General features: G+C 34.3%; 98 protein-coding genes and 1 tRNA gene (2 of these 99 only partly in view). 59 read left to right on the top strand and 40 right to left on the bottom strand.

The genetic code is table 11. From position 1 onward, the window contains the following. Window positions 1-1,597 carry the 3' portion of a prolyl oligopeptidase family serine peptidase gene (locus AC1RRQ_RS16330; protein ID WP_493024098.1) on the top strand. It extends 506 nt beyond the left edge of the window, so the window shows 1,597 of its 2,103 coding nt (coding positions 507-2,103); its start codon lies off the left edge, out of view; it ends in the stop codon at window positions 1,595-1,597. A gap of 432 nt (window positions 1,598-2,029) precedes the next feature. Next, window positions 2,030-3,022, top strand: coding sequence for a Gfo/Idh/MocA family protein (locus AC1RRQ_RS16325; protein ID WP_493024097.1), 993 nt, complete (start codon window positions 2,030-2,032; stop codon window positions 3,020-3,022). Window positions 3,023-3,124: 102 nt separating this feature from the next. Here the strand turns inward: AC1RRQ_RS16325 and AC1RRQ_RS16320 are convergent, their stop codons facing one another. After that, on the bottom strand, window positions 3,125-4,051 hold the full coding sequence (locus tag AC1RRQ_RS16320; protein ID WP_493024096.1) for an outer membrane beta-barrel protein: 927 nt from the start codon (window positions 4,049-4,051) through the stop codon (window positions 3,125-3,127). A 178-nt stretch (window positions 4,052-4,229) separates the two neighbouring features. Further along, window positions 4,230-8,768 carry a DNA polymerase III subunit alpha gene (dnaE, locus tag AC1RRQ_RS16315; RefSeq protein WP_493024095.1) on the bottom strand — a complete coding sequence of 1,513 codons (4,539 nt, stop codon included), beginning with the start codon at window positions 8,766-8,768 and terminating at the stop codon, window positions 4,230-4,232. A gap of 333 nt (window positions 8,769-9,101) precedes the next feature. Here dnaE and AC1RRQ_RS16310 point away from each other — a divergent pair, with 333 nt between their 5' ends. From AC1RRQ_RS16310 to leuB, 6 genes are all read left to right on the top strand, one after another. Further along, window positions 9,102-9,905 (top strand): SDR family oxidoreductase, encoded by an 804-nt coding sequence (locus AC1RRQ_RS16310; RefSeq protein ID WP_493024094.1) that lies wholly within the window; start codon window positions 9,102-9,104, stop codon window positions 9,903-9,905. Between the two features lie 293 nt (window positions 9,906-10,198). Further along, window positions 10,199-11,119, top strand: a complete 921-nt coding sequence (locus AC1RRQ_RS16305; RefSeq protein ID WP_493024093.1) for a helix-turn-helix domain-containing protein — start codon at window positions 10,199-10,201, stop codon at window positions 11,117-11,119. A gap of 517 nt (window positions 11,120-11,636) precedes the next feature. Continuing rightward, window positions 11,637-13,031 carry a 3-isopropylmalate dehydratase large subunit gene (gene leuC, locus AC1RRQ_RS16300; protein ID WP_493024092.1) on the top strand — a complete coding sequence of 465 codons (1,395 nt, stop codon included), beginning with the start codon at window positions 11,637-11,639 and terminating at the stop codon, window positions 13,029-13,031. 171 nt (window positions 13,032-13,202) lie between these two features. Then, on the top strand, window positions 13,203-13,799 hold the full coding sequence (leuD, locus tag AC1RRQ_RS16295; protein ID WP_493024091.1) for a 3-isopropylmalate dehydratase small subunit: 597 nt from the start codon (window positions 13,203-13,205) through the stop codon (window positions 13,797-13,799). A 220-nt stretch (window positions 13,800-14,019) separates the two neighbouring features. Continuing rightward, on the top strand, window positions 14,020-15,540 hold the full coding sequence (locus AC1RRQ_RS16290) for a hydroxymethylglutaryl-CoA lyase-like TIM-barrel protein (protein ID WP_493024090.1): 1,521 nt from the start codon (window positions 14,020-14,022) through the stop codon (window positions 15,538-15,540). A gap of 159 nt (window positions 15,541-15,699) precedes the next feature. Further along, window positions 15,700-16,761 (top strand): 3-isopropylmalate dehydrogenase, encoded by a 1,062-nt coding sequence (gene leuB / locus AC1RRQ_RS16285; protein ID WP_493024089.1) that lies wholly within the window; start codon window positions 15,700-15,702, stop codon window positions 16,759-16,761. A gap of 139 nt (window positions 16,762-16,900) precedes the next feature. Here leuB and rbp read toward each other — a convergent pair whose 3' ends face one another. Then, the gene (gene rbp, locus AC1RRQ_RS16280; RefSeq protein ID WP_110346688.1) at window positions 16,901-17,251 is read right to left on the bottom strand and encodes an RNA-binding regulator; all 351 of its coding nucleotides are present in this window, start codon (window positions 17,249-17,251) and stop codon (window positions 16,901-16,903) included. A gap of 125 nt (window positions 17,252-17,376) precedes the next feature. Continuing rightward, a complete protein-coding gene (locus AC1RRQ_RS16275) occupies window positions 17,377-17,868 on the bottom strand; it encodes a DUF6252 domain-containing protein (RefSeq protein WP_493024088.1) in 492 nt (163 codons plus the stop codon). Between the two features lie 188 nt (window positions 17,869-18,056). Between AC1RRQ_RS16275 and AC1RRQ_RS16270 the strand changes: the two genes are divergently transcribed. The 3 genes from AC1RRQ_RS16270 to AC1RRQ_RS16260 all read left to right on the top strand — a co-directional run bounded on the left by AC1RRQ_RS16270 (window position 18,057) and on the right by AC1RRQ_RS16260 (window position 19,939). After that, window positions 18,057-18,620: a 30S ribosomal protein S16 gene (locus AC1RRQ_RS16270; RefSeq protein WP_493024087.1), complete on the top strand. Its 564-nt coding sequence runs from the start codon at window positions 18,057-18,059 to the stop codon at window positions 18,618-18,620. A gap of 15 nt (window positions 18,621-18,635) precedes the next feature. Continuing rightward, the gene (gene rimM / locus AC1RRQ_RS16265) at window positions 18,636-19,160 is read left to right on the top strand and encodes a ribosome maturation factor RimM (RefSeq protein WP_493024086.1); all 525 of its coding nucleotides are present in this window, start codon (window positions 18,636-18,638) and stop codon (window positions 19,158-19,160) included. A gap of 71 nt (window positions 19,161-19,231) precedes the next feature. After that, a complete protein-coding gene (locus AC1RRQ_RS16260; RefSeq protein WP_493024124.1) occupies window positions 19,232-19,939 on the top strand; it encodes a tRNA1(Val) (adenine(37)-N6)-methyltransferase in 708 nt (235 codons plus the stop codon). A gap of 48 nt (window positions 19,940-19,987) precedes the next feature. Here AC1RRQ_RS16260 and AC1RRQ_RS16255 read toward each other — a convergent pair whose 3' ends face one another. The 7 genes from AC1RRQ_RS16255 to AC1RRQ_RS16225 all read right to left on the bottom strand — a co-directional run bounded on the left by AC1RRQ_RS16255 (window position 19,988) and on the right by AC1RRQ_RS16225 (window position 28,173). Continuing rightward, window positions 19,988-21,643 (bottom strand): S41 family peptidase, encoded by a 1,656-nt coding sequence (locus AC1RRQ_RS16255; protein ID WP_493024085.1) that lies wholly within the window; start codon window positions 21,641-21,643, stop codon window positions 19,988-19,990. A gap of 43 nt (window positions 21,644-21,686) precedes the next feature. Beyond that, window positions 21,687-22,982: an HlyD family secretion protein gene (locus AC1RRQ_RS16250; RefSeq protein ID WP_493024084.1), complete on the bottom strand. Its 1,296-nt coding sequence runs from the start codon at window positions 22,980-22,982 to the stop codon at window positions 21,687-21,689. A 2-nt stretch (window positions 22,983-22,984) separates the two neighbouring features. Then, window positions 22,985-25,177: a peptidase domain-containing ABC transporter gene (locus tag AC1RRQ_RS16245; RefSeq protein WP_493024083.1), complete on the bottom strand. Its 2,193-nt coding sequence runs from the start codon at window positions 25,175-25,177 to the stop codon at window positions 22,985-22,987. Between the two features lie 164 nt (window positions 25,178-25,341). Beyond that, window positions 25,342-25,533 (bottom strand): hypothetical protein, encoded by a 192-nt coding sequence (locus tag AC1RRQ_RS16240; protein ID WP_493024082.1) that lies wholly within the window; start codon window positions 25,531-25,533, stop codon window positions 25,342-25,344. Window positions 25,534-25,604: 71 nt separating this feature from the next. Next, window positions 25,605-25,769, bottom strand: a complete 165-nt coding sequence (locus tag AC1RRQ_RS16235) for a hypothetical protein (protein ID WP_493024081.1) — start codon at window positions 25,767-25,769, stop codon at window positions 25,605-25,607. A 606-nt stretch (window positions 25,770-26,375) separates the two neighbouring features. Continuing rightward, on the bottom strand, window positions 26,376-26,552 hold the full coding sequence (locus tag AC1RRQ_RS16230) for a hypothetical protein (RefSeq protein WP_493024080.1): 177 nt from the start codon (window positions 26,550-26,552) through the stop codon (window positions 26,376-26,378). A gap of 61 nt (window positions 26,553-26,613) precedes the next feature. Further along, window positions 26,614-28,173: a vitamin K epoxide reductase family protein gene (locus AC1RRQ_RS16225; RefSeq protein ID WP_493024079.1), complete on the bottom strand. Its 1,560-nt coding sequence runs from the start codon at window positions 28,171-28,173 to the stop codon at window positions 26,614-26,616. A 260-nt stretch (window positions 28,174-28,433) separates the two neighbouring features. Between AC1RRQ_RS16225 and AC1RRQ_RS16220 the strand changes: the two genes are divergently transcribed. Together AC1RRQ_RS16220 and AC1RRQ_RS16215 are read left to right on the top strand one after the other, a co-directional pair. Next, the gene (locus tag AC1RRQ_RS16220; RefSeq protein ID WP_493024078.1) at window positions 28,434-28,571 is read left to right on the top strand and encodes an rSAM-modified peptide; all 138 of its coding nucleotides are present in this window, start codon (window positions 28,434-28,436) and stop codon (window positions 28,569-28,571) included. Between the two features lie 244 nt (window positions 28,572-28,815). Further along, window positions 28,816-28,995, top strand: a complete 180-nt coding sequence (locus tag AC1RRQ_RS16215; RefSeq protein WP_493024077.1) for a hypothetical protein — start codon at window positions 28,816-28,818, stop codon at window positions 28,993-28,995. Window positions 28,996-29,014: 19 nt separating this feature from the next. On the opposite strand, the gene AC1RRQ_RS16210 is transcribed toward AC1RRQ_RS16215, so the two are convergent. Further along, window positions 29,015-30,769, bottom strand: a complete 1,755-nt coding sequence (locus AC1RRQ_RS16210; protein ID WP_493024076.1) for a helix-turn-helix domain-containing protein — start codon at window positions 30,767-30,769, stop codon at window positions 29,015-29,017. Window positions 30,770-30,939: 170 nt separating this feature from the next. On the opposite strand from AC1RRQ_RS16210, the gene AC1RRQ_RS16205 reads away from it, so the two are divergent. The 8 genes from AC1RRQ_RS16205 (at window position 30,940) to AC1RRQ_RS16170 (ending at window position 37,834) form a co-directional block, all read left to right on the top strand. After that, complete coding sequence (locus AC1RRQ_RS16205) at window positions 30,940-32,121, top strand: acyl-CoA dehydrogenase family protein (protein ID WP_253786932.1); 1,182 nt, start codon at window positions 30,940-30,942, stop codon at window positions 32,119-32,121. A gap of 85 nt (window positions 32,122-32,206) precedes the next feature. After that, window positions 32,207-32,989: a DUF3050 domain-containing protein gene (locus tag AC1RRQ_RS16200; RefSeq protein WP_493024075.1), complete on the top strand. Its 783-nt coding sequence runs from the start codon at window positions 32,207-32,209 to the stop codon at window positions 32,987-32,989. Window positions 32,990-33,054: 65 nt separating this feature from the next. After that, a complete protein-coding gene (locus AC1RRQ_RS16195; protein WP_493024074.1) occupies window positions 33,055-33,816 on the top strand; it encodes an SGNH/GDSL hydrolase family protein in 762 nt (253 codons plus the stop codon). Window positions 33,817-34,017: 201 nt separating this feature from the next. Then, window positions 34,018-34,560 (top strand): cysteine hydrolase family protein, encoded by a 543-nt coding sequence (locus AC1RRQ_RS16190; RefSeq protein WP_493024073.1) that lies wholly within the window; start codon window positions 34,018-34,020, stop codon window positions 34,558-34,560. A gap of 14 nt (window positions 34,561-34,574) precedes the next feature. Continuing rightward, window positions 34,575-35,399 (top strand): AraC family transcriptional regulator, encoded by an 825-nt coding sequence (locus tag AC1RRQ_RS16185; protein WP_493024072.1) that lies wholly within the window; start codon window positions 34,575-34,577, stop codon window positions 35,397-35,399. Window positions 35,400-35,468: 69 nt separating this feature from the next. Then, window positions 35,469-36,434 carry a nitrilase family protein gene (locus AC1RRQ_RS16180; RefSeq protein ID WP_493024071.1) on the top strand — a complete coding sequence of 322 codons (966 nt, stop codon included), beginning with the start codon at window positions 35,469-35,471 and terminating at the stop codon, window positions 36,432-36,434. A gap of 74 nt (window positions 36,435-36,508) precedes the next feature. Continuing rightward, window positions 36,509-37,015 carry a GNAT family N-acetyltransferase gene (locus AC1RRQ_RS16175; RefSeq protein ID WP_493024070.1) on the top strand — a complete coding sequence of 169 codons (507 nt, stop codon included), beginning with the start codon at window positions 36,509-36,511 and terminating at the stop codon, window positions 37,013-37,015. A gap of 42 nt (window positions 37,016-37,057) precedes the next feature. Then, on the top strand, window positions 37,058-37,834 hold the full coding sequence (locus AC1RRQ_RS16170) for a hypothetical protein (protein WP_493024069.1): 777 nt from the start codon (window positions 37,058-37,060) through the stop codon (window positions 37,832-37,834). 89 nt (window positions 37,835-37,923) lie between these two features. On the opposite strand, the gene AC1RRQ_RS16165 is transcribed toward AC1RRQ_RS16170, so the two are convergent. From AC1RRQ_RS16165 to AC1RRQ_RS16130, 8 genes are all read right to left on the bottom strand, one after another. After that, complete coding sequence (locus tag AC1RRQ_RS16165) at window positions 37,924-38,100, bottom strand: hypothetical protein (RefSeq protein ID WP_493024068.1); 177 nt, start codon at window positions 38,098-38,100, stop codon at window positions 37,924-37,926. 83 nt (window positions 38,101-38,183) lie between these two features. Further along, complete coding sequence (locus AC1RRQ_RS16160; RefSeq protein ID WP_493024067.1) at window positions 38,184-39,203, bottom strand: hypothetical protein; 1,020 nt, start codon at window positions 39,201-39,203, stop codon at window positions 38,184-38,186. Further along, window positions 39,181-40,809, bottom strand: a complete 1,629-nt coding sequence (locus AC1RRQ_RS16155; RefSeq protein ID WP_493024066.1) for an NAD(P)/FAD-dependent oxidoreductase — start codon at window positions 40,807-40,809, stop codon at window positions 39,181-39,183. The genes AC1RRQ_RS16160 and AC1RRQ_RS16155 overlap by 23 nt, the downstream gene beginning before the upstream one ends. After that, the gene (locus AC1RRQ_RS16150; protein ID WP_493024065.1) at window positions 40,784-42,304 is read right to left on the bottom strand and encodes a polyamine aminopropyltransferase; all 1,521 of its coding nucleotides are present in this window, start codon (window positions 42,302-42,304) and stop codon (window positions 40,784-40,786) included. The genes AC1RRQ_RS16155 and AC1RRQ_RS16150 overlap by 26 nt, the downstream gene beginning before the upstream one ends. Then, window positions 42,297-42,512 carry a DUF350 domain-containing protein gene (locus AC1RRQ_RS16145; RefSeq protein ID WP_493024064.1) on the bottom strand — a complete coding sequence of 72 codons (216 nt, stop codon included), beginning with the start codon at window positions 42,510-42,512 and terminating at the stop codon, window positions 42,297-42,299. The genes AC1RRQ_RS16150 and AC1RRQ_RS16145 overlap by 8 nt, the downstream gene beginning before the upstream one ends. A gap of 13 nt (window positions 42,513-42,525) precedes the next feature. Further along, entirely contained in the window at window positions 42,526-42,711 is a 186-nt protein-coding gene (locus tag AC1RRQ_RS16140) for a hypothetical protein (RefSeq protein WP_493024063.1), read from the bottom strand. 1 nt (window position 42,712) lies between these two features. Next, window positions 42,713-43,948, bottom strand: coding sequence for a DUF4178 domain-containing protein (locus AC1RRQ_RS16135; RefSeq protein WP_493024062.1), 1,236 nt, complete (start codon window positions 43,946-43,948; stop codon window positions 42,713-42,715). 3 nt (window positions 43,949-43,951) lie between these two features. After that, window positions 43,952-44,314 carry an S-adenosylmethionine decarboxylase family protein gene (locus AC1RRQ_RS16130; protein ID WP_493024061.1) on the bottom strand — a complete coding sequence of 121 codons (363 nt, stop codon included), beginning with the start codon at window positions 44,312-44,314 and terminating at the stop codon, window positions 43,952-43,954. Between the two features lie 370 nt (window positions 44,315-44,684). On the opposite strand from AC1RRQ_RS16130, the gene AC1RRQ_RS16125 reads away from it, so the two are divergent. Further along, entirely contained in the window at window positions 44,685-45,788 is a 1,104-nt protein-coding gene (locus AC1RRQ_RS16125; RefSeq protein ID WP_493024060.1) for a sensor histidine kinase, read from the top strand. 32 nt (window positions 45,789-45,820) lie between these two features. Here the strand turns inward: AC1RRQ_RS16125 and AC1RRQ_RS16120 are convergent. Both AC1RRQ_RS16120 and AC1RRQ_RS16115 read right to left on the bottom strand, forming a co-directional pair. Continuing rightward, a tRNA-Ser gene (locus tag AC1RRQ_RS16120) sits at window positions 45,821-45,907 on the bottom strand. 51 nt (window positions 45,908-45,958) lie between these two features. Continuing rightward, a complete protein-coding gene (locus AC1RRQ_RS16115; RefSeq protein WP_493024059.1) occupies window positions 45,959-46,840 on the bottom strand; it encodes a LysR substrate-binding domain-containing protein in 882 nt (293 codons plus the stop codon). A gap of 91 nt (window positions 46,841-46,931) precedes the next feature. Between AC1RRQ_RS16115 and AC1RRQ_RS16110 the strand changes: the two genes are divergently transcribed. Continuing rightward, window positions 46,932-48,173: an MFS transporter gene (locus tag AC1RRQ_RS16110; protein ID WP_493024058.1), complete on the top strand. Its 1,242-nt coding sequence runs from the start codon at window positions 46,932-46,934 to the stop codon at window positions 48,171-48,173. A gap of 151 nt (window positions 48,174-48,324) precedes the next feature. On the opposite strand, the gene AC1RRQ_RS16105 is transcribed toward AC1RRQ_RS16110, so the two are convergent. The 6 genes from AC1RRQ_RS16105 to AC1RRQ_RS16080 form a co-directional block, all read right to left on the bottom strand. Beyond that, the gene (locus tag AC1RRQ_RS16105) at window positions 48,325-49,356 is read right to left on the bottom strand and encodes an asparaginase (RefSeq protein ID WP_493024057.1); all 1,032 of its coding nucleotides are present in this window, start codon (window positions 49,354-49,356) and stop codon (window positions 48,325-48,327) included. Continuing rightward, window positions 49,346-50,482, bottom strand: coding sequence for a 1-acyl-sn-glycerol-3-phosphate acyltransferase (locus AC1RRQ_RS16100; RefSeq protein WP_493024056.1), 1,137 nt, complete (start codon window positions 50,480-50,482; stop codon window positions 49,346-49,348). Before AC1RRQ_RS16100 ends, AC1RRQ_RS16105 begins: the two co-directional genes overlap by 11 nt. Window positions 50,483-50,546: 64 nt before the next feature. Further along, window positions 50,547-51,326 carry a TatD family hydrolase gene (locus AC1RRQ_RS16095; RefSeq protein WP_493024055.1) on the bottom strand — a complete coding sequence of 260 codons (780 nt, stop codon included), beginning with the start codon at window positions 51,324-51,326 and terminating at the stop codon, window positions 50,547-50,549. Between the two features lie 330 nt (window positions 51,327-51,656). After that, complete coding sequence (locus AC1RRQ_RS16090) at window positions 51,657-53,300, bottom strand: S41 family peptidase (protein ID WP_493024054.1); 1,644 nt, start codon at window positions 53,298-53,300, stop codon at window positions 51,657-51,659. A 160-nt stretch (window positions 53,301-53,460) separates the two neighbouring features. Beyond that, window positions 53,461-54,183, bottom strand: coding sequence for a tetratricopeptide repeat protein (locus AC1RRQ_RS16085; protein ID WP_493024053.1), 723 nt, complete (start codon window positions 54,181-54,183; stop codon window positions 53,461-53,463). A 2-nt stretch (window positions 54,184-54,185) separates the two neighbouring features. Then, the gene (locus AC1RRQ_RS16080) at window positions 54,186-54,770 is read right to left on the bottom strand and encodes an RNA polymerase sigma factor (protein ID WP_493024052.1); all 585 of its coding nucleotides are present in this window, start codon (window positions 54,768-54,770) and stop codon (window positions 54,186-54,188) included. Between the two features lie 119 nt (window positions 54,771-54,889). Here AC1RRQ_RS16080 and AC1RRQ_RS16075 point away from each other — a divergent pair, with 119 nt between their 5' ends. From AC1RRQ_RS16075 to AC1RRQ_RS16045, 7 genes are all read left to right on the top strand, one after another. After that, a complete protein-coding gene (locus tag AC1RRQ_RS16075; RefSeq protein ID WP_493024051.1) occupies window positions 54,890-55,189 on the top strand; it encodes a DUF8108 domain-containing protein in 300 nt (99 codons plus the stop codon). An 81-nt stretch (window positions 55,190-55,270) separates the two neighbouring features. Continuing rightward, window positions 55,271-56,260 (top strand): hypothetical protein, encoded by a 990-nt coding sequence (locus AC1RRQ_RS16070; RefSeq protein ID WP_493024050.1) that lies wholly within the window; start codon window positions 55,271-55,273, stop codon window positions 56,258-56,260. A gap of 112 nt (window positions 56,261-56,372) precedes the next feature. After that, window positions 56,373-58,325, top strand: coding sequence for a PKD domain-containing protein (locus AC1RRQ_RS16065; RefSeq protein ID WP_493024049.1), 1,953 nt, complete (start codon window positions 56,373-56,375; stop codon window positions 58,323-58,325). Window positions 58,326-58,420: 95 nt separating this feature from the next. Beyond that, window positions 58,421-61,081, top strand: coding sequence for a CHAT domain-containing protein (locus AC1RRQ_RS16060; RefSeq protein WP_493024048.1), 2,661 nt, complete (start codon window positions 58,421-58,423; stop codon window positions 61,079-61,081). Beyond that, window positions 61,033-61,470, top strand: a complete 438-nt coding sequence (locus AC1RRQ_RS16055; protein WP_493024047.1) for a retropepsin-like aspartic protease — start codon at window positions 61,033-61,035, stop codon at window positions 61,468-61,470. The genes AC1RRQ_RS16060 and AC1RRQ_RS16055 overlap by 49 nt, the downstream gene beginning before the upstream one ends. Window positions 61,471-61,603: 133 nt before the next feature. Next, complete coding sequence (locus tag AC1RRQ_RS16050; protein ID WP_493024046.1) at window positions 61,604-63,118, top strand: T9SS type A sorting domain-containing protein; 1,515 nt, start codon at window positions 61,604-61,606, stop codon at window positions 63,116-63,118. Window positions 63,119-63,285: 167 nt separating this feature from the next. Beyond that, the gene (locus tag AC1RRQ_RS16045; RefSeq protein WP_493024045.1) at window positions 63,286-65,955 is read left to right on the top strand and encodes a T9SS type A sorting domain-containing protein; all 2,670 of its coding nucleotides are present in this window, start codon (window positions 63,286-63,288) and stop codon (window positions 65,953-65,955) included. 140 nt (window positions 65,956-66,095) lie between these two features. On the opposite strand, the gene AC1RRQ_RS16040 is transcribed toward AC1RRQ_RS16045, so the two are convergent. The 5 genes from AC1RRQ_RS16040 to AC1RRQ_RS16020 all read right to left on the bottom strand — a co-directional run bounded on the left by AC1RRQ_RS16040 (window position 66,096) and on the right by AC1RRQ_RS16020 (window position 73,061). Further along, a complete protein-coding gene (locus AC1RRQ_RS16040) occupies window positions 66,096-69,272 on the bottom strand; it encodes an efflux RND transporter permease subunit (RefSeq protein ID WP_493024044.1) in 3,177 nt (1,058 codons plus the stop codon). A 90-nt stretch (window positions 69,273-69,362) separates the two neighbouring features. After that, window positions 69,363-70,430, bottom strand: coding sequence for an efflux RND transporter periplasmic adaptor subunit (locus AC1RRQ_RS16035; protein WP_493024043.1), 1,068 nt, complete (start codon window positions 70,428-70,430; stop codon window positions 69,363-69,365). 9 nt (window positions 70,431-70,439) lie between these two features. After that, on the bottom strand, window positions 70,440-71,774 hold the full coding sequence (locus AC1RRQ_RS16030) for a TolC family protein (RefSeq protein ID WP_493024042.1): 1,335 nt from the start codon (window positions 71,772-71,774) through the stop codon (window positions 70,440-70,442). 58 nt (window positions 71,775-71,832) lie between these two features. Further along, window positions 71,833-72,432, bottom strand: a complete 600-nt coding sequence (locus AC1RRQ_RS16025; RefSeq protein WP_493024041.1) for a TetR/AcrR family transcriptional regulator — start codon at window positions 72,430-72,432, stop codon at window positions 71,833-71,835. A 107-nt stretch (window positions 72,433-72,539) separates the two neighbouring features. Further along, window positions 72,540-73,061 carry a YceI family protein gene (locus tag AC1RRQ_RS16020; RefSeq protein ID WP_493024040.1) on the bottom strand — a complete coding sequence of 174 codons (522 nt, stop codon included), beginning with the start codon at window positions 73,059-73,061 and terminating at the stop codon, window positions 72,540-72,542. Window positions 73,062-73,329: 268 nt separating this feature from the next. Between AC1RRQ_RS16020 and AC1RRQ_RS16015 the strand changes: the two genes are divergently transcribed. Then, entirely contained in the window at window positions 73,330-74,304 is a 975-nt protein-coding gene (locus tag AC1RRQ_RS16015; RefSeq protein ID WP_493024039.1) for a polyprenyl synthetase family protein, read from the top strand. A gap of 182 nt (window positions 74,305-74,486) precedes the next feature. Here AC1RRQ_RS16015 and AC1RRQ_RS16010 read toward each other — a convergent pair whose 3' ends face one another. The 3 genes from AC1RRQ_RS16010 to AC1RRQ_RS16000 all read right to left on the bottom strand — a co-directional run bounded on the left by AC1RRQ_RS16010 (window position 74,487) and on the right by AC1RRQ_RS16000 (window position 80,303). Beyond that, window positions 74,487-76,364: a trehalase family glycosidase gene (locus AC1RRQ_RS16010; RefSeq protein ID WP_493024038.1), complete on the bottom strand. Its 1,878-nt coding sequence runs from the start codon at window positions 76,362-76,364 to the stop codon at window positions 74,487-74,489. Then, window positions 76,354-77,574 (bottom strand): MFS transporter, encoded by a 1,221-nt coding sequence (locus AC1RRQ_RS16005; RefSeq protein ID WP_493024037.1) that lies wholly within the window; start codon window positions 77,572-77,574, stop codon window positions 76,354-76,356. Before AC1RRQ_RS16005 ends, AC1RRQ_RS16010 begins: the two co-directional genes overlap by 11 nt. Window positions 77,575-77,663: 89 nt before the next feature. Next, a complete protein-coding gene (locus AC1RRQ_RS16000) occupies window positions 77,664-80,303 on the bottom strand; it encodes a TonB-dependent receptor (RefSeq protein WP_493024036.1) in 2,640 nt (879 codons plus the stop codon). Window positions 80,304-80,467: 164 nt separating this feature from the next. On the opposite strand from AC1RRQ_RS16000, the gene AC1RRQ_RS15995 reads away from it, so the two are divergent. Both AC1RRQ_RS15995 and AC1RRQ_RS15990 read left to right on the top strand, forming a co-directional pair. Beyond that, window positions 80,468-81,493, top strand: coding sequence for a LacI family DNA-binding transcriptional regulator (locus tag AC1RRQ_RS15995; protein ID WP_493024035.1), 1,026 nt, complete (start codon window positions 80,468-80,470; stop codon window positions 81,491-81,493). A 41-nt stretch (window positions 81,494-81,534) separates the two neighbouring features. Further along, window positions 81,535-81,888, top strand: coding sequence for a hypothetical protein (locus AC1RRQ_RS15990; RefSeq protein ID WP_493024034.1), 354 nt, complete (start codon window positions 81,535-81,537; stop codon window positions 81,886-81,888). 36 nt (window positions 81,889-81,924) lie between these two features. On the opposite strand, the gene AC1RRQ_RS15985 is transcribed toward AC1RRQ_RS15990, so the two are convergent. Together AC1RRQ_RS15985 and AC1RRQ_RS15980 are read right to left on the bottom strand one after the other, a co-directional pair. Beyond that, window positions 81,925-82,434 (bottom strand): hypothetical protein, encoded by a 510-nt coding sequence (locus AC1RRQ_RS15985; RefSeq protein ID WP_493024033.1) that lies wholly within the window; start codon window positions 82,432-82,434, stop codon window positions 81,925-81,927. 44 nt (window positions 82,435-82,478) lie between these two features. After that, window positions 82,479-83,030, bottom strand: coding sequence for a hypothetical protein (locus AC1RRQ_RS15980; protein WP_493024032.1), 552 nt, complete (start codon window positions 83,028-83,030; stop codon window positions 82,479-82,481). A gap of 116 nt (window positions 83,031-83,146) precedes the next feature. Here AC1RRQ_RS15980 and AC1RRQ_RS15975 point away from each other — a divergent pair, with 116 nt between their 5' ends. The 8 genes from AC1RRQ_RS15975 (at window position 83,147) to AC1RRQ_RS15940 (ending at window position 95,954) form a co-directional block, all read left to right on the top strand. After that, a complete protein-coding gene (locus AC1RRQ_RS15975; RefSeq protein WP_493024031.1) occupies window positions 83,147-85,921 on the top strand; it encodes a 2-oxoglutarate dehydrogenase E1 component in 2,775 nt (924 codons plus the stop codon). An 82-nt stretch (window positions 85,922-86,003) separates the two neighbouring features. Then, window positions 86,004-87,245 (top strand): 2-oxoglutarate dehydrogenase complex dihydrolipoyllysine-residue succinyltransferase, encoded by a 1,242-nt coding sequence (gene odhB / locus AC1RRQ_RS15970; RefSeq protein ID WP_493024030.1) that lies wholly within the window; start codon window positions 86,004-86,006, stop codon window positions 87,243-87,245. Between the two features lie 216 nt (window positions 87,246-87,461). Next, the gene (locus AC1RRQ_RS15965; RefSeq protein WP_493024029.1) at window positions 87,462-89,939 is read left to right on the top strand and encodes a TonB-dependent siderophore receptor; all 2,478 of its coding nucleotides are present in this window, start codon (window positions 87,462-87,464) and stop codon (window positions 89,937-89,939) included. 59 nt (window positions 89,940-89,998) lie between these two features. Then, the gene (locus tag AC1RRQ_RS15960; protein ID WP_493024028.1) at window positions 89,999-90,331 is read left to right on the top strand and encodes a hypothetical protein; all 333 of its coding nucleotides are present in this window, start codon (window positions 89,999-90,001) and stop codon (window positions 90,329-90,331) included. A 12-nt stretch (window positions 90,332-90,343) separates the two neighbouring features. After that, window positions 90,344-90,643 (top strand): hypothetical protein, encoded by a 300-nt coding sequence (locus AC1RRQ_RS15955; RefSeq protein WP_493024027.1) that lies wholly within the window; start codon window positions 90,344-90,346, stop codon window positions 90,641-90,643. Between the two features lie 2 nt (window positions 90,644-90,645). Further along, a complete protein-coding gene (locus tag AC1RRQ_RS15950; protein WP_493024026.1) occupies window positions 90,646-92,193 on the top strand; it encodes a PepSY-associated TM helix domain-containing protein in 1,548 nt (515 codons plus the stop codon). A gap of 119 nt (window positions 92,194-92,312) precedes the next feature. Then, the gene (locus AC1RRQ_RS15945) at window positions 92,313-94,766 is read left to right on the top strand and encodes a TonB-dependent siderophore receptor (protein WP_493024025.1); all 2,454 of its coding nucleotides are present in this window, start codon (window positions 92,313-92,315) and stop codon (window positions 94,764-94,766) included. A gap of 78 nt (window positions 94,767-94,844) precedes the next feature. Continuing rightward, window positions 94,845-95,954 carry a PepSY-associated TM helix domain-containing protein gene (locus tag AC1RRQ_RS15940; protein ID WP_493024024.1) on the top strand — a complete coding sequence of 370 codons (1,110 nt, stop codon included), beginning with the start codon at window positions 94,845-94,847 and terminating at the stop codon, window positions 95,952-95,954. Between the two features lie 55 nt (window positions 95,955-96,009). Here AC1RRQ_RS15940 and AC1RRQ_RS15935 read toward each other — a convergent pair whose 3' ends face one another. Further along, complete coding sequence (locus AC1RRQ_RS15935) at window positions 96,010-96,357, bottom strand: toxin-antitoxin system YwqK family antitoxin (protein ID WP_493024023.1); 348 nt, start codon at window positions 96,355-96,357, stop codon at window positions 96,010-96,012. Window positions 96,358-96,569: 212 nt separating this feature from the next. Then, on the bottom strand, window positions 96,570-97,565 hold the full coding sequence (locus AC1RRQ_RS15930) for a TlpA family protein disulfide reductase (RefSeq protein ID WP_493024022.1): 996 nt from the start codon (window positions 97,563-97,565) through the stop codon (window positions 96,570-96,572). A gap of 156 nt (window positions 97,566-97,721) precedes the next feature. Here AC1RRQ_RS15930 and aspS point away from each other — a divergent pair, with 156 nt between their 5' ends. The 18 genes from aspS to AC1RRQ_RS15840 form a co-directional block, all read left to right on the top strand. Beyond that, window positions 97,722-99,473 (top strand): aspartate--tRNA ligase, encoded by a 1,752-nt coding sequence (gene aspS / locus AC1RRQ_RS15925; protein ID WP_493024021.1) that lies wholly within the window; start codon window positions 97,722-97,724, stop codon window positions 99,471-99,473. A 309-nt stretch (window positions 99,474-99,782) separates the two neighbouring features. Continuing rightward, on the top strand, window positions 99,783-99,977 hold the full coding sequence (locus AC1RRQ_RS15920) for a cold-shock protein (RefSeq protein WP_007137066.1): 195 nt from the start codon (window positions 99,783-99,785) through the stop codon (window positions 99,975-99,977). Between the two features lie 241 nt (window positions 99,978-100,218). Continuing rightward, window positions 100,219-100,584, top strand: coding sequence for an NADH-quinone oxidoreductase subunit A (locus AC1RRQ_RS15915; protein WP_071636313.1), 366 nt, complete (start codon window positions 100,219-100,221; stop codon window positions 100,582-100,584). Between the two features lie 161 nt (window positions 100,585-100,745). After that, window positions 100,746-101,294 carry an NADH-quinone oxidoreductase subunit B gene (locus tag AC1RRQ_RS15910; protein WP_053471545.1) on the top strand — a complete coding sequence of 183 codons (549 nt, stop codon included), beginning with the start codon at window positions 100,746-100,748 and terminating at the stop codon, window positions 101,292-101,294. 1 nt (window position 101,295) lies between these two features. Then, window positions 101,296-101,817 (top strand): NADH-quinone oxidoreductase subunit C, encoded by a 522-nt coding sequence (locus AC1RRQ_RS15905; RefSeq protein ID WP_493024020.1) that lies wholly within the window; start codon window positions 101,296-101,298, stop codon window positions 101,815-101,817. Window positions 101,818-101,843: 26 nt separating this feature from the next. Continuing rightward, window positions 101,844-103,082 carry an NADH-quinone oxidoreductase subunit D gene (locus tag AC1RRQ_RS15900; RefSeq protein WP_493024019.1) on the top strand — a complete coding sequence of 413 codons (1,239 nt, stop codon included), beginning with the start codon at window positions 101,844-101,846 and terminating at the stop codon, window positions 103,080-103,082. 199 nt (window positions 103,083-103,281) lie between these two features. Beyond that, window positions 103,282-103,812 carry a complex I 24 kDa subunit family protein gene (locus AC1RRQ_RS15895; protein ID WP_493024018.1) on the top strand — a complete coding sequence of 177 codons (531 nt, stop codon included), beginning with the start codon at window positions 103,282-103,284 and terminating at the stop codon, window positions 103,810-103,812. Between the two features lies 1 nt (window position 103,813). Further along, a complete protein-coding gene (nuoF, locus tag AC1RRQ_RS15890; protein ID WP_493024017.1) occupies window positions 103,814-105,181 on the top strand; it encodes an NADH-quinone oxidoreductase subunit NuoF in 1,368 nt (455 codons plus the stop codon). A gap of 84 nt (window positions 105,182-105,265) precedes the next feature. Further along, window positions 105,266-106,294 carry an NADH-quinone oxidoreductase subunit G gene (locus AC1RRQ_RS15885; RefSeq protein WP_493024016.1) on the top strand — a complete coding sequence of 343 codons (1,029 nt, stop codon included), beginning with the start codon at window positions 105,266-105,268 and terminating at the stop codon, window positions 106,292-106,294. Window positions 106,295-106,297: 3 nt separating this feature from the next. Then, on the top strand, window positions 106,298-107,350 hold the full coding sequence (gene nuoH, locus AC1RRQ_RS15880) for an NADH-quinone oxidoreductase subunit NuoH (protein ID WP_493024015.1): 1,053 nt from the start codon (window positions 106,298-106,300) through the stop codon (window positions 107,348-107,350). A 159-nt stretch (window positions 107,351-107,509) separates the two neighbouring features. After that, window positions 107,510-108,055, top strand: a complete 546-nt coding sequence (locus AC1RRQ_RS15875; protein WP_493024014.1) for a NuoI/complex I 23 kDa subunit family protein — start codon at window positions 107,510-107,512, stop codon at window positions 108,053-108,055. Continuing rightward, complete coding sequence (locus AC1RRQ_RS15870) at window positions 108,055-108,594, top strand: NADH-quinone oxidoreductase subunit J family protein (RefSeq protein WP_493024013.1); 540 nt, start codon at window positions 108,055-108,057, stop codon at window positions 108,592-108,594. Before AC1RRQ_RS15875 ends, AC1RRQ_RS15870 begins: the two co-directional genes overlap by 1 nt. Next, window positions 108,594-108,914 (top strand): NADH-quinone oxidoreductase subunit NuoK, encoded by a 321-nt coding sequence (nuoK, locus tag AC1RRQ_RS15865; protein ID WP_012023318.1) that lies wholly within the window; start codon window positions 108,594-108,596, stop codon window positions 108,912-108,914. The genes AC1RRQ_RS15870 and nuoK overlap by 1 nt, the downstream gene beginning before the upstream one ends. A 7-nt stretch (window positions 108,915-108,921) precedes the next feature. Further along, window positions 108,922-110,805 carry an NADH-quinone oxidoreductase subunit L gene (nuoL, locus tag AC1RRQ_RS15860; RefSeq protein WP_493024012.1) on the top strand — a complete coding sequence of 628 codons (1,884 nt, stop codon included), beginning with the start codon at window positions 108,922-108,924 and terminating at the stop codon, window positions 110,803-110,805. Window positions 110,806-110,815: 10 nt separating this feature from the next. Continuing rightward, the gene (locus AC1RRQ_RS15855; protein ID WP_493024011.1) at window positions 110,816-112,255 is read left to right on the top strand and encodes a complex I subunit 4 family protein; all 1,440 of its coding nucleotides are present in this window, start codon (window positions 110,816-110,818) and stop codon (window positions 112,253-112,255) included. Window positions 112,256-112,311: 56 nt separating this feature from the next. Continuing rightward, entirely contained in the window at window positions 112,312-113,703 is a 1,392-nt protein-coding gene (locus AC1RRQ_RS15850) for an NADH-quinone oxidoreductase subunit N (protein WP_493024010.1), read from the top strand. Window positions 113,704-113,869: 166 nt separating this feature from the next. Further along, window positions 113,870-114,643 (top strand): Bax inhibitor-1/YccA family protein, encoded by a 774-nt coding sequence (locus AC1RRQ_RS15845; RefSeq protein ID WP_493024009.1) that lies wholly within the window; start codon window positions 113,870-113,872, stop codon window positions 114,641-114,643. A 429-nt stretch (window positions 114,644-115,072) separates the two neighbouring features. Beyond that, window positions 115,073-115,343, top strand: the 5' portion of a protein-coding gene (locus AC1RRQ_RS15840) for a pectate lyase family protein (RefSeq protein ID WP_493024008.1). Its footprint extends 2,492 nt past the window's final position; 271 of the gene's 2,763 nt are visible here — the first part of the coding sequence; it begins with the start codon at window positions 115,073-115,075; its stop codon lies off the right edge, out of view.

Raw genomic sequence — 115,343 nt, 5'->3', positions numbered from 1 at the left:
TATTGATGCTGTTTCTAAAAAAGTTCTGGAAGATACTTTGGTTGATGTAAAATTCAGCGGTATTTCATGGCTTGGAAATGAAGGTTTCTATTATTCAAGTTATGACAAACCAAAAGGAAGCGAATTATCGGCCAAAACAGATCAGCATAAATTATACTTTCATAAGTTAGGAACTTCGCAAAAAGAGGATAAAGTTATTTTTGGTGAAGACAAAAAAAGAAGATACGTTAACGGTTATGTTACCGAAGACAATCATTATTTAATTATTACAGCTGCCAATTCGACTTACGGAAATGAACTTTACATTAAAGATCTAAAAACGCCAAACAGCCCAATTGTTACTATTGTAGACAATTTTAATAATTCGCATTCTATTATTGAAAACGAAGGAACAAAACTGTTTATAGAAACTGATTTAAACGCTCCTAACGGACGCGTGGTTTCTGTTGATGTAAGCAATCCAAAACCAGAAAACTGGAAAGATTTTATTAAAGAGACCGAAAATGTTTTATCTCCGTCTACAGGAGCAGGATATTTCTTTGCCAATTATACAAAAGATGCCGTTTCGTTAGTATTACAATATGATTATAACGGAAAATTAGTTCGCGAAATCAAACTTCCTGCGGTAGGAACTGCGGGTGGATTTGGATCTAAAAAGGACGAGAAAATTTTATATTACAGCTTTACAAATTATACTACTCCGGGAACTATTTTTTCTTTTGAACCAAAATCAGGTAAATCAGAAGTGTATCAAAAACCAAAAGTAGATTTCAAAAGCGAAGATTACGAGTCTAAACAAGTTTTCTATACTTCTAAAGACGGTACAAAAATTCCAATGATTATTACTTATAAAAAAGGAACTAAACTAGACGGAAAAAACCCAACGATTCTTTACGGTTACGGTGGATTCAATGTAAGTTTAACGCCAAGTTTCAGCATTGCAAATGCAGTTTGGATGGAAAACGGAGGCGTTTATGCTGTTGCCAATTTAAGAGGCGGCGGCGAGTACGGTAAAAAATGGCATGATGCAGGAACGAAATTGCAAAAACAAAATGTATTTGATGATTTTATCGCTGCTGCTGAATATCTAATTGCTCAAAAATATACTTCATCTGATTATCTGGCGATTCGCGGAGGATCTAACGGAGGTTTATTAGTAGGTGCAACAATGACACAACGTCCTGATTTAATGAAAGTAGCATTACCTGCAGTTGGTGTTATGGATATGCTTCGTTACCATACTTTTACAGCTGGTGCAGGTTGGGCATACGATTACGGAACTGCTCAGGATAGTAAAGAAATGTTTGAATATTTAAAAGGATATTCTCCTGTTCAAAACGTTAAAAAAGGAACTAAATATCCGGCAACTATGGTAACAACCGGAGATCATGATGATCGTGTTGTGCCGGCTCACAGTTTTAAATTTGCTGCTGAACTTCAAGACAAACAAGCGGGAGAAAACCCTGTTTTAATTCGTATTGATGTAAAGGCAGGTCACGGTGCAGGAAAATCTGTTGCAGCTACAATCCAGGAGAATGTAGACATTCAGGCTTTCACACTTTACAATATGGGTTTTAAAGCTTTACCGAAAAAGTAACACTTTAAACTGATTTTTTTTAGCCGCGAATTCACGAATTATTTTTTGTGAATTTGCGGCTATTTTTTTGTTTGAGTTTGAGAATTTTACCGCAAAGCACACAAAGTTTTTATGCTTAGAATATTGACAGAAACACAAAGTTCGCAAGGCTGGTTGAATACAAAGCTTTGCGAACTTTGTTTTTTTACAAAACCAGCTGATATAAAAGCTTTGCGTGCTTTGCGCTAAAATTAATCTGCTGAATCTGCGTGAAAAAATAATTTTCTCCTTTATTTTGCCACAGATTAAAATGATTTTTATTTGCTGTGCTTTAACTTTTTAATCTGTGAAAATCCTTTAATCTGTGGCAAAAATTAAAAAAATAATTCGTGCTAATTCGTGAATTCGTGGCTAATTTTTTTCCTTAAATTTGAGAAACTTAAAACTTAAACCATGAAAATTATAAGATGGGGAATTATAGGCTGCGGTAACGTAACCGAAGTAAAAAGCGGACCAGCTTTTCAGAAAGCCCCAAATTCGGCTTTAGTTGCCGTTATGCGAAGAGACGCCGCTCTTGCCGAAGATTACGCCAAACGCCATAACGTACCGAAATGGTATTCGAATGCAGCAGATTTAATAAACGATCCGGAGGTTGATGCGGTTTATATTGCCACTCCGCCATCTTCTCACAAAGAATATACCCTTTTATGCGCCAAAGCTGGAAAACCGGTGTATGTAGAAAAACCTATGGCACTGACTTTTGAAGAGTGCAACGAAATGATCAGTGCTTGCAAAGAGCATAATGTCCCTTTGTTTGTTGCTTATTACAGAAGAGCACTGCCTCGTTTTTTAAAAATAAAAGAACTAATCGACAAAGGTAAATTAGGTACTATCAGACACGTAAATTGTGTTTTATATCATCCTTTTGAAGAACGCTACGATGACGAAATCAATCTTCCATGGACGGTTTTGCCGCATATTTCTGGAGGTGGTATTTTCGTTGACTTAGCCTGCCATACTTTAGACTTTCTGGATTTTGTTTTAGGTCCGATAAAGTCTGTTCGCGGTCATGCTACTTCGCAGCTTAAAGCCTATCCGGCAGAAGATTCAGTTTCGATGTCGTTTTTATTTGAAAACGGAATTCACGGAACCGGATTATGGAATTTTGGCAGCTTTGAGCGTTACGACAATGCCGAAATTGTGGGCGATAAAGGTAAAATCTCCTTTTCGACTTTTGGAAATGACCCAATCCATATTCAATATGTAAACGGAGAAAAGGAAAGCATTACAATCGAAAATCCGCTTCATATTCAACAACCTTTTATAGAAACCGTAATGGCCGAACTTTTAGGCAAAGAAGGTGCTTCGCCATCAAAAGGAATTTCGGGCGCAAGAACAACCTGGGTTATTGATGAAGTTTTAAAGGAATTTAGAGAATTGAAATAATTCTAGTGTGATTGCTTCGTACCTCGCAATGACACCACAAAAAAAGAGGATATTCATAACGAATATCCTCTTTTTTAAAAAACTAAAAAATACTATAAAAAATTATAGACTGTATTTAAGACCAAGTGTTAAACCTAAGCCTGAAATTCCAACGTAAGAACTTAATTCGTCCATTGGTTTATCTTTATTAACTCCATTAGGGTTTGTTAATGCATTATTTGAGTTTACATCTAAACCATCACGGTAATTAGTATGAATTTGAGCTGTAGTTCTAGTTGCTAAAGCATCTTTTCCGTTTACTGTAAATTCAGTTGTTTCTTTTGTTTTACCGTGTACTGTAAAGTTTCTGTACTCTAACTCAGCAAAAGCAGAAATATGTTTTCCTAATTTATAAGATGTACCTAAAGCAGCTGTAAATCCTAAAGTAGGATTAGGCTTTACTTTATCAACACTATGAACATCTCCAAAAGCGATTGGAGCTCCTGCAGGATTAAAAGCAATTGGAGCATAAGCATCAGAAGTGATTTCTAAATCTCCGTGAATTGGAACTAAAACTCCAACTTTAGTATACGGTTCAAAACCATGAGCTTCACCTAAAAACATTACAAGTGCAGGAGCTACATCAAAAGCACTAATTTGTCCTACTGATTTAAAGCTGTAAACACCTGCTGGTGTAATAGGCACATCTGATCTTGTCTGCGCCATTTTTTTATCATTACTAGTATAGTAATTTACTCCTAACTCAACTCCTAAACGTACTGAAAAACGGTAACCAGCAGTAATACCAGTTCTATAACCTTGTCCAAAAGAACCTGTAACACTTTTTTCAGATACTAATTTTCCTCCAACATAAGTTCTATCCATTGCATCATGTCCGCCAACTGTTGGGAACTCAGTAGAAGCAGTTTGATTAAAATAAGATCCTCCTAATTTAAAATACCAGCTTTCTGGTTTGTCTGCTTTTTCTGTTTGCGCCATAGTGGCCATCGAGCAAACTAATAGTCCTAATAAAAATAGGTTCTTTTTCATAATTCTGATTTTAATTGTTTTTTACAAACTTAGATTTTTTTAACATATTCTTATAGTTTGCATTGTTAGACTTGGAACGAAATCGTTGTAATTTTTGACAATATTACTAAAAAACTATTATGCATGCATAATTTTAACACTAAAAAAATGCATTCTTTCAAATTTTAACTGTTAAAATCTAATTCAGTTTAAAATTTATCTGCATTTTTTCCAATTCCTGCAATAATTCGGCGGAAATTCTTACTTTTAGTCTTCTGCTTGGCATTGTAAGCTTTGTTACAACCTTTACTTCTTCGACTTCTTTCACTTCCTGAAGCTTGGCTTCTCCGGTTGCTGCTTCGTTGTCATCGCTCTCATCTTCAAAAACAGCATCTGTATTGTCTTCGAATTCGCTTGTGGTTTCGACCTCAACCAAACGTTTTACATTTTCAATTTCCATAATCTCAAAACTCACGGAATTATCGCCTTTATTTTCATTAAATAAATGGCTTAATCGGTGAATAAATTCGGCTTGTAAATCTTTAATATCAAGAAGAAGAATCAGTTTTTTGGCAAATGCTTCCAAAATATCCTGCAGCTGACGAACCTCAACAAACTGCATTCTCGGATCTGATTTTTTACCCGTATCATGGTTTACCCATCCGTCTTTGATCAATATTTTTAAGTAGGCGAAATTGTTCTGAATCAGGAAATGGCGGAATTTTAAATATTCTTCACCAAAAATCTTAAACTCAAAACTTTCATCGTATCCTTCTAAGTTAAATACAGCCCAGCCTTTTCCGTTTTTAGCCACACGATGCTGTACGTTATTAATGATTCCGGCAAAGTTTAGATTTTTACCTACATACTCGTTCATGCTCTTTAAAGACTCTAATCTGGCATTACAGAAGTATTTCATTTCAAATCTAAAATCATCTAAAGGATGTCCGGAAATATAAATTCCAACAACCTCCTTCTCTTTGGCCAGTTTTTCCATTGTACTCCAGTCTTCACATGGAGGCACAACCGGTTCAGCAATTTGCACTTCGCTGGTTTCTCCAAATAAACTTACCTGAGATGAATTTTCATTTTCCTGAAATTTCGATCCGTAACGCATCGCCTTTTCATAAAATGTAATTCCATCGCCATCATCGTGGAAATATTGCGCTCTTGTTGTTCCTTCAAAAGAATCAAAACCTCCTGCAAGTGCTAAGTTTTCGATTGCTTTTTTGTTGGCAGCACGAAGATCAATTCGCTTCGCCAAATCAAAAATCGATTTATATCTTCCGTCTTTTCTGTTTTCTACAATAGTTTCAACAGCTCCAGAACCTACACCTTTAATTGCACCCATTCCGAAACGAACAGCATAATCATCGTTTACGGTAAATTTATAGTAGGATTCGTTTACGTCTGGCCCCAAAACCTGCAATCCCATACGTTTACATTCTTCCATAAAGAACGAAACCTGTTTAATATCGTTCATGTTATTCGAAAGTACCGCTGCCATATATTCGGCAGGATAATGTGCTTTTAAATAAGCCGTTTGATAAGCAATCCAGGCATAACAAGTCGAGTGCGATTTGTTGAAGGCGTAACTCGCAAAGGCTTCCCAGTCTTTCCAGATTTTCTCTAAAATTTTGGCATCATGCCCTTTTTTTGCAGCTTGTTCCACAAATTTAGGCTTCATTTTATCTAGTACATCCTTTTGTTTCTTACCCATCGCTTTACGCAATACGTCGGCCTCACCTTTTGTAAAATCGGCCAGCGACTGCGACAGAAGCATTACCTGCTCTTGGTAAACGGTAATTCCGTAGGTTTCAGATAAATATTCGGCACAGGCATCTAAATCGTATTTGATTTCTTCGTCGCCGTTTTTTCTTCGAACGAAAGACGGGATATACTCTAAAGGTCCCGGACGATACAAGGCGTTCATGGCAATTAAATCTCCAAAAACCGTTGGCTTTAGGTCTTTCATGTATTTCTGCATCCCGGGCGACTCGTATTGGAAGATTCCAACGGTTTCACCTCTCTGGAAAAGCGCATACGTTTCTTCGTCATCAATTGGAAATGTATCGGGATCCAGATCAATATTTGTTCTGTATTTTACCAGTTTAACGGTATCTTTTATCAGTGTAAGGGTCTTCAGACCCAAGAAGTCCATTTTAAGCAATCCGGCACTTTCTGCAACCGAGTTATCAAACTGTGTTACATATAAATCCGAATCTTTTGCGGTTGTAACCGGAACATAATTCGTAATATCCGACGGCGTAATAATTACCCCGCAGGCGTGAATTCCCGTATTACGCATAGATCCTTCAAGGATTTTTGCCTGCTGAATGGTTTCTCCTGCCAAATCATCTTCATTGGCAATGGCGATTAATTCTTTTACATTGTCAAATTCGTCAGAACGAAGTGCTTTTTTAACTTCCTCTTCACTCTCAGAAATAAAACGCGCCAAATTCCATTTTGACGGCATCATTCCCGGAATCAGTTTTGCAATTCTATCGGCTTCGAATAAAGGTAAATCCAGTACACGAGCCGTATCACGAATCGCTGATTTGGTTGCCATTTTACCATAAGTGATAATCTGCGCCACCTGTTTTTGACCGTATTTATTAATTACGTAATCCATTACACGACCACGACCCTCATCATCAAAGTCGATATCAATATCGGGCATCGATACACGGTCAGGATTTAGGAAACGCTCAAAAAGCAAGTCGTATTTAATAGGGTCAATATTGGTAATTCCGAGGCAATAAGCAACGGCAGAACCTGCTGCAGATCCACGACCCGGTCCAACCGAAACGTCCATTTTTCTAGCCTCGGCAATGAAATCCTGTACAATCAGGAAATAACCCGGATATCCAGAGTTCGAAATCGTCAGTAATTCAAAATCCAAACGTTCCTGGATCGATTCTGTAATTTCGCCATATCGCCTTTTGGCTCCTTCCATTGTAAGGTGCCGCAGGTATTTATTTTCACCACGAACACCTCCGTCAGCTTCATCTTCGGCCACAACAAACTCTTCCGGAATATCAAATTTTGGAAGTAATACATCACGATATAGTGAATATATTTCGACCTTATCTATAATTTCCTGAATGTTGATAATCGCTTCGGGCAAATCAGCAAAGAGTTTTTTCATCTCTTCTTCTGACTTGAAATAGTATTCCTGATTTGGAAGTCCGTAACGATAACCACGGCCTCGTCCAATAGGGGTTGCCTGCTTTTCACCATCTTTTACACAAAGTAAAATATCGTGCGCATTGGCATCTTCTTTATTTAAATAATAGGTATTATTTGTCGCAATTAATTTGACTTTGTGTTTTTGAGCAAACTCAATCAGGGTTTTGTTTACGCGATTTTCATCTTCCTGATTGTGGCGCATTACTTCCAGATAGAAATCTGCACCAAACTGTTCTTTCCACCAAATCAAAGCTTCTTCGGCTTGGTTTTCACCAATGTTCAGGATTTTACTCGGAATCTCTCCGTATAAATTCCCAGACAAAACCATGATATCTTCTTTGTATTTTTCAACAATATTTTTATCAATTCTCGGAACATAATAAAAACCGTCAGTATAGGCAATCGAAGCCATTTTGGCCAAGTTGTGATATCCGGCTTTATTTTTAGCCATTAAAACAACCTGATAACCGTTGTCTTTTTTACTTTTATCTAAATGGTTTTCACAAATATTAAATTCGCAGCCTACAATTGGTTTTACCTCCGTTTCGGTTGGTTCTTCACCAGCTTCAACTAACGCTTTATTTTTTCCAGAAGCCGCTTTATTGTGGTTCATAACGGCACTCACAAAGTGAAAAGCTCCCATCATGTTTCCGGTATCCGTCATGGCAACGGCCGGCATTCCGTTTTTGGCTGCAGCTGCAACAATATTTCCAATCCCAATAGTCGATTGCAAAACCGAAAACTGTGTATGATTGTGTAAATGTGCAAATTTAGCAGCTTTGAAATCGGCTTTATCCTCTTCTGAAACCGTAACCTGCTTATCATCTGATTGTAAAGCTTTAAGCTGTTCTCTGATTTTATCAGAAGCTGCTTTTAAATTGATGTGTTTTAAACCGATTAAAGGAAATTCCTGCGGATTTCTTTCTTGAAACTCTTTGAAATATTCCTTCGGAACGTCTAATTCTTCTTTGGTAAAAACTTCTCTTCTAACCAATTCCAGGAAACAACGCGTAGTTGCCTCAACGTCGGCAGTTGCGTTGTGCGCTTCCGCGAAAGGTTTATCGAAAAGATAGCTGTGTAATTCGGTCAGGGTTGGAAGTTTGAATTTTCCTCCACGACCTCCAGGAAGCTGTAATAACGAAGCCGTAACTTCGGTACAAGTATCCAGAACCGGCATTGAACTCATTTGAGACTCCACTCCCATTCTATGGAATTCGGCTCCCATAATATTAACGTCGAAACCTAAATTCTGACCAACGATAAATTTGGTTTTGCTTAAAGCAATATTGAATTTCTCTAAAACTTCGGCCAAAGTGATTCCATCGGCTTCAGCCAATTCAGTTGAGATTCCGTGAATACGCTCGGCATCATAAGGAATATTAAATCCTTCTGGTTTTACCAAATAATCCTGATGTTCTATAAGCTGTCCCATTTCGTCGTGAAGCTGCCACGCGATCTGTATACAGCGAGGCCAGTTGTCAGAATCGGTTATTGGGGCATCCCAGCGTTTTGGTAATCCGGTTGTTTCGGTATCGAATATTAAATACATAGAGTGAGAATACAAAAAATTAAAGCTCCAAATTCCAAAACTTTTCCAATATAACCATCTGATTATATGGATTATAAAAAATTATCTTATAGAAAATGGAAGAAGTTCAAATTTACGCTTTTTTTTAAGCGAATGAAAAACGAAGTTATCAACAAAAGTACAATTAACATCTTCGTTTTCTAAACATAAAAACAACAGAATTTGATTCTTTTTTTCTTAAAAAACTTCGATTATTCATTTTGGATACTCATTACGCCGAAATGAACACTTTTAAACTGTAATGTATCCTGAACTTTGCTTCATCAAATTATAACAATTAAAAAAACAATAATCATGAAAACAATTTTTATCACAGGAGCATCATCAGGTTTAGGAAAAGCAACAGCAAAATTATTCCAAGAAAAAGGATGGAATGTAATCGCTACAATGAGAACTCCAGAAAAAGAAACTGAACTTTCTAATTTAGAAAATGTAACGCTTTTACCATTAGATGTTACCAACTACGACCAAATACAAAACACAGTAAAACAAGCGCTTGAACTAAGCGATATTGATGTTGTTTTTAACAACGCCGGCTATGGCTTAATTGGCCCTCTTGAAAGCTTTAATGACGATCAGATCACGAAACAGCTTAACACCAATTTATTGGGCGTTATTCGTGTTACCAATGCTTTTATTTCGTATTTCAGAGAAAGAAAAAGCGGTTTATTTATCTCAACAACTTCTATTGGCGGTTTAATTTCTTTTCCTTTAGGATCTGTTTATCACGCAACAAAATGGGGATTAGAAGGCTGGAGCGAAAGTATGGCTTATGAATTAAATGCATTTGGAATCAACATTAAAACGGTTTCTCCGGGCGGTATTAAAACAGAATTTCTTCACGGGTCTCTTGATACCGGAGTTAAACCTGAATATCAGGCAATGGCAGACAAAATGTTTGAAAATGTAGATGCAATGTTTGAAATGGCATCGACTCCGGAACAAATTGCCGATGTTGTGTATGAGGCTGCAACTGACGGAAAAACCAAACTAAGATATGTGGCCGGAGAAGATGCTAAAGCGCTTTACCAACAAAGACTGGAACAAGGAGACGAAGTTTTTCGCGCTGCTTTTGGCAAACAATTTTTGGGAGCCTAATAATTCCTGATAAAGCTATCGAAAAAGTATTAAACATTGTTTTTTTTTGTTTTTATTAAGCCCCAGCGGGGCTAAATATTTATAGAAATTAAATTATGAAGATGCAAAATAGCTCCAGCGGAGCGACATATTTATTGCAATACATATGTCGCTCCGCTGGAGCTTTGCTCTCAACAACAAATATGATTTCTATAAATATTTCGCTTCTTCGAAGCTGACTTTCAAAATCAAAGAGGATGTTCAATACTTTTCGAAAAGCCCAATTAATTTTCAAATTTTTATAACTTTATATCATGGAAAAGAAAAACAACAATCCGTCAAAAATTTCCTCAATATCTCAATTTCATAGTTTGTTTCAGCTGCCAAAGCCGCTTCATCCTATGATTACCTTGGTTGATAATACCCAACTCACTATAAATGCTGATTTGACTAACAACCATTTCCTGCTCGATTTTTATAAAATATCTTATAAATATTCTACTAACGGAAAAATGGGTTACGGTCAGGGTTATTACGATTTTAATGAAGGCGGATTAATGTTTACTTCTCCCAATCAATTGATTTTTACCGATAATCAGGAAGGAGTTGAATATTTTGGCTTTACCCTGCTTTTTCATCCGGACTTTATTCGAAATTATCCTTTGGGGAAAACCATCAAGAAATATGGTTTCTTTTCGTATGATACGAATGAGGCACTGCATCTTTCTGACAGCGAAAAAACAACTATCGTAGGATTGTTAACCAGCATCGACAATGAACTTCATACAGCCATTGACGAAATGAGCCAGGACGTAATTGTTTCTTATATTGATGTTTTACTGAATTACAGCAATCGTTTTTACAAACGCCAATTCATTACCAGAAAAACAATCAGCAACGATTTATTACTTAAAGTAGAAGATACGCTTGACAGTTATATAAATAATGCCGAAACCTTAAAAAAAGGATTACCAACAGTAGATTTTCTTGCTTCACAAATCAATGTTTCCACTCATTATTTATCTGATATGCTCCGAAGTTTAACGGGACAAAATGCACAGCAGCACATTCACTCCAAACTGATAGAAAAATCAAAAGATTTCCTGATGACAACCAATCTTTCGGTAGCAGAAATTGCGTATCAATTGGGTTTTGAATATCCGCAGTCGTTCAGTAAACTATTTAAAAAGAAAACGAATCTAACTCCATTGGAGTTTAAAAATTCCCTGAATTAGTTTTCAAAATTATTCTCTTCACTACCCCTATTTTTATCTCAAAATAGATAAAATTTCATAAAAATACACTTCTTGGATGTCGTAGTATTTAGATCCTTTATTGAATCTAAATAACGTGCCAAAAACTCCTTTAAAAGCTTTCAAAAACCTAAAAAGCACCCTTTCCGCAAAGAAATCAAAAATAACAATTATTACTATTTTTATTCAATTTGTTACATTTTTTCAAATTAAACCTTATATTTTATATTGATTTTGAGATAAATTTGCAAACTATTAAAACAAAAAACAATTAGAGAAAATTAAAGCTGAAAAAGAAAAGCAAAAGCTGTTTCTAAATCATTTTTCTTTCAAAATTGAAGTCATAAAAGCTGTTTGGCAATTTGTATTTTAGTTTGGGTATCGTATATAATGAATTATTGAAATTGACGCCTTTGTATCTTTTTTTACTTTTGTTTTGCTATTATAATGAACAGGAAATTGCTGTGGTTATAGAAATTACAATTAAAAAAAATAAAAAATGAGTAAGACATTATTTGACAAAGTATGGGATTCACATGTAGTGCGTAAAATTGAAGATGGACCAGATGTGTTTTTTATTGACCGTCATTTCATTCATGAAGTTACGAGTCCTGTTGCTTTTTTAGGATTAAAATCAAGAGGCGTTAACGTTTTATACCCACAACGTACTTTTGCAACTGCAGATCACAATACCCCAACCATAAACCAACATTTACCAGTTCAGGATCCGCTTTCTGCTAACCAACTTCAGGCTCTTGAAGATAATGCTGCCGAATACGGAATTTCGCACTGGGGATTAGGTCATCAAAAAAATGGTATTGTACACGTAGTAGGTCCTGAAAACGGAATTACTTTGCCAGGTGCTACTATTGTATGCGGTGATTCTCACACCTCTACTCACGGTGCTTTTGGAGCTATTGCTTTTGGTATTGGAACTTCTGAGGTTGAGATGGTTTTGTCTACTCAATGTATTATGCAGCCTAAACCAAAGAAAATGCGTATTAACGTAAACGGTCAATTAAGCAAAGGTGTTGGTCCAAAAGACGTTGCACTTTATATTATTGCACAATTGACTACTTCTGGAGGAACAGGTTATTTTGTTGAATATGCTGGTGATGTTTTCGAAAACATGACTATGGAAGGTCGTATGACAGTTTGTAATTTAAGTATCGAAATGGGGGCTCGCGGCGGTATGATTGCTCCGGACCAGACTACTTTCGATTTCCTTGAAGGAAGATTATACGCTCCAAAAGGAGAAGCCTGGACAAAAGCTGTTGAATACTGGAAAACTTTAAAAACAGATGCCGATGCTGTGTTTGATGCTGAATTAAACATTAAAGCTGAAGATATCGAACCAATGATTACTTACGGTACAAACCCAGGAATGGGAATTGGTATTACAAAACATATCCCAAGTGCAAACCAAGTTGAAGGCGGTGAGGAAACTTACAAAAAGTCTTTGGCTTATATGGGCTTCAATGAAGACGATGTAATGATCGGAAAACAAATCGATTATGTTTTCTTAGGAAGTTGTACAAACGGACGTATTGAAGATTTTAGAGCTTTTGCTGAAATTGTAAAAGGAAGAAAAAAAGCAGATAATGTTACTGCTTGGTTAGTTCCGGGTTCTCACGTTGTTGAAGCTCAGATTAAAGAAGAAGGAATTTTAGATATTTTGACTGAAGCTGGCTTTGTATTACGTCAGCCGGGTTGTTCAGCTTGTTTAGCAATGAACGACGATAAAGTTCCTGCAGGAAAATATGCGGTAAGTACTTCAAACAGAAACTTTGAAGGCCGTCAAGGTCCTGGTTCAAGAACTCTATTAGCAAGTCCAATTATGGCCGCTGCCGCTGCTGTTACCGGAAAACTAACTGACCCGAGGGAATTATTTTAGATTGAAGAGTTTAGATTTTAGATTTTCACTTTGCGAATAGCTTATGAGACTTTAAAACATAAACCTTCATATAAAACTCATTTACATTATTAATACAAAAATTTTTAGCGTTTAGAAATTCATCCCAGCGAGAAAAATCTAAAATCTAAAATCCAAAAATCTAAAATTAAAATGGCATACGATAAATTTAATATACTTACCAGCAGTGCAGTGCCTCTGCCAATTGAAAACGTAGATACAGATCAAATCATCCCGGCTCGTTTCCTTAAAGCTACAAAACGTGAAGGTTTTGGAGATAATCTTTTTAGAGACTGGAGATATAACGGAGACGATACTCCAAAAACAGATTTCGTTTTAAACAATCCAACTTACAGCGGAAAAATCCTTGTAGGAGGAAAAAATTTCGGTTCTGGATCTTCTAGAGAACACGCTGCATGGGCAGTTTACGATTACGGTTTTAGAGCTGTAGTTTCTAGTTTCTTTGCTGATATCTTTAAAGGAAACTGCTTAAACATTGGCGTTTTACCAGTTCAGGTTAGCCCGGAATTTGCTGAAACAATTTTTAATGCAATCGAAGCTGATCCCAAAACAGAATTAGAAATCAACTTACCAAACCAAACGATTACTTTAGTGTCTACAGGACAGCAAGAATCTTTTGCAATTAACGGTTACAAAAAGAACAACATGATTAATGGCTTTGACGACATTGATTATTTACAAAATATTAAAGAAGATATTAAGGCTTTCGCCGATAAACTTCCTTACTAAAAGAAATCTCATTCAGGATATTAGACCCGACAGGTTTCAAAAACCTCTCGGGTCTTTCTAGAATATAGAACGCGGATGAAACAGATTTGCTATCGCAAAAGCGCGGAAAAAAACAGATTTTATTTTTAGCTAAAGTGAAAAATCCGCGTCAATCTGCGTCTTCGCGGTAGCGAATCAGTAAAATCTGCGTCAAATTACATCAGAAATATAGAATATCAATATGGAAAAAAGAAAAATTGAAATAATGGATACGACGCTTCGTGATGGTGAACAAACCTCCGGAGTTTCATTTTCTGCTGCAGAAAAACTGACCATTGCGCAATTATTGCTGGAGGAATTAAATATTGATAGAATCGAAATTGCTTCGGCACGTGTGAGCGAAGGAGAATTTCAAGCCGTAAAAGGCATTACTTCATGGGCCGAAGAAAGAGGATATACTAACCGAATTGAAGTACTTTCGTTTGTTGACGGCGGCGTTTCGATTGAATGGATGAAAAAAGCCGGTGCCAAAGTGCAAAATTTATTGACCAAAGGTTCAATGAATCACTTAACGCATCAATTAAAAAAAACTCCGGAACAACACTTTTCTGAAATTGCCCAAATTATCGCTTTAGCAAAAGAAAACAATATTGAAACCAATGTTTATCTCGAAGACTGGAGCAACGGAATGCGAAATTCTCCTGAATATGTCTTTCAATTTCTGGATTTCTTAGCCACGCAGCCTGTAAAAAGAATTTTACTTCCGGATACTTTAGGCGTTTTAATTCCGTCTTTGACTTTTGAATTTATTTCAAAAATTAGAGCAAAATATCCAAACATTCACTTTGATTTTCATGCACATAACGATTACGATTTAAGTATCGCCAATGTTATGGAAGCTATAAAAGCAGGCATAAACGGACTTCACGTAACGGTAAACGGAATGGGAGAACGCGCCGGAAATGCGCCGCTTGAGAGTACTGTTGCCGTAATCAACGATTATCTGCCAGAAGTAAGCATCAACATAAAAGAAACTTCTTTGTATACAGTAAGTAAGCTTGTAGAGACTTTTACCGGATATAGAATTCCTGCCAATAAACCAATTGTGGGCGACAACGTTTTTACGCAAACTGCCGGAATTCATGCCGATGGTGACAATAAAAACAATTTATATTTTAATGATTTACTTCCGGAACGTTTCGGAAGAAAAAGAAAATATGCCTTAGGAAAAACTTCAGGAAAAGCCAATATCGAGAAAAATCTTCAGGAATTGGGTTTAAAATTGAATCAGGATGATTTGAAATTGGTTACCCAAAGAATTATCGAACTGGGCGATAAAAAAGAAACGGTTACTAAGGAAGACCTGCCGTATATTATTTCAGATGTTTTGGACAGCCATACTTACGAAGAAAAAATTACTATTCAATCTTACATGCTGGTTCATTCTAAAGGAATGCGGCCATCAACAACTCTATCTTTAAATCTTAACGGAGAAATAATAGAAGAAAATGCACAGGGAGATGGTCAGTTTGACGCTTTTATGAATGCTTTATCTAAAATTTATAAAAGCAAAAAATTAACGCTTCCAAAATTAATTGACTACGCAGTGAGAATTCCGCCAGGCAGTAGTTCAGATGCGTTGTGCGAAACCATCATTACCTGGACAAACAACGGAAAAGAATTTAAAACCCGCGGCTTAGACTCAGATCAAACTGTCGCAGCGATTATAGCAACGCAAAAAATGCTTAATGTAATAACCTAAGGTACTAAGGTGCTAAGATTCTAAGTTGCTAAGATTTTTTCTTTGAGCTTAAAATCTTAGCAACTCAGAATCTTAAAAAAAATCAACACCAAGTTACTAAGGAAAAAACTTAGAATCTTAGCAACTCAGAACCTTAGAACCTTAAATAACACATATAGAATGAAATTAAACATAGCCCTTTTAGCCGGAGACGGAATCGGACCAGAAGTAATAAATGAAGCTGTAAAAGTATCTGATGCTATTGCAAAAAAATTCAATCACGAAATAACCTGGACTCCTGCTCTTACTGGAGCTTGCGCAATCGACGCAGTTGGAGTTCCTTATCCAGATGAAACACACGAAGTTTGTATGAAAGCCGATGCGGTTTTATTTGGAGCAATTGGACACCCAAAATACGACAACGATCCTAGCGCGCCGGTTCGTCCTGAGCAGGGTTTATTATTGATGCGTAAAAAATTAGGCCTTTTTGCAAATGTTCGTCCAACCTTTACTTTCCCTTCTTTAATTGATAATTCTCCTTTAAAAAGAGAAAGAATCGAAGGAACTGATTTGGTTTTCTTAAGAGAATTAACGGGAGGAATTTACTTTGGAGAAAAAGGAAGAAAAGATAACGGAGATACTGCTTTTGACAACTGCGTTTACACACGTGCAGAAGTACAGCGTTTAGCTAAAAAAGGTTTCGAATTAGCTATGACACGTTCTAAAAAATTATGCTGCGTTGATAAAGCTAACGTTTTGGAAACTTCTCGTTTATGGAGAGAAACAGTTCAGGCAATGGAAAAAGATTATCCGGAAGTAACCGTTTCTTACGAATTTGTTGATGCTGTTGCCATGCGTTTAGTTCAATGGCCAAACTCGTATGATGTATTAATTACGGAGAATTTATTTGGAGACATCTTAACTGACGAAGCTTCTGTAATTTCAGGCTCAATGGGATTAATGCCTTCTGCTTCTGTTGGAGAACATACTTCATTATACGAACCAATCCACGGATCTTACCCTCAGGCAACCGGATTAAATATCGCAAATCCATTAGCGACTATTTTATCTGCAGCCATGATGTTCGAAGACGCTTTTGGATTAAAAGCTGAAGCCGATGCTATTCGCGCTGTTGTAAACAAATCTTTAGAACAAGGTGTTGTTACCGAAGATTTAGCTCCAAAAGGATCTAAAGCATACAAAACAAGCGAAGTTGGAGACTGGCTTGTTGCGAATTTATAATATTATAAAATGTAGAGACGCACCGCAGTGCGTCTTCTCGTTATGTTAGACGCACTGCGGTGCGTCTCTACACAAAAAATATCGCATAAAAAAAGGGATCAACTTTCGTTGATCCCTTTTGTATATTTAGAAAAAAATATTAATATCCTCCTCTGTTACCACCACGGTCGTTTCCGCCACGGCTGTTTCCGTAACCTCCGCGAGAATCACCTCCACGGTTGTTATTGAAGCTTCTTCTTTCACCTTCAGGTTTTGGTTCAGATTTATTTACAACAATTGTACGACCTTGAACAGTAGCTCCGTTCAATTCATCAATTGCTTTTTGAGCTTCTGCATCGTTTGGCATCTCAACAAAACCAAATCCTTTGCTTCTTCCAGTAAATTTATCAGTGATAATTTTAACTGAATCAACTGCTCCATAAGCCTCGAAAGACTCTCTTAAATCTGCTTCCTCAATACTGAATGGAAGGCTTCCAACAAAAATGTTCATATGTACTTATTTATAATAATGTAGCAAATGTAGTCTTATTTTTCTGTAATCTACTATATATTAGTTTATTTATGTTTTTATTTTGATTTTAAAAATCAGCGCGTAAAATCAAGGATTACAAAAATTTAAAGATGGTTCGTGATATCACTTACTTTAATTGGAACTTTATAAAAAACGCCTTCAGTAAAATTAATTTTTGGGTCTTTTGTATCGGTTTCATCTTCATTTACGGCAGTAAATCTAAATGTTCCTGAAATGGTTTTATTTTCTGTATCGTATTCTGTAATAACAATTTGGCCATTACCAAGGCTTGTACCTGTTGCAAAAAACGTCTTTTGAGTTGGAAGCGAATTTTCATAAGATGCTGCAGATACTTCATCGACTCCCAGAGTATAAGTGCCTTTTTCAGCAGACTTAGTTTGCAGCGTAATTTTTTCATATCCTAAAGAACCCTCGATAACCACACTGCCATCTCCATTAACAAAGGCACTGTAAGCTTGAGCTCTCCAAAAAACATTATTCTTTAAAGTCTGGAATGCCGGATTATTAAACTTAACATCTTCTGTACAAGAAGTTAGCAGTAATAAAAAGGACAAAAAGAAAAAGTATTTTTTCATATTAAGAAGAATTTAATGCAAAAGTATTGCATAAAGAGATATAATGTTAAAAAAGAAAAGTCAAAAAAATGCTAAAAAATGCTCTAAAACATATTTAATGCCTTTAAACTGAATTTTTGATAAAAAAATTATATCTTTGCGCCCTTAATTAACGGAGGTCGAGTACCTCAAAATTTAATCATAAGATTATGTCAGTAAAAATTAGATTACAAAGACACGGTAAAAAAGGAAAACCTTTTTACTGGGTTGTAGCTGCAGATGCACGCTCAAAAAGAGATGGTAAATACTTAGAGAAAATCGGTACTTACAATCCAAACACAAACCCAGCAACTGTTGAGTTAAACCTTGACAGCGCAGTTAAATGGTTACACAATGGTGCACAACCAACTGATACTGCTAGAGCTATCCTTTCTTACAAAGGTGCTTTATTGAAACACCACCTTGATGGAGGTATCCGTAAAGGAGCTTTAACTCAAGAGCAAGCTGACGCTAAATTAGCTGCATGGTTAGAAGCTAAAGCTGGAAAAGTTGATGCTAAAAAAGACGGTTTAACAAAAGCACAAGCTGATGTTAAAGCTAAAGCTTTAAAAGCAGAAAAAGAAGTTAACGCTAAACGTTTAGCTGCTGCAGCTCAGGCTGAAGCTGATGCTATCGCTGCTGCAACTCCTGCAGTTGAAGAAGTTGCTGAAGTAGAAGCATCTACTGAAGAAGCTCCTGCTGCTGAAGAGAATAACGAAACAACTGAAGCATAATTTTATTTAGCGAGAATGCGTAAAGAAGAATGTTTTTATTTAGGTAAAATCGCTAAAAAATTTAGTTTCAAAGGTGAAGTTCTGGCTTATTTAGACACAGACGAACCTGAGTTATACGAAAATCTGGAATCAGTGTTTGTTGAATGCAACAAACACTTGGTTCCTTTTTTTATTGAAACAAGTTCTTTACACAAAAACGACTTTCTTAGAATTCGTTTTGAAGATGTAAATACCGAAGAAGATGCAGATGCTATTATTGGCAATGGAATTTACCTGCCGTTAAGCATGCTTCCAAAACTTTCGGGAAATAAATTTTATTTCCACGAAGTAATCGGATTTGAAATCGAAGACCAACGCTTAGGTATCTTCGGAAAAATTGTTGCTGTTAATGACAGTACGGCTCAACCGCTTTTTGAAGTTTTAAATGGCGAAGTCGAAATATTAGTTCCCATGATTGATCATTTCTTGGTAAAAATTGACCGAGAAAACAAAAAGGTTATCATGAATCTTCCAGAAGGTCTTATTGAGATGTACCTTTAAAAGAGTATTCAGTCTCAGTCACAGTTTTCAGTCATTGTTTTTCTCAAATTTTTATTTCTTTAGAGATGTCAATATTTACTTTCAAACAATTTTCTATCAAACAAGATAAAACTGCTATGAAAGTGGGTACAGATGGCGTTTTATTGGGCTCTTGGGCTCCGGTAAATCACAATCCGTTTAGTGTTTTAGACATTGGTGCAGGAACTGGCATAATTGCTTTAATGCTTGCGCAAAGAACAAATGCAGAACAAATTGACGCTCTTGAAATTGACGAAGACGCTTATGAACAAGCAGTAGAAAATTTCGAAAATTCACCTTGGGGTGATCGTTTATTTTGTTTTCACGCTGGTTTAGATGAATTTATAGAAGAACCGGAAGACGAATACGATTTGATTGTTTCGAATCCGCCTTTTTATGCCGAAGATTATAAAACCGAAAATGAACAAAGGGATTTAGCTCGTTTTCAAGATGCAATGCCTTTTGAAGAATTAGTCGAGGCTGCCGATTTACTTTTGTCTGAAAACGGGATATTTGCCATCATTCTACCTTTTAAAGAAGAAGCAAAATTTATCGCTTTAGCAAAAGAAGCCGAATTATATCCAACAAAAATTACCCACATAAAAGGAACTCCAACCGCTGCAATTAAAAGAAGTTTATTGGCTTTCAGCCGAAATGAAACTACCGAAATCGAAATTGACGAATTGACAATCGAAATCGACAGACACATTTATACTCCCGAATACATTGAGTTAACTAAAGATTTTTATTTGAAAATGTAGAAAATATTTTTTGTCAAAATTTAAAACTTTGACAAAAATAAGATTCTATTATTTTCCGTTTTTAGCAAAAAGAACAGCTCTTTCTAAAATTTCATCTCTGCCTTGCTGAATGCCTAAAATAGTTGGCTTTACTTCAATATCTGGAACAATTCCTATCCGTTGTGTTTCTGTTTTATTTGGATAAAAAACGCCAATTCCGCTAAACGCGGTATAAAAACCTTTCATGACTTGAAAGCTGCAGACATTTCCATCTGCACCTGCAGTCTGACTTCCTATTATGGTAACATCCGGTGCTGTTTTCAGGCTCATTGCTGTAAACTCTGCATGGCTTTGTGTGTTTTCATCTACTAAAACAATAACTTTTCCTTTATAATGATTTGGGTTTTCGCTTCCTATATCAAAATTTTTACTCCAGTAAAATTTTCCGGGATAAGTTATGTCCGGGTAAGTAAATCTTGCAAAATCTTTTGATTGAGAATTGATCCACTCGGCGATTGCAGACATTATTCCGCTAGGATAGCAGCGATTATCAAAAATTACTGCTTTTGTATCTTTTAAATTTTCAATCAAAGCAGGAATATCATCATGCATAAGCGAAGTGAAATTTACATAACCTATATTGTCTTCCAGAACTTTCCACTTTTCTTTCTTTACAGGCTTAATTTTCATATCTAAATAAACGTAACGGTTTATCGATTTAAGATCCGTCTTTCCATCTCTTATATATTCAATTTCTGCATTTTTCGAATTTCCGTTGAAAACAGCCGTATTCGAATTTCTTAAAACTGTCGGTGTATTAGACCCTTCTATGTACTTTATTTTTTCTTTTAAAATTTCAGCAACTGCTTTACCATCAACTTTCGTTATAACATCACCAATTCTAATATCATTTAATTTTGCAAGAGAATCATTTTTCAGACTTATAACAATCGCTTTATCATCAATAATTTTCGTTTCAAAAGGAACAAATTTAATTCCAAAAAAATCTAAGTATAAAACTTTCGTTCCAAAAAAGCCATGTGAATCATCCAGCTTTACAATCAACTCTTTCATTGCTAAGTGAAAATCAACTTCAGATTTGGGAGTGACAAATTTGGGAAGCATTTCTGTTAAAGTTTTGTCCCAATGCTGATCCATTTGATATTTATAAGGAAAGAAATATTCTACATAATTCCAATATCTAAACAAAGTTAAGATTCTCAGGTTTTTATTTGTCCATACAAAATCAGGATAACTTATTTCATTCGAAATTTCTTCAACAACACCTTTCTCATCATCTTCTGTAAATTGGATATAAAACTGTTTATTCTGAACTCTATTTTCTTCAATAAACTTTAATTTTTTAGAAAGCGATTTAGAAAACAATTCCTTATTTGAAAGCCATGACAAATCGAAGTTTTTATCGAAATAGTCCTTATTTTTTGTGGATTCAACCGCTTTATAAGCCTTAATTTCTCCTAATGAAACTATCCATTTCTCCATCACTTTAGAAAATTCTTCGGTGGTTTGAACTTTCTCAATTTGAGGTAAAATCTGAAATAATTGTTCGTCCCAGTTTTTACTTCCATCGGCCACATTAGGGTGATAATATTTTAGAAATCCCCAAACTTTGCAGGTTGCTGCTAATTTTTCGACTTCTGTTATGGGTTTTGAAAATGAAACTTGAAATAATAAAACAAAAACAATTAATAAAATTTTCTTCATTATAACTGATTGTGGTTAGGGTTAGTTATGTATTTAATGGTTTTTAAACCTGCTCAAAAATACTTTTGAACTGGTATAAAATTCTTTCGATTAATCTTAAATCTTCGGTTACAATTTCCGCGCTTCCTTTCATTTCCTGCTGAAAAACAATTTGTTTTTTATAAGAAGTCAATAATCCATTTGGCAGCGCAACGTCAATCAACAGATTTCCGTCTTTATCCGGAACCAGCGAAATGTTTTGGATTTTCCCTTTTAAAACTCCAAATTCTCGATCGGGAAAATTCGCCAGACGAATATTTACCCGTTGTCCTGTTTTTATTTTTCCGGAATTTAAAGCCGGCGCTTTTACTTTTCCTATAAAACCATTTTTAGCATCGGGAATAATCGAAAAAACATTATCTCCAATAGTTATGGTCTGGTTTTCATTCCAAACCTGCAGAAAAGTAACCCTTCCGCTGATCGAAGATTTTAAGGCATAAGCCAGTTCCCAGTCTTTTATCACTTTTTTTAGCTGATAAAACGACTGCGCCATGTTACGCCCGAGATTAACTTCCTCTTTAGTACTGTTTACATGCGAATTCTGACTTGATTTCGTATTATCAATCAAAGAGGACCTTAACTGAGAAATAGACGACAACAGGCTTTTATAATTCTTTTGTGCCTGAAGAAACCCTAACTTCTTGATTTCCATCTCCTGAGCCGAAATAATTCCTTTATTAAACAAGGCTTCAAAACGGGCAATTTCATTTTTCTGAAGCTGTAATTCGCTTTCATTAATTACTTTTTGCTGCTGCAGAATTTCCAATCTTTCTTTTATTTGAATTTTCTCAGAAACCTGCGCTCTATTCTCGATTGCAAAAGGCTGTAAATCATGATTTAATTCCTGCGCCTGATAATCTTTCTGAAAAACAGCATAAGCACTTTCAATTTCTCCTAATTGTGTGTTTTTTAATTTTGAGAAAGGAAACGCTGTTTTGGGATCATTTATATTATAATTATCTACAATACTTTTTAATAAAAACACATCTTGGTAATTGGCTGTATTTTCAATAATTGCCAGTGTAGTGTTTTTAGGTACTATCGCTTTGTTTTTTACTAAAATAGCTTCGATTCTTCCCGAGGATTTTGAGACAATTTTCTCCGGCGGAATATTGGTCGTAATTACAATTTCGGTATTTACTACATCCGGGTATTTTATAAACCAGGAAACAAAAAAGAGCATTAGGATAATAGCAAAAATCAGAAGCGTTCCCCAGCGTATCATCCAGTGCGGTACTTTTGTGAGAATGTCCTGAACTTCCTCACTTCTTAATTCGAATGTTTCGTTGTCTTCTGCCATAATTAACTTCCTAACTGCAATTGATTTTTAACCAGTTCAAAATAATTTCCTTTTTGAGCTACTAAAGCTTCGTGATTGCCAATTTCGATTATTTTTCCTTTATCCAAAACCACAATTTGATCTGCATTCATTACGGTGCTTAATCGGTGGGCAATGACGATTACGGTTTTATCTTTAAAGAAGATATCCAGTTTCTGCATAATCTCTTTTTCATTATTGGCATCTAAGGCCGATGTTGCTTCATCAAAAAACAATATCTCTGGATTTTTGTAAACAGCTCTTGCAATTAACAATCGCTGCTTTTGCCCAGTACTCATTCCGAGGCCTTCCGCCCCAATTTTTGTATTATACCCTAACGGAAGCTCGCTTATATATTGTTTAATATTGGCTACATCTGCTGCATAAACCAATCGTTCTTTATCTATTTTATCTACTCCAAAAGCAATATTATTGGCTATGGTATCACTAAAAATAAAACCTTCCTGCATAACAGCTCCAATATTAGAACGCCACGCCCGCTGCGAAATATTCTTAAGCTGCGAACTGCCAATGCTGATTTCTCCTTTCTCGGGTTCATAAAATTTAAGAAGCAGTTTCATGAGTGTTGTTTTTCCGCTTCCGCTGACGCCTACAATTGCGGTTACTTTATTAGCCGGAATAGTTAAGTTCAAATTTTCTAAAACCGGAATATCCGATCCTAAATATCGATACGAAATATTTTTTATCTCAATATCTGAATCATACGGAACATCATTACTTTGATGCACTTCTTGCTGGGTTTCATCTTCTTTTTCGTGAATTTCAGACAATCGTGCCAAGGATATTTTGGCGTCCTGAAGTTCGCGTACAAATTCAATAAGCTGTGTCACTGGTCCATTTAAACTTCCTACAATTGAACTGATGGCCAGCATCATACCCAGCGTAATAGAACCGTCGATTACTAATTTTGCTGATAAAAATATAATAAAGATATTCTTCAACTCATTAATTACCGAAGATCCAATGGTTTGAGACTGTTCTAAAATTAAACCTTTTATCGAAACCCTAAAAAGTCTTGCCTGCACATATTCCCATCCCCAGCGCTTTTGCTTTTCGGCATTGTGGAGTTTAATTTCCTGCATTCCGTTAATAAGCTCCATTACTTTTCCCTGTTCGTTTGAAACCTCAGCAAAACGCTTGTAATCCAGAACTTCTCTACGTTTTAAGAATAAAGTAATCCATCCAAAATAAAGAAGGCTTCCGGCGAAAAACACCAAAAATATCTTGAGATTAAAATAAGCCAGAACCGCTCCCATTACAAACATGTTAATTACCGAAAACAAAACATTGAGCGACGATGTGGTTAAAATTTTCTCGATCCTGCGGTGATCGTTTATTCGCTGCATGATATCGCCCGTCATTCGGACATCAAAAAATGAAATGGGAAGATTCATCAGTTTGATAAAAAAATCGGATATGAGAGAAATGTTGATACGCGTTGAGAGATGCAGTAAGATCCAGCTTCGTATGAGTTCCAGTCCTGTTCTTCCGGCAAATAAAAACAACTGCGCAAAAAGGATCAGGTATATAAAATGGATATTTTGATTCTGGATACCAACATCGACAATACTTTGGGTTAAAAACGGGAATATAAGCTGCAATAAACTGCTGGCCAATAATCCTATACTTAACTGAACAAGAAATGATTTGTACCGAAGCACATATTGCGACAATAAACCAAAACCAATTCCTTTATGATCTTCTTTGTCAAAATCTGACTGAAAAAATTTTGGTGTGGCTTCGATTAACAATGCGACTCCTTCCTGAGTGAATTCGTCTGCATTATTACCAATCCAGAATTTAATAAATTCTTGTTTGTTGTATTCTAATAAACCAAAAGCAGGATCTGAAATATAGTATTTCCCTTTTTTAATTTTATAAAGTACAACGTAATGATTCTTGTTCCAATGCAAAATACAGGGCAATGGCGCTTCTTCTAATCTTTCTTCGCTTAATTTTACTCCAAGGGTTCTAAAACCAATTTTCTCGGCGGCATCACTCAAGAAAAGCAGATTGCTTCCTTCGCGCGTAGTCTCACTGCTTTCGCGTAATTCCTGAATAGTGATCGTTTTGCCGTAATGTTTAGCTATTATTTTTAAACACGTAGGGCCGCAATCTTTAAAATCTGCCTGTTTATAATGAATGAATTTTTTCAATTCTAGTATTTGGGTTTGTTTCTAGCAATATTATAGAAAAATTCTTAAAAAAAGTAAAAAATCGTTTAAATAACTCAATCCAAATAAAGAAATTAAGCTTCTAAAAAAGAAAAAGCTTTGCTAAATAAATAGCAAAGCTTTTTATAAGTATTGGATAAAACTTTTTAAGAGTCTAAAGGACAGCTTTCCTCAATAACAGCGGCACAGGTTTCACCTTCACCAGGATGAATAATACCCGCAAAAATGCCTGTTCCAGGGCAGTAGCAAGCTTCAATTCCTGGTCCTCCGCCATTAATATTTTTCTTTTCGCTAGCGCTTAAAACTTCAACTCCAACTAAACTTTTTAGTTTTTTCATAATTTGATTTTTGTTTGATGTTAAATAAACTTTTTTAATACAACGATTTGCTGATTAAGCAAAGCATCAAATTAATTTAGCGCGCAGTGACCTTCGAAATCGCCGTCGGCAATTACACAATGGTATCCTTTTTTACAAGGTACACTTGCCGAGCATGCAATTCCGCCTTTAATTGTTTGTTGTTGTTTTCTTGTCAATTCCTGAGTTCCTTCTAATTCTAAAATTTTCTTTAACATAATGTGGTGTTTTTTTGATTTGTTAATGCTTCAATCATTTTAAGACAGTTGAAGCTTCTGTCTTTTATTTTCAAATACAAACCGAGTAGTATTTTTATTACTATTTTGTTTTGGGATAAAAAAAAGAGAGAACTAATTTTCTCTCTTTATATTCAATAATTTCAGTAATACATCTTTTCTCTAGGAGATGGCACTTGATCAGCCCTAACCAAATAAAACCGACCCAAGTGACCAATTATCCTGAGAATCCCGACACCAATCATCAATGTTGGGATAATTTGCTCAATGTTCCACGATCGAGCGCCTACAAATTAAAAAAAACATGACTAAATTTTAAAAAGGCTTTATTGTATATTACTTTACATAATTTTCTAATTAATTAGCAGCAAAGTCGATTTGTATCGCAAATACCTGCTTCTGTATTAACCGGGCAGACTTCTCCACTCGGGATCAAGACACATCCTGCTTCTATTGCATAAATCCAACATTCAGGAATTCCTCCCTTTATTGTTTTTTGCTCGCTCTTACTAATATGCTGAGCGTGTTCCAGATTTAAAATCTTCTTTAACATAACTATTGTTATTTCACATTCATTCTAGCAAAGTTTTAATTTGCATTAGCATAGGTTAGCTCTGGATAATACTCAGTACAATCTTCGTATATCATAGAGTTCCATGAATCACATTTAGAGGTAATCTCATTAACATTTGTGCCCAATATTGTTTTTTGTTCACTTGCACTTATTTCTTGTGATCCTTCCAGACTTAAAATATTTTTTAACATAACTATTGTTTTTACGTTTTGGGGTATTCTTTCAATATTAAATTCATTTAGTAATTTAATATTAGGCCGTCTTTTCGAGGATTGTTTCTTTTTCTTCAACAAAATCATTCAAGAAATATTTCAATTCACTCAACTCATATTCATTTGGAAACAATTTTTCGTTTACAATTTTTACTGGTGTATAATTAAAATCGTTTTTAGCACACCATTCGTATTGTTTGTTTATTTCCTGGTTAATCATAATGCTTACTGAATCTACATGCCATTTTTTTAACCATTTCTTTAAACTCATTTTTTTAATATGCCAGTCAGAAATTGCTTCTACCGTTTTTCCGGGTGTTAACCTGTTTATTATTAAAAGTCGCTCTACAACAGCTTTATAAGGATTGTCGACATTTTCTGGATTGATATTAAACAAAACGCTTAAAAATATTTTTTCCGGAAATTTTAGAACCAAATCAAAAGCATCCTGAAATGTTTTATGGCAATGCTCACAGCTTGGGCTTATTATTATGGATAATTTTACTACTGCATTTCTGTTTCCAAAATTTAATCCTCTTAGATCTTCAAATCCATTGGTAAGAGGCACTTTTTTAGACAAGAAATTAAGCAGTGAATAATTTCTTTTAAATTTTTTCAGTTCTTTTAATGAGTTTTCGTTTTCTAAAACATTTTTAGCTACTGATTTAATTACAAACCAAATTGGTACGAGAAGAATCAGTGAGAAGAAAAATGGGAAAACTTCGCCAAAACTAAAACTTAAAGTAAATAGGTCTGATGAAAACCATATTGCACTTTGAGTAAAAATCAAAAAGGAAACCATTAAGCACATAACACACCATTTTTGAAGTTCGAATTTTTGAATCCATATTGAAGATACTATTATAGGTATAGCCAATAAACTCAAAAAACCAACAAAAACAGACGAACTCAAAGGCTGAACCAAAACCGCTATAAAACTTGCACCAAAAAATAGTAAAGGCAGATCTGCGAAACTAATCCATTTATTATCGTAATTCTCATTAAAATTAATAACCGAATTACAAGATGAATTTGCGCTTAGACTGCAAAACTTTGAAATGATGCCATTTTTAAATCCAAGTTTCTCCTGAACGATTAAAACGCTGACGATTAACCCTAAAGAAGATATAAGTAAGAACGTAAAACTAAAAAGGTCATAAGTATTATAAAATAATGATAACCCGCCTAAAAGTAAAAATGGAACCAAATATTTTAACCAGCTCAATTCAACTTTTAAATTTTCTCTTGCCACAACATTATTCGGTTCTATTGCCACAATAACGCCGTTCCAGTCTAAAAGGAATTTCTCGTAGGATACTTTTTGTATTCCTTTTTTCATAGTACTAATTCGAACAAAGTTTTTCTCTTTTTCAACTAATACTAATTCATCTTTAAAATAAGCCAAAAAATTTGATGGCAAATCTACAATCTGCTCCTTAGGAACTCTTATCGCCGCATTCTCTACAGACAACAAATCGAATGAATCTGTAATTGCAAATAAGCTTGGATAATTTGGATGAGATAAAAACAAATCTTTAAACTCATTTTTAACTTCCGAGTATCTGTTAATTTGAAGGAATTTTTGAATAAGTTTTAACATGTTTGAGACGCTTTTAAATCATAACTACACCACAAATATTGTTGTTTTTATTCAAAAAATAATGCCGAAGGCACACATTTTATTAATTATACTACATACAATTTATAAATTATAGCAGTTAGTATTAAGTATTTAAATTATTGATTTACAATTATTTAACTTTAAAAAAAAATCAAAAAAAGTTTCAAAACCCAATTCTCGATCAAACGCTTTTCATTTTCTGTAGTTTTGACAAATCAGTAACCCTAACACATAAAGACATGGCAAATATGAAACTAAAATTCGAGGATTTTCAAGATGAAAAATTATCTAAAAATCAACAAAAAATGGTACGAGGTGGAGACGAAACAACACCGGCAATAGATCCAGTTAGAACCGGTAGTACAGGACAAGGATAAAAATTAAAAAACTATTTTTTTAAATATGATGAGAGCTTTTAATTATAAATCGATGTAAAAGTATAATCATATAGAAAGCTTTAAAGCAGAGAAAAATTAGTAAAATCAACAAATAATAAATTCGCGGTAATGATTATATAACTATTCTCGAAGATGAAAAAGATCCTATTCAAAAGGTGTAGTTAGACTTGGATAGAAAAATAGTGTTTACCGCACAAATATAACTTTTAAAAATTAAAAAATTATGAAAAATATCAAATTAAATATAGAAAATTTCAAAGCAGAAAAAATAGATAGAAATCAACAAAAATCAATTCGTGGAGGCGACGATACTACAATTGTTTCGGCAGCAGTTTCAACAGCCAAAGCTTCGTCTACGGATGTAGATCCTGTTAAAGGAGGATCAGGTACATCTCCGCTTTAATTCTAAATCAAAAATTTAATTAAATGTTATTCGCAAATTGAGCTGGAGAAACTCCAGTTCTTTTGCGAAATGATTTAGCAAAAGACACCGCATTTTTAAAACCTACACTTTCTGCAATGGCTTGTGTCGAATATTTACGATACATGTGGTTGGTAATCATTTCGTTGATTACATAATTAATTTTAAGTTCATTCGAATATTCCCCAAAGGATTTCCCAAATCGTTTATTTACAACATAAGATAAATAAGTGGTGTTCGTTTTGATTTTTTTAGCCACATGCTGCAACGTAAAATCAGAATTTAAATATTCATGTTTACTTTCAAGAGCCAGTAATTTTTCAACTATTTTATTTTCCTTAGCTTCATCAATACTAAGGGTTATACTTTCTTTTTTAACATTTACTTCTTCTAATTCAACAGCTGTTCCTGGGGCTGCAATTTCAATTTCGGCATTGCTTTTCTTTTCGAGATTGGCTTTAAATTCTTCAATTAAAGCATTCATCTTCTTGTGCGCTTTATTCTTGTCTATTATATTTTTGATTAATAAAAAGACAATTCCCACTACCAGTAATACATAAAATACTTTTAATGCTTTATTTAGTAAAACATCTTTTTCATACTTTTCCTGAATCACGACCATTTCATCGCTTAAATCTCCTGTACCCAGCTTATAATTTACTTCTAAAGCTTCATTATTGAGTTTAGCTTCAGATTTCTCATAATTGTCCAGGTATATTTTAGAATGTTTAAATGCTTCCTGAGGCTCCTTATATATATTGTATATTTTAGCCTGATAATAATTTGATTTTAAAAAGCTTTCATCTCTTTGGTTATCGATCTCAGAAACGGAATCAACCTTTTTAAAAAACACTAACGCCTTATCATATTTTTTTATTTCATAATATAAGTTACCTAAATTATAATTGGCAATTTTATATTCTCTGTTCAAATTATTCTGTTTCGCATAAAAAACAATATTATAATAGGTTTTCTCAGCATTCTGATAATCCTTTTTTATAGAATAAACATTTCCCAGACTAATTTTTGCCCTAATATTATTAATGGGTAAATTTTGAGAATACGAAACTGTCTTTTTATAAAAGTAGGCTGCAGAATCTAATAAATACATTGAAGATTGGTTTTTCATATACCAGCCTTCATACGATGAGGCCAAAGTCAAATTATTACTGCTCTTAGCAGCATTAAATTGTTCCTTTGTATAATAACTTTCATTATTATCTATAAAAGTATTTATCTGTTTTAAGTTTTTTATAGCCAGCTGGTAATTTCCAATCGCTTCATTTATAAAGGCAATATTGCTTTTAAATTTTACGATCTGAATTATATCTCCAACTTTAGTAGAAATTTTCAGCCCTGTTTGATAATTCTCAAGAGCTTTACCGTAGTTTCCTCTAGTTCCTTCTATTAATCCTCCATAATTATATAAGTAGGCTGTAAGCTTTTCTTTATCTTTAGATTCAGGCATTTTTTCTAAGTATTCAAATGCCTGCTTATATTTTTCTTTAGATTTTGCTGTATTATCTTTTAACTGAAATAAATAGGCGATCGCCGCATTTGCAAAAGCCAAATGCTTATTATTGTGTGACTTTGCCATTTCATTAGCATATATTGTTGCGCTGTCTCTATTCGCATTTAAATTCAGTCGAATCTTATCCTGCAACAGTAAATACTCTTGTTCTGTTAATTCTCTATTTTGCTGAGAAAAACCTATGTTTACAACAAAAAAAAGTAAAAAAGAGATGATCAGCCTCATTCAATGTATGTTTTTTGGAATCTCAAAATTAGGTTATATATTATCAATAAACTAAAATTAATTTACCTTATTTGTGATTATTTTTTAACTAATGTATGAAATTATAACAATTTAGCTTTGTTTTGTTATATTTTTATTGCGTAAATTTGTTTTCCAAAAAACTATCAAAAATGAAACCAGACTTATTTCAAGCTCCAGATTACTACAACCTTGACGATTTGTTAACAGATGAACATAAACTAGTTCGAGAATCTGCTCGCGCATGGGTTAAAAGAGAAGTTTCTCCTATTATAGAAGAATACGCTCAAAAAGCAGAATTTCCAAAACAAATCATTAAAGGACTTGGAGAAATTGGAGGATTTGGCCCGTATATTCCAGTTGAATATGGAGGTGCAGGATTAGACCAAATTTCTTATGGCTTAATTATGCAGGAAATTGAACGCGGCGATTCTGGTGTAAGATCTACTTCGTCTGTACAATCTTCTTTGGTAATGTACCCTATCTGGAAATACGGAAACGAAGAACAACGCATGAAATACCTGCCAAAACTGGCAACCGGAGAATATATAGGATGTTTTGGTTTAACCGAACCAGATCATGGTTCAGATCCCGGAAGTATGATTACCAATTTTAAAGATATGGGAGACCATTATCTTTTAAATGGTGCAAAAATGTGGATTTCAAACGCTCCTTTTGCAGATATTGCCGTAGTTTGGGCAAAAAATGAAGAAGGACGAATTCACGGTTTAATCGTAGAACGCGGCATGGAAGGTTTTACAACTCCGGAAACCCACAATAAATGGTCGCTTCGTGCCTCTGCAACCGGCGAATTGATTTTTGACAATGTAAAAGTTCCAAAAGAAAACCTTTTACCAAACAAATCTGGTTTAGGCGCACCGCTAGGCTGTTTAGATTCGGCTAGATACGGAATTGCATGGGGAGCAATAGGCGCAGCAATGGATTGCTACGATACTGCTTTGCGCTACGCCAAAGAAAGAATTCAGTTTGGAAAACCAATTGGAGGAACACAATTACAGCAGAAAAAATTAGCCGAAATGATTACAGAAATCACAAAAGCACAATTATTAACCTGGCGTTTAGGCGTTTTACGAAACGAAGGAAAAGCGACAACGGCTCAAATCTCGATGGCAAAACGTAACAATGTCGATATGGCAATTCACATTGCCCGCGAAGCCAGACAAATGTTAGGCGGAATGGGAATCACCGGAGAATACTCTATTATGCGCCACATGATGAACCTGGAAAGTGTTATCACTTACGAAGGAACTCATGACATACATTTATTGATTACGGGAATGGATGTAACTGGAATTCCAGCATTTAAATCATAAACATCTATTAAATTATATATAAAAACAATTTAAAAAGCTTCTTCTAACCGAGAAGCTTTTTATCTTTGCACCAAAATTTACATCAATGAATATTGAAACTATAAACAATAGCATTCAACCACAAAAAGAACAGCTTTTAAAACATTCACTTTACAACAAAATCCAAACGATTGACGATTTACATAGTTTTCTTCAAAATCACGTTTTTGCCGTTTGGGATTTCATGTCTTTATTAAAAGCATTACAAGCCAAATTAACCTGCACAACAACTCCATGGTTTGCTACTAAAAACCCGGAAACAAGATATTTAATTAACGAAATTGTTTTGGCCGAAGAAACAGATTTAAGTATCGACGGAAGAAGACAAAGCCATTACGAAATGTATCTTGAAGCAATGGTAGACTGTGGTGCAGATACAACAGAAATCAATAAATTTTTAGACTCTGTAAATTCACTTCATAATATTTTTGTTGCCATTAAACAAAGTTCGCTTCATCCTGAAATTAAAGCTTTTCTGGACTTTACTTTTAGAGTTATCGAAGAAGGAAAGCCACATCAAATTGCTGCTGCGTTTACCTTTGGAAGAGAAGATTTGATTCCGAGTATGTTTACCGAAATCCTGAAAAACTTTCAAAAGAATTTTCCAGATACAGATTTAAGCAAACTGCTTTATTATTTCGAAAGACACATCGAATTAGATGCTGATGAACACGGACCAATGGCCATGCAGATGATTACTGATCTATGCGAAGATGACGCTCAAAAATGGAAAGAAGTAGAAGAAGTTTCGATCCTGGCTTTAGAAAAACGCATCGGACTTTGGAACGCCATTGAAGAAGAAATTATCATGAAAGCTGAAATGGTTTAAAAACCAAAACAATACATTTAACGTAACTATTTGTTTAAAGAAGCCCAAACTAATTTAAACAAATTATGAAGCCACAATTCAAACAAATAGTTACTGTTATCCTTTCTATATTCTTACTGAGCTGCAGTACCGATGAATCAAATTCTGAAACCGTTATTACACCTCCAGAAGTTACCCCGCCAGAGACAAACCCTAATAATCCTATCTCAAAATCGATCAATTATCTCGCTTTGGGCGACAGTTATACAATTGGTCAAAGTGTTTGCGAAACGTGCCGATATCCTGAACAGTTAAAAGCAAGTTTAAAAGCATTTTATCCTCAAACCAGTTTCTCCTTAAAAGTAATTGCCCAAACCGGCTGGACAACTTCAGATCTAATCTCGGCAATAAACGGCGTAAATCCTGATTCTAATTATGATTTAGTGACACTTTTAATTGGTGTTAATAATCAATATCAGCACATGAATTTTAGCGTCTACGAAAAGGAATTTCCGCAATTACTAGACAAGGCTATCACATTAGCAAAAGGCGACAAAAAAAACGTACTCGTACTTTCGATTCCTGATTACACCTACACTCCATTTGCTTCAAATTACACTGCCGAAAACCAAAATAAAGTTTCAGCCGAAATAACAAAATACAATAACACTGCACAAAGCTACTGCATGAGTAAAGGCATCAGCTTTATCTCAATTACCGATATTACGCAAAACGGTTTAAGCAATACCAGCTTAGTTGCCTCAGATGGTTTGCATCCATCAGAACTAGCTTATAAAATGTTTGTAGACCGCATACTTCCAAAAGTAAAAATGATACTGCAGGATTAGCTGTTTTTCATGGAGCAGAAAATCAATTTTCAAAACACTTTTATTCCCGCTATACGCTATATCTCTATTGGTCTCGTTTCTTTAACGAGACCAATAGAGGATATCGCTTCTATCGGGGCTGGATAAGAAATTTTAGTTTTTTCAGAAAAAATATACCTAATTTTGCTAAAAGCCAGCTCTCATAAAGCAGATTAAACACTCATGAAATTAGCTCCCGAAGAACTTCTCGTCATTATTGATCCTCAAAAAGACTTTACAGATCTTGACGGAGATTATGCAAAAAGACATCCCATTAATCACATACAGCGAGTTAAAAATCAAATAAACGAATTAATCAAAAAGCTCGACAAGAATAAATTCGTGATTATTTTCTCTAATTATCAAAAAGATCAATTTGCACCTAATACTTCAATGTGTATTGAAGGCACAAAAGGGCATGAAATTGACCTGGATTACGATGATTCTTCCGTTTTAATTTCAAAAACAGAACACAGCAGTTTTTCATCTCAGGAATTTAAAAACTTCTTAAAAGAAAATCAAATCCGCCGACTTGTTTTATGTGGTTTTCTGGCAGAATACTGCATCAAACAAACCGCTCTTGATGCTCTTAAAGAAGGTTATGAAATAGTGCTTCTAAAAGAATTAATTCAAACCGGAGACGATGTGCAGCACAGAATCGAAGAAGTTTTAGTAAATTTAGAAAGTCAAGGCGCCGTAGTAAAAGGCAATCTTGATTTGGAATAAAACCGATTATAAACATGCAAGTTTCACCTCCAAAAGAGTTATCGCCGTATATTAAGCATTATCTGTTTCTAGATAATACCGAAACTGCTGTACAAAAATTTCGTCTGTTTTCTGATGGTAATACCGGTATTGTCTTTTCGGTAAAAAGCAAACTCATTTCTGGAATTAATAAATACGAAGTAAAAGAATATCTGCCCGCTTCCTTTTTATATGGACAGCTAAATGGTTTTAAAGACCTTTATTCTGAAAATGAAATAACGCTGATTATTGTCGTTTTTCAGCCCAACGGAATCCATCAATTACTAGGAATTCCGGCCAATGAATTTCACGATGCTATTATTCCTGTTGAAGATATATTCGACGAAAAAATCACAGCGCTTCAGGAAAGCCTGTTTCAACAAAACAACTCAATTCGGGTTCAGTTATTGAATTCTTTTTTTAAGTCTTTAATTGCGGCAAAACCAGCCTCAAATCAGTTTATAATAGATCATTCTTTACACTTTATTATCAACAATAAAGGACAATTCTCTATAAAACAATTAGTCGAATATACCGGTTATACCGAAAGACATCTCGAAAGAAAATTCAAAGAATGTATTGGATTAAATCCTAAGAAATTTGGCAACGTTGTAAGACTACATCATTTTTTAAAATTATTAAAAGACAAACCTGACGATACCAATCTTACCACAATTTGTTACGATGTCGGATTTTCTGACCAGTCTCATTTAATAAAAGAATTTAGAAAACATACCGGAATAACGCCAAAAGAATATTTGTACAGCAGTGGAAAATTAACCAACAATCTTATCAAAAGATTTCCGCCGTCGATATTCTAAAATGTCGGTTTTGTACAATTTCTAAAATATTCCTGCCGCTATTTTTGACTAAAATTAATAGCGCAGTATATGAAAAATCTAAAAATAGCCACAGCTCAGTTCGAAAACAAAAGCGGCGACAAAACCTACAACTTATCTGTAATCGAAAAACTTTCTCAAAAAGCATCAGCCGAAGGCTGCGATGTGATTTCGTTTCATGAATGTTCTATAACCGGATATACATTTGCAAGAAGTTTATCAAAAGAACAAATGCTGGACTTAGCAGAATTGATCCCCAATGGAGAAAGTATTTTAAAATTGACTGAAATTGCCAAAAACAACAACATTGTAATACTGGCCGGACTTTTTGAAAAAGACGAAAACAACAATCTCTTTAAAGCTTATGTCTGCGTAGATAAAAATGGTTTAGTGGCCAAATATAGAAAACTGCATCCGTTTATAAATCCGTATTTAACGCCAGGAGATCGTTATTGTATTTTTGAAATTGAAGGCTGGAAATGCGGTATTTTAATTTGTTACGACAACAATATTATCGAAAATGTGCGTGCTACAAAACTTTTGGGTGCCGATATTATATTTATGCCTCACGTAACAATGTGTACACCTTCTACCCGACCTGGCGCTGGCTTTGTAGCACCTCAGCTTTGGGAAAACCGCGAAACAGACCCAACTTCGCTACGATTAGAGTTTGACGGAATGAAAGGCCGTGACTGGTTAATGAAATGGCTTCCAGCAAGAGCGTACGACAATGCTATTTACACGATATTTTCAAACCCAATTGGTATGGACGACGATCAATTAAAAAACGGCTGTTCTATGATTATCGATCCTTTTGGAGATATCTTAGCCGAATGCCGCACTTTTGATGATTCTTTTGTAACGGCTGTACTTACGCCGGAAAAATGCATTCAGGCTGGAGGGCATCGCTATATAAAAGCTAGAAGACCAGAGTTATATAGAGATATTATTGGTCAAAATCACGAATCAGAGCAAAATGTGGTTTGGCTGAATTCTGATAAAAAAAACATAAATTAAGTATTTCGGCCCTCTAAAGCTATTGAAAGATTTATCTTTGAAGATTCATTAATCTACAGAATAAATCCTCAATAATGGAATTTTTTAAAACTACAATCCAAGATATCGATGCTGTTTTCGATATTTACAACGAAGCTACATCTTATCAAAAAACAGTAAATAATAAAAGCTGGAGAGGTTTTGAAAGAGCATTAATAGAAAAGGAAATTGCCGAGGATCGTCATTTTGTAATCAAAGAAGGAGACGAAGTTGCTTGTACCTTTGTGTTAACTTTTAACGATTTAATTATCTGGAAAGAAGCCAGCAAAGATCCGGCAGTTTATTTACATCGTATTGCTACAAACCCAAAGTTTAGAGGACAATCGTACGTTAAAAAAATTATAGAATGGGTTAAGGAATACGCCAAAGAAAAAAACAAAGAATATATTAGGCTTGATACGCACAGCGGAAACGAAAGAATCAATAAATATTACACCAGCTGCGGTTTCGAATACAAAGGAATAAGCACAATTGAATGGACAACCGAATTACCGGAACATTATAAAGAAGGTTCTTTTAGTTTGTTTGAGATTAAACTTTAGAATACAATCGTTTTTTAATTAATAACAGTAAATCTTTATAAAATGAAAAAAATACAACTTATTTTATTTTTTGCCATAGTACCAATATGTGGTTATTCTCAAATTGAAGAACTAACTTTTAATCATCATAGAAATGATTTTTCAGCACCTCCACGAACAGGAATAAGCCCAATGTCGTTACGATTATGGGATAGTTATAATACTGGAGGGCCCACTTCGTATGGAACTATCTTAGAAATTTACGGTTTTGTTAATCATCAAACCAGTCAATTAAATTTTGGAGGCTGGGATAACTCAAAAATTAGATATCGACAAGCATTTTATGCCGATAACACTTGGTCAGAATGGGTTACACTACTCGATTCTAAAAATGATGTTGAATCATCTGGAAGTCTAAAAATTAGTGGTGCTTCAAATCATTATATAGCAAATGGCAATTTATTGATCGGAAAATCCAGTCAGCAAAATACAAGCTATAGACTAGATGTTAATGGAGCAATTAGAGCTAATGAAATTAAAGTAAATTTGGATGGTGCAGATTTCGTTTTTGAAAAAGATTACAAATTGCTGCCATTAAATGAACTAGAAAAATTTGTGAAAACTGAAAAGCATTTACCTGAAGTTGCTACTGCCAAAGAAATGAAAGAAAACGGGACAGATTTAGGTAATCTAAACTCCAAATTTTTACAGAAGATAGAAGAATTAACTCTTTATGTAATAGAACAAAACAAAAAGATAATTGAGCTTGAGAAACAGAATGAAAAAATTAAAGTTCTTGAGGAAAAAATCAAAAAATTAGATTCTTCAAGATCTAAATAAGCAATAGTTTTTAGATAATTGAAACCAAAAGACCTTAAAAGTAGTTTTTCAAGGTCTTTTGGTTTCAATTTAAAATTGTCTTTTCAAATTTATTTTGCTTCCCAAAAGCAGCGTTTAGGAGAAACTATTAAACCTTCGTCCTTCAAGGTCTTCATTGCTTTATCTACTTGTTTACGATCTAATTTACTTAATTCAACTACTTTACCTGCATTTACAGGCTGTCCTGCTTTTTTTATAGCATCTAATACTTGATTTTTGATTTCCATAATTCTTATATTTTCTAAAATACAAAAATAGTAAATATTTTCTTATAAAATATTGCTTTGAAATTTGAAATCTGGCTTTATGTTTACTTTTTAGACTTCCAAATAAAACCATCCAATAAATAATGAGTAAACTGTGGCACGGTCAATAACGGAACTAAAAAAATCTGCCAACTCGAAAAATCAAAATTTGTAATGCTAATGTTTTCATTCCATACCAAAATTTCCCAAAGAAATTCTTCAGAAAAAGCAATTAAAAGGAGAATTCCAATATAAATCAAAAGCCCTTTATATTCTTTCAAGAAAGACAAACCTCCTAATTCTGATACCGATTTTCCGTCAATTTCTTTAAAATAAACCAAAGCCATATATGGAATTCCGTGTGAAACAACATTCAATAAAGTAAAAATCAGATCGTCATTAAAAGATACAATTCCAAAATACCAAGACAAAGCTGTTCCGAGAATAATACTGTTTTTCGGAATATTAAAAAACTGATTTCGAATAGATTTTATCGCGGTATAGATAACATACAAAATCAAAATTCCAATATAAATCCAAAACAGCGTTTCTAAAATCAGCTGATTTTCAAATCTGAAAAACTCATTTTCTACAAACCAGTTGAACTTTCGCTTAGACGAAAAAAACCAATACAGCATTGGATATCCAGTTGAGGCATAAATCGTCAAATTATCAATACAAACTGAAATTTTCGTTTTAGTTTCCTTTCTTGCATACAATCGCATGAAACCGTATTGCTGCCTGATAAAATGAAAAACAGCTACATAAGCCAAAAATGACCAAAAAACTAAACTGCCAAATGAGAAAAGCACAATTCCGGTAACAAAACAAATAAGCGGAAGCAGAATCAATCTTTTCTTTTGTTTCTGAAATTCTTCTTTTACAAAATAGGTTTTAAATAAAGTTGCATAAACGTGCGCTACATCTATAAAAACGATCAATAAAAGCCAGGTATAAAAAGAGTAATTCTCTTCAATCTGAGTAATATAATCCTGAAAAATAAAGATAATTGCCAATACAAAAAACGATGGGCCAATAATAAAAGTCAGATCGGTTTTGGCTTTATGAATCCACGGTTGTTCCATCTACAATTTCATTTACAACATTAATTCCCTGATGAAAAGCTTCTTCAAAAATCGAGATTCCAGATAAATCGCTGTGGGCGAAATAAATCTTATTTTGAATATTCTGCTTTGCATTTTTCTTCGCTTCACCAAAAATAAATCCTGGAGCAGGCGAAATCATGCCGTGACCTAAAAGAAACACTTCTATATCTTCTGTATATTCTTCAATATCAGGATGCGCAATTTTTAAATCATTCAAAACAAATTGTTTCCAGTATTCTTTATCTTTTTTGTAAAGCTCTTTTCTGGTTTTCTTCAAATCGGCCGACGAAAAGCTATAATAATACGTAATCACTTTTTTATTCTGAATTTGATTTACTGTCTGATGCTGATCGTAAACATATCCCAAACCTTTGGCATCATAAATTACATTATCCCATGAAAGCGGAAAGCTAAAATTATCCGATAAATCATTTACAATCAACGTTGCTAAAAGCCAAGGTGTATAATAAAAATCTTTAGTAAACGCCTTTCTGTCTTTGATCAAATACTGATTTACAAACTGCGGAGAAGCCATTATCACTTTATCAGCAATAATTTCAACGGATGTTTTATTGACATCATCAAAAGCTTTTGCGATTACTTTATTATTCTCGACTTTGACTTCATAAACTAAATGATTTTTTAAAGTTTTGTCTTTAGTATATTTTTTTAAATGATTGGCTAAACGCGAATTTCCTTCAGGCCAAGTTAAAACGCTATCGTGTTTTTCGGACGTAGAATCTTGTTTTCTCCCAGCAAAATAATGAATTCCCGCCCAAGCCGAAACATAATCAATTCCTAAACCAAAATCGTCTTTACAGCAATAATCGATATAATTATATAAAGGCTCAGACGTAAAATGATTATTGGCAAACCATTGCTTCATGGTAATTTTATCCAAGACTCTGGTTTCTGTATCTGATGAGGAAAGATAAAGCGGAATATCAAATAAATACTTTTCGTCTTTTCCTTTGGCATTTCTAAAAGCATCCATTTTTTTGAAGAATTTCTCAAACTCTAAATCGTCTGAAACCAAATTTCCTTCTTTTGGAACTACGCCTTCCTGCCAATTATTTTTATAAAATAGGCGTTCGTCTGGCGCAAAAGTCAGCTGCAGTTCATCAAAAACAGGAAATCCTTTTTCATTGTAACCTAAAATGATCTTTTCTTCTTCAAGAAATTGAAGCAGTTCTTTATCTTGAAAATTGGGCAGCGGCAGATAATGTGCGCCTAAAGGATATTTAGAATATTTGTTTTCTCCGTTAGAAGAATTTCCGCCCAAATGATTTTCTAGTTCTACAATCAAAAAATCGGTAATTCCTTTTTTCTGAAATTGGCGCGCGGCGCTTAAACCAGAAATTCCTCCGCCAACAATTAGATACGAAATCTGGATTTGTTTTGTTGGTTTAGGAAAATCTTTTATCCATAAACGATGTCCCAGAAGATGTTTGGTACCTGATAAACGAATCATGATGACCGCAATTTTATCGGAACAAAACTGCAGAAACGGAACCGCAATTAAAGCCGCTCCAATTACTTTTATAAAACTCCTTCTGGATTTATTGCAGTTTTCCCCACTCTTCATCAAAATAGCGTACTAAAATCTGGTTATCTAAACGATTGATTTCGATCTCGTTCGAAATCATATCATTGGTAAAATAATTTAAGCGGTCAAACTGGTAATTGTAAAATTTCAACTTTTCTGCTTTTCGGTTTACGGTATTAAAAGTAGTTCCAAAACCATTTATGGCAATTGTATATCCCCATTCTCCAAATGATGGAACATAAGCGTGATATGCATCTACCTGAGGAAACACCTGCATCACCGTTTTATTGATGCACCAAAATGATTTAGGGGCAAAATAAGGCGATGTCGTTTGTATAACAACCGCTGCATCTGGCTGTAAAATAGTTTTTATGGTCTGATAAAAATTAAGCGAATACAATTTCCCTAAACTATAATTGGACGGATCCGGAAAATCGATTATCGCGACATCGTACTTTTCTTTACAGCTTTTCGCCCAGATATAAGCATCGGTATTAATTACCTTAACTTTAGGATTATTCAGTGAATTTTTATTGAAATTAGTCAAAACTGCATTGGTTTTAAACAACTTTGTCATTCCTTCATCCAAATCTACCAAAGTCACTTTTTCAACATCCTTGTATTTCAGGATTTCACGAACTGCTAAACCATCTCCGCCTCCCAAAACCAAAACGTTTTTGACGCTTTTTGCCATCGACATTGCGGGATGAACTAATGCTTCGTGGTAACGATATTCATCTGCAGAACTAAACTGAAGATTGTTGTTTAAATACAATCTATAGTCGCTTTTATTATGCGTTAAAACAATACGTTGATAAGGTGTTGAATTGGTATAAATGATGTTTTCTCCGTATAATTTCCCTTCTGAATAGGCGAGAATATCATTCGAAAAAATAAAAACTGCCAGCAATACTACAAAAGAAAAAATGGCTTTTGCTCTTAATAAGGACGGTTTCTTTAATTCTCTCTTTAATAAAAAACATAAGGCAATGGCGATACTTACATTGATCATTCCGAAGAAAAGAGAAGTTCCCATAATGCCTAATTTTGGCACCAAAACCAACGGAAATAATATCGAGGCCAAAAGTGCTCCGATATAATCAAAAGTAAAAACATTCGAAACCAGATCTTTAAACTCTACTCTGTCTTTTAAAATATTCATTAAAAGCGGAATCTCTAAACCGACCAAAAATCCGGTTACAAAAACAAATAAGTATAAAATGAACTGAAAAGAACCTACACTTTCAAAAAGCAGAAACAAAACCACTGAACTCAGACCACCAATGAGCCCGACCAGAATTTCGATTTCGACAAAAGTATTAAGCAGATTCTTATTGAAAAACTTTGAAAAAAACGAGCCTATACCCATCGAAAACAGGTATACGCCAATAATAAATGAAAATTGTTTTACTGAATCGCCTAATAAATAACTCGCCAGAGTTCCTGCAACCAACTCATAAATAAGTCCGCAGGTGGCTATTATAAATACAGCAAAAAGTAAAAGAAATTCAAACCTAAGAAACTTTTTACCCATGAATTGCGGCACTAATAATCATCGAAATCCCGATGATGAATGCTGCCAAAACAATAGCAACAGCAACGTTATTTTTTTCTACAACTTCTTTCCATGTATTTTCTGGAGTGAGTTTTTCTATAATGTAATAACCAATTAATAAAATAACAATTCCTAAAAAAGAATAAATGATTGAATTTACTATTGGCTGTGCATGAATTAATTCCATATTGACTATTTTTTTATTTGTGGTAAAAATGATTGTATGATGAACGGCTTCCGCTTGTTGTTGATTTGTAATTTTCTGTGGTTTCGCAATCGCAGATTCTATTTCCTGCAAGAGCAAAATAGATATAAACTCCAAAGCAAAAGAATCCAATTATGAAAGGAGCTAAATTTTGCAGTATAAAATCAGAAATTTTCTTCATGTTAATTTTCAGAATAAGGAGAATAAGAGCTGTCTGCCCATCGGCTTTTTTCAGATTGGTACTTAAAGAAATAGATCACCGCAAATATACCCGACATAAAAAGAATTACAAACCAAGCATTACGGCTAGAGGGCTGATTCCAGACTGCTGTAACCTGCATTTCAGTATTGGTTAAATCTTCTGGTGCTTTAAGAGGTGTGATCAAAAGATGATATTTACCAGATTTTACACCGCAAATATTAAACTTTTCAACAGAGCTTCCTTCTGTCCAAGATTCGCCATCAGAATAACCGTGGTAATATTCGATGTCTTTATTGGCATAAATTTCGTCATTTGTTTCTTCATTGATCAAAGCCACATTTACATTCGCCCAGGAATTATCAACCCCTGTAGAAACTTGTATTGTCATGGGCGAAGAGCCTCCATTAAGTACAAAACTTTCGCTTGTAATTTCTTTATTATCAAACTCGGTAAATTTCATTGTTTTCGAGAAAACCTGCTGCTCTACCTGATCTCTGTAAATAAACCAATTCGTAATAAGAATCAACAAAGCAATGAGACAGAAAATTATAGCTGTATTTTTTATATCAAATGGAAAAGGCTGGATCATATTTGTCCCTGTCTGATACGGAAGCACCGCCTCTGGAAATGCTTTTTTGATCTCGCTTTTATTAACATATTCTCCATAATAGGCTGTTTCGACACCATTCATTCTTTCTACAGAAATGATATTTGGAGGATTGATATATTCAACTAAATGAATAAATTTATTTTGAGGAAGCTCAAAATCAAAAAATCCTTTTGCGTTTATAATTTCAGCATCAGAATATTCAAATATATCAAAATACACTCCTTCGTGGTCTAATGCTTTGGGATGGTCATTAACAACAAAAGTTTCCTCCATTTCTCTTAACATCATCCAATGTCCATTAGAAACCGAAAGATAGATAAACTCTTTAGCGTCGTTTTGAAGTATAAATTCAATCCAATCAAAATCGGGATGAATATTCTTTCTAAGAATTCCAGTAACTTTATATTTACTTCCTCTAAAATTTCCGACTTCACCAATTACAAGCGGACATGCAAAATAAATATTTTTATATCGAGATCTTTGACGAAACTGTCCATCTTTATCAGCAGCATATAAAGTCTGGCAATGCGGACAGACAAAATTGACTACTTCAAAACCAACCTCTAATTCGGTTTCAATATCACAGATATAACAAGGAATCTTCATATCTTATCGGTTAATTTCAAAATCTTTAATAATATCTGCATCAAAATAGGCAATATAATCGGCCATCACGGCACGCACTTTATGCGAATTATCCTGAAGATAATTGCACAAATAAACATCCAGCGTTAGCTGATTGTATTCTGGCCAGGTATGTATACAAATATGAGACTCCTTTAAACAGAATGAGATTGTAAAACTATTATTGTCAAAATTATGAACAACCGCACCAACCTTTTCAAGCTCATATTTTTCTAAAATAGAATTGGTAGCATCAACAAAGCCTTTGCTGTTGGTTAGCTTAGAAATTTCGTCGACATGCAGGGTAACCAGTTTATGTAATCCTGGCGAATAAGGAGGTAAATCCATTAAGTTATTTATATTACACAGGGGCCAAATATATAATATTTCTAGTATAAAATAATGAGGGAAACCGTATTTTGAAAATAACTTTTCGCGACTATGTATTTATGATTCTTTCTTTTTTTTAAGGAGTAGAACTTTTGTTTTTTTTAATTTGCTTTTCTTAATTATCTTTTGAAGACTTCCTTGTGGCAATTCAACTTTCCAGGTTATTAAATTACCTAAACATTAAAAAAAAACATAAGAAAAAACTTAAAATAAATAAATTTCAGTTTTCAGTAATAGCGCTGGTTTTTTATTATAAATTCACTTATAACATTTAAAACAAACACTTTAAATCTAGTTAGGTTATATTTGGGTAAATGTCTGCTAAAAGATGAATGAAAAAAAGAATATTCCGCCTGATGTTACTGCTTCTCCAGAAAAGAATAAAGCAAATCATAACGACGAATTACTGCTGGTCAATAAAAAACTTTCTCAGCAAATAGAAGAGCGGAAAAAACGTGCCGCAGAGCTGATTATTGCCAATATCGAACTAGCTTACCAAAATAAAGAGAAAGAAAACCGCGCAGCAGAATTAGTTATAGCAAATAATGAACTTGCCTATCAAAACAAAGAAAAAGAAAAACGCGCGGCTGAACTTGTTATTGCCAATGCTGAACTGGCATATCAAAATCAGGAAAAAGAAAACCGTGCCGCTGAACTTATTATTGCTAATGCAGAACTTACTTTTCAAAATAAGGAAAAAGAAAAACGAGCAACAGAATTAATATTGATAAATAATGAACTCGAAGCCTTTACCTATATTTCAAGTCATCATTTACAAGAACCTTTAAGAAAAATACAGGTTTTTACAGATAGGATAAATACAGAGGAACAGCAAAATTTAACTGATAAGGGAAAATATTATTTAGAACGTATCGAAGTCGCTGCTTCTTATATGCAAGGACTTATAAACGATTTATTAACGTACTCGCGCACAAATGTAACCGAAAAGAAATTTGAAAACGCTGCTATTAATGACGTTATAAATAAAGTAATAGAAGATTTAAGTGAAGAAATCAACCTCAAAAAGGCAATTGTAAAAGTATCCGGAAATTGCTGCGCCTACATAATACCGTCACAGTTTTACCAACTTATATGCAATTTAATAAGTAACGCTCTAAAATTTTCAAAACAAGGAGAAATTCCCCGTATTACAATAGAAAGTCTATATACCAAACAAAAAACAAAGAATCTTCCGTCATCATCTGATTACTGCCATATCGTAATCAGCGATAATGGTATTGGGTTTGAGCAGCAATTTGAAAATCGTGTTTTCGAAATGTTTCAGCAGCTTCATAGCAGAACAGAATACAAGGGAACTGGAATTGGTCTTGCGATAGCAAAGAAGATTGTAGAAAATCATCAAGGAATCATTACGGCAACAGGCAAATTAAACCATGGTGCTAAGTTTGATATTTATATTCCGGTAGTATAAAAAAACCTCTTGCGAAATTCACAAGAGGTTTGCAGAGAGAAAGGGATTCGAACCCTCGATATAGTTACCCATATACTAGCTTTCCAGGCTAGCTCCTTCAACCACTCGGACACCTCTCTATTTTGGTCTGCAAATAACACAAAAAAAATCGAGTTACACAACGTTAATTTTTAAGATTCGTTTATACTCTTACTAAATTCTTCCATAAATAATTTTACGGCTTTCTTTTGGTAACTTCCAATTGTGAGCATAAAAGATTCTCGTTTGGTTGCAACTCCTGTAATTTGAATCGCTTTAAGGCTATGTTCCCAGCCTTTTAATGCTTTTTCGGCTACTATAGTTGCCCAGTCGCTGTTTTCTACCATTTGTAATAAGGCATTAATCGAATTTAATTCTATAGAAATCTTCGGTTTCATGTGATGTTTTACAAACAGTATTTCTACATATTCTCTGGAATTTGATCCTTTTCCCGGAAGAATCAGAGGCACTTGTTCTATTTTCTTAAATGGTATTTTTTCTAAAGAAGCTAAAGAATGTTTTTTTGAAACCGCCATTACCATATTTGAGGTAAACAAAGGTACTTTTTGAATTGGAGGACCAATTTCATGCGACGAAATAACCAAAACCAAATCTAGTTCATTATTAATCAGTTTTTGCTCTAAGGCTTCTGTTGTACCATAATCTACTATGATTTTTAAATTCTGATATCTTTTTGCAAATGCATTCACAACAGGCAGCACTAATAAACCAAAAATATAAGTAACACCTATTCGTATTTCACCGCCAATCATTTCGTTTAAATCTTCGATTGCCTGTTTTCCGTTTTCTACATTTTCTACCACTTTTTTGGCGTGAATTAAAAAAACAGAACCAGCTTCAGTAAGCTGTACTTTTTTTCCAATCCTTTTAAATAAGGGCATTCCGAGTTCTTCTTCCAGTTTTTTTATTTGCTGCGAAAGTCCGGATTGCGTTACAAAACACAATTCAGCTGCTTTTGTAAAATGCAGTACCTCAGCAGTTTTAATAAAATATTCGAGTTGGTAAATTTCCATATTGATAAGTTTTACTACTTATTATCAGTAAAATTATTAATTTTTCTAATGAAATCATAATCCCGAACTTTGTAAAAAAATATTTCAGGTTATGTTTAAAGCGTTAAAATCAAAAAACTTCAAGTTATTCTTTTATGGACAATCTGTTTCTGTTATCGGGACCTGGATGCAGAAAACTGCTGTAAGCTGGATGGTTTACAGCATAACAGGATCTGTATTTTTACTAGGACTGGCCACTTTTTTAAGCATGATTCCGTCTTTATTTTTAGCACCGCTGGCCGGAAGTATCATTGGACGTTACGACCGACACAAAACCTTAATATTCCTGCAATCTCTTGCTATGCTGCAAGCAGGGACTTTAGCTTTACTGATTTATTTCAAAATATACAATATCAACTTTATTTTAGCATTAAGTCTAATTCAGGGAATTATCAATGCTTTTGATATGACGTGCCGCCAAACTATGATGATTGACATTGTCGACAATAAAGAAGACCTTCCTAATGCGGTTGCGCTTAATTCAACAATGAACAACTTTGCCCGTATTGCCGGACCTGCACTTGCAGGAATTATTTTGCACGAATACGGAGAAGACATCTGTTTCATTGGAAACTTTGTGAGCTATGTTCCTGTTTTAATTTCATTAATGCTAATGAAAATCACGCCGCACATTAAAGCCGAAAACAAACTAAATATGCTGGACGATCTTATTGAAGGACTTGATTATGTGAAGAAAGAAACCGAAATGGCAAGAATGCTTTTAATGCTTACCTGCAGCAGTTTATTTGTGATTTCATTTAATACACTTATGCCTGTTTTTGCCAAAGATATCTTCAACGGAAATGCCGAAACTTTCAGTTGGTTTGAAAGTGCTGCCGGAATTGGATCTGTTTTATCTGCTATTTATCTAGCCAATCTAAAATCTGCTGAAAATATGAGTAAATTATTGATCGCAGCCAGTTTACTTTTGGGTTTAAGTGTAATTATTCTAGCTGTTTCAAGTAGTCTTACCATCGCTTTAATTTGTATGACTTTAAGCGGAATAGGAATGATGGGACAAACCTCATCTATCAATATTTATATTCAAACGCACAGTTCTGTAAACATGCGTTCCAGAAGTATCAGCTACTTCATGATGGCGTATCAGGGAATGATTCCGGTTGGGAGTTTAATTATTGGTTGTGTTTCGCACTCTCTTGGAGTTCGAACTACGATTGCCATTCAGGGAATTATCTGTATTCTTTCGGTTATTGTATATATGTATTACAAGAAAAATAAATCTTCTGAAGATTTAGAGACTTGTCCGGTTCCTTATAGAAATTCTAAGTTTTGATAAATTCCAATAAAAAAATTCCAAATTCCAATTTACTTTGTCGTAAGAACTTTGTCAAAGTTTAAAACTTTGACAAAGTTGACCAAGATAATTTATTAATTCTGCAAAATTTTGAGAGAAATTGGAATTTGGAATTTAAAATATTGGAATTTTATAACGAGATTTCCCCTCGAAGTGCCGTTTCAAAAACGTCTTTAAATTCGTTTTGCGGAATATTATGCCCAAGCAGATACATCAATTTTGTGATGGCGGCTTCTGTTGTAATATCTTTTCCGGAAATAACGCCAAGAGATTTTAAAGCGGTACTGGTTTCGTATTGTCCCATGTTTACGCTTCCGCCTGAACATTGCGTTACATTTACAATGTGCATTCCAGAGTTAATGGCTTTTTCGATTAAGTTTAAAAACCAATCTTCGGTTGGAGCGTTTCCAGATCCGTAAGTTTCTAAAACAATGCCTCGCAAACCTTGAGTTGACAGGATTGAAGCCAAAACTATTTCGCTCATTCCCGGGAACATTTTTATAATAGCAACATGATTGTCTAAGTTTTTGTGAACAATCAAAGCAGCATCTTTTTTTACAGGAAGAAATAAATGTGAGTTTAATTTTAGGTGTACACCAGATTCTACCAATTCAGGATAATTTGGCGCTGTAAAGGCTCTAAAATGTTCGGCATTTACTTTTGAGGTTCTGTTTCCTCTATATAATTTATATTCAAAATACAAGCATACTTCGTTGATAACCGGTTTTCCGTTTTCCTGAAGCGACGCAATTTGAATCGCTGTAATCAAGTTTTCTTTAGCATCAGTACGCAAATCTCCAATTGGCAATTGCGATCCCGTAAATACAACCGGTTTGGCTAAATTCTCCAGCATAAAGCTCAATGCTGAAGCCGAATATGACATGGTATCTGAACCGTGCAGTACTACAAATCCATCATAAGAAACATAATTTTCTTCGATGATTTCTGCAATTTTTGTCCACTCTGCAGGATTCATGTTCGATGAATCTATAGGATCTTCAAAAGAAACCGTTTCGATCTCACAATCTAATTGTTTGATTTCGGGAATTTTTTGGAGTAATTTCCCAAAGTTGAACGCTTTAAGTGCGCCGGTTTCAAAGTCTTTGCTCATACCGATAGTTCCTCCGGTATAAATCAAAAGTATTTTAGCTTTAGATGACATCGTGGTATTTTAATTTATTGACAACCGGATTAGCATACATTGCCAGAAATCCTTGTCTGGTAACAGGATTATCGCTTCCGATACGCATTTCTAAACGACGCTCAAAAAGCGATTTTTCACTTTCCTTGTACTTGTCAGCAAATCGATCTGTTTCGTTTAAAATATCGTAAGCAATAAAATTAGTAGGCCATAATTGATAGTTTTTCAAAACAACATCATCAATTGTTTGTGCCAAAGCCTGAACTTGTTTGTTTACATTGTCATTTTCAGCAACAATTGTATCAATCTCTGTATCTAAAACATCGCCAACAGAAATGTGTATTCTTTTTTTGGTTCCCATGATACCGCTTAAAATGGTCATGAAATCTTCATTTTTATCTTTTACGTAAACTTCGTTGTTTGCTTCTGCCATTAATTGCGGCATTTTTAAAACATCGGTTGGATCGTATTCATAAGAAATAGAAACCGGAACGATTTTTAATTTCTTAAAATAATCCATTAAGTTTTCTTCGTCAGAACCCATTCCAATCATTTTTAAAACGCCTGGATTGGTTTCGTCATTTCCGTCTTTTGTTCTTCCTTCTCTTTGTGCAATCCAAACCGAACGATTTTCGCGAAGCAATAACTGGCCTATGTATTCTGCAAGCAGTTTTGAACTTTGCAGCATTTCGCGAGGCGTTAATCCTCTTAAAACTAAAAAGTTTCGGTTTAATTTAGCCAATGTCGACAAGAAAGCTTTTTTAACCAAATTATCGCCAATTGCAGATGCTGTCATGACTAAACCATGTTCGAACAAACAAACGTTCAATAAAGTAGTATCCAGAAGAATATCTCTATGATTAGAGATAAACAGATAAGAAGTATTGGGTTCCAGTTTCTCAAAACCTGAAGTTGTAAGACCTTCAGAACTTTTTTCGAGAACCCTTTGTATGGTATTATAAATAAAATTGCATTGAAAATCGCGAATAGAATGTGTTTTCTTAAGCTGTTCCTTCCAAACCTCATCTTCCACTTCCGGAAACGTAAAGTTCATCATGGTTTTCATCATTGGATGATTTACAACATCATGAAGTGCTTCATTTATTTCGGAATCATAAAACGGTCGAATGGCATCAAATCTCTGCATTATTTATATTGGTTTTAAGTGGGCAAAAGAACAAAAAAAAAATTAAAGTTTTGTAAGGCGCAGGTTAAATCCCAAAAACGTCTTTTGAATTTTGAGTTGTTATCGCTGCAATTTCTTCTTCAGAAATATTATAAAGCGCTGCCAGTTTCGAAATTACATTGACTAAATAACTGCTTTCATTGCGTTTACCTCTGTAAGGAATTGGCGCTAAATAAGGCGAATCTGTCTCTAAAACGATATGTTTTAAATCGATTTGATTTAAAAACTGATCAATTTTTCCGTTCTTGAATGTTACTACACCGCCAATTCCTAATTTCATTTTATAAGAAATTGCCTGCTGTGCTTGTTCTAAAGTTCCGGAAAAACAATGAAAAATCCCAAATAAATCTTCAGATTTTTCTTCTTCAAGGATTTCAAAGATTTCATCAAAAGCTTCGCGGCAATGAATTACGATGGGTAATTTGTATTGTTTTGCCAATTGAATCTGTCTTCTAAAAGCAATCTGCTGTTCTTTTAAATGTGTTTTATCCCAATACAAGTCGATTCCAATTTCGCCTACAGCGTAGAATTTTCGCTTAGCCAATTCGGTTTCTACATGCGCTAATTCATCCAAATAATTATCTTTTACATAAGTGGGATGCAAACCCATCATAAGGAAAATATTATCCGGATAGTTTTTTTCTAAATCATACATAGACTGCGTAGCAGCAGCATCGATTGCAGGAATAAAAAAACGTGTAATTCCGGCATCAATAGCGCGTTGAATCATTTCGTCGCGATCCTGATCAAATTCTTCAGAATATAAGTGCGTATGGGTATCGGTAATAATGAGTGTTGAATTCAATGGTCTAATTTTAAAGTTGTCAAAATTACGACAATATTAAAAGAATACCAATTAAGTAGAGATTGGCCCGCAGATTTAACAGATTCGCTTTGTTGAGAGGAGTAACGAAAATACTTGAGAGATACACTTTGCCATAAAATAGAACACGGATAACACCGATTCACTTCGTGAAAACACAGATTAAAACGGATTCTTTTGTTTTTATGTAATGAGCGATCCCGAGGCATCGGGAGAAGTCGGCAGAAAAAAAAGACCCCCAATTCTTTTCTATTTGCTTATTTGGCCTTCTCCCCGGTACCTCGGGATCGCTCAGTATGACATATTTTAAGTTTATTTTCCTGTTTCTACAAACAATAAAGCTCTATCTAAAACTTCATCTTTTCCTTCCTGAATTCCTTTAATGGTTGGTTTTACTTCAATATCCGGAATGATTCCTATTCTTTGGGTTTCTCGTCCGTCAGGATAATAAACCCCAATTCCTGTATATCTGGTATGAAACGAGGCAAAATCAAGCTCGATTACATTTCCATCTGCTCCAGCTGTCTGGCTTCCTATAATGGTTGTATTGCCAGCTGTTTGAAAACACATCGCTGTCCATTCTGCCTGACTTAAGGATTCTTCGTTAAGCAGTACAATTACTTTTCCTTTATAATTGTCTTTGTTTTCGGATCCGCACATTGACCCTTCTGTCCATTTAAATTTTCCGGGATAACTAAAGTCTGGATGTGTATAAATGGCGAATTTTTCTTCATGAGCGTTTAAAAAATTAGCAATATCATTATATGTTCCTTGCGGATAATTTCTCATATCAAAAATAATCGCTTTGGCTGGTCTTAATTTTTCAATCATATCCGGAACATTTGCGCTTTTAATACGTCCCATGTCTACGTATCCTATATTATCATCTAAAAGCTTAAATTTTTCCTTTTTCTTTTTAGCTCCTTTTTTAAATTCATTTCTGTGAGAATCATGATAATCATGCCATGTCATTGCTTTTGTTGTATACTTACCATCTTTTAAAAACTCTACATCCACTTTTTCTGAAGTGCTGTTTAAAATTTTCTTAACCAGTTTACTTAAAAGAGTCGGCTCGTTTGAAGCCCCAAATAAATCTCTGTATTCTGAGATATATGCTGCAATAGTTTTATTATTTACTTTCGTAATTACATCGCCTACTTTTATATCATCGGCTTGCGCCAAACTATCGGCAAGAATTTCAGTAACTACCATTTTGTTATCGATTATTCTACAGGCAGCAGGAAAAAACCTCCTGCTTCCTTCAAATACAGAATTCTTATATAAAGCAAATTCAACATGACTATCATCAAGCTTAGAAGCTGTTTTGCGTACTGTTGTAAAAAAATCATCTTCGCTTTTTGCTTCAAGAACTAAAGGAAGCATTTGCTTAAAAGTTACATCCCATTTCTGATCCATTTTATATTTATACGGAAAGAAATATTCAACTAAATTCCAATACATAAAATACCATAAGATTCTGGAGTTTTTATCGTCAAACTTCAGATTAAAATAATTTCCGTTTTTAAGCGGATTGTAACCCGGCCCTATTTCTTCATCGGTTTGAAACCTGTTATCCTCAATAAATTTTAATTTTTTCGAAAGCTTTTTAGAAAATATCTTATCATTAAACCAACTTAAATCGAAATTCTTGTCAAAAACCTTTGTCTCTTTTGATATAACGATTGGAGCAATTTCTTTTACAGGCCCAAGATCATCAATCCAGTTTTCCAGAATTAAAGAGAACTCTTCTTTAGTTTGTGCTTTTTCTATTTTAGGTAATTTTTCTAAAAGCTGATTATCCCAATTTACTTCTCCACCCGCTACTTTTGGATGATAGTATTTTAAGAAACCCCAAACTTTGCAGGTTAAAGCAAGTTTTTCAGTTTCGGTAATTTTGACCGCACTGAAAATGGTTTGAGAAAATACAATAAAAAGAAATAGCGTAATCTTTTTCATTAATTGGGGCTGGTTATGTCTTTGGTTATTTTTAAGTAAGTTCTTATAAAAACAAAAATCGAATTTAGAACTAAAATTCTAAATTCGATTGAGGTTTCACGTAAAAGCAGTAATTTTTTTCTGTTTTTTTTAATATTCTCGCTTTTTGAGTATATAAAATCTAATCCAGTTGGTTTAAAAGCTCCTGAACCTGATCGTAGTCTTCGTAATCTTCAGAAATGGTCTGCAGGATTTGTTTGCAGCCATCGTAATCTTTTTGTTTTAATTTTGATAATGCCAAATACCAAATTGCTTTTTCTTTGTAAACAGAAGTTCCTGTTTTCAATTCATTAAAAACGGCTTCGGCTTTTAAATAATGACTTTCTTCTAATAAAGAAACGCCATAAAAAAACTGAATTTCGGCTGTTTTTTGTTTCAATAAAACGGTTTCAAAAAACGGAATAGCTTTATTGTATCTTTTAGTATTATAGGCTTCTTCGGCTTGTTTTAAAGCTTCATTAACCGTTCCTCTTTCTGCAAAATTAGCCTGCTCTGGGTTGTTATAATCTCCAAAAACCGGATTTTGGTTATAGTTAAAAAAGAATAACCCAAACAGCACCGCAACCGAAGCTGCAACTGCAAGATACCACGGTTTTAAACCTATCACTTTTGTTCTCTTATTGAAATGTTTGTTCGAAATGTTCGTCAGGTTTTCTTTAAACGCTTCTCTTTCCTGTTCAAACTCAAACTTGTTTGCTAACTGAAACTGCACATTTTTAAAGGTCTCAAATTCAGACGCAAATTCAGAATCTTGCAGCAATTGTTTTTCAAAATCATTTTTAGCATCGGGCGTTAATTCGTCTTGAAGATATTGATCAAATAATATATAGCGTTCTTCGTTCATGACTAATTGTTTTTTAAAGATTTAAAGTTTTTTGCTTCCTGAATCCACTGTGTTAACTGGCCCACGCATAAAGATTTCTTTTTGCGTACATAACCGTATGTAACATTTAGTTTTTCGGCCACTTCTTCCATCGATTTAATTTCAAAACTCAGCTTTAAAAGTTCTTGGCATTTGTCTCCTAATTTCTGAAACATGGTGTCAAAAAGCTGCTGTTTTTCATCAAATTCTTCGGTTTGTCCAATTAACTCGTGTGCAGATTCATTCATAGATACTGCATCTTCTATAATTGTTACCCCTTTATTTGATGTTTTTTTGAGTTCGTTGAGCCATTTCCTTTTACATAATAAAAAGAAATAAGCATCGAACGGACAGGTTAATCGAAGTGAATTGGCTTTGGCCTGATTAAAAAGCAAAATCAAAATTTCCTGAACCACATCCTGCGCCTGGTCTCTATCGCCAGAATTGTTCATAATAAACATTACAACTTTAGGAACAAACTTTTTATATATGGACTGAATAATTGCCGAGTCGTTTTGCGCAAGGCCGTCAATATATATTTGGTCAGGATGTACTTTGTTTTTATCCATAAAAAAACTTTTAATCAGATAAAGTTAAAAAAGAATTTCAAATAAATGGGTAACAATTCATCATCGGTGTGGATATAAGGGAACAAATATCTTTTAAAAGAGTTAAAACTTAAGAGAAAATGGAAACGTATCAATTTACAAACGAAAAAACTTCAGCCCAATTTCACGAAATGATTTCTGCCAAAACCAGAAATGGATTCGTAATCGTAGAGCACAATGAGAAACTTCCTTACGTGGTTTTATCTAAAGAAAAAAAAGCCGTCAATCATACTTTTCATTTGTTTCTTACCTGTCTCACTTTCGGGATTTGGTCTATTGTATGGATCTATTTAATTGTTACGCTTTCGCAGAAGAAAAGCATTCTTGTGGCTGTAGACGAAGACGGAAATCTGTTTGAAGACAAATGTCTTTCGGCATAAATAAAAAAAATTAAAAACAGGGGTAACAAAATGCTAACCCCGAACATCTATCAATATAATAATCATTAAAAACCAGAAATTATGAACACAAATTTTAAAACAATCGGACTTTTATTCGTTTTACTAATCTCTTTTGTAAGCTGCGATAACAGCGATGTCGATGACAGCAATAATATTGTATTACCGCCAACTTCAGCAGCATTTAAAAGCATTAGTGAAAAAGGAGTAAAAAGAAATACTCAAAACTTTACCATCACGGCAGGAAATGGTGTGGTAACTTTAACTTCGGCAAAAGGAGTAAAACTATCTATTAACGGAGACTGTTTAACCAAAAACGGAAATCCTGTAACCGGACAAGTTGATATTGAATACATCGAACTTTTTGATAAAGGAAATATGCTGGTAACCAACAAACCAACAATGGGAATTACTGCCGATGGAAAGAAAAACCTTTTAATTTCAGGTGGAGAATTTTTCATCAAAGCGACACAAGGCGGTGTTGAACTTAAAAATTCATGCTATATGAATATGATTGTTCCAACTGCTTTAACTGATGGTCTGGATAATGCGATGACTTTATGGACTGGTGTTATCGATGATAAAGGAGAATTAGCATGGAGAGATGCAAAAGCAAATGCTGACGGAACCGGAGGCAAAGGCGGTGTACAAGGCGAAGGTGCCAATTATTATGTCACTTTTGGAAACTTTGGATGGACAAATGTGGACCGTTTTTACAGCGATCCTAGACCAAAAACGACTCTTTTGGTAAAAGCGCCAGACGGATATAATAATACAAACAGCGCTGTTTACCTTTCTTACGATGGTGAAGGAACAAATGCATTAGCAAAATTAGATACTTATACGCCTGCAGGATTATTTAGCGAACACTATGGCCAAATACCAATTGGATTAAAATGTCACGTGATTTTTGCGACAGAATCTAATGGTCAATGGAGATATGCAATTAAAGCCGTAACCGTTGCTGCCAACGACGTTTATACTTTTACCCTTGCCGAAACAACAGTCGGTACCGAAGCTCAGCTTGTTGCTGCAATTAATGCCATTCAGTAACTTACAAATGCTTTTTTAAGAGAAAGTGATGATTTGCTCATCACTTTTTTTTACATTTAATCCTGTTTTAAAATTGATTACGACCATTTTAGAACCCAAAAACTGTCTAGTTATGAAACCACAACTGTCTATTTTCTTTATTCTATTCTCTATTTTATGTATTGGACAAACCAAAGTAAAAGACACCATAACCCGAAGAGCCTCGATTGGTTTTATCCAGAACGGAAATGCCGTTTCTTTTAAACCCGAAACACCACCGCTGATTCCTATTGCGGGTGCTCCAAAACCAAGTTATTCGTATTTATGGGAACTGGGAGACGGACATTACAGTAAAGAAGCTGAGCCTAAACACGTATATAAAAAGAAAGGAACTTACACCACGAGACTTGCCGTAACCAACAATTACGACAACGGAAAACCACCGGCAACACGCCCGAAAAAAGTGGCTGTAAATGATATTACAGATACTAATTATAAAGATATTGCTTCGATCGCAGATCAAAATGGTTTTGCGCTTTTAAAAAACTGCGATCCTATTCCGGAGCAGGAAATGGTAGTCGTAGTAAGTTATCAAAATCTGGAGAATTATGTGGCAAACGGAAAGCTTTATTTGTTTTATAATGAGAAACAATTTAAACACAATAATTTCGAATTAAGCGATTTTAGAACCTATGCGGGCGAACGCGAAGTAAAAGAAAACTTAGTGGCGGCTGTAGATGATCTTGACGATTCGAATAATTTTTTGGCTTCCGCCGAAAACAGTTTCAAACTTAAAAAGTACCGAAATACTACTACCGAAGAAGATCTCGATGCTTCGCTTTTAGATGCTCATAAAACTTATCATAATGTATCGGTTTTAGAATTTGATGAGGCTAATCCGGGAGAAACCCGAAATGTTTTTTATACTTTTAAAACAACTCCCGAAATGATAAAAGATACCAGCGCAACGGTTACTATGCGAGGGATTTTTGTTCCGAATCGAAGTTATAAAAACCATAAGATTAAAAACCTGGAAATGGAAATTGTAACGTCTCACGATCCAAATAAAATGGGATCTAACGGACGTTTTATGAATTATAGACTGGTACGTTTTAAAAGGGTTAATTTTAAAACCCGTTTTCAGAATAATGGCGAAGGTCCGGCGAGAAAAATTCGTTTAGAAACAGATATTCCGGATATGTTCGACAAGAAAACTTTTCAGATCGAAAGCATGTATCCAGAATGCCCGATTTGTCCAAAAGGAGAAGAACCAACCGTGAGCTGTCTGGATACGATTATCAAACAGAAACAAATTATTTTTACGTTTAAGAATATTTATCTGCCAGGAACAGAGCAGAAAAATGTAAAAGAAAAAGACAGTACAAAGGGTTTTGTAAAATATTCGATGAAGTTTGGTGAAGACTTTCATAAAGTAAAAACCAAAAGCCGGACGTCGATTATTTTTGATAAAAACGAGCCTATAATTACCAACTACGCCACTACCCGATTCCTTCCCGGAATTTCGATTGGGGCAAAAGCCGGATACAACTTTTATCCTGACTTAGACAAATCGACGAGTTATTTTGTGGGTGCGACGATTTCGCCTTTTAAATCGTATCGTTTTTACTGGCAGGTGGAGTGGGTCAATGCCTTAAATAAATACAACAGCGCCGTTACAGTTGTCGATCAGTTAAACACAAATGCAAACGGAGTAAGACAATTGGTACGAACTACCACCGCAACCGAAAACAAGAATATCAATTGGGAAGTTCCGATTTTAATTCGGTATAACATTAATAATTACATTGGGATTGGCGCTGGTATCCAAGCTAATATTAATGTCTCTCAGGAACAGAATCAGAATATAAAAGTTGATACTTACGAAGGCGATAAAGGAAACTTTTTAATCGATACCAGCACAACAAACAATCAAATAAAAACTTCTTTTGCCGATTTTAAAACAGGTCTTTTGTTTGATTTAACAGCAGGTTTCGCTAGAATTGGTCCGAGTTTAGGCGCGCGTTATGTAATTAATTTTGAACAAAACTTTAATTACTTTCAGGTTTATGGGATATGGAAATTTTAAACATTGATGTCATCCTGAGCGAAGTCGAAGGCTTCATAACAAAAAAGGTCTTCGACTTCGCTCAGACTGACATTTGATGATACAATCAATTCAATATGAACTTATATCGCTTATATGGTTTAATCTTTCTTTTTATAAATCTGAATGTCTTTGGACAACTTCAGGAAGATAAAATATATAATGCGATTGATAGTTTCACCGCTCATCCTTCCGCGGAAGCGTTACAAAATTTAACTGCTGCAGAAGCTGATTTCTGGAAAAATCCGAAACCTAAAACCAAAAACGAATTATTGGCAATTGTGGTTTTAAACTGCAACAAAGCCTATTATGAAAACCAGTTTGGTCAGACACAAAATGCGATCTCGAGTTACGAAAAAGCCTGGCAGCTTTATCAAAAACAAAAACTGGGCGATTATGATATAATTGAATTCTGCCTAAAACCTTTAGGAAATTTATACACCGTTTTGGGCGATTATGACAGCGCCGAAAACACTATAAAACAATATTATTTCATTGTAAATACTGCTAAAAATTATCCCGACGCGCAGAAACAAAAGTTTGCTGCCATTCTGAATTTATCAAATGTTTATCAGAGTTCGGGTAAAATTTCTTCGGCAATTGAATTATTAGAAAACACATTAAAAACGGAGAAATTATCGAATTTACAGAAGGGAATTTTATGGAATAATCTGGGGAATAATTATTGGTTAGGTTCAAAACAGCTTTTATTAATTAAAAACTCTTCTGACAATGCAGAAAAAGCATTTGAATCTTCCATAAAATTTCTCCAAAACGAAAAAGGGCAATCAGAAACTTTATCAAATTCTTATCGAAATCTGGCTTCGATGAACAGACAATGGCATCGATTTGATATTGCTGATTCTTATATGCAAAAGGCCGAAAAGTTATTTTTTGAAACAAAAAATCAACAGCCTAGAAAATTGGCTAAACTCTATTATGAAAAAGCTTTATTGTTTTTTGATGAACGAAAATATGACGAAAGCACGAAGCAGATTTCGGCTGTTTTTAAAACCCTGATTCCAAATTACAATTCAAAAAATATACTGCCAAATCAAAACCAATTGTATGCTGAAACAGTTTTAGTTGATGCGTTCGATTTACAGGCGGAAATTCTAAAACTGAAAGATCCTAAAAAAGCATTGAAAGCTTTTGAACTTTCCTTTTATATCGAAGATTTATTGATGAATAACCTGATTTACGAAAACTCAAAAATCCTGATGCAATTGCGATCGCGAAACCGCACCGAAAAATGCATTACGATTTATGATGATTTGTTTAAAAAAGAAGGCAAAACGAAATATCTTGAAGAAGCTTTTCAGTTATCCGAAAAAACAAAATCGGGTATTTTAAAAGGTTATCGGTCAAATATTAAAAATGCTTCTGCAGAAGAAAAGCAGCTTTTACAAGAACTTCAAAACTCAAATAACGCTATTTTAAAAGAACAGCAAAAAGGAAATTTGGCTGCTATTTCAAAAATAAATCAGTTAATAAAAAAGCAGAATGAATCGATGCTTCTGCTGAAAAAAATTCAGTCTGAAAATCAAAATTATCTTCCCGAAAAATGCGATTTAAAAGCCTTATTTTCAAAATTAGAAAATGATAAAGCGATGATGGTTTATTATTTTATGGGTTCTGAAAAATTGTATTATTTCACTTTAAAACATAATCGAATTTCATTAAATCGGGTTCCTATTGGAGATGGAAAAATAGTTGATATTCTCTTTTTCATAGATTATTTTAATGATGCAAATGCAATTACAAATGATATTTCAGGGTACAACCGTTCTGGAAAAAGAGCTTACGATTTATTAAACTTACCCACTAATTTTACTTATAAAAACCTCATCATTGTCCCAGACGGAATTTTAAATTTTCTTCCTTTTGAAGCTTTAATTACACAGAAATCAAACACTACAAATTTTGCCAAAATGCATTATTTGCTCAATGATTTCAAGATTGCTTATAATACTTCGGCGAATATTTATCTGAATTCTAAACCTGTTTCAAAATCTAAAAAAACGGTTTTGGGTGTTTTTCCGGTTTTCGAAGATACTCCTTTTGAATTGCGTTATTCGAAGAAAGAATTAGAATCGATCCGTAGTAATTTTAAAGGGAAATATTTAGAAAACTCAAATGCTAAATTTGCCAATTTCAAAAGCGATGCTCCAAATTATGCTATTCTGCATTTGAGTACGCATGCTTCTTCGGGCGATATTGAAACTCCGGCAAGCATTAAATTTTACGATCAGGAAATCCTGTATTCAGAGTTGTATAATCTGCGTATTAATCCGGATTTAGTGGTTTTAAGTGCCTGCGAAACGGGAATTGGGAAACTCTATAAAGCCGAAGGCGCAATGAGTATTGCAAGAGGTTTTCAGTTTGCAGGTGCGCAAAATCTGTTGTTTTCTTTATGGAAAGTAAATGATTTTACAACTTCGGTTTTTATGTCTGATTTTTATAAAAATGTCAAAAATGATGTTCCGTATTTTGAAGCCAACGCCAATGCAAAACTGGAATATCTAAGCGATAAATCGATTCCAAATGCCAAGAAATCGCCTTATTATTGGAGTTCGTTTGTGTATTACGGTTCTATTTCGACAGAAGAAACATCAGGAAATTATATCTATTACGCAATTAGTTTTTTGATTGTAATTGGCTTATTTTTGATTTTCAATCCTTATCGAAAATGGAAAATCTTCACGAGATTCTCAAAAAAGAGAATTACAAAAAAATAAAATTTAAAGTTACCAAAACACAGCATCTTTCTATAAAAGCCAAAATTAATGGTATTTCAGGAAACTTCATTTTAGATACGGGAGCTTCAAACACCTGCATTGGGTTTGAAAGTATCGAGCGTTTTGAATTAGCTGCAAAAAAATCAAAAACAAAAGCATCCGGCGCAGGCGGAAGCGGTATGGCAACACAGATTTCTTCTCAAAATAAATTACAGCTGGGAAGCTGGAAAAATAAAGATTTCAGTATTGTAATTTTTGATCTTTCGCACGTAAACGAGGCGCTGGAATCTTTTAAAACTAAGCCGGTTCACGGAATCATTGGTGCTGATGTTTTATTGCAGGGAAAAGCAATTATTGACTATTTTAATCATTATTTGTATTTGAAATAATCACTGGAAATTTCAATAAAAAACATAATTAAACACAATTTAATCTTCAATTATTTAACAATAAATGCTTTATATTTATTAAGGCTCTATTTTTTCGTATATATTTGTTACTCCAATTAACAAACCTATACGTATGAAAAAAACTTTACTTTGTTTTCTTTTTCTCTTTACTGCAAATCTATTTTATGCTCAACCCAATCCGAATGATATTGTGCATTGTAATGGAGATAATATATTTGATTTAACTTCTACAGAGCCACAAATAATTAAAGGTTTAAATCCTGCAGAAACTACAGTTAGTTATCATTTAACAGTTGAAAATCTTAACGCTAATATTCCCATTTCAAATCCAAAAAACTATATTAGTGATACTTTTTCGAAGATAATTTATGTTCGTGCAGTTTATAAAGGAATTATTTATACCAACTATTTTAATGTTATTGTACAACCTTATTCTTTAACCTCTGTTGTAACCATTCAGGGAATTTCTTGTAAAAATGAAAAAGGTTCTATTATTGTAACAGGATCAGGGGGGAAACCTCCTCACAAATATTCATTGAATGGGGGAAATTATGTTTCTACAAATGAATTCACTAATTTAACCGCAGGAGTTTACGTAGTAAATACAAAAGATGATTTGGGCTGTATTGTTTCAATGAATGTTATAATTTCTCCGCGACCTATAATTATTGATCTCTTAAAAACTAATGTAAGTTGTTTTGGAACAAAAGACGGTTCAATTACAGTAAATGCATCAAGCTCAAATCTTCCTTTAACATACACACTCAAAAATAATTTTGGGATTATAATATTAAATTCTCAAACAACAAACGTATTTAAGTATCTAGCTGCGGGGATTTATAATGTAGAAGTTAAAGATGCTAATGGATGTATCACAACAATGCAAACAGAAATACAAGAACCAACAATTTTACATTCAACAGCTATTATAGACAAACAAACAATTACCATCAATGCAACGGGCGGAAGTGGTAAATATTTATATTCAATAGATTACTTAGGAGAGCGACAATCAAGTAATGTTTTTACAAATGTAAGTTTCGGAGATCACGAAATTAGTATAATAGATGAGAATGGTTGCATTAATGTGTTGTATCTCAACGTAAATCCACCAGCCCCTTTAATAAATGGAAAAAACAATCTAAACATAGAATTTACTCCAGGACAAACTTTAGGTGATCTTATGATTGAAGGTCAAAATATCAAATGGTACAGTTCTTCAAATTCTACATCTGAAAAATCTCGTAAAACTATTGAAACTACTTTGCCTTTAACAACCGTTTTAGTAGATGGCGTTACTTATTATGCCTCTCAAACCATAAACGGAATTGAAAGTAAAGAACGTCTTTCGGTTATGGCAAAAGTAAAAGGTTCACTTTCTACGGAAGATTTTGTGTTGCCGAATTTTAGATATTATCCAAATCCAGCCCAACATGCTTTGAATATTAGTAATTCTTCAACTATTGACGAAGTGGAAATAATTTCTATTTCGGGGAAATCCATTTTAAGTAAAAAAGTAAACGATACGCAGTCTGAAATTGATTTGTCTAATGTTTCAAGTGGTTTTTATTTCTTAAAAATAAAATCAGAAGAACAAACCAAGACGATTAAGATTGTGAAAAAATAACGGAATTAAATTCAATCGAAAAATGCGTCATCTTTTTGATATCACTCATGTTAAAACTCTAATTAAACATAATACATTACTCAATTATTTAACAATAAATCTTTTATATTTATTAAGGGTTTATTTTTTCGTATATATTTGTTACTCCAATTAACAAACCTATACGTATGAAAAAAACTTTACTTTGTTTTCTTTTTCTCTTTATTTCAAATCTATTTTATGCTCAGGTTAGCCCGATAGAACATTGTTTTGGAGATAATTTTTTTGATTTAACTTCCAGAAATTCTCTTTTACTTGTCAATTTAAATCCGGTAGAAACCACCGTCAGTTTTCATTTAAGTCAGGATGATGCGAATAATAATGCTAATGCAATTTTACAGCCAACGCAGTATAACAGCTCGGCGCCATCTAAAACAATTTATGCAAGAATTGACAATAAGGGAACGGTCACTACCAATTATTTTGATCTAAAAATATATGAACAGCTAACCATTAGCTCACCTCTTAAAATCAATGTAAGCTGTTACGGGATGAACAACGGACGTATAATCGTTCCTACCTCTGGAGGTAAATCCCCGTATGCTTATAGCGTAAACAATGGTCCTTTTACCGTTTATAATTCCGGCAGTAATCTGCAATTAGATAATTTACATGCAGGAATGTATATTATTCAGGCAAAAGATGCTTTAGGTTGTTTAAGTCAACCTCATATAGTACAAATAGACCAGCCAAATGTTTTGATGGCAAATACAACTGTTGAGAATCAAAATATAATTATGGTTAATGCCACAGGAGGAAGACCAGAATATAGTTACTCTTTAAATAATGGGAATTATCAAAACAGTCCCTATTTTTCTAACCTGCAGCCCGGTACATATCACGTACTTGTGAAAGATGCTAACAACTGTATATTTCAAGCTCCTACTACGGTAATTTATCCCCCGCTTGTTGCTGCGGCAAACGTTTCGCCTGTTAGTTGTAATGGTTTAGGCATGATTATCATGACAGCTTCTGGAGGTAATTCTTCTTATGCTTATGTTTATTCTATCGACGGTTATAACTTTTCTCCTGTAAATGTATTCAATAACCTGCCGGCAGGAAACTATCTTGTAAGAGTTCGTGATAGTCAAAATAATGAAATTACTGTTCCTGTAACAGTTCCTAATTTGAAGCCAATATTAGCTCTTTCTGTAGTGCAGGATGCAACTTGTGCAGGAGAAAGTAATGGATCGGTAAAACTATCCTCAACAGGTGGAAATGGCAAACATTACTATTCTTTGGATTCAGTAAATTTTCAGACTGATAATACTTTTAACAACTTAGCAGCCGGTACATACACGGCGACTGTTAAGGATGACTTTAGTTGTATATCAGATCCAATAAATTTTACAATAACAGAACCTAAGCAATTAAACGTTGAAGCATCAATCGTTAAATTAGTTGACTGTTTGAGCAATGCCACTATAACAGCCACAGCTTCTGGAGGATTGGTCCCTTATCAATTTTCTATTGACGGCATTATTTATTCGGATAAGACCACTTTTGCTAACGTTGCTCCTGGTACTTATTCTATATATGCTAAAGATCAAAATGGCTGTGTTACTTTTAAATCAATAACTGTTAATCAATATGTTCAGAGTCCATCTATTGTTACAGTAACTCAAATTTCTTGTATAAATGAAAAAGGATCTATTACCGTTCAGGGAACCAGCGGAAAACTTCCATATCAATATTCTTTAAATGGACAGACTTTTTCGACAAACAATGTTTTTAACAATTTAGTTCCTGGTAATTACAGCATTACTACAAAGGATAATAATGGCTGCCTAACTACAGATGTCGTTTCAATTACCACTTTCGATCCTTTAGTAATAAGCGCGATTTCAAAACAGGCAACCTGCCATGGATCAAATGACGGTTCTATTGAGATAAATACTCATGGAGGAAAATTCCCATTTACTTATTCTCTAAGAAATGCTTCAGGCATACCAATAGCTGCTCCACAAACTTCAAATATATTTAGAGATTTAGCTGCAGGAGTTTATAATATAGAGGTTAAAGATGCAAATGCATGTATAGTTTCTTTGCAGATGTTTGTTGTAGAACCTGAAATAATACATGCAGCAGTTACTGTAAACAATCAAACCATTACTATTAATGCAACGGGCGGAACGGGAGAAATTCTATATGCAATATCGCCAAATCTATATCAATTTTCAACAACTAATACTTTTTCAAATTTAGCACCAGGTACTTACCAAATAATTGCTCAGGACAAAAATGGCTGCTATACTTTATATAATGTTGTCATTGATGCTCCGGCACCAATTATAGATGGTAAAAAAGAGATTGTTTTTGAATTTAAATCGGGCCAAACTTTAGGAGATATTATTATTGAAGGCCAAAATATCAAATGGTACAGCACTAAAGGGACTTCAACTAACAAATCAGGTAAAAAAGCAGTTGAACCAACTTTACCTTTAACAACTGTTCTGGTTGACGGTGTTACTTATTATGCCTCTCAAACCATAAACGGAATTGAAAGTAAAGAACGTCTTGCGGTTACCGCAAAAGTAAATGGTTCTCTTTCTACGGAAGATTTTGTGCTGCCAAATTTTAAATATTATCCAAATCCTGTTCAGCATGTTTTGAATATCAGTAATTCTTCAAACATTGATGAAGTTGAACTAATTTCTGTTTCGGGGAAATCCATTCTAAGTAAAAAAATAAACAATACGCAGTCTGAAATTGATTTGTCTAATGTTTCAAGTGGTTTTTATTTCTTAAAAGTAAAATCAGAAGGAAAAACCAAAACGATTAAGGTTGTGAAGAAATAAAAAAAGTCCAAATTCCAAAACATAAAAATTCCCAAACTCCAATTAAGGAATTTGGGATTTTTATTTTTACCGTTTCCTCCCGTCCCGAAGCTTCGGGATCAGGATTGGAATTTGGAATTTCAATATTGAGATTTTAAATCTTAATGAGTATGTTTCGGATTAAAACCGTCTTCGCTTAATTCTGTATGCACATAATCGGCATGCATTTCAGCTTCGTAATCGATTTTTTCTCCTTTAGAGAATTTATGAATGATTTTCTCCATGATATTATAAATTACAGGAACCACAATTAAGGTTAAGAATAAAGAAGAAATTAATCCTCCGATAATTACCCAAGCCAAACCGTTTTTCCACTCAGCTCCTGCTCCTTTTGCCAATGCAATTGGGAACATACCAAATACCATCGCAATTGTTGTCATCAAGATCGGACGTAAACGAGCGTGGTTTGCCTGAATTAATGCCGTTCTGATTGATTCTCCTGCTGCTCTTCTTTGATTCGTATAATCGACAAGCATGATCGCATTCTTACACACCAGACCAATCAACATGATAATACCTAAAATCGTAAAGATATTTAATGAGTTGTTTGTTAATGCTAAGGCTAACATCGCCCCGATAAACGAAAGCGGGATAGCAAATAATACAACAAACGGGTGAACGAAACTGTCATACAAACTCACCATTACAAGGTAAACCAAAATAATAGCAGCAAGTAAAGCGATTCCTAAAGTACCAAATCCTTCTGATTGGTTTTCCTGGTCACCACCCCAAATATAATTTACTCCAGCTGGTTTCTCTAATTTATCTAGTTTAGCCTGCCATTGCTGCACGATTGTTCCTGATGGAACCCCAACGTTTTGTCCTTTTACCGTTACCGATGCAGATTTGTCTCTACGCTCTAACTGGCTAGGTCCAGAACCTTCTGTAATGTCTGCAAACTGAGATAATTTAATTTGCTGTCCAGCTGTGTTTACAAAAATAAGGTTACTTACATCAGTAATACTTTTTCTGTCGAATGAATTGTATCGAATGTTGATATCGTATTCGTATTCTCCAGCTCTATATTTACCGTCTGTGTTTCCGCTAAATGCAGTCTGCATGGTTAAACCAACTGTTTGAAGTGTTAATCCTAAAGCAGCCATTTTATCACGGTCAACTTTTACGTTAATTTCAGGGTTTCCATCTTCAACTGTTAATTTAATCTCTGTTGTTCCTGGAATTGTACGTAATTCTGCTTCCGCTTTTTTAGCAAAAGCCATCGCTGCTTCTGTTGAAGGACCTGTTACAATTAATCCTAATGTAGCATCTTCTGCTGTACCTAAGATACCAACCGGAACTGTTTTTACTTTTGCTCCAACTAATACTTTTTCAAGTTTACGTTTAATTTTTGCCGCGTAAACATTCGCATCATCTGTACGATCTTTTTGTTCGATCATTTTTACGTCGATCTCAGCTTTGTATGCTGTAGCTTGCGACGCTCCAAATCCTTCACTCGTTTGTCCTACAGTTGTAATCTGGCTGTGAACATATTCTTGCGCTTTTAAGAAAGCTTCAGCTTTTTGCGTCATGAAGTTCGTTTGCTCTAACGAAGCATCTTTTGGCATTTCAATTTGAACTAAGAACTCTCCACTATCAGAAGAAGCAAAGAACTCTCCTCCAATGAAACCTCCGCCCATTAATCCTACTGTCGAAACTAAGAACAATACAATTACTACGATGAATGTTTTAATATAATGATCTAAACACCAAGTTAATAAATGAGAAACCCAGTCAGTAAAACGTGTTAAATAGTTCTCAAAACCAAGAATGATTCTTCCAAATAAATTCTTTCCTTCAATATGCTCTAATTTCCCGAAACGAGAAGATAACCAAGGAATAATAGTAAACGAAGCTAATAATGATAACATCGTTGAGATAATTACCGTAACACAGAATTGTGTAATGATATTAGATACCAATCCAGAACTCATCGCGATTGGAAGGAATACCACCACAATTACTAATGTAATCGAAGTTACGGTTCCACCAATTTCAGCTGTTCCGTCATAAGATGCACGAATTCGGCTTTTACCCATCTCCATGTGCCTGTAAATGTTCTCCAATACCACAATCGCGTCATCCACAAGAATACCAACCACAAGAGATAATCCAAGTAAACTCATTAAGTTTAAGGTGTATCCCATTAAATAAATTCCGATGAAAGTTGCAATTAACGATGCAGGAATCGAAACCATTACAATCAACGAGTTTCTAATACTGTGAAGGAAGAACAACATTACAAATGCTACCAGAACTACCGCAATTAATAAATCGTGAACAACAGAGTCTGCTGCTTCAAGAGTAAATACAGTACTGTCTTTTGCAACTTCAAGTTTTAACTGATTTACTTTATAATCTTTTTCAAGAGTTGCAATTGTTTTTAATAACTGCTCAGATACCGCAACGGCATTTGCATCAGATTGTTTAATAATTTGTAAAACAATCGCACTTTTTTGATCTACACGAGAAATTTTCTCGGCAATTTTTTGAGTATCCTGAACATCAGCAATTTCACCTAAACGAATTTGAATTCCGTTTTGAGAAGAAACCACTAAGTTTCTTAATTCATCAACACTTTTATATTTACCCGCTAAACGAATTAATATTTTTTGGTTACGAGTCTGGATGTTTCCTGTTGGGAAATCTAAATTCGAACTTAAAATAGTCTGCTGTACCTGAGGAACCGAAAGTCCGTAACCCTGCATTTTTACAGCGTCAAGATTTACCTGAATCTCACGCTCAGAACCACCAATAATATTTACCTGAGCTACCCCTTGTACACGAGATAAAATAGGCGCAATTTTTTTGTCAATCAAGTCATAAAATTCAGCTTCGTCCATTTTACCATTAGCACCAAGCGTCATAATTGGTAAATCACTCAGCGAGAATTTGGTCAATGCCGGTGTTTTAACATCATCTGGCAAATCACTAATTATGGCGTTTATTTTACGCTGTGCATCATTTAAAGAAAAATCGACTTTTGCATTTGATGTTAAGGTAATCGAAACGATAGATAAACTTTCGTATGACTTTGAGTCAATTTTCTTAACATTCTCTAAGGAGGCAATCGCATCCTCAATTTTCTTTGTCACGGTATTTTCTACCTCACTTGGAGAAGCTCCAGGATAAATAGTAGAAATTGTAATAACGTTTTGTTCAAATTTTGGGATCAGCTCGTAGCCTAACTGGCTGTAACTGAACAATCCACCAAGAGTCAGAATTGTAAACAATACAATTACTAACGACGGACGTTTTATGGATATTTCGGCTAATTTCATATATTTTGTTTTTTGCTGTAGGCTATACGCTGTAGGCTTTAGGCTTTTTAAAATGCTTAAAGCTTATGGCTTAATGCTTAAAGCTTAAAATTATTTAATAATTTCTATTGTATTTCCGTCTTGTAAGTTAATCTGACCTGTAACAATTACTTTTTCTCCATCAGATAATCCTTTGATAATCTCTACTTTATCTCCCAAAATTCTTCCAGCAGTTACTTTTCTTAATTTTGCAACTCCGTTTTCAGCAACAAAAATTTCGTTACTGCTTACACTTCCTACGAATGCATTTCTAGGTACAACCATTAAGTGTTGTTTTTGTTGGTTTGATGCAAAGTTTGCAGTTCCGTACATACCTGCTTTTAGGTCGTTGTTTGCATTATTTGTGATTTCAATTTCAACCGGGAAATTTAAAGACTCATCTGCTTTTGCAGCAATAAAAGTAATTTTTCCAGAGAATGTTTTATCAGGATAAACACTTGCTGTTACATTAATTTGATTTCCTACTTTTAAACTAGCCACTTGATTTTCGTTTACAGTAACTACTAATTTTAATTTAGAAACGTTTACGATATCAAATAATGCAGTTGCCGGCATTCCTGCTAAAATAGATCCTGGCTCAATGTATTTTTTATTGATAAATCCATTAATTGGCGCTTTTACTTTAGTATCTCCAACATTAATGTTCGCTTGTTTCAGGTTAGACTCCGCATTTGTTAAAGCTAATTTTGCCTGATCTAATTGTTGTTTTGTAACACCGCCTGTTTTAAAAGCATTTTCGTATCTGTTATAATCTGATTTTGCATTTTGATAAGCAGCCTGCGCTTGCTGAGCACTTACATTAATAGCATCACCTCTCATTGTTAGTAATGTCTGACCTACTCTTACATAGTCACCTTCTTTAGCTAACACAGTGATAACTTTTCCAGATTTTTCTGCAGAGAATGTTAATTGCTGAATTGGCTGGAAGTTTCCGTTTGCAACGAAATCTAATGAAACTTCTTCTGTTTTTACTTCAGAAATTTTTACTGAAACTGCTGCATTTTTTTCGGCAACAATATCTGTTTTCGCCTTGTTTTCTTTCTTATTATTATTTAAGACATATCCAATCACACCCAGCGCTGCAATTATGATTACGATTGTTATAATAGTTTTCTTCATTGTAATTAGTTATTTAGTAAGAGATTTAAGTTCGCCTTTTGATTTGATTAGAGATATTTCGGCAATTTTATAATTTAAAACTGCTCTTGTAAAATTATTTTGAGCTTCAAGTTGTGCATTTTCAGCATCTAATAAATCGGTTAAAGATGCTAATCCCTGAAGGTAATTGTTTTTGGTATTGCTAAGAATTTCAGTTGCCAAACGCATGTTTTCTTTTTGATTTTCGATCGTAACAAGGTTATTTTCGATATCAGCCATTGCATTTCTGTAATCTAAATCAAGAGAAAGTTTAGTGTCTTTGATATCTTCCTGAAGCGATCTGATTTCTACATCTGCCTGTCTTACTTTTGCACGAGTTCCAAAACCTGTAAAGATTGGCACATGTAAATTTAATCCTATCGCAGAGTAATCTGACCAGTACACACCATCTGAAGGTTTAGCAAACCAAGGCATTTTAGGCCCCTGACCAATATAGTTGTAACCGGCAGTCAAAGAAAGTGTTGGATAATATCCGGCTTCAACAGCTTTTTTATTGTACACTAAAAGCTCTTCTTGTTTTTTCAAAAGCAGATATTCTGTTCTGTTTTCAACATTTGGCTCTTGTGTTAAAGCAGCAGGAATAACTTCAAATTCTTCTTTTGGCATGTCGATTTTAGTTTCGATAGGCATACCCATATAAAACTTCAAAGCATTTTCCTGTAGAGCAATCTGATTTTTAATCTGCTGGCGTTCTGTATCGATATTAGACATTTTAACGATGATACGGTCTAAGTCGATTTTTTTAGCCAAGCCATTATCAAACTGTCCTTTTACAATGTCACGAACTTTGGTTGTGTTTACGTAATTGCTGTCTAATAAAATCAATCTTTCTTTTTGCACATAAACGGAATAGTAGTTATTTGCAACTCTTTCAATAACCTGTTCTTCTGTTAATTGTTCGTTTATTTGATAAAACTCACGAGTAGATTTTGCTGCTCTTAATCCTGTAAAAACGGATTGATCGAAGATTGCCTGAGTTAAAGAAACCCCAGCATTCGAAGTCCATTTTTGGCCAAATGCCGCCTGAATCGTAGTTCCCGGCTGACCAAAACCAGCTCCGTCAATTACTGTTGTCTGAATAATTGGATTATGAGTTAAATTTCCGTTGGCAGAAATTTGAGGCAAAGCTCTAGAACGCACTTCCTGAATTTTGTATTCACTGTTTTCAACCTGAAGCTTTGCTTTTTTAGCATCGGCTTTATTTTGAAGCGCGTAATTAACTGCCTCTTTTAAGGTTAAAGTTGTTACTTGTGCGTTGGCCGATAAGCCAATTGTGCACAAAAGAATAAGAACTATTCGTTTCATATGTAGTTAATATTTGTTTATCGATGATTAAAAAATCATCTTATTTATAGATTGATGATTATGCTTTAACTTTTTGAAGCTGTCTTTCCAATTCAGCTATTCCTTTTTCGGTTGCCATTGCTCTGGTATGATATTCCAAAGCTTCTAACTCTATTTCCTGAGCTTCTCTTTCAGAAATTGTATTTTCATTGATGTGAAATATCAGCGTATAATAAAATCTCACATAGATATCAATATTTAAATCCGGGCGGTATAATCCATCTTCAATACCTTTTACAATATTTTCTCTAAAGTATTGTGTACATTGTTCAATTTCGTATGTCAATACATTTTGATAAATCTCCGGGTAATGTTTTTTTAACTGATAAATTGGAGATGTGTCTGTATTATTTTTAAACATATCGCGGAACATTTCTCTAATCTCAAAATTCTCTTGAATGGAGTTGAAATTTTTAGCCACAATACTGTCAATTATTTCATGTACTTGTTTGTGAACTGTTGAAGTGCTCTCTTCAATTAAAACTTCTTTATTACAGAAATACTTGTAAATCGTTTTTTTCGAAATACACATTTCTCCAGCAATATCATCCATCGTAACGCTTTTAAAACCAAGCTTTAAAAAAAGTTCGCTTGCTTTTGCTATAATTTTCTCTTTCATTTTAATTTTTCCAGTTGCATTACAAATATAACCAGGAAACTAAAATTTAAAAAATAGTTTCCGTAATTTTTGTAATAATTTTACATTAATTTATTAAATATGTAAGATTATATGCTAAATTCCAGATTAGCAATCAGCTTAATGTCTTTTCCAAGCGCTAAACCACCATTATGATGGTAAGAATTGAAATCTAAACCAAAATCCTGACGCTTAATATCTCCTTTAATTTCAAATGCAACTTTCTTCTCTCCGTTGTAATTATTAACGCCAATAAACTCAGCATCAAGCTCTACCACTTTTGTAACGTCTTTTATGGTTAAATCTCCTTTAAAGAAATTGATGTTGTTATTTACCTTTTGAAATGAGGTCGATTTAAAACTGATAATTGGATGCTCATCTACATCAAAAAAATCCTGAAGTTGTAAATTGGTATCAATTTGCTGAAAGCTTTCATTTTTATTATTAATATCAAACGAAAACTCAACCGATGCATCTTCAATTTCATTATCTTCAATATTCACATAACCGCCAAATTTGTTTGTTGTTCCTCCCAAATAAGCAATTATCGAATGTCTCATTTTAATCAAAACATCTGATTGAGTAGAATCTAAGGTCCATGTTGTTTTCATATATATCTGATTTAATTGAGTTTATATTTTACTCAAACTCTTAACGGAAACTTTTACAGTGTTTTGAGTTTCCATTTAACGGTGCAAATATAGACAGGAAACTCTAAATACCAAAAAAGTTTCCAAGTTTTTTCAAAAATATTTTAACATATTAATTTTGAGTCCGTTTTAGGCTCAATTTTAAATGTATTGCAGCATTTAAGATTTAGAAAGTAAAAATTCATAATTGAATTGTATCTTTGAGGCTCATAAATCAGAATTTCATTTTATGCACGATATTAGCCAGTACCAGGATTTTTTTATTGAATATTTAAAAAATCAAAACATACATAAAGAACCCACAAACCTTTACGAACCTATTGAATACATTTTAGGACTTGGCGGAAAACGTATGCGTCCCGTACTGACTTTAATGGCTGCAGAAGTTTTTGATACTGATTATAAAGTGGCACTTCCGGCTGCAATGGCGGTTGAAGTTTTCCACAATTTTTCGCTTGTTCATGATGATATTATGGATGATGCGCCTTTAAGAAGAGGTCAGGTTACGGTTCATGAAAAATGGGATTTAAATACCGGAATTCTTTCCGGCGATGCCATGCTGATCCTGGCTTATCAATATTTTGAACAATACGAACCGGAGGTTTTTAGAAACTTAGCCAAGCTTTTTAGCAAAACGGCTCTTGAAGTTTGCGAAGGACAACAATGGGATGTTGATTTCGAACAAAGAAACAACGTGACGATTCCGGAATATCTAAAAATGATTGAAGGTAAAACGGCTGTTTTAGTTGCTGCGGCAATGAAAATGGGTGCCATTGTTGCCAAAACTTCAGAAAAAGAGGGTGATTTAATTTATGATTTCGGATTGAATTTAGGATTGGCTTTCCAGCTTCAGGATGATTATTTGGATGCTTTTGGTGATCCGGAAACTTTTGGAAAACAGGTTGGCGGTGACATTATCGAAAACAAAAAAACCTATTTGTACCTAAAAGCTTTAGAATTCTCGACTCCTGAAAAAGCTGCCGAATTACAAAAATTATTCAGTTTACAATTAGAAGATAATACTGAAAAAATAGAAACTGCAAAGACTATTTTTAACGAATCAGGCGCTTCAAAATCAACTCAGGAAGCAATTGAAATGTTTACTTTTAAAGCTTTTGAAACGCTGGATAAAATGGATATTAACGCTGAAAAGAAGGATATTTTGAGAACTTTTGGCGAGAATTTAATGGGAAGAAAAGTTTAAAATTTATGCCACAGATTTAACAGATTGTAAGGATTTTTTGTTTGCCGCGAATTACACGAATTTTCACTAATTATTTATCATAATTAAATTCGTGGAAATTAGTGTAATTCGTGGCGAAAGATTAGATAAAGCAAACCCGATAGGTTTTTAAAACCTGTCGGGTTTGTCGTTTTAATTTGTGTCTATTTTATTTTTTTAAACAAATCATCAGGATCAACCAAATCTGATAATTTTTGTTTTAAATCGTCTTTTAAAATCGTTAAACCATACTGATACGAAGCGTTCATCCATCCAAAACCTTCTTCGGTTATGTAATTAAATTCAGTTCCTACGTTTCCGTATTCGGCGAAAATTTTATGTGAGCTTATCGATAAATCAAATTTCTCGGGAATCGTTCCGTTGTAATCCACTGCATTTCTGGTAATCAGCCAAAGCCATCTGTAGACCATTTCCTGGGCTTCTTCATTAAAATTATAATTTAATAAACCCTCCCATAAAAGCATTTGATGCGGCGCCCAGCCAAACGGATAATCCCATTGGCGCATTGGTGCATTTTCATCTATACCTGCAATAGATTCTTTGGTACTTCCTGCAATTCCGCCTTTCATTTTAAATTTCGGAAGTGTCTTTTTTACCAAAATTTCAGCTTGTTCCGGCGTGCTTATTTTGGTCCAAAGCGGATAAAAAGTCGTCGCTGCATCAAAGAAATGCTGTTTTTCGTTCACAAAATCGTAATCGAAATAAATTCCGTTTTCAGAATTCCATAATAATTTGTTTATTTTTTCTTTTCTCGAAGAAGCTTTTTGCAGCCAATATTCACTTGAAAAAGATTTGTCTTCAAAATATTGAAACTCATTTTTAAAATATTTCTGAATCAGAAAAGCAATATCCGTTTCGTATTTATAGAGTAAACTATTGATCGCAACTGTATTTAAATTAGCACAGATTCCAACTAATCTATTGGTGGTATCGTGACCGCTTTCGCGCATGCTTCGGTCGTGAATAAAGTATTTATCGAGTTCTTCATCAACCACTTCTCTTTCCAGATATTTCTTTTCAAACTCACGAGTAGACAAATTGTATTTTGGAGCAAACTGTTCCAGAATATCATCAAAATGCCCTTCTTCGACCTCAAACGGAAGACCAATTCCTTCTGCTTTATAACGATTTAAACCATTTGCGGTAAGTCTTTTTCCTTCTTCCATCCAAACGGTTTGATATTCTTTTATAGCCGTTTTTAAATGTCTTTCTATCCAAAAAATATCCGGATTTGATTTTTCTAAAACATCTATAATAAGCGATGTATACAACGGTGGCTGTGTGCGGGTTAAATAGTAACTTCTATTCGCGTTTAGAATTTTTCCGTAATGATCAATTTGGTATTTAAAATTTTCGGCAATGCCTAAAGCAAGCTCAATTTTATCATCAATCAAAAGTCCTTTGGCAATAAAATAACTGTCCCAGCCGTACATTTCATTGAATCTTCCGCCCGGAACCACAAAAGGAACTCCCGAGATTTCATTATTTTTTATTTGAAGTGCCAATGCCAGAATTCCCGGTTTTTTGTTCAACGATAAAACATATTCGGGCGTAATATTTTTAGGCATCTGCACCACTTTTAACTTTGGCGTTGAAGCTTCTAATTTTTTGAAATAATCAAAAACAATTTCGTCTCCAAAAGGTACATACAAATAGGCAAATTCGTTTTCGATTTTATCGTCTTCGAGAATTTTCTTTACGCCAATGGCATCAATTGTTCGGGTAAGACCGTTCCAATACAGATCTTTAATTTTTTTTGAAATTCTTTTTACAGGATCTTCGGTGATTTCATTTAAATCTATTGAGGCAAATTCTGTATTGTTTTTCTTAGCCAAAGCCAGTTCCTGCAATAAATTCGAAAGCTGATAAGTTCCTTCAATTACTGCCGAATTTCCGTTTTCATCATTCAATAAAAAACTTTTAGGACCGTGGTCATCTATTGTAATTTTTTTATCGCCGTCAGTATCTTCCTGAGCCAATAATTTTTCGATGGTTTGGTTTATATGGAGTTTAAATTTCATCTTTTGCAGTTATTTTTTTAAGAATAAAAAAGGAGATCAATAATAAGGTCATTGGAATTAAGGTAAAATAAAATGCTTTTTCAGGGCCTTCATTTTTAAACAGCCAGCCAGTTATTCTGGAACCCAAAGTTCCGCCAAGAGCAGAAAAAATGACAATTAATCCGGTCATGGAACTTTGTAAATTCTTTGGTAAAGCACTTAATACAATTGAATTTAATAAGGGATAAATGGGCGCAATAAACAATCCTATTAAAGGAAATGCGAAACCAATTAACGGAATATCCGAAAGTGTATTGATGCTTTTTACTTCTAATCCTACTGTTTTTGGAAGTACAAAGGTTACGAGAAGCATGGCAGAAATAATGCAGAAACTCAACACCCAAATCCAGTTTACTTTTTTGGTTACGATACCGGCAATCATTCTTCCAATGGCTAATGAAATGGCCAAAATGCTGGCCATCATAATGCTGATGTTTTCAGGAAGATGAAGCACTTTTGTATTAAATGTGGGTAACCAGGAAAGAATTCCCTGTTCGATCATTACAAATAAAAAAACGCTGATCACGAAAATAACCGTCAACAGTTTTGCCATTAATTTAAACATCTGCAGAAAATCATCTTTGAGGTTTGCTCCTGCCGCAACTTCAGCTTCTTCAAATTTTATAAAGAGTAAAAACAGAAAAGACACAAACGATAATCCCGCCAACAACCAATAAACATTTAACCACGAATTGGGATCGTTTTCGTTATTAAAAGCCGGAAATAAAAAATAAGCCAACGCAATTCCTACCATAAAAAACCCTTCAATACTGCTCATTAAAGCGTTGTGTTCTTTTTTGGTTTCGGTTACGGTTCCTATTAACGAATAAACCGAAACTTTTATCAGGGCAAACGAAACTCCAACGGTGGCAAAAAGAATTTTAGCATTGTCGAATGAGTTTCCAAAATACATAGAAATACAGGCTAAAGTAACCAGACCTAATCCTATTAACATCGCTTTTCTATAGCCTATTCTTGGTAAAAAAGAGGCTATAAAAAAGGATACAATTGCAATTGGCATGTCTTTAAAAGCCTCTAAAATACTCGCCTGAACTTCATCGACTCCGTAATTTTTCTGCGATTTTAAAATCACAATGCCCACGCTGTTTAATAAAATAGCGAAGACAAAATAATTAAGATAGAGCGAGATTTTAATTCCTATGTTTTTCATTTTTTATTTGTTTGTCTGTGCTTTGCGGTTACTGTGCAGAGACGCACTGCTGTGCGCCTCTACAGTAACTTTTATGTTGACTTATAAATTTAGAAATTAATTGCTACCGAAAATCTAAAAGCACGTCCTAAAATAGGTCTTGCCATAAACACATCGCTTGCTGCAGATGTTGTTTGTCTTGGATCTCCCTCTGTTAAACCAATTTCATTAAATAAATTCGAAGCATCGACTGCAAAACGAAGATTGTTATACTTGTAACTTAATCCTGCTCCCACTTCTTTGTAAGCCGGTAAGACTTGTTTGTTATCCTGATTCGTGAATTTTTTATCGAAATAAGAAAACTGAACATACGCTGTAAAGTCTTTTGTAATATCAACTTCTGGTCTTAGGTTACAGAAAAACTTAGGGATTCTTCTTGCTGTATTCCCGTTAAAATCAAAAGTAGAACCATCTGCATTTGTTCCTGTAAAGTTGTCGTACTCCGGTTTTTGAACGGTAAATGTAAAGTTCAGTTTCACCTTTTCGTATCTTGCATTGGTTTCTACCTCAAGACCAATATTGTTTACATCGGCAAATTTATTTTCTGAAGATCCATCAGATAAAATATCCGTGAAAGCAACATTTTTTAAATTCATGTGAAACAAATTCGCATTTACAGAGAAGAAAGAACTTGCATATTTATACCCCAATTCAAACTGATTAACTTCTGTATTTTCTAATTTGCTTAAATCGGCTGCATTATCGTAAAATGATTCTTCAATTGGAGATCTAAATCCGTGGCTGTAACGAACATACGAAGCCATATTATCATTGAATTTGTAGTTTCCTGCAACAGTATATGACCATTCGCTTACATCATATCTCCAGTATGTATAAGGATTTCCTTTTACAGTTGTAACCTTATCATCAGCCGTATTATTATCTAAAATTCCTAAATCTTCGGCAAAAAATCTGGCGTTGTCTCTGTATCCTGAATATTTGTCTTTATTGTATCTTAAACCAGCATTAAAAGTTAATTTGTCGGTAGCTTTAATTTCGGCATCGGCATAAACATCATTCAAAAGCCCTTTTGTCTGCGCATCTCTTTCTAACCATGTAATTCTTTCAATACCATTCCATGTATGATTAATTCCGGTTGTATTGTCTTTTACGTTTAATAATCTCGGATTATCTGAAACTCCTACTAAATAGGAATTCCAGTTCCAATATTGATTTGATTTCCAGTTAGAATAGTAGTAACCTGCTGTTAATTGAACCGGATCTAAATCAAAAGAAAAAGAGAAATTATTAGCAAAGTTGTTCATCTTTTTCTGAATATGCCAAAGATCTGCTCTCATAATTAAAGCGTTTGGATCAAGCGCCGCACCATTGTCTACGTAAGTATAAGCCAGATTTCCTGCTGTTGTGTTTTGAACGCTTGTTGCATAGGCATCTTGAGTCCAAGGTCCGCCATTTGGAAAAATCGCATTGTAATTTAAATCGATATTGGTGTTTTTAAACGAATTCTTAAACGTTACTTTATCCGATATTTTCTTTTTGAATTCAGCTCCAATTGAGTTAATGATTGGGTGGGAACCATCTTCTAAATCTGCACTAAAAGTACCGCCTCCGTATTGAGGCACATTTAAATGGCTTAAGTTTACTGAAGTTAACGTTCCGTAATTTGGATTAAATCCTGGAATCCCTTCAATTTTCCCGTTATTGCTTTTTAGCGGAATTGGCAAATAGAATGTGTTTCTGTCGTCAAGATGTTTGAAATTCACTCTTAAATAATCGCTGTCGTCAAATTTATAAGTAATGTTTCCTTTTATTTGTCCTCCTTTATTGGCTGTAAAACCTGTGTTTCTTACGCCGTTATCGGCTCTGTAAAATCCGCCGACATTAAAAAATAATTTATCCTGAATTAAAGCGCCTGATAAATTAAGATCGGTTCTGAACATTCCGTAATCTGAAGTCGTGAATTTTGCTCTTCCCTGAAAATCATTTTGACCTGTTTTAGAAATAAAGTTGATGATTCCACCCGGAGCATTGTTAGCAAAAATTGAAGCAGAACCTCCTCGAACGGCTTCCATTTTACTTACTGTTTCGTCTAATCTGTAAAAAGTATCGGCATTGGCAAATTGTAAAGCCCCGTCTTCAAAAACAGGTAATCCGTCTTCCTGAATTTGTACATATTCATAAGCTCCTGCAGACGGGATTCCTCTTGCAAAAAGGTTGTTTCCAATTTCTCCCCCAGATGCTTCCACCACAAATCCCGGAATGGTCTGCAATAAAGCAGCTGTACTCGACGGTGCTCTGTCTTCGATTGCTTTTGCGCCTAATGTGGTAATGGCAACGCTGGATTCTAATTTAGATCTTGGCGCAGACGAACCTGTTACGACAACTTCTTTTAAACTTTGAGATTCTCCTTCAAGAAGTAAATTTGCTTCGACTGATTCTCCTTCTTTTACAGCAATCTTTTTCTCGAAAGTTTTATACCCTACGCTCGTTGCAATAATAGTATATGTTCCTGCTTCGATGTTTGAGAATGAATATCCTCCATTTTCATCTGTAACGGTACTTTTTCCTGTTTCCTTAAGCGTTACATTTGCTCCAGGAACTGTAAGTCCGCTATCGTCGAGTACTTTTCCGGAAACTTTCGCTGTATTTTGGGCAAACAGATTATTTGGTAAAAAAAATAGGCAAAACATTAAAAATAATGTACCTAAATAATGGTGCAGCTTTTTCATTTTTTTGTTCGGTTAGTTAGTAATTATGGTTATCACTGTCAAACTTAAAAACAAATTATAAGGAATATAAGAATTAAAAATCGAAAACGTTTTCGAAATCACCTAAAACGTTTTCGGAAATTAATTTTTCATCAATGAAGTTTATTTTTTAGTACATTTATTTCATGAATGACACAAAATTAATAGATATAGCCTCAGCATTAGGAATATCGGTTACAACGGTTTCAAAAGCGTTAAAAGGATATACAGACATTAGTAAATCGACCCGCGCCAAAGTTATCGAAATGGCCGAAACGATGAACTATATGCCTAATTCTGTAGCGGTTAATTTAAGAACCAACGAAACCAAAACCATTGGTGTCATTATCCCTGCGACTGTTCACCACTTTTTTTCGAGTGTATTAAACGGAATTTTAGAAGAAGCCGAAAAGAGAGGCTATCTGGTTATTATTCTTCAGTCAAACGAAAAATATGAAATGGAGAAAAAACAGCTTGCTTTACTAATTCAAAAGCGGGTCGACGGCGTTTTGATGTCGCTTTCGAACGAGACCGATGATTTCTCTCATATTAATGAAGCCATTCGCAAAAACACGCCTGTTGTTTTATTTGATAAAATTGCCAAAAGAGTAGATTGTTCTAAAGTTGTGATTAATGATGCCAAGGCGGCTTTTGATGCTGTTTCATACCTTATTAATAAAGGCTACAAAAAAATTGCTCATTTTAGAGGTTCGTATGTACCGCAAAATTCGATTGATCGCTTTCTTGGCTACAAAAGAGCCCTTGAAGCCCACGGAATAGAATACGATTCGAAACTGGTTTACGTTTGCGATAACAATACTGATTTTGAAGACGGCTACGAAAATGCCCAAAAAGTAATGGCCGAAAATCCGGATATTGATGCCATTTTTGCGATTACTGATTTGGTTGCCATTGGCATTATAAAATATTTTAATGAAGCAGGAATCAAAACACCGGATCAGGTGGCTGTTTTTGGTTTTAGCAACTGGTTTATGAGTACCGTTATTTCACCAAAATTAACAACAATCGATCAGCCTGGATTTGAAATGGGACACACTGCAGTTTCTATTTTAATTGATGAAATTGCCGATATGAAAGAACATCGCCCAATAACGCATCAAATTATAGAACTTCCAACGAGAATCATAGAACGAGAATCGACTGTTAAATGATTTTTTAGTTTTAACTTTGCCTCAATTCTTAAAAAGCATCAATGTTTCCGATTCCTGAAAATACCGATTATTTATTGGCTGATGCCGAGAGAGAAAATTTATATTTAAGTCTGATTGAGCAAATCAATAAAGATTTTAATCTGGCCAATGAAGGAATTGATTTTCCGCTGAGTATTTCTCCCGCCGAATTAAAAATTCAGCTTCACGAAAAAATCTACCGCATGATTCAGTACAAATTTGCTGAATACTTAAACCTGCTTTACATCATTGATGTCTCTGAAAACGAAATCAAAAAACTAGACGGTTCTGATTTGGTAATGCTGGCGGAACAGGTTGCCTTTTTAATTTTAAAAAGAGAATGGCAGAAGGTTTGGTTTCGAAATCATTATAAGTAAGGTGCTGAGTTGCTAAGGTGCTGAGATACTAAGGTTTTACTTTGCGATTTCTATTTTTAGAATTTCGTGGTTTTCTTTTCCATAAGTTATTCTAACTGGTAAATCATCTCTAAAAACTCCATTGTTTGCTTTACTGAAATCATTAAATCCTCCTAATAATGCATCATTATATTTAAACTGAACCGAGTCGACCACAAAGCTTTCCCAAGTAATAGTTGCCATTTTCTTAACTTGCTTTTCCCTTTTAAAATCAGTAATCATACCCTCTACCACAAACACATTTGGAGAATTCAAAAGGTTCTGAATTCTTTTTTCCGTTGTATCAGTTGTATATAATTTCAAATAGAAAAACATGATTACTGATAAACTAAAAACGGCACCAACTGACCATAATAGTATCAACTTTTCATAATCATTATTTTTTCTTTTGAACTTTTTAATCAAAATCCAAAGAATAAGAGAAACTATTGCAACCCAAAAAAAGACATCAAAGGATCTTGTGTTAGATGGCAAGTCCGAAATAGACCAATATGTATAATAATTCATAAAAAACTTAGCGACTTAGCATCTTAGAACCTTAGCCCCTTAAATCAAAAATAAACCCTAACAAAAGGCATAAACCCAGATCCGTAAAGGCTTTTATCTGGATTATATAATACGTCATATCGAGCGCCAATTGTAACATTTCCGGTTCTGTAACCTGCTCCCAGGTATAAGGCTGTATTCCAATACGTATCAGAATAAGCGGGTCTTACGTTATTCGGTTCATATCTGGTATCTACTCTTACCTGCTCTAATTCGGCAGATAATTGAACTTCCGGAATCGGGTTTACAAGCGTTATTAAGCTGCCGCCATAAACATAAGAATCGTAGTAATCTTTTGAAGACAAATAACCAAACTGTAATCCAACTCCAACGGCAACAATTTCATTGACATTGTAAATGGCACTTGGCATTACCGAGATATCAGTATAACCGGAACCAATTCCTAAACCAAGGCCTCCTCCAAATTGAACTTTATCCCAAAAATGATTACGGTTGTCAATAACGTATTTTTGCTGCGCAATTAGAGAACTCGAAAACAACACTGTCAAAATCACAAAAAAAGATTTGAAAACGATTGAAATTTGATTATTATTCATAGTTGAGTCTATTTTTAACAAATTTTTACGTAAAAGTACGTAAAAAAAAGGTTTAAATAAAGGCGATTGTTGTACTTTTGCGTTTCTATTTAACAAAAAGTATATTCACTAATATTATGGATAGGTTTTCATTTTTAAATGCAGCGCATACAGAGTTTTTTGCACAATTATACGATCAATATTTAGTAAACCCAGACAGCGTTGAGCCTAGCTGGAGAAGTTTTTTTCAAGGTTTCGACTTTGGACAAACCGTTTATAATGACGAAAATCCGGTGCAGACCATTGTTGAGTATGTGACTAGCCCAAACACAGATTACAGTCAGGTTTCAGAAAAACTGCAAAAAGAATTCAACGTTCTAAAATTAATTGATGGATACCGTACCCGCGGGCATTTGTTTACCAAAACAAACCCTGTTCGTGACCGCAGAACTTCTTCTCCAACTTTAGATATTGAAAACTTCGGATTATCAACAGCTGACCTTTCAACTGTTTTTGATGCTGCGCAGACAATCGGAATCCCTCCTTCTTCTTTAGAAGCGATCGTAAACCGTCTTAAAGCTATTTACTGTCAGCATATTGGTATTGAATATATGTACATCAGGAATCCTGGCGTTGTCAAATGGATTCAGGATAAATTAGCTGTAAATGTTAATCAGCCTAATTTCTCTACAGAAGAAAAGAAAACAATCTTAAATAAATTAAACGAAGCTGTTTCTTTCGAGAACTTCCTTCATACTAAATATGTTGGACAAAAACGTTTCTCATTAGAAGGTGGAGAATCTATCATCCCGGCTCTTGATGCTTTGATCGAGCAGGCTGCAGAAAAAGGTGTTGAACAATTCGTAATGGGAATGGCTCACCGTGGTCGTTTGAACGTTTTGGCAAACATCTTCGGAAAATCAACTCAGGACATTTTTGGTGAGTTTGACGGTAAAGATTACGATCAGGAATATTTTGACGGTGACGTAAAATACCACTTAGGGCTTACTGCCGACAAAAAAACAAGATCAGGAAAAAGCATCAACATCAATTTAGCACCAAACCCTTCTCACTTAGAAACTGTTGGAGCTGTAATTGAAGGTATTACAAGAGCAAAACAAGATAAATATTATGCTGACGATTTCTCTAAAGTATTGCCTATCGCAGTACACGGGGATGCTGCTATTGCAGGTCAGGGTATCTTGTATGAAATTATTCAAATGTCGTTACTTGACGGTTACAAAACCGGAGGAACAATTCATATTGTAATCAACAATCAGGTTGGTTTTACAACAAACTACTTAGACGCTCGTTCTTCTACTTATTGTACAGACGTTGCCAAAGTAACGCTTTCGCCTGTATTACACGTAAATGCTGATGATGCTGAGGCTGTTGTACACGCTGTATCTTTTGCATTAGATTACAGAATGCAGTTTGGACGTGACGTATTTATCGATTTATTAGGATATAGAAAATACGGTCATAACGAAGGTGACGAACCTCGTTTCACACAACCGGTTTTATATAAAATCATCGCAAAACATAAAAATCCAAGAGATATTTATGCTGAGAAATTATTGTCTGACGGCGTAATCGATGCATCTTATGTAAATGCTTTAGAAAAAGAATACAAATCTGCTTTAGAGGAAAATTTAGAAGCTTCTCGTAAAAAAGATTTGACTATCATAACTCCATTCATGAAAAACGAATGGGACGGATTTGTTCAGGTAACAGATACGCAAATGCTTGAAAAAGTAGATACTACTTTTGACAAAAAAGGATTAGATTCTATCATCAATACCATCTCAACTTTACCATCAGACAAAAAGTTTATCAATAAGATAACTAAAATTGTTACTGATAGAAAAGCAGGATATGACAACAATACGCTAGACTGGGGAACTGCAGAAGCATTGGCTTACGGTTCGCTTTTAACAGAAGGATTTGATGTTCGTATTTCTGGTCAGGACGTAGAGCGTGGTACATTCTCTCACCGTCATGCTGTAGTTAAAGTGGAAGATTCTGAAGAAGAAGTAATTCTTTTAGATGCTATCGAAAACAAAAAAGGAAAATTTGGAGTTTTCAACTCTCTTTTATCTGAATATGGAGTTTTAGGTTTTGATTATGGATATGCATTAGCAAACCCAAAAGCCTTGACAATTTGGGAAGCACAATTTGGGGATTTCTCTAATGGAGCTCAAATTATGATTGACCAGTATATTTCTTGTGGTGAAGACAAATGGAACAACCAAAACGGTATTGTTTTATTATTGCCTCACGGATATGAAGGACAAGGTGCTGAACACTCTTCTGCAAGAATGGAACGTTACTTACAACTTTGTGCTAGACATAATATGTATGTTGCCGATTGTACAACGCCGGCAAACTTCTTCCACTTGTTAAGAAGACAAATGAAAACAAATTTCCGTAAACCTTTGGTAGTGTTCTCTCCAAAAAGTTTATTGCGTGACCCAAGATGTGTATCTACAGTTGATGAATTAGCAAACGGAAGTTTCCAGGAAACAATTGATGACAATGCAGTAGATAAAAAGAAAGTAAAAACATTAGTGTTTGTTACTGGTAAATTCTACTATGATATCGTTGCAGAAAGAGAAAACAACGGAAGAAATGACGTTGCAGTTGTTCGTATCGAGCAATTATTCCCTTTCCCAGTGGAGCAGATTAAAGAAATCATTGCAAAATATCCAAATGTAGATGATTATGTTTGGGCTCAGGAAGAACCTAAAAACATGGGAGCTTACAGCTTTATGTTAATGAACTTTGATCTTGTAAAGTGGAGATTAGCATCATTAAAAGCGTATGCTGCACCAGCATCAGGAAGTTATACACGTGCAAAACGTCGTCATGCAGATGCAATTAGAATGGTATTCGATAAAAATTTATTTAGATAAAAAATTTAGTTTAACGTTTAAGGCTTCAAGTTCAACCAAACGCTCACGCCTTAAACAATACAAACCTTAAACAAAAACAAAGATGATTTTAGAAATGAAAGTCCCATCACCAGGGGAGTCAATAAAAGAAGTTGAAATTGCAACTTGGTTAGTAAAAGACGGAGATTATGTAGAAAAAGATCAAGCGATTGCTGAAGTTGATTCAGATAAAGCTACTCTTGAATTACCTGCTGAAATGAGCGGTGTAATTACACTAAAAGCTGAAGAAGGTGATACAGTTGCAGTAGGCGCTGTAGTTTGTTTAATTGATACAGATGCTGCAAAACCTGCAGGCGGCGCGGCTCCAGCAGCTGAAGCTCCAAAAGCAGAGGCACCTAAAGCGGAAGCTCCTAAGGCAGAAGTAAAAGCAGAAGCACCTAAAGCAGCTCCGGCAGCAACAAGTTATGCAGCTGGAACTCCATCTCCTGCAGCAAGAAAAATATTAGACGAAAAAAATATTGCTCCAGCAACAGTTTCTGGAACTGGTAAAGGCGGCAGAATCACTAAAGATGATGCTGTAAATGCAGTACCTTCTATGGGAACTCCAACTGGTGGAAGCCGTGGAACTGAGCGTACAAAATTATCTATGTTACGTCGTAAAGTAGCAGAAAGATTAGTTTCGGCTAAAAACGAAACTGCTATGCTTACTACTTTCAACGAAGTAAATATGACGCCAATCAACCAGATTCGTAATGAATACAAAGATGCATTCAAAGCAAAACATGGCGGTTTAGGTTTAGGTTTCATGTCATTCTTTACAAAAGCAGTTACAAGAGCTTTACAATTATACCCAGATGTTAACTCAATGATGGATGGTGACTACAAAATCGCTTACGATTTTGCTGATATCTCTATCGCAGTTTCTGGACCAAAAGGATTAATGGTTCCTGTTGTTCGTAATGCTGAGTTATTAACTTTCCGCGGCATTGAAGCTGAAATTAAAAGATTAGCACTTAGAGCTCGTGACGGTCAAATTACTGTTGACGATATGACTGGAGGAACTTTTACAATCACTAACGGTGGTGTTTTCGGAAGTATGTTATCTACTCCAATCATCAACCCTCCTCAATCAGGAATTTTAGGAATGCACAATATTATTGAGCGTCCAATTGCTGTAAACGGAAAAGTTGAAATTCACCCAATGATGTACGTTGCTCTTTCTTATGACCACAGAATTATCGACGGTCGTGAGTCTGTTGGTTTCTTAGTTGCTGTAAAAGAAGCTTTAGAAAATCCAGTAGAATTATTGATGAATGGAGATGCTAAACGTGCTTTAGAATTATAATTGTAATCATTTTCTACAATACTAAAAAGCCTGTTCATTAATTTGAACAGGCTTTTTTTCTTAATATTAGCTTAAATCTTGCTTAAGATGTTAATTTTTTAAACAAATGTAAATTTAACCTTTTAAAAATTATTTTATTTAGAATAAATAAGAATAGCTTGTATAGTTGACAACCAACAACTAAATTTGCGCTATTAAAATCAATTCTAAATAAAAATGAAATATAAGTTTACAATTTCTTTTTTGAGCTTCTGCTTTTTTCTATTAGCCGTTACAAGTATATCAGCACAAGAAAGAGCATCTATTAAAGGCCAAATTAGTTTAAATAGTGATGAATCTCCAGAGAATATCTCTGTTGTTTTAAAAGGAACAAAATCAGGAACTACAACAGATGATTCTGGTAATTATATTTTAAAAAATATCAAACCCGGAACTTATACTATAAAAGTATCTTCAATAGGATATATTACTCAGGAAAAAACAATTGTAGTAAAAGAAGGCGATCACTTAATTCAAAACTTTTCTATCTCTCCTAATTCAGAAGATTTAACAGAAGTAGTTGTGAATAGCAAGAAGAATCATTTTGCACGTAAAGACAACAGACAAGTTTCGAGATTACCCCTTAAAAATCTTGAAAATCCACAGGTATATACTACTATTACCGGAGAATTATTAAAAGAACAGGTTGTAACTAATTTTGATGATGCTTTGAAAAATGCATCTGGTATTACACCGCTTTGGGCAGCAACAGGACGTGCCGGAGACGGAGCCGCTTACTACTCTTTAAGAGGATTCCCGGTTCAGCCAACAATGGTTAATGGCTTACCAGGTTTAACAAACGGAAGTTTAGATCCAGCCAATATTGATAGAATTGAAATTATCAGAGGACCATCTGGAACTTTGTTTGGAAGTAGTTTAATCTCTTACGGAGGTTTGATTAATACTACTACAAAAAGACCATATAAAACATTTGGAGGAGAAATAAATTACACAACCGGAAGCTATGGTTTACACCGTGCAGTTGTAGATTTAAACACACCTCTTAATGATAAAAAAACTTTAAATTTCAGAGTAAATTCAGCTTACAGTAAACAAGAAAGTTTTCAGGACGCTGGTTTCAAAGAATCTTATTTTATAGCACCTTCGTTATCTTATGACGTAAATGATAGATTATCATTTTTAGTGAATACTGAATTTATGAGCAGCGAAGCTACAAACCCTACTATGTTGTTTTTAGATAGAGGAAATCCGTTAAGAGTTCATAATATTAAAGAGTTAAATTACGATAATAAACGTTCTTACACGAGTAATGAACTAACGATGAAAACTCCTTCATACAATATTCAGGCTCAAATGAATTATAAACTTTCTGAGCAATGGAGTTCTCAAACTGTGTTTTCTACCAGTTCAGCAAAATCACAAGGAAACTATACTTATTTATACGAAGGCACAAGTAACAAACGTTTCGCTTCACTTAAAGACGGAATTGTATTGGGCAGACAATTTACAGACCAGGACAATCAAAATATAACAACTGATATTCAGCAGAACTTTAATGGTGATTTCAAAATTGGAAATTTCAGAAACAGAATCGTTGTAGGTTTTGATTATTTCAAAAGAACGTCTTCTGATCGTAGTTCCGGATATGTTGGAAATGGTTTTGTATATATTGGTAATGACTTATCAACTTTTAACAACATTATTGGAAAACAAACAAACGGAGATTCTGGAGACTTAACAAAAGCAGGATCAGACGCTCTTATTGCAAACAGCCCAAGAAACAACAATAACACAAAACAAGAAGTTTACAGTGTTTACGTTTCTGACGTAATCAACTTTACACCTGCATTCTCTGCAATGTTAAGTTTACGTGCTGACCGTTTCATGAATGCTAAAAATGACGGATACAATCAAACTGCTTTTTCTCCAAAATTTGGATTAGTGTATCAGCCAATTTTAGACAAAGTTTCCATTTTTGCTAATTATATGAATGGATTCGTAAACGTTGCTCCGGGACAAAATCGTATTTCGAATGTAACTACACCAGTTACATTTAATCCTGAACGCGCCAATCAATTTGAAGTTGGAACTAAATTAAACCTGTTTAAAGACAAACTATACGCTACTTTCAGCTATTACGATATTCAGGTTTCTGATAAAGTGTATGTAGTAGAAACTCCTTATATAGATCCTGCAGATCCAACAGCTGAACTGCCAAACGATCAGACTTCATTTCAAAATGGAGCTCAGAGAAATAAAGGTTTTGAGGCAGAGTTTGTTGCAAACCCAATTAATGGTTTAAACATTGTTTTAGGGTACAGCTATAATGATGCTGTTTTAACAAAAGGAGATCCGGATTTTGTAGGTCACAGATCTGAAGATGCAGGACCAAGAAACCTGGCAAACCTTTGGGCTAGTTACAAATTTACAAACGGATTGCTTAGAGGTTTTGGTTTAGGTTTTGGAGGAAATTATGTTGGTGATAACATGATCATGAATAGAAATCTAGCAGGAACATTTACAATACCAGCCTACACAGCTTTAAATTCATCGCTGTTTTACAATGTTGAAAAATTTACAATCACACTTAAATTAAACAACATTACAAACAAAGAAATATATGACGGATGGTCAACCGTACATCCAAAAGATGCCAGAGCTTTGATTGCAAGTTTCTCTTATAGATTCTACTAAACAAATAACAAAACACCTTTCGTTTTAACCGAAAGGTGTTTTTTAAATTCTATGAAATTATGATAACAATAGCCAGCCTTATCGTTTTTTTAGCTTTTTATACGCTTTATTACACCTCAAAAAGAGCTGTTTTATCCTATGATTTAGGTTTTGAAAAATGGATGAAAAAAAATCCAAAGCAAACCAAAATTACCGGATTAGTTCTTTTAGTTACAGCCTATATCATTTGGCTTTTTACTCAATCTTTTGGTTGCGGCACCTTAATGTTTTTTATTCAGCTCATGACAATTGGAAGCTTAATTATCATTCTGGCTCCATTAAAAAAAGTAAACAGCAAGGCAATTTTGGCAATCGTAATTATCATTGCACTTTTAGAACTTTATTACAACTAACCCGTTTAACCAATGCCAGCAAATCCAAAATATTTAACCCCTGCATTTTGGCCTCGTTTTGCCAAAATTACGGCCGCTATTTTAGGCGGTTACTTTGTTTCTGTTACCTTTCATTTAGCTTTAGCTTCGTGGTTTAACCGACCTGAAGTTTTAATGACTACGGCTTTTACCGGATTCATTCTTTGGGTTGTTCTTATGATTCTTGCTTTTCTGGCAAAAAGCGGATGGAAAATCTGGGGCATTTACATTCTCCTTACTTTAGTTTTTTCTCTTCTTATCTATCTTGGTCAAACTTATAATCCTACCGCGTAAATATGAATAACCGTCATTACAATATCTATTTTCATACGCATACCGTTAGCGGCATTGTTATTAGCGTTGTGCTATTTGTAATTTTCTTTGCAGGATCTTTTTCTTTTTTTAGAGATGAAATCATCAATTGGGAAAGAAGTGAATCTACTGCTATTACAAGAGAAATTCAGTTAGATTACAACAAAGCGTTAAAAAATCTGGATAAAGAATACGTTTTACACGGAAGAAATATCACCATCTCTAAACCAGCTGTCGAAAACAGAGTGGCGGTTTATATGGAAGGAACCCGAGATACTTTGGCTCCAGCCAAACAAAAAGAAGGAAGCTTCTTTTATTTAGACAATAAAAAATTTAAATCATTCACTTACGAAGAATCCTATTCGTTGGGCGAGTTTTTATATCGTCTGCACTTTCTGGCGCAGATTCCTTATCCTGTTGGATATTATCTTTCCGGATTTACCGCTTTATTTTTCTTGTTTGCCATTATAACGGGACTTTTACTGCATTGGAACAAAATTGTTTCTAACTTTTATATGTTCCGTCCAAAGGAAAAATTAAAAACCTTATGGACAGATGCGCATACGGCATTAGGAATGATCGGACTTCCGTTTCAGTTTGTTTATGCGGTAACCGGAGCATTTTTCATGATTAAACTTTTAATCGTTGCTCCAGCCGTAATGGCGTTATATAAAGGTGATCAGGATAAACTTTACAAAGAATTAGAATACAATGATCCTGATTACAAATTCGAAAACAAAAAATTAGCAGCTCCGTTTGATGTAAATCAATTGGTTTCTAAAGCAAAAAGCAATTGGTCTGATTTTGAAATTACGCGTGTTTTTATTCAAAACTACGGCGATGCTAATATGCACGTTTTAGTCGAAGGTGAATTATTAAGCGAAAAGAAATTTACCGGAATTGGAAAAGTCGTTTACCGTATTGCTGACGGAAAAGAAATTGCCCGCAAAAATCCTGTTACACAAAATAGCTACATTGATATTGTAAAGAATGTTTTATATCGAATTCATTTTGGAGATTACGGTGGTTATGCTTTAAAAATAGTAAGTTTCGTTTTAGGAATTATAACCTGTTTTGTTATCATTTCTGGTGTCATGATTTGGTTAGTTGCTAGACAAAAAAACAATTTACCAGAAAAGAAAAGACGTTTTAACGCAGCAGTTGTACGCATTTATCTGGCAATTTGTTTAAGTATGTATCCAATTACAGCTTTGTCTTTTATTGGAACGAAAATATTTTATCCTTTAAGTCAGTCTAACCTGTTTAGTTTATATTTTGGCGGATGGCTTTTGCTAACGATATTCTTTATCATTAAAAAGGATGACGCTTTTACGAATAAATTCTGTTTGGTTTCAGGAAGTATTTTAGGCTTTTTAATTCCAATAACAAACGGAATCGTTTCCGGAAATTGGTTTTGGACTTCGTTTATGGAAAACAAAATTCAGATTTTCTTTATAGACGTCTTCTGGATTGTCTTGGCTTCAATAACACTTTATACTGCCTATCATTTAAAACCCAAGAAAACGAATTAGCCTATAAAAAAATCAGTTTTTTATCTTATTGTAGCTTTTTTCCTGTAATTCATATTTTGCAATTGGTCAAATAAACTTTTAGTCTTACTTTTGCCCAATCAATATTTATTCTAAATAAAATGAAGAGGAGATTTACGATAGGACTTATTAGCTTTTGCTTTTTATTATTTGCACAAACATCGGTTTTAGCACAACAAAAAACAGTTATAAAAGGAACCGTTACAACAGTAAATGGTGAACCTTTAGAAAATGTTTCCGTTCAATTAAGAGGAACTAAAATTGGTGTCCTTACAGACAATCAGGGTTTATACGAAATAAAAAACATCAGCTCAGGAAACTATACACTTCGTATCTCGGCACTTGGCCATACCTCAAAAGAAAAGAAAATTATGGTTAGCGGTGAACCCGAAATCATAGAAAATTTTACCATTGCTACTAATACCGAAGAACTTGAAGAAGTTTTTATTAAAGGAAATATCAATAAATACAACAAATCTGAGAGCCCTTTTGTCTCAAAAATGCAGATTAAAAATCTCGAAAACTCACAAGTTTACAGCGTTGTAACAAAAAGTTTAATGAGAGATCAATTGGTAATCAACCAGGATGATGCTCTAAAAAATGTTCCCGGATTGTATCAGCTTTGGGCTGCAACCGGAAAAGTTGGAGATGGAGGTTCTTATTTCGCTTCCCGCGGATTTGTAACGCAAAGTTTGCTAAGAGACGGAATCGCCGGAAAAATCACCAATAGTGTTGATGCAGCAAACCTGGAAAGAATTGAAAGCATAAAAGGACCTTCGGCAACACTTTTTGGAAGTATCTTAACGTCTTATGGCGGATTAATTAATCGTGTTACCAAAAAACCAACCGAAACTTTCAGAGGAGATATTAGTTATCAATCCGGAAGTTATGGATTAAACCGATTATCAGCCGATTTTAATACGCCTTTAAATGATGATAAAACGGCGTTATTACGAATCAATGTAGCTTACAACGATGCAAATACTTTTCAGGATTACGGAAAAAACAGAAGTTATTTTGTAGCTCCATCCTTTTCATATAAAATAAACGACAAACTAACGATTTCTATTGATGCCGAATTGTCAACTGTTAATTCATCATCGCCGGCATTTACTTATATTCCGTACGGACAAACTCCAAAGAGCATCAATTTATATAATGCAAAAGAAATTGCCAGAGACTGGAAAAGATCTTTTACAGGCGGTGAATTTATGATGAATACCAAAACGGCCAATGTTTTTGCACAGGCTCATTATCAAATTAATGATAACTGGAAATCGCAGACTATTTTTAGTTCAAGCGCCAATCAGTCTGACGGACCTCAGGCTTGGTTTTATTTGTTAGGAAACAACAAAATGTCCAGAAATGCCTGGAATATGGTAGGAAAAGACAATATTATTGAGTTCCAGCAGAACTTTAATGGTCAGACAGAACTTTTTGGCATGAAACACCAATTGCTTTTTGGAGGTGATATTTTAAGATCTGAAACCAACAGCAGTCTGGGATATCTTAGCGGAGACCCTAACAATCCGTTTAAGACAGATTATGATATTGTAGATTATAGTACTGCCAATGCTAATTATTACAATTTCAACCCAAACAATATTGAGCCGCTATTTGTAAACGGTTACCAATATAGAACTATTACTTCTTTGACGACTTACAGCGTATATGCTGCAGATGTTATCAATATTACTGATCAGTTAATTCTTTCGGCTGCTTTGCGTTTTGATCATTATAAAAACAACGGAACTTACGATCCGGCAACCAATATAAATTCAGGCGCTTTTTCGCAAAATGCCTTTTCACCAAAGCTTGGACTTGTTTATCAAATTATAAAAGACAAAGTTTCGTTTTTTGGAAACTATCAAAATAGTTTTAAAAACATTGGTTACTTATTTGCCAACGTAAACGGAAATCCGGAATTAAAACAATTTGATCCCGAAAAAGCAAATCAGTTTGAAGCGGGTCTTAAACTAAATGTATTAGGCGATAAACTAAGCGCCAATTTAAGTTACTATAATATTGAAGTAAAAAATATTGTCCGTGCAGGACAGGTCGTTAACACTAACGTTCAGGACGGAAACCAAACCAGTAAAGGTTTTGAACTTGAAGTTACAACAAATCCATTTTCTGGTTTAAACCTTATTTTTGGATATGCCTTCAATAATAGCAAACTGAACAATGCTAATGCCGATGTTAATGGCTTAAGACCAGAAACTGCAGGACCTGAAAACTTAATTAATTACTGGATTAGTTACAGCGTGCCAACTTCTAAACTAAGAGGATTAGGTTTTGGTATTGGAGGAAATTATGGCAGTGAAACTTTTGTTTATAATAGAAACCCAACGGGTTCAGGAAATCCTGCAGATGTTGAAACTTTTGTTTTACCATCTTACTCTATCTTAAACGCTACATTATATTACGATCAGCCAAAATACAGACTTTCTTTAAAGGTAGACAATCTTACAGACGAACTTTATTTTAATGGTTACACAACTGTAAATGTACAAGCTCCAAGAACTTTTATGGGAAGCATCACTTATAAATTTTAAGTTCAATTATAAATGAACTTTATTAGGCAGTCTTTCATTTAATGGTATTTTTGCCGGACAAAATATTTCTCTGTAAAAATGAGTTTTAAAACACAAATACGTTTTCTGCATAAATGGCTCGGATTAATTTCCGGGCTTATTGTTTTTATAGTCTGCATTACGGGTTGTATTTTTTGTTTTCATGACGAAATAAAAGACATTACCAGAAAAGAATGGCGTTTTGTTGAACCTCAGAAAAAACCTTTCTTAATGCCTTCGGTTTTACAGGAAAAAGCAAAAGAAATTGCTCCGAAGAATAAATCAAGCATGGTTTCGTATTATGGAAAAAACCGTTCGGCAATAGTTTTTACCTATTCAGATACAGAAAACTTATACCTTTATTTTAATCCTTACACCGGAAAATATTTAAAAACCGAAAATCCTGAAACTGATTTTTTTATCATTGTAGAATACATCCACTTGTATCTTCTTCTTCCGGATTATATAGGAAAACATATTATTGGCGGCGCTACCATCATTTTTATTCTTTTACTGATTTCCGGAATAATTCAATGGTGGCCAAAACGAAGAAGTGATATCAAGAGAAGTTTTACTGTAAAATGGTCGGCAAAATGGCGTCGTGTAAATTACGACTGGCATAATACTTCCGGATTCTACATTGCGTTAATTGCGCTTATTCTTGCTATAACCGGTCTAACTTTTACCTATGAATGGGTTGGCGATGGAATTTATAAAACGTTTAATTTGGGCGGAGACAAAGCTGCCGAAACAAAAGCGCCCATAATAGATACCACAAAGTTCGACTCAAATTCTCTTAAAGCAGTCGATCGCGCTTTTATTCAAACCATGAAATTACAGCCAAAAGCCGAAATGATTTTTGTTTTATATCCGCAGCAAAAAGGAGATGCTATCAATACAGGAGCTTATCCGCATGCTTTACGATATGATCACCAGAGCAATTATTATTTTCATCCCCAGGACGGAAAATTAATTCAAAGCGATCCGTATCATTCAAAAAGTTTAGGCTTGCAGGTTGTAGAAATGAATTACGGAATTCACACCGGACAGATTTTAGATTTACCCGGAAAAATTATTGCTTTTACCGTTAGCTTAATAGCTTCGGCTTTGCCTGTAACTGGTTTTATTATTTGGTTTGGAAGAAGAAAAAAATCTAAAAAGAAGCCATAAAAAAACCGCCTCATTTTTTAACGAGACGGTCTTTTTATAATTTGTCTAAACTAAATTAGTTTCTGTTTGCTAAAGCATTTTTCTGTAAGTTTTTAACTGAGGTTACTTTATTGTCTACATAAGCAACTTCGCTTAAATTGTTTTCATTAAAATAAATCCAATTTCCAGTTTTTACTCCGTCTGCGTATTCTCCAACGGCTTTTTTATGTCCTTTTTCGTCATAAGATACCCAAACACCGTCTAATTTACCATCCTTAAAAAAGCCTTCTTGCTGTACATTACCATTTTCATAATAATATGTAGCTTTTACCTTGTTTCCAACAGCTTCTAATTCCGGATTTACTTCTTGTGCAGTTACTATTCCAGAGAACAACACTGCAGCTAAAATTATACTCTTTTTCATATCTTTAGGTATTAATGTTTTTAGAAATCTTTATCAAATATACTTATTTGTTTACATTAAAAAAACTTTTACTTAACAATTTGGTAACATTGAGTAAAAACTTAACATTGGAAATTTACCTGAAACAAAAAAACCAGCGCTCAGGCACTGGTTTTACTGGTATTTTAGCGAAAAACTAAAATTACGATAACGTTATAAATTTTATAAATAAATTAGTTCAATAACGAATCTAACTGCTTTTGAAGCAATGGAGACGATGGTCTTTCGGCATCAGAGTTCACAACATTACCATTTGGATCAATTAAAATAAACCTCGGAATTCCTGTTACACCATAGTTAACAACAAACTCAGATTCCCAATCTTTATCAGCAAACAATTGTACCCCGCCTAATTTTTTATCAGTTACAAATTTTTTCCATTTTTCATTGTCTTTTGCTTTATCAATAGAAATACTTACGAATTCAATATTTTTTCCGTGGTACTTTTCTTCAATCTTTTGCAAATAAGGAATCTCAGCTCTGCAAGGTGCACACCATGTTGCCCAAAGATCGATGTAAATGTATTTCCCTTTTAAATCGGTAAGTTTTGTTTTTCCTCCTTTAAAGTTTTCGTAGTCAAATTGAGGCGATGATTTTCCAACCATTTTTCGTGCACTTGCAGCTCTTTCATATTCCTGAAGCGCATATTGGTTAAAACTCTCGAAACTTCCTTTTAAAGCTGTTTTAAACTCCGGATCAAAATCTCCTTTTTCTAAACTCTCAAAATCAGTTTTTTTCTTTGTTTCTAATAATGAAGTAAACTCAGCCGTTTCCTTTACAAAAGCTTCATTTTGAAATTTCTCATCTTTTAAAGCCTGCTGTGCTAAAAAGTTACTTTCGTTTACCCCTTTTCCTTTGTAAACAATTGTTTCATCAAATTCCTTAGCGTTCATCGTTAAGTTAATTTCAGAATCTGGTTTTAAATATATATTAGAAGATTCTGTTCCGTCAGAAAACATATAAAAACCCTTTGGAGCTTCAAAATTGGCTGCAAAAACTCCTTTATTATCAATTGGAATAACTTGTTTAAAATTATTTCTTCCTTTAATAACTAAAGTATCGCTGTTTCTATTCTCAATTTTAGCTGTAAATTTTATTTGATTTTTGGCCTGACCTATAACATTCAAAGCACTAAAGATCAACAGACCTGTTACAAAAAGTTTTTTCATAGTATTAAAGTTTGTTTTTAGTGATTCAAATCTAAAGAAATAACAGCTTCCAAATTTCAGAATTAACAAAATATTTAAAATTATACACATCAAGTTTATCACTTTACTATATTATCTTGAATTTTGTATTTACTTTTGCAGTCTAAAATTGAGATTATGTATAGAAGTCATAATTGCGGCGAATTAAACGCTTCAAATATTAATACCGAAGTTACACTTGCGGGCTGGGTTCAAAAATCACGTGATAAAGGATTTATGAATTGGGTCGATTTACGCGACCGTTATGGAATTACACAACTTATTTTCGACGAAAGTCGTACCGATAAAACCGTTTTTGAATTAGCCAAAACTCTTGGTCGTGAATTTGTGATTCAGGTAAAAGGAACTGTTATTGAGCGTGAAGCCAAAAACAAAAATATTCCAACTGGTGAAATCGAAATTTTAGTTTCTGAATTGAATATTTTAAATACTGCTTTAACGCCTCCATTTACAATAGAAGATGAAACTGATGGCGGAGAAGACATCAGAATGAAATATCGTTACTTGGATATTAGAAGAAATCCGGTAAAAAACAGTTTATTATTCCGTCATAAAGTAGCGATGGAAGTTCGTAAATATCTATCTGATTTAGATTTCTGCGAAGTTGAAACGCCTTACTTAATTAAATCTACTCCAGAAGGAGCAAGAGATTTCGTTGTACCAAGCCGTATGAACGAAGGGCAGTTTTATGCACTGCCGCAATCTCCACAAACTTTCAAACAGCTTTTGATGGTGGGCGGCATGGATAAATATTTCCAAATCGTGAAGTGTTTCCGTGATGAAGATTTACGTGCAGACCGTCAGCCGGAGTTTACACAAATCGACTGCGAAATGGCTTTTGTAGAACAAGAAGACATTTTGAATGTTTTTGAAGGTTTAACAAGACACTTATTAAAAGAAATTAAAGGTATAGAAGTAGATAAATTCCCTAGAATTACCTACGATTATGCTATGAAAACATACGGAAATGACAAACCGGACATTCGCTTCGGGATGAAATTTGGCGAGTTAAACGAATTTGCACAGCACAAAGAATTCCCGGTTTTTAATTCGGCTGAATTAGTTGTGGGAATTGCAGTTCCGGGAGCAGGAAATTATACCCGTAAAGAAATCGACGGGTTAATTGACTGGGTTAAGCGTCCGCAGGTTGGAGCATCTGGAATGGTTTATGCAAAATGCAATGACGACGGAACATTTAAATCATCTGTAGATAAATTCTACGATCAGGACGATTTAGCAAACTGGGCAAAAGCAACAGAAGCAAAACCGGGAGACATGATTTTTGTACTTTCTGGTCCGGCTAATAAAACACGTGCGCAGCTTTCTGCACTTCGTATGGAATTAGCAACACGTTTAGGATTACGTAATCCTGAAGAATTTGCACCATTATGGGTTGTAGATTTCCCATTATTAGAACTTGATGAAGAAAGCGGTCGTTACCACGCGATGCACCACCCATTTACATCGCCAAAGCCAGAAGATATGGCTTTGTTAGAAACAGAACCTGGAAAAGTACGCGCAAATGCCTACGATATGGTTTTAAACGGAAACGAAATTGGCGGTGGTTCTATTCGTATTCACGATAAAGCAACGCAGCAATTAATGTTTAAATATTTAGGATTTACCGAAGAAGAAGCAAAAGCTCAATTTGGTTTCTTAATGGATGCTTTCCAGTTTGGAGCACCGCCTCACGGTGGTTTAGCTTTTGGTCTGGACAGATTAGTTGCCATTTTAGGAGGTCAGGAAACCATTAGAGATTTTATTGCATTCCCTAAAAATAATTCTGGCCGTGATGTTATGATCGATGCACCAGCTGCAATCGATGAGGCACAATTAAAAGAATTACACATTAAAATTGATGCTATTTAAAAAAGCATAGAACTTCAAAATACCCAAAAGCGGCTGAAAAATTTTTCAGCCGCTTTTTTTTATCCACTTTTTGTAAAAATAATCTCAAAATAATCTTTTTTGGATTTATCAGATTCCTACAATATGCTTCTTTTTATATTCTTACAATTAATGATTCTCAAATTATGGTATTTCATATAAAATTTGATGCAATAAACCACGTAAAAACACTGGAAATCAATAATTTTTACAAAAAATTAACAGGTATATGTCTTTTGTATGAATTTATATATTACATTTGCTTTATTATAAATTATTATTACAATTACAATGCGTACAGGTACAGTAAAATTTTTCAATGAATCTAAAGGTTATGGATTCATTACAGACGAAGAAACAGGAAAGGACATCTTCGTTCACGCTTCAGGAATTAACGCGGAAGAATTACGCGAAGGTGACCGTGTAAGCTATGAAGAAGAAGAAGGAAGAAAAGGGAAAGTTGCTGCTAAAGTAGCAGTAATCTAAGAAAAATATAGCAATTTATTTTTTTTGCCTCTGAATGGTTTTAAAAACGCCCCGAAGTATCGGGGCGTTTTTTTTTGCCCTTTTCTTAAAAAAAACTTAAAAAACGACATTGTTATTTATAATGGATAAAAATTACAATTAATCACCCTTTTCTGATACACTTAAATCCTTTTTTAGCTTGTGATTTACGTCGTTGAAAGTTATCTTTGTGGCTTATTCTTTAAGTAAAAAAGTTAAGCTTATGCAATCTGATCAATACAGTTACATTCCTATCCTGATGCAGTTCATTCTGGCTGTTGGTTTTGTAGTAGGAACAATCATTATTTCTGGAAAATTAGGCCCAAAAAGAACCTCTGAAGTTAAAGATAAAAACTTCGAGTGCGGTATCGAATCTGTTGGTAATGCCCGTATTCCTTTTTCAGTAAAATATTTCCTGGTTGCTATCTTGTTCGTTTTGTTTGATGTAGAGGTTATTTTCCTTTACCCTTGGGCAGTAAACTTTAAAGATCTTGGTGTTGAAGGAATGCTGAAAATGATTGTTTTCATGTCATTACTTTTAGTAGGCTTTTTCTACATCATCAAAAAGAAAGCATTAGAGTGGGAGTAAAGAAATTTTAGATTTCAGATTATAGATTTTAGATTGAAAGCGATTTAGAATTTTAGATTTGAAAACAAATTTCTCAAAATACAATATTCATTTTTTAAAATATTGATTTCGGTTTCAGGATCATAAAATCTAAAATCAGAGATCTACAATCTAAAATTAAAATGAGCGATTCAAATGTAAATATGGTTGCGCCACCGGAAGGAGTTGTAGGAGAAGGTTTCTTCGCTACAAAACTAAATGACGTTGTTGGTTTGGCACGCGCGAATTCTCTTTGGCCTTTACCTTTTGCAACATCTTGCTGCGGAATTGAGTTTATGGCAACAATGGCGTCACATTACGATTTAGCACGATTTGGATCTGAGCGTGTGAGTTTCTCTCCTCGTCAGGCAGATATGTTATTAGTAATGGGAACTATTTCTAAAAAAATGGCTCCAATTTTAAGACAAGTTTACGAACAAATGTCTGAGCCTCGCTGGGTAATTGCTGTTGGAGCTTGTGCTTCATCAGGAGGTATTTTTGATACTTACTCAGTATTGCAAGGAATTGATAAAGTAATCCCGGTTGATGTTTATGTTCCAGGATGTCCTCCAAGACCAGAACAAATCGTTGACGGAGTAATGAGATTACAAGAATTGGTAAAAAGCGAATCTGTTAGACGCAGAAGCTCTCCAGAATACCAAGAATTATTAGCTTCCTATAACATTTCATAAGATGGCTTTAGAAAATACCCTGATTCAAGATAAACTTACAGAAACATTTGATACAAGTGTTTTTAACTTTCAACAAGAAAGAGATATTTTTTCATTAGAAACAACTGCTGAAAAAATTACAGCTTTGATTCTTTTTTTGAAAAACGATTCCGAACTGCGTTTTCACTTTTTAACAGATTTATGCGGCATTCATTATCCGGACAACGATTTAGATCGTCAGTTTGCTGTAGTGTATCATTTGCATAACTGGTACGAAAACAAACGTATTCGAATTAAAGTTTATCTGAATGGCGAAAAACCAGAGATCAAAACTGTTTCAAATATCTTCTTGAGTTCAAACTGGATGGAAAGAGAAACATACGATTTCTTCGGAATCAACTTTATCGGCCATCCGCAATTGAAACGTATTTTGAATATGGATGAAATGGTGTCTTTCCCAATGAGAAAAGAATTCCCAATGGAAGACAGCGGAAGAACTGATAAAGACGACAGATTCTTTGGAAGAACAACAACAAATTGCTAAAAAAATAAATAATTCAACATTATAAAATGTCAGAACTATTATTACCACCAGAGCATCGTTATGCTAAAATAATTAAGGAGAAACTTAACGAAGATGGAAGCGAGCTTTCGGTTCTAAACTTAGGTCCAACTCACCCTGCGACTCACGGTATTTTTCAAAATATCCTATTAATGGATGGTGAAAGAATTCTAGAGGCTGAACCAACTATTGGTTACATCCACAGAGCTTTCGAAAAAATTGCCGAAAATCGTCCGTTTTATCAAATTACTCCTCTTACAGACCGTATGAACTATTGCTCCTCTCCTATTAACAATATGGGATGGTGGATGACATTAGAAAAACTATTAGGTGTTGAAGTTCCAAAAAGAGCACAATACTTAAGGGTTATCGTAATGGAGCTGGCTCGTATTACAGACCACTTAATCTGTAACTCGATTCTTGGAGTTGATACTGGTGCGTATACTGGTTTCTTATACGTTTTTCAATTTAGAGAAAAAATCTACGAAATCTACGAAGAAATTTGTGGAGCTCGTTTGACAACAAATATGGGAAGAATTGGTGGTTTTGAAAGAGACTGGTCTCCAGAAGCTTTCAAAAAACTAGACACTTTCCTTGAAGAATTTCCAGTTGCATGGAAAGAATTCGAAAGCTTATTCGAAAGAAACAGAATTTTCCTTGACAGAACCGTAAACGTAGGTGCAATCTCTGCAGAGCAGGCAATGGCTTACGGATTTACAGGTCCTAACTTACGTGCTGCCGGAGTTGATTACGACGTTCGTGTTGCGCAGCCTTACTCATCTTACGAAGATTTTGATTTTATTGTTCCTGTTGGAAAATCAGGTGATACTTATGATCGTTTCTGTGTTCGTAATGCTGAAGTTTGGGAAAGTTTAAGTATTATTCGTCAAGCGTTGGATAAAATGCCAGCCGGAAATGAATATCATGCAGAAGTTCCTGATTATTACCTTCCTCCAAAAGAAGATGTATATAATTCGATGGAATCGTTAATCTATCACTTTAAAATTGTAATGGGAGAAGTTCCTGTTCCGGTTGCCGAAATTTACCATCCTGTTGAAGGAGGAAATGGAGAGATAGGTTTTTATTTAGTTACAGACGGAAGCAGAACTCCATATAGATTACATTTCAGAAGACCTTGTTTTATTTACTACCAGGCATATCCTGAAATGATTAAAGGCTCTTTACTTTCTGATGCAATTGTTATCCTTTCGAGTTTAAACGTAATTGCAGGAGAATTAGACGCCTAAAAAATTGTTGATTTTAGATTTTAGATTTTAGATTGCTGGTTGAGAATGCAGATTTTAGAATTTAGGTTTAAAATTATTATTAGGAATTGAAAAATTCAGATTGAAGAATCTAAAACTTAAACAATGATTGAAGAATCATAGATTGTAGACAAAGATTAAAAAAATCTAAAATCTAAAAATCTAAAATCTAAAATTAAAAATGGAACGTAAACATTACAAACAAGAAATAAATATGACTGAGGCATTGATCGCTCGTATCAATGAATTGATCAGCCATTATCCGGAAGGCAAACAAAAATCGGCTTTACTGCCTGTTTTGCATGAAGTGCAAGACGCGCATAACAACTGGCTTAGCATTGAATTGCAGGACAAGGTTGCCGAAATTCTTCAGATCAAACCAATTGAAGTTTATGAAGTGGTTACTTTTTATACCATGTTCAACCAAAAGCCAATTGGGAAATACATGTTTGAATTTTGCCAGACTTCTTGTTGTTGTTTAAATGGTGCCGAAAATTTAATGGATTATACTTCTGAAAAATTAGGCATTAAAATGGGCGAAACAACTCCAGACGGAATGTTTACCATTGCCGGAGTAGAATGCTTAGGTGCGTGCGGATACGCTCCGATGCTGCAATTAGGCGATTTTTACAAAGAAAAATTGACAGAAGAAAAAATCGATCAGTTAATCGCTGATTGTAGAGATGATAAAATAATATTACACGATAAATAAGATGTCACAAAAAATATTATTAGATAAAATCAATATTCCTGGAATTAAAACCTACGAAGTGTATCGCCAAAATGGTGGTTATGCTTCTGTAGAAAAAGCTTTAAAAACACTTACACCGGATGAAGTTACTGAAGAAGTAAAAAAATCAGGTCTTCGTGGTCGTGGAGGTGCAGGTTTCCCTGCCGGAATGAAATGGAGCTTTATTGATAAAAAATCAGGAAAACCAAGACACTTAGTTTGCAACGCCGACGAATCTGAGCCGGGAACATTTAAAGATCGTTATTTGATGGAATTTATTCCTCACTTATTGATCGAAGGAATGATTACTTCTAGTTTCGCACTAGGCGCTAACCTTTCATACATCTACATTCGTGGAGAGTATATGTGGGTTTTCAAAATTTTAGAAAGAGCAATCGCCGAAGCAAAAGCTGCCGGATGGTTAGGAAAAAATATATTAGGTACAGGTTACGATTTAGAATTACACGTTCACTGTGGAGCCGGAGCTTACATCTGCGGAGAAGAAACTGCACTTATTGAGTCTCTTGAAGGTAAAAGAGGAAATCCTCGTATTAAACCGCCTTTCCCTGCAGTTTCAGGACTTTGGGCAAATCCAACAGTGGTAAACAACGTTGAAACTATTGCAACTGTGCCGTGGATCATCAACAATTCTGGTGATGATTATGCTAAAATTGGAATTGGACGTTCAACAGGAACTAAATTAATTTCTGCTTCAGGACACATTAAAAATCCGGGAGTATACGAAATTGAATTAGGTTTAAGTGTAGATGAATTCATGAATTCTGATGAATATTTAGGAGGAATGTCTTCAAGCAGACCTTTGAAAGCATTTGTACCTGGAGGTTCTTCTGTGCCAATTTTACCAGCTGAATTAATTTTTAAAACGGCAAACGGCGAAGATCGTTTAATGACTTACGAATCTTTAAGCGATGGTGGTTTTGCTACCGGATCTATGTTAGGTTCAGGCGGATTTATTGTTTACAATGATACTGCTTGTGTAGTAAGAAACACTTGGAACTTTGCTCGTTTTTACCACCATGAATCTTGCGGACAATGTACGCCTTGCCGTGAAGGAACAGGATGGTTAGAAAAAATATTATGGAGAATCGAAAACGGTCAAGGCCGTGAGGAGGATATCGAATTATTGTGGAGTATTCAAAGTAAAATTGAAGGAAACACAATTTGCCCTCTAGGAGACGCAGCTTCTTGGCCAGTAGCAGCTGCAATTCGTCACTTTAGAGATGAGTTCGAATATCACGTTCGTTTCCCTGAAAAAATCAAAAATAGAGATCACTTTGTTGCTGAACCTTTTTCGCAAGTAAAACATTTAGTAGGCAGACAAACAGTTTAAAAATAGTTTCAAGTTTCAAGTTTTTTTTAGTTTCAAGTACATCAGCCTGAAACTTTAAACCTGAAACTAAAAAAACAAAAGAAGATGAAAGTAACCATAGACGGTCAAAGTATAGACGTAGAGCCAGGAACAACGATCCTGCAGGCTGCACGTATGATTGGTGGAGATTTGGTACCGCCAGCCATGTGCTATTACTCAAAATTAAAAGGGAGCGGTGGAAAATGCCGCTGCTGCTTAGTTGAAGTTTCTAAAGGTAGTGAAGCTGACCCAAGACCAATGCCAAAATTAATGGCATCTTGTGTAACAGGATGTATGGACGGAATGGAAGTAAACAGTAAATCTTCTGCCAGAGTAACGGAAGCCCGTAAATCTGTAACAGAATTTTTATTAATCAACCACCCATTAGACTGCCCTATTTGTGATCAGGCTGGTGAATGTGATTTACAAAACTTAAGTTTTGAGCACGGAAACCCAAAATCACGTTTTATTGAAGAAAAAAGAACATTTGAACCGGAAGATATTGGTCCAAATATTCAACTGCATATGAACCGTTGTATTTTATGTCAAAGATGTGTACAAGTTGCAGATCAATTAACAGACAACAGAGTTCACGGAGTATTAGATCGTGGTGACCACGCTAATATTTCAACCGGAATTTCTAAAGCAATCGACAATGAGTTTTCTGGAAACATGATTGACGTTTGTCCGGTTGGAGCCTTAACTGACAAAACTTTCCGTTTTAAATCAAGAGTTTGGTTTAATAAACCTTATAACGCACACAGAGAATGTACTACTCCTGGATGCTGCGGTAAAACTACAGTTTGGATGTTTGGAGGAGAAATTCAACGTGTAACGGGTCGTAAAGACGAGTACCATGAAGTTGAAGAATTCATTTGCAACAGCTGTCGTTTTGATCACAAAAATGTTTCGGACTGGGTTATTGAAGGACCTAGAGAATTTGAAAAAGATTCTGTAATCAACCAAAACAACTACGTACAAAAATTAGAGAAAGTTGAAATCGATACTGAAAAGAACATTCTTTTAGGAAGAGATATCGACCGTAAAAAAATTAGTATGGCAGCAATTCCATTAACTACAAACGATAAAAAATAAGAAATGGAAAGTGCATTTATTATAGAAAAAAGTGTTGTTATTGTTGTCGTTTTTGCGGTAACAATGATTATGGCAATGTATTCTACATGGGCTGAGCGTAAAGTTGCGGCTTTCCTTCAGGATCGTGTTGGACCAAACCGTGCAGGTTGGGGAGGTTTATTACAACCTCTTGCCGATGGTATGAAATTATTCTCTAAAGAAGAATTTTTCCCAAACACACCAAACAAATTTTTATTTGTTGTAGGTCCGGCAATTGCAATGAGTACGGCCTTGATGACAAGTGCTGTAATTCCGTGGGGAGATAAACTTCACCTTTTTGGAAAAGACATTTACCTGCAGGCGACGGATGTAAATATTGCTTTATTATACATTTTTGGAGTTCTTTCTGTTGGAGTTTACGGTATCATGATTGGTGGATGGGCTTCTAACAATAAATTCTCATTAATGGGTGCTGTTCGTGCCGCTTCTCAAATGGTTTCTTATGAAATCGCAATGGGATTATCGATGATCGCTTTATTGATGATGACTGGAACAATGAGTTTAAAAGAAATTTCATTACAGCAGTCAGGAATGAACTGGAATGTTTTCTATCAGCCTTTATCTTTTTTAATATTCTTAATTTGCTCATTTGCAGAAACTAACAGAACTCCGTTTGACTTAGCAGAATGTGAAAACGAATTAATTGGAGGTTACCATACTGAATATTCTTCAATGAAAATGGGATTCTATTTGTTTGCTGAATATGCAAGTATGTTTATCTCAGCTACTATTATTTCTGTATTATTCTTTGGAGGATATAACTATCCGGGAATGCAATGGATGGTAGACAATGTTGGTATTAACACAGCTAACTTATTAGGTATCGCAGTATTATTTGTAAAAATATGTTTCTTCATATTTTTCTATATGTGGGTGCGTTGGACGATTCCAAGATTTAGATATGACCAATTAATGAACTTAGGCTGGAGAATTTTGATTCCGCTTTCGATTATTAATATCATGATTACGGGTGCTGTTATTTTAAGACACGATATCGCAGCAGCTTTAGGATTCTAAGAACCGTAATGCCCTAGCCCTGATAGAAGCGGCATCCTTTTATGGTGGGGTTCACCATAAAAGATACAGCGGATAGCAGGATTAAGCTTCAAATAAAAACAAAATAGATTTTGAATTTGATTGAACTCAAATTGTAAATCATAAATCATAGATTAAAAAATGTCAATAGAAACTATATCATTATCGGGTAGAAAAAAGGTGGTGTCAAATAAAGACATGACTTTTTTGGAACGATTGTATCTTGTGGCGATTGTAAAAGGTCTGGCTATTACGCTTAAACACCTTTTTAGAAAAAAAATTACGATTCATTATCCGGAGCAGGTTCGTGAGATGAGCCCGGTTTATCGTGGCCAGCACATGCTGAAACGTGATGAGCAAGGTCGTGAAAATTGTACGGCATGCGGATTATGTGCTTTATCATGTCCTGCAGAAGCTATTACAATGAAAGCTGCAGAACGTAAGCCAGATGAGAAACATTTATACAGAGAAGAAAAATATGCTTCGATTTATGAAATCAATATGCTTCGTTGTATTTTCTGTGGTTTATGTGAAGAGGCTTGTCCTAAAGATGCTATTTATTTAACGACATCTAAAGTATTAGTTCCTGCTAACTATGAGAGAGAAGATTTCATTTTTGGAAAAGATAAATTAGTGATGCCTTTAGAAATGGCTATTAAAAACTCACAACTTAATAACGCTAACTAATGATACATATTCCTGATTTCGCAAACGCAACTCCTGTAGGTGTTATATTTTGTATTTTAGCGTTTATTACAGTAATAACTGCTTTTTTAACCATTTTTAGCAGAAACCCTATTCACTCAGCAATTTACTTAGTGATTTGTTTCTTCTCTATTGCTGGTCATTATTTATTATTAAACTCACAATTTTTAGCAATTGTACATATAATAGTCTATTCTGGAGCGATCATGATTTTGTTCCTGTTTACGATTATGTTAATGAATCTCAACGAACAAAAAGACGTTCACCGTCCTAGAATTACACGTTTAGGAGCAGTAGTTTCTTTTTGTTTGATTTGTATCGTTTTAATCGCAATTTTCATTAACTCGAAACCAATTGTTGGTGATTACGATTCGACTGGAGAAGATTTCCAATCTATTAAAGTATTGGGTAAAATATTATTGAACGAGTATATGGTGCCTTTTGAATTTGCTTCTATTTTACTTTTGGTTGCGATGATTGGAACTGTATTATTGTCTAAAAAAGAAAAATTAAAAAAATAATGGGTAATATATTAAATCAAATAGGTATTGAAAATTACATCTTTTTAAGTGTTGTACTTTTTTGTATTGGTGTTTTTGGTGTATTGTACAGACGAAATTCAATTATCGTTTTCATGTCTATCGAAATCATGCTGAATGCAGTAAACCTTTTATTTGTGGCTTTTTCAACTTACCATCAGGATGCACAAGGACAAGTTTTTGTATTCTTTTCGATGGCAGTTGCTGCTGCTGAAGTTGCGGTAGGATTAGCGATTTTAGTTTCTATTTTCAGAAACATCGGCTCAATTAGTATCGATAATTTAAAAAACTTAAAAGGATAAAATAGAAATGGATACCAATTTAGCTTTAGTTTTAGTTTTAGCTCCTTTTTTAGGATTTTTAATCAATGTTTTCTTTGGAAAAAGCTTAGGAAAAACAGTTTCCGGATTTATCGGAACTGCTGCCGTGGCTGTTTCTTTTATAGTTACTCTTGTACTTTTTAATCAAATTACTTCAACCGGAAAAGGAATTGAAGTTACTTTGTTTGACTGGATTCAAATTAGTAATCTAAAAATTAATCTTGGATTTTTATTAGATCAATTATCTGTTCTTTGGTTACTTTTCGTAACCGGAATTGGATCTTTGATTCACTTATACTCTATCAATTACATGCATGATGATGAGAATATGCACAAATTTTTTGCCTATTTAAATCTGTTCGTGTTCTTTATGATCACACTTGTAATTGGAAGCAACTTATTAGTTTTATTTATTGGTTGGGAAGGTGTTGGACTTTGTTCTTATTTACTTATCGGATTCTGGCATAAAAACCAGGATTATAACGATGCAGCAAAAAAGGCTTTCATCATGAACAGAATTGGGGATTTAGGTCTTTTAATTGGTATGTTCATCATTGGTTCAATGTTCTCTACTTTAGATTATACAACTCTAAAAACGGCAATCGCCGGAACAGCAGACTTAAATTTACCATTGCTTTCTTTAGCAGCTTTATGTTTGTTTATTGGAGCTTGTGGTAAATCAGCTCAAATTCCGTTGTACACTTGGTTACCAGATGCAATGGCAGGACCAACTCCTGTTTCTGCTTTAATTCACGCTGCTACGATGGTAACAGCAGGTATTTTTATGGTAACGAGATTGAACTTTGTTTTTGATCTTGCGGCAGATGTACAAACTGTAATTGCCATTATTGGAGCGATAACTTCATTAGTAGCAGCTACAATTGGTCTAGTACAGACTGATATTAAAAAAGTATTAGCTTATTCTACTGTTTCTCAATTAGGATTAATGTTCTTGGCATTAGGTTTTGGAGCTTACGAAGTAGCTGTTTTCCACGTTATCACACACGCTTTCTTTAAAGCTTGTTTATTCTTAGGATCTGGTTCTGTAATTCACGGTTTACATGGTGAACAGGATATGCGTAAAATGGGTGGATTGCGTAAAGCAATGCCAATTACTTTCTGGACGATGTTGATTTCTTCATTGGCTATTTCAGGGGTTCCGTTTTTCTCAGGTTTCTTCTCAAAAGATGAAATTTTATTGACAGCTTTCCATCACAGTATTCCATTGTATGTTGTTGGATCTATTGCTTCAATCATGACAGCTTTCTATATGTTTAGATTGATGTTCTTAACTTTCTTTAAAGATTTTAGAGGAACTGAAGAACAAAAACATCATTTACACGAAAGCGGTGCTTTAATTACTTTCCCTTTAATCATTTTAGCAATTCTTGCCACTTTTGGGGGATTAATTAGTTTACCTGGGAACAGCTGGTTAAATGAATATTTAGCTCCTTTATTTACTAAAGCTGCAGGCGAAGAACATCATTTAGGTGCAACAGAATATACTTTAATGGGAGTTGCTGTATTAGGCGGATTATTAGGAATTTTAATTGCTTACATCAAATACTTCAAACAAGATAATGTTCCTGAAGCAGACGAAAATATTACAGGCTTAACAAAAGTATTGTATAACAAATATTATGTAGATGAAATTTACGATGCGATCTTTGTTCGTTCTGTAAATGCATTATCAAGATTCTTTAGAGACTATATTGAAACCGGCTTATCTGCACTTGTTTTCGGATTAGGAAAAATAACGAATGAATTAGCTTTTCAAGGTAAAAAACTGCAAACAGGAAGTATCGGATTATATCTTTTCGCTTTCGTTTTAGGTCTTTGCGCGATTGTTTCTTATATATTTTTAGCTCAATAATTTTATAACTATGAACGTTTCTCTTATATTAATTATTCTTTTAGTTGGTGCATTTATCACCTATTTTGCTGGTGACAAAATCGCTTCAAAAGTAGCTTTGTTCTTTAGTTTGGCAGCTTTAGGCTGTTCGGTTGTATTGTTAAACCATTTTAATGCTGGAGAAAACATCAGCCTTATTAATGCGTGGATTAATCAGCCTAAAATTTCATTTGCGCTAAATGCTGACGGATTAGGTCTTGCCATGCTTTTATTGACAACGGCTTTAACTCCAATTATTATATTCTCTTCTTTTGGAAACGAATATAAAAATGCTAAAGGTTTCTATGCTCTAATTTTATTTATGGCTTTTGCAATGACAGGAACTTTCCTTGCTGCAGATGGTCTTTTATATTATATTTTCTGGGAGTTAGCTCTTATTCCTATTTACTTTATTGCTCTTATCTGGGGTAACGGAGATGCTGAAGAACGCAGAAAAGCAGTAGTTAAATTCTTTATCTACACACTTGCCGGATCTTTATTCATGTTAGTTGCTTTCATTTATTTATATCAAAAAGCAGGCAGTTTCTTAATCGAAGATTTATACAAACTGGATTTATCAGCTTGTGAGCAGTTTTGGATTTTCCTTGCTTTCTTCCTTGCTTATGCAATCAAAATTCCAATTATTCCTTTCCACACATGGCAGGCAAATGTGTACCAAAAAGCACCAACTGTTGGAACAATGCTTTTGTCAGGTATCATGTTAAAAATGGGATTATACAGTGTTATTCGCTGGCAATTGCCAATTGCACCCCTAGCTGCAAAAGAATACATGAACATCTTTATTGCATTAGGAATTGCGGGAGTTATCTACGGTTCTATCGTAGCTTTAAGACAAAAAGATTTAAAGAAATTATTAGCTTATTCATCTCTTGCTCACGTTGGATTAATCGCTGCCGGAACTTATACCTTAACAATTGATGGTTTCCGCGGAGCAGTTTTACAAATGATCGCTCACGGTTTTGTGGTTGTTGGATTATTTTATGCTGCAGAAATTATCTACAGAAGATTTGAAACTAGAAATATTAGTGAATTAGGCGGTATTCGTACACAATCTCCAAAATTCACCTCAATGTTTTTAATTTTGGTATTGGCGTCTGTTGCTTTACCAACTACATTTAACTTCGTTGGAGAATTTACAGTATTATACAGTCTTTCTCAAATTAATATCTGGTTTGCTGTTTTAGGTGGTACAACCATTATTTTAGGAGCTTACTATATGCTTAAGATGTTCCAAAACGTAATGTTGGGCGAGATAAATTCAAAAACTTTTGCAGATGTTTCTGTTAACGAAGGAATTTCTATGGTAGCAATTATTGCTGTTTTAATATTCTTTGGATTTTATCCAAAACCAATTACAGATTTGATTACTCCAAGTTTAGAAACGATTTTAAACGTTATCAATAAGAATTAATATTTTAAATAAAATAAATTAGGGCGTTTTAGATTTCCTAAATCAAAAAAACAAAAATGAATACATTAATAGCTATAACAGGATTGGGTATTTTCTGCCTATTGTTTGAAATTCTAAATTTTAGAAAAGGCATTGTTCCGTTTACCATTTTAGGTTTATTGGGTGTCTTGGCGCTTAATTATTATGAATTTGGAACAACAGCAAGTTATTACAATAACATGATTGCGGTAAGTAAATTTTCGACTGCCTTTTCATCATTGTTCATTATTCTAACCATTTTCCTGGTAGCGTTAAGCCATAATTTTTACGAAAATCACCAGACAAAAATTTCTGATTATATCGCTATAAAAATCTTTTTATTGGCCGGAGCAGTTGCTATGGTTTCTTTTGGAAACTTAGCTATGTTTTTCCTTGGAATCGAAATTTTATCAATTGCATTATATGTACTTGCAGCGAGCGATCGTTTGAATATTAAAAGTAACGAAGCTGGTATGAAATATTTCTTAATGGGATCTTTTGCATCAGGAATTATCTTATTCGGGATTTGTTTAATTTACGGAGCAATGGGAACTTTTGATGTTATGGAAATTCACGACAGTTCATTATCTGCTGAGTTACCAATCTGGTTTCCTATCGGAATGATTTTAATGACAATTGGAATGTTCTTTAAAGTTGCTGCTGTACCTTTTCACTTTTGGGCACCGGACGTTTACGAAGGTTCTCCTGCTTTGACAACTGCTTTAATGAGTACACTTGCAAAAGTTGTAGCGATCGCAACACTTTTTAAATTAGTTTCAGAATTAAATTTAATTCCATCTTTAGAGAATCAGGATCTTTTAGGAACATTTGAAAATGTGATTCTTTTCGTTTCAATTGCGTCTATGACCGTTGGAAATATCATGGCTCTACGTCAGGTAAATGTAAAACGTATGCTGGCATTCTCTGGAATCTCGCACGCAGGTTTTATGTTAATTACTTTCTTAACTATCGCAACTTCTGCAGGGGTTCTGTTATATTACACAGCTGCTTATGCTTTAGCTGGTATTGCTGCGTTTAGCGTAATTTTATACGTTTGCAAAAATCAGGATAATGAAGATATTACAAACTTTCACGGTTTAGGAAAAACAAATCCGCTATTGGCTGCGATATTGACAGCTTCATTGTTATCTATGGCTGGTATTCCAATTTTCTCAGGATTCTTTGCGAAATTATTCTTATTTGATCAGGCACTTCATGCTGGTTATGTAGCAATTGTAATTGTAGCTGTAATTAACTCAATTATAAGTGTTGGATATTATTTCAAACTTATTTTGGCTATGTATTCTAAAGAACCAAATGAAGAGCGTACAGGAAAACCATTCCTTATTTATGCCGTTGCCATTATTTCTATAGGTTTAAATATTGCTTTAGGTTTATTCCCATCATTAGTTTTAGATCTATTGAATTAAAAAAATTCAGAATAAAAAATATACAAATCCATCAAGAGTTTCTTTTGATGGATTTTTTGCTTTAAGGCCGTATTTCAAAAGAAAATTTCATGTTAAAAATTTACGCTTAACCTGAAGACTTCGAAAAAACTCCATATATTTGGGTTCAATTAAATGTATTAAAACTATGGCCTTCAATTCAAAAAATCCGTTTTTAAGCAACAAGCGTTTTTCATCAAATGCTGTTTCAAGAGCTGAAGAAGTACACGAAGCAAAGATTATCGACTACAATCAGGAAATGACTTTGTCTGGTACAATAAACAAGACAGCTATTTTATTTTTAATTTTATGCGGCGCTGCTATGGTAACATGGTGGATGGCATTTAACGGAATGGATATCATGCTTCCTGCTATTGGCGGTGCCATTGTTGGATTTGTTTTAGTGCTTATTTCTGCATTCAAACCACAGGCTTCTCCCTATCTTGCTCCAGGTTATGCCTTATTTGAAGGATTATTTATTGGAGGAATCTCTGCTATTTTTGAAGCAATGTATCCTGGAATTGTAATCAATGCTGTAGGAGCAACTTTAGTTACTTTCTTGGTTTGCCTTGGTTTATATAAATTTAAAATCGTAAAAGTTACAGAACAATTCAAATCTGTTGTAATTGCGGCTACTTTGGCAATTGCTACGTATTACCTAATTTCGTGGGTTGTTTCTATGTTTACAAGTTTTACTCCTGTTCATCACGGAAACTCAATGATGAGTATTGGAATCAGTGTTTTTGTAATCATCATTGCTGCTTTGAATTTATTCTTAGATTTCGATCAAATCGAAAAAGGTGTACAGCAGAGAATGCCAAAATTTATGGAATGGTACGGCGCAATGGGATTAATGGTAACATTGGTTTGGCTGTATATTGAATTTTTAAGATTACTATCTAAATTCGCAAGTAAAGATTAATTTCTTCTATATAAAATAAGAAAGCCTTTTTGAAATTCAAAAAGGCTTTTTTTTGCTCAAAACTTTACTGAGCACTTTCATTTTCGTCTAATAAAACAGAATATTTTTGAAAAATTTAGAAATTTCACAAAAACAATTAAAAAGAACATAAAACTAACATTTAAGAAATGTTTACTTTTTTGTAAGTAAAAAAGTCAGTAAAATCGATACTTCTAGACAAAAACCACATTATGTAATAAATTACAATTAGTGCAATTTATTACATTTTAAACAAAATAAACAAAATATTTTTTCATATATATTTTTTTAAGCACAAATAATTAAGAATATATAAATTTTGTATAATTTTGTGTAATCGATTACAAATAACCTGTGTCGAGAATCACAAAAAACCACAAAAACTATTATTAATGTCTAACTTAAACAATTATGAAAAAAAACCTACTTTTTCTAACTATGTTTTTAATTGCTTTTCAAACATGGTCACAGCAAATTAACGAAGCAAGCGGCTGGCTTGAATCTGTTTTTGTAAAATGGCAGCCTGTAAGTAATGCCCAAACTTATAACGTGTATTATACCGGAGGAGGGATTGTTGATCAAAAAATTGATAACGAACTTATCAGAAGTTATGGAACTTATTTTCGCGCTGATATTCCGGGATTAAAAGCGGGATCTTACACAGTAAAAATTAAACCTGTTA

Source organism: Flavobacterium sp. GW821-FHT12A05 (assembly GCF_058807735.1).
Note: the sequence above shows the minus strand (reverse complement) of the source record. Positions and strands in the feature narration are given on the sequence as shown.

Coding starts and splice junctions, on each gene's coding strand:
- AC1RRQ_RS16325 (WP_493024097.1), top strand. CDS start 2,030: ATGAAAATTATAAGATGGGGAATTATAGGCTGCGGTAACGTAACCGAA.
- AC1RRQ_RS16320 (WP_493024096.1), bottom strand. CDS start 4,051: ATGAAAAAGAACCTATTTTTATTAGGACTATTAGTTTGCTCGATGGCC.
- dnaE (WP_493024095.1), bottom strand. CDS start 8,768: ATGTATTTAATATTCGATACCGAAACAACCGGATTACCAAAACGCTGG.
- AC1RRQ_RS16310 (WP_493024094.1), top strand. CDS start 9,102: ATGAAAACAATTTTTATCACAGGAGCATCATCAGGTTTAGGAAAAGCA.
- AC1RRQ_RS16305 (WP_493024093.1), top strand. CDS start 10,199: ATGGAAAAGAAAAACAACAATCCGTCAAAAATTTCCTCAATATCTCAA.
- leuC (WP_493024092.1), top strand. CDS start 11,637: ATGAGTAAGACATTATTTGACAAAGTATGGGATTCACATGTAGTGCGT.
- leuD (WP_493024091.1), top strand. CDS start 13,203: ATGGCATACGATAAATTTAATATACTTACCAGCAGTGCAGTGCCTCTG.
- AC1RRQ_RS16290 (WP_493024090.1), top strand. CDS start 14,020: ATGGAAAAAAGAAAAATTGAAATAATGGATACGACGCTTCGTGATGGT.
- leuB (WP_493024089.1), top strand. CDS start 15,700: ATGAAATTAAACATAGCCCTTTTAGCCGGAGACGGAATCGGACCAGAA.
- rbp (WP_110346688.1), bottom strand. CDS start 17,251: ATGAACATTTTTGTTGGAAGCCTTCCATTCAGTATTGAGGAAGCAGAT.
- AC1RRQ_RS16275 (WP_493024088.1), bottom strand. CDS start 17,868: ATGAAAAAATACTTTTTCTTTTTGTCCTTTTTATTACTGCTAACTTCT.
- AC1RRQ_RS16270 (WP_493024087.1), top strand. CDS start 18,057: ATGTCAGTAAAAATTAGATTACAAAGACACGGTAAAAAAGGAAAACCT.
- rimM (WP_493024086.1), top strand. CDS start 18,636: ATGCGTAAAGAAGAATGTTTTTATTTAGGTAAAATCGCTAAAAAATTT.
- AC1RRQ_RS16255 (WP_493024085.1), bottom strand. CDS start 21,643: ATGAAGAAAATTTTATTAATTGTTTTTGTTTTATTATTTCAAGTTTCA.
- AC1RRQ_RS16250 (WP_493024084.1), bottom strand. CDS start 22,982: ATGGCAGAAGACAACGAAACATTCGAATTAAGAAGTGAGGAAGTTCAG.
- AC1RRQ_RS16240 (WP_493024082.1), bottom strand. CDS start 25,533: ATGAAAAAACTAAAAAGTTTAGTTGGAGTTGAAGTTTTAAGCGCTAGC.
- AC1RRQ_RS16235 (WP_493024081.1), bottom strand. CDS start 25,769: ATGTTAAAGAAAATTTTAGAATTAGAAGGAACTCAGGAATTGACAAGA.
- AC1RRQ_RS16230 (WP_493024080.1), bottom strand. CDS start 26,552: ATGTTAAAAAATATTTTAAGTCTGGAAGGATCACAAGAAATAAGTGCA.
- AC1RRQ_RS16225 (WP_493024079.1), bottom strand. CDS start 28,173: ATGTTAAAACTTATTCAAAAATTCCTTCAAATTAACAGATACTCGGAA.
- AC1RRQ_RS16220 (WP_493024078.1), top strand. CDS start 28,434: ATGGCAAATATGAAACTAAAATTCGAGGATTTTCAAGATGAAAAATTA.
- AC1RRQ_RS16215 (WP_493024077.1), top strand. CDS start 28,816: ATGAAAAATATCAAATTAAATATAGAAAATTTCAAAGCAGAAAAAATA.
- AC1RRQ_RS16210 (WP_493024076.1), bottom strand. CDS start 30,769: ATGAGGCTGATCATCTCTTTTTTACTTTTTTTTGTTGTAAACATAGGT.
- AC1RRQ_RS16205 (WP_253786932.1), top strand. CDS start 30,940: ATGAAACCAGACTTATTTCAAGCTCCAGATTACTACAACCTTGACGAT.
- AC1RRQ_RS16200 (WP_493024075.1), top strand. CDS start 32,207: ATGAATATTGAAACTATAAACAATAGCATTCAACCACAAAAAGAACAG.
- AC1RRQ_RS16195 (WP_493024074.1), top strand. CDS start 33,055: ATGAAGCCACAATTCAAACAAATAGTTACTGTTATCCTTTCTATATTC.
- AC1RRQ_RS16190 (WP_493024073.1), top strand. CDS start 34,018: ATGAAATTAGCTCCCGAAGAACTTCTCGTCATTATTGATCCTCAAAAA.
- AC1RRQ_RS16185 (WP_493024072.1), top strand. CDS start 34,575: ATGCAAGTTTCACCTCCAAAAGAGTTATCGCCGTATATTAAGCATTAT.
- AC1RRQ_RS16180 (WP_493024071.1), top strand. CDS start 35,469: ATGAAAAATCTAAAAATAGCCACAGCTCAGTTCGAAAACAAAAGCGGC.
- AC1RRQ_RS16175 (WP_493024070.1), top strand. CDS start 36,509: ATGGAATTTTTTAAAACTACAATCCAAGATATCGATGCTGTTTTCGAT.
- AC1RRQ_RS16170 (WP_493024069.1), top strand. CDS start 37,058: ATGAAAAAAATACAACTTATTTTATTTTTTGCCATAGTACCAATATGT.
- AC1RRQ_RS16165 (WP_493024068.1), bottom strand. CDS start 38,100: ATGGAAATCAAAAATCAAGTATTAGATGCTATAAAAAAAGCAGGACAG.
- AC1RRQ_RS16160 (WP_493024067.1), bottom strand. CDS start 39,203: ATGGAACAACCGTGGATTCATAAAGCCAAAACCGATCTGACTTTTATT.
- AC1RRQ_RS16155 (WP_493024066.1), bottom strand. CDS start 40,809: ATGAAGAGTGGGGAAAACTGCAATAAATCCAGAAGGAGTTTTATAAAA.
- AC1RRQ_RS16150 (WP_493024065.1), bottom strand. CDS start 42,304: ATGGGTAAAAAGTTTCTTAGGTTTGAATTTCTTTTACTTTTTGCTGTA.
- AC1RRQ_RS16145 (WP_493024064.1), bottom strand. CDS start 42,512: ATGGAATTAATTCATGCACAGCCAATAGTAAATTCAATCATTTATTCT.
- AC1RRQ_RS16140 (WP_493024063.1), bottom strand. CDS start 42,711: ATGAAGAAAATTTCTGATTTTATACTGCAAAATTTAGCTCCTTTCATA.
- AC1RRQ_RS16135 (WP_493024062.1), bottom strand. CDS start 43,948: ATGAAGATTCCTTGTTATATCTGTGATATTGAAACCGAATTAGAGGTT.
- AC1RRQ_RS16130 (WP_493024061.1), bottom strand. CDS start 44,314: ATGGATTTACCTCCTTATTCGCCAGGATTACATAAACTGGTTACCCTG.
- AC1RRQ_RS16125 (WP_493024060.1), top strand. CDS start 44,685: ATGAATGAAAAAAAGAATATTCCGCCTGATGTTACTGCTTCTCCAGAA.
- AC1RRQ_RS16115 (WP_493024059.1), bottom strand. CDS start 46,840: ATGGAAATTTACCAACTCGAATATTTTATTAAAACTGCTGAGGTACTG.
- AC1RRQ_RS16110 (WP_493024058.1), top strand. CDS start 46,932: ATGTTTAAAGCGTTAAAATCAAAAAACTTCAAGTTATTCTTTTATGGA.
- AC1RRQ_RS16105 (WP_493024057.1), bottom strand. CDS start 49,356: ATGTCATCTAAAGCTAAAATACTTTTGATTTATACCGGAGGAACTATC.
- AC1RRQ_RS16100 (WP_493024056.1), bottom strand. CDS start 50,482: ATGCAGAGATTTGATGCCATTCGACCGTTTTATGATTCCGAAATAAAT.
- AC1RRQ_RS16090 (WP_493024054.1), bottom strand. CDS start 53,300: ATGAAAAAGATTACGCTATTTCTTTTTATTGTATTTTCTCAAACCATT.
- AC1RRQ_RS16085 (WP_493024053.1), bottom strand. CDS start 54,183: ATGAACGAAGAACGCTATATATTATTTGATCAATATCTTCAAGACGAA.
- AC1RRQ_RS16080 (WP_493024052.1), bottom strand. CDS start 54,770: ATGGATAAAAACAAAGTACATCCTGACCAAATATATATTGACGGCCTT.
- AC1RRQ_RS16075 (WP_493024051.1), top strand. CDS start 54,890: ATGGAAACGTATCAATTTACAAACGAAAAAACTTCAGCCCAATTTCAC.
- AC1RRQ_RS16070 (WP_493024050.1), top strand. CDS start 55,271: ATGAACACAAATTTTAAAACAATCGGACTTTTATTCGTTTTACTAATC.
- AC1RRQ_RS16065 (WP_493024049.1), top strand. CDS start 56,373: ATGAAACCACAACTGTCTATTTTCTTTATTCTATTCTCTATTTTATGT.
- AC1RRQ_RS16060 (WP_493024048.1), top strand. CDS start 58,421: ATGAACTTATATCGCTTATATGGTTTAATCTTTCTTTTTATAAATCTG.
- AC1RRQ_RS16055 (WP_493024047.1), top strand. CDS start 61,033: ATGGAAAATCTTCACGAGATTCTCAAAAAAGAGAATTACAAAAAAATA.
- AC1RRQ_RS16050 (WP_493024046.1), top strand. CDS start 61,604: ATGAAAAAAACTTTACTTTGTTTTCTTTTTCTCTTTACTGCAAATCTA.
- AC1RRQ_RS16045 (WP_493024045.1), top strand. CDS start 63,286: ATGAAAAAAACTTTACTTTGTTTTCTTTTTCTCTTTATTTCAAATCTA.
- AC1RRQ_RS16040 (WP_493024044.1), bottom strand. CDS start 69,272: ATGAAATTAGCCGAAATATCCATAAAACGTCCGTCGTTAGTAATTGTA.
- AC1RRQ_RS16035 (WP_493024043.1), bottom strand. CDS start 70,430: ATGAAGAAAACTATTATAACAATCGTAATCATAATTGCAGCGCTGGGT.
- AC1RRQ_RS16030 (WP_493024042.1), bottom strand. CDS start 71,774: ATGAAACGAATAGTTCTTATTCTTTTGTGCACAATTGGCTTATCGGCC.
- AC1RRQ_RS16025 (WP_493024041.1), bottom strand. CDS start 72,432: ATGAAAGAGAAAATTATAGCAAAAGCAAGCGAACTTTTTTTAAAGCTT.
- AC1RRQ_RS16020 (WP_493024040.1), bottom strand. CDS start 73,061: ATGAAAACAACATGGACCTTAGATTCTACTCAATCAGATGTTTTGATT.
- AC1RRQ_RS16015 (WP_493024039.1), top strand. CDS start 73,330: ATGCACGATATTAGCCAGTACCAGGATTTTTTTATTGAATATTTAAAA.
- AC1RRQ_RS16010 (WP_493024038.1), bottom strand. CDS start 76,364: ATGAAATTTAAACTCCATATAAACCAAACCATCGAAAAATTATTGGCT.
- AC1RRQ_RS16005 (WP_493024037.1), bottom strand. CDS start 77,574: ATGAAAAACATAGGAATTAAAATCTCGCTCTATCTTAATTATTTTGTC.
- AC1RRQ_RS16000 (WP_493024036.1), bottom strand. CDS start 80,303: ATGAAAAAGCTGCACCATTATTTAGGTACATTATTTTTAATGTTTTGC.
- AC1RRQ_RS15995 (WP_493024035.1), top strand. CDS start 80,468: ATGAATGACACAAAATTAATAGATATAGCCTCAGCATTAGGAATATCG.
- AC1RRQ_RS15990 (WP_493024034.1), top strand. CDS start 81,535: ATGTTTCCGATTCCTGAAAATACCGATTATTTATTGGCTGATGCCGAG.
- AC1RRQ_RS15985 (WP_493024033.1), bottom strand. CDS start 82,434: ATGAATTATTATACATATTGGTCTATTTCGGACTTGCCATCTAACACA.
- AC1RRQ_RS15980 (WP_493024032.1), bottom strand. CDS start 83,030: ATGAATAATAATCAAATTTCAATCGTTTTCAAATCTTTTTTTGTGATT.
- AC1RRQ_RS15975 (WP_493024031.1), top strand. CDS start 83,147: ATGGATAGGTTTTCATTTTTAAATGCAGCGCATACAGAGTTTTTTGCA.
- odhB (WP_493024030.1), top strand. CDS start 86,004: ATGATTTTAGAAATGAAAGTCCCATCACCAGGGGAGTCAATAAAAGAA.
- AC1RRQ_RS15965 (WP_493024029.1), top strand. CDS start 87,462: ATGAAATATAAGTTTACAATTTCTTTTTTGAGCTTCTGCTTTTTTCTA.
- AC1RRQ_RS15960 (WP_493024028.1), top strand. CDS start 89,999: ATGATAACAATAGCCAGCCTTATCGTTTTTTTAGCTTTTTATACGCTT.
- AC1RRQ_RS15955 (WP_493024027.1), top strand. CDS start 90,344: ATGCCAGCAAATCCAAAATATTTAACCCCTGCATTTTGGCCTCGTTTT.
- AC1RRQ_RS15950 (WP_493024026.1), top strand. CDS start 90,646: ATGAATAACCGTCATTACAATATCTATTTTCATACGCATACCGTTAGC.
- AC1RRQ_RS15945 (WP_493024025.1), top strand. CDS start 92,313: ATGAAGAGGAGATTTACGATAGGACTTATTAGCTTTTGCTTTTTATTA.
- AC1RRQ_RS15940 (WP_493024024.1), top strand. CDS start 94,845: ATGAGTTTTAAAACACAAATACGTTTTCTGCATAAATGGCTCGGATTA.
- AC1RRQ_RS15935 (WP_493024023.1), bottom strand. CDS start 96,357: ATGAAAAAGAGTATAATTTTAGCTGCAGTGTTGTTCTCTGGAATAGTA.
- AC1RRQ_RS15930 (WP_493024022.1), bottom strand. CDS start 97,565: ATGAAAAAACTTTTTGTAACAGGTCTGTTGATCTTTAGTGCTTTGAAT.
- aspS (WP_493024021.1), top strand. CDS start 97,722: ATGTATAGAAGTCATAATTGCGGCGAATTAAACGCTTCAAATATTAAT.
- AC1RRQ_RS15920 (WP_007137066.1), top strand. CDS start 99,783: ATGCGTACAGGTACAGTAAAATTTTTCAATGAATCTAAAGGTTATGGA.
- AC1RRQ_RS15915 (WP_071636313.1), top strand. CDS start 100,219: ATGCAATCTGATCAATACAGTTACATTCCTATCCTGATGCAGTTCATT.
- AC1RRQ_RS15910 (WP_053471545.1), top strand. CDS start 100,746: ATGAGCGATTCAAATGTAAATATGGTTGCGCCACCGGAAGGAGTTGTA.
- AC1RRQ_RS15905 (WP_493024020.1), top strand. CDS start 101,296: ATGGCTTTAGAAAATACCCTGATTCAAGATAAACTTACAGAAACATTT.
- AC1RRQ_RS15900 (WP_493024019.1), top strand. CDS start 101,844: ATGTCAGAACTATTATTACCACCAGAGCATCGTTATGCTAAAATAATT.
- AC1RRQ_RS15895 (WP_493024018.1), top strand. CDS start 103,282: ATGGAACGTAAACATTACAAACAAGAAATAAATATGACTGAGGCATTG.
- nuoF (WP_493024017.1), top strand. CDS start 103,814: ATGTCACAAAAAATATTATTAGATAAAATCAATATTCCTGGAATTAAA.
- AC1RRQ_RS15885 (WP_493024016.1), top strand. CDS start 105,266: ATGAAAGTAACCATAGACGGTCAAAGTATAGACGTAGAGCCAGGAACA.
- nuoH (WP_493024015.1), top strand. CDS start 106,298: ATGGAAAGTGCATTTATTATAGAAAAAAGTGTTGTTATTGTTGTCGTT.
- AC1RRQ_RS15875 (WP_493024014.1), top strand. CDS start 107,510: ATGTCAATAGAAACTATATCATTATCGGGTAGAAAAAAGGTGGTGTCA.
- AC1RRQ_RS15870 (WP_493024013.1), top strand. CDS start 108,055: ATGATACATATTCCTGATTTCGCAAACGCAACTCCTGTAGGTGTTATA.
- nuoK (WP_012023318.1), top strand. CDS start 108,594: ATGGGTAATATATTAAATCAAATAGGTATTGAAAATTACATCTTTTTA.
- nuoL (WP_493024012.1), top strand. CDS start 108,922: ATGGATACCAATTTAGCTTTAGTTTTAGTTTTAGCTCCTTTTTTAGGA.
- AC1RRQ_RS15855 (WP_493024011.1), top strand. CDS start 110,816: ATGAACGTTTCTCTTATATTAATTATTCTTTTAGTTGGTGCATTTATC.
- AC1RRQ_RS15850 (WP_493024010.1), top strand. CDS start 112,312: ATGAATACATTAATAGCTATAACAGGATTGGGTATTTTCTGCCTATTG.
- AC1RRQ_RS15845 (WP_493024009.1), top strand. CDS start 113,870: ATGGCCTTCAATTCAAAAAATCCGTTTTTAAGCAACAAGCGTTTTTCA.